The following is a 111,189-nucleotide window of genomic DNA, read 5'->3' as shown; positions in this document are numbered from 1 at the left end:
CCACCGGGACGCGCAGCTCGCGGGCGATGCCCGGCACCAGACCGGACAGCATGAACTCGGACGTTCCCTGCGCGAAGACGGCAAGGCCGAGGACGTGGACGAAGAGGGGCACGGAGTCGACTCCCGTGACGAGGCGGACAGCGGAGGAATCCGCGCGCCGGTCACCAGGAGGGCACTCCGCCCGTGAGGGGATGCCGGAAGGGGGCCGGACGCGCGGCGCGCGTATCCGGTCGCCGGGGAGGCCTGATCGGGCGGTCAGCCGGTCAGGCTGCCGCTCGGCACACGATCCGCCGCCGGGCGACCGGCGGCTCCGCTCTGTCCGACTCGGGGCTCGTCACCCCGCGCACGCTACGCCCACCGCGCCGCGCGGGCAACCGCGTTCGGGCGCACGGCCCCGGCCATCCCGCCGCGCCTCCGCCTGTCGGGGGCGCGGGCCACCGCCCCACGCGGCCGTCCCGACGGGCCCGGAGCCCCGGAGCGACGCAGCCCGGGACACCGGACGCGGGGTGCCGGGGCGTCAGGAGCCCGGCGTACAAGACCCCGCCGCAAGGGGGCGAGGGGCCAGGCGGTGGGCATACGGAACCGGGGCCGCCCGTCGCCGAGCGGCCCCGGTGCCTTCCCCCGCCGTCCTCGTCGGGCGGCGGGGGAGGGGACGTCACACGCCCGCGATGCTCTGGATCCAGGAGCGGTACGCGGTGACGTTGGTGTACGCGGTGGTGGTCTGGCGGTCGCTCGTGGAGGCGACGCCGACCTGGATGCCGTTCGCCATCATCGGCCCGCCGGAGTCGCCGCCGGCGGTGATGCCCGTCCCGCGGCGGGCGCAGATCGCGGAGCCGCCGTACGCGTCACGGCAGCCGCCGCTCACGACGACGTCGGCGACCTTCAGGTACTGCGACTGGCAGTTGGCCTCGGAGCCGCACTGGTACGTGGCGCCCCAGCCGTACACCTGCACGGTCTGGCCCACGGACACCGACCCGGGCTGGCCCAGGCGGGCGTACGTCGCCGACACCGAACGGTCCAGGCGGACCAGGGAGAGGTCGGACGAGGCGTGGTTGTAGGTGCCCGCGCCGTTGGCCACCGTTCCGCCGCTGCTCTGGTCGAGGCTGCCGATGCGGAAGGACAGGCCCCCGCCGCTCACACAGTGCTTGGCGGTCAGGATCCAGGTCGGGGCGATGATCGTGGCGGTGCAGGTCTGGCGGCCGTTGGAGAACAGCCGGGCCGCCCACGGGGCGTTGCTCGCGTAGCCGCCGCCGATGATGGGCTGGACGGAAGCCGTCCCGGGCGCGGCGTCGGCCGCGACCTGGGAGGTCGCGGGCGCCTGCGTCGTCGTCGGCGTCTGGGCCAGGGCCGTGGGGGCGAGCCCTAAGACGGCCATCGCGGTCGCGGCGAGTACGGGAAGCAGTCTGCCTCTTCGCACGGTGAGGTCTCCCTTGTGTGGGGGTGGATGCGTCCTTCATGAGGACTTCGCTGCATAGGTATGCAGCGGCGGACGCACGCGACGGCTGGGTAGGGATGTCGCGTGCATGCCATGTGCGGCTGGAGTGAATCTGGCAGACGGGGTGCGGCTCTCGCAAGAGGTCGGAAGGTGAGCGGACGCCCGGTCTCGCGGCGATGCGCGTAGATATGCGCTTTGCAGCATATGCAAGCAAAGGAAAGGTCTGGACCATTATGCCGTGAAAGCCCGCACCCGACCATGCCGGGAGCGCGCGGACCACACCCGCCGTCCCAACTCGCCCACCTGGCCTGTACGTCCACGGCCATGGACGAGGAGCAGCGTCGCGGGCTCGGCTCCGAGGAGCGCCGGCAGACCATCACGCTCGCCGCGAGCATCGCCGAGCTGACGGCGGTCAGGCACCTCGACCTGTACGGCTCGAACCTGGTCCGCCCTCACCGGCTTCACGGCCTCGATCCGCGCGTCCGGTGAGCGGACGCGATCCACGCGTGCAGTGTCTGCGACCGTGCGATCGACGATCCGGCCTCGCTGCGGCAGGTCCGGATCTCGCTGCGCGTGGCGACGGACGTGCCGCAGCTGCTCGTCGGCGCCTGCTCGGCCGGATGTGTCGCCGCACTGCCCGAGGGCGCGGAGCACCACATTCCCGTACCGCACCGGGGCGGCCCCGTGGACCAGCCCGAGCCGCTGCGCGGCTGAGCGGCACCCCGGATGAGTGCGCGTCAGCCGACCGGGTCGCCGGGCGCCACGCGGTGCGCCTCCAGCTCCGGCGCGGCGAGCAGTTCGGCGATGAGCGCCTCCGAACCGCCGACGTATGTGCTCACCAGGTCCACGTCGCCGCCGACGCACCAGGCGCGGTCGTCCGGCCACCACAGGTCGGGCAGTTCGGCGAACTCGTCCAGCTCCACCGGCGACACCGCGTCGTCCAGGGCCCCGGCGAGCAGCACCTCCTCGCGGCCCGGCGTCGGGAAGGCCGGCACCGAGTCGAAGTCCCACCGCCCGTACCCGCTCCACAGGCCGAACCAGCAGCGGTCGGGCGTCCCGGTGTGCCGGGCGAGCACCGGGATCAGCGCCCGCGCCACATCCGGCGGGGTCGGCCCCTCCGCCGGATGCTCGTCCCAGACGCCCGGCAGGCCGTACACGGCGGCGTTCTGGTAGAGGCGGTCCATCCCGACGAGCCGGTGCCAGTACGTGCCGGGCCCCACAGGCCGCCCGTACGCCGCGCCCACGGCCGCCCACCGCACGGGCCGCCCGTCGAGCGAGGCCGGATGCAGGATGCGGGCGTACGCGGGGAATCCGGCCGCCGACACCCCCGCCACCGTCCCGAACGCGCCCGCCCCCGGCCCGCCCTCGGCGAGCCACCGCGCGGGGTCGAGACCGCCGGTCAGCACGCGCAGGCGGCCGTACAGCCCGGGAGCGGGGTCGCGGTGCACCAGCGGGTAGTCGTCGTCCACCCGCCCAGTGTGCCCGGTCGGCGGGCGGCGGCCCGCGGCGGCCCCGGCACCGGCCCGCGCCACGGCATTCCGGCCGCGCCAGGGCAATCCGGCCGCACCATGGGACTCGGCCCACCCACCGGTCGCACCCACCGGGAACCGGTCGCCGGGTCAGAGCGGCAGGACGGGGCGGACGGAGAAATCCTCGTACAGGTCCTCGCCGTCCTCGCCGTACACGAACTCGGCCATGTGCGGGTTCCGGTTGGCGGTGGCGAGCGGCAGCCATCCCAGGAGCGCGCCGTAGCCGCCGCACACGGACTCGCCGCCGTCCCCGCCGAGCACCGCCGTCGGGTCGCTCGACAGCTCGGCCCGGTACGTGTCGTAGGCGATGCGCAGGCCGAGGGCGCTCGCCTCGTGCTGAGGGCCGTCAGCGGCGTCGTACGGCACCCGGTCCAGCGGGCAGTCGTCGCCCCACCGGAACAGGGTCCGCGCCCCGGCCCCGCAGGCGTGCTCCCACTCGTCGGGGCTGGGCATCCGCAGCCCGCGGGCGGCGAGGACGGCCGGCATGGCGGCGGGGACGTCGGTCAGGGGCTCGTCCTCGACCGCCATCAGCACGGCGTCCAGCCGCACGGTCCGGGGCGGGGAGAGCAGGCCGGCCAGGTGTGCGCGCAGATCGGGTTCGCAGGCGTAGCCCTCGGCGAGGCTGCCGGCGTAGTCGGCGGCCTGCCCGGGCGTCGGCTCCCAGCGGTCGGCGTCGAAGCCGAGCCGCACCGTGCCGCCGGGTATCAGGGCGAACTCCCGCCCGTCCTTGGTGATGCGCGCGCGGTGCAGTACGCCTCCGAGATGCTCGACGCGGTCCACGGAGGTCAGGGCGCCGCCCACCCGGTCCGCCGCCATCCGGGCGGCGCGGTGCGCGGTGGGCGTGTCGAAGGTGCGCCACTGGTCGAAGCTCAGGTCGATCGGGTTCACGCGCCGGAGTCTGGCACGCGGGTCCGACAACGCCGCGGCGCGGGCCAGGAACTCCGGGAGACGGCCGATCCGGCCCCGTTCGGCCGGGGCCCGTGCGCGCCGGGCCCTGCTGGGGGCGGCGGGTCCCGACTCGCCTCGCGCTCCACCGACCGACCGGTGCCGGCTCCGTGTCGTCCCCGGCTCCGCCGACCGTCGGCTCCGTGTCGTCCCCGGCTCCGCCGACCGGTGCCGGCCCCGGCGGCACCCCCGTGCCCGCCGGGTCCGGCACCGGAGTCCCGAGGGTCAGACCGAGCGGTGGTACGGGTCCGGCACGTGGACGTCGCCGCCCAGCTCGCGCGCCGCGTGCCGCGCCCAGGACGGGTTGCGCAGCAGCTCGCGGCCGAGCAGTACCGCGTCCGCCTCGCCGTTGGCGACGATCTTCTCCGCCTGTCCGGCCTCCGTGATCAGGCCCACCGCGGCGACGGGCAGCCCGGTCTCCGCCTTCACCCGCGCCGCGAACGGCACCTGATAGCCCGGAGCGACCGGGATGCGCACGCGCGGAGCGTTCCCGCCGGTCGACACGTCCAGCAGGTCCACGCCGTGCTCCTTCAGCAGCGCCGCGAACCGCACCGTGTCGTCGGCGGTCCAGCCGCCCTCCTCCAGCCAGTCGGTGGCCGAGATCCGGAAGAGCACCGGCAGCTCCGCGGGCCACACCTCCCGTACGGCGTCGACCACTTCGAGGGCGAAGCGCACGCGGTTGTCGAAGGAGCCGCCGTACTCGTCGGTGCGGCGGTTGCTGTGCGGGGAGAGGGACTCGCCGATCAGGTAGCCGTGCGCCCCGTGCACCTCGACCACCTCGAAGCCCGCCTCCAGGGCGCGTCGCGCCGCCGCGGCGAACTGCCCGACGACCTCGCGGATCTGCTCGCGGGTCAGCTCCCTCGGCACCGGGTGGCCCTCGTCGAAGGGCACCGCGCTCGGGCCGACCGGCTGCCAGCCGCGCTCGTCGGCGATCGGGGCGCCGCCCTTCCACGGCCGCTCGGTCGACCCCTTGCGCCCGGCGTGGGCGATCTGGATCCCGGGGACCGTGCCCTGGTCCTTGAGGAAGCGGGTGATCCGGCGCAGCGCCCGCGCCTGGGTGTCGTTCCACAGGCCCAGGTCGTACGGGCTGATCCGGCCCTCGGGGGAGACCGCCGTCGCCTCCAGCAGGATCAGTCCGGTGCCGCCGGTGGCGCGGGCCGCGTAGTGGGCGAAGTGCCAGTCGTTCGCCGCGCCCGTGTCCGGCCCGGACGCCTCGGCGCTGTACTGGCACATCGGCGCCATCCAGACCCGGTTCGGGACGGTCAGCGACCGCAGGGTGTACGGCTCGAACAGTGCGCTCACGGCGGACTCCATTCAGGGCGGGACCGTTGTAACGACTCGTACGATAGTCATCGTAGTACGCCACCTGTCAAACTACGAGGGTCTTCGTACAATGGAGCCACCCGACGACCCTGGAGCCTCCGTGACCCCCGAAGCCCGCGCGACCGCCCCGAGCAGCGCTCGCGAGCTCGCGCACCCCTCACGCGAAGAGATCCGCCTGGAAGGCGTGCTCCACGCGCTCTCCGACCCGATGCGGCTGCGCGTGGTCCGCGAGCTGGCCGCCGCCGGCGCGGAGGTCACCTGCTCGTACGTCGAGCTGCCCGTCACCAAGTCCACCAGCACCCACCACTTCCGCGTCCTGCGCGAGGCGGGCGTCATCCGCCAGACCTATCACGGCACGGCCAAGCTGAACGGCCTGCGCCGCGACGACCTCGACGCGCTCTTCCCCGGCCTCCTGGACAGCGTCCTCACCGCCGCGGAGCAGCAGTGCGCCCGGTACGCCGGGGACACCGACGGCTCCGCCACCGCCGCCTCATGACCGCGGAGGACCGCGGGCCCCGCACCGCGCCCGCCACGCCGGCCGTGGACGCCGGAGTCGGTGTCCCCGAGCCGCGCGAGGGCGAGGTCTGGACGGTCGGCGCGGTGATCCTCGACGGGCACGGGCGGGCCTTCGCCCAGCGGCGCGGTCCGGACCGGAGCCTGTTCCCCGACTGCTGGGACGTCGTCGGCGGGCATGTGGAGCCCGGCGAGTCCCTGTTGGAGGCCCTCGTCCGGGAGGTGGCCGAGGAGACCGGCTGGCGGGTGCGCCGCGTGCGGCGGCTGCTCGGCGTCAGCACCTGGACCGGCGACGACGGGGTGACGCGGCACGAGGCCGACTACCTGGTCGACGTCGACGGCGACCTGGCCGCCCCGGCCCTGGAGTGGTCCAAGCACAGCGCGTACGGCTGGTTCGGCCCCGACGACCTCCCGCGCCTCAAGGAGAACCGGCGGCCGGGCGAGTACCTGGTCCACGACCTCGTCGCCCGCGCGCTCGGACTCGCGCCGCCGGCCGCCTGACCGGCACGTCGGCCGGGCGCGGGCGTACCGCCTTGCGGGCACGCCCCGGCCCGGACCCGCCTCGGCTCACGGCCGGCTCAGCCGCGCCCCGCCGCGGGCAGGGACAGCGTGAACCGGGCGCCACCGCCCTCCGCCCCACCCGCGGTGAGCGTGCCGCCATGGCGTTCGGCCACGTCACGGGCGATGGCCAGCCCCAGCCCCGCGCCGCCGTCGTCGCGGCTGCGGGCGTCGTCCAGCCGTACGAACCGCTCGAAGATCCGCTCACGGTCCGCCTCCGAAACGCCCGCTCCGTCGTCGGACACCACCACCTCCACCCGGCCGGCGCCCCCGCGCACCGACGCGGTGACCGACGCGGCGGCGTGCCGCTGGGCGTTGTCGAGGAGGTTCGCGAGAACCCGGCGCAGCTGTCCGGGCGACCCCGTCACCTCCCAGCGCTCCCCGCGCACCTCCACGGCCACCGGCAGCCGGTCGCCGCGGCGCCCCGCCACCTCCTCCTGGAGCAGCTCCGCCATGTCCACCCGCCGCGTCCCCGGCCGCTCCCCGGCGTCCAGCCGCGCCAGCAGCAGCAGGTCCGCCGCGAGGTGCTGGAGCCGCTCCGTGTCCTTGACCGCGCCGTCCAGGTCCAGCAGCTCCGGATGGGCGGCGCCCACCTCCAGCTGCGTCCGCAACGACGCGATGGGGCTGCGCAGTTCGTGCGAGGCGTCCGCGACGAACCGGCGCTGGCGCTCCACCGACGCCTCCAGCGCGGCCAGCGTCTCGTTCGTCGTACGGGCCAGCCTCGCCACCTCGTCGCGCGAACCGGGCTCGGGCACCCGGTGCGACAGGTCCTCGGACGCGGTGATCGCGGCCATCTCCCGCCGGATCGCCTCCACGGGCCGCAGCGCCCGCCGCGTCACCAGCCAGGTCACCGCCCCGACCACGGCCAGCAGCACCGGCAGACCGGCGAGCATCGCGGCGCGCACGGTCCCGACCGCCTCCCGCTCCGTCGCCAGCGGCGCCCCCGCGAGCACCGTGTACGTGCGCTGCTCGCCGCCGGAGGTGACCCGCACCGCCGCGAACCGGTAGTCCGCCGTCCGCCCGTCGACGGTGGCGCTGCCGGACGTGAACCGCGCGGGGTCACCCGAGACCTCCCCGGGCGCCGGTGTGGCGTCGTCGTCCCCGTCCCGCTCCCCGTCGCCCTCGCCCTCGCTTTCGCCGGGGGAGGGGGCGGGCGTCGCCGGTACGGGCGCGAGCGTCCCGTCCGGCGTGCCGGAGACCGCCTCCAGCCCCTCGCTGACGGCGACCACCCTGCCGTCCTGGGCGACCACCCGCACCGGGCGTTCGTCGCCGTCGTCGGGCAGTTCCAGCCGGTCCAGCGGCCGGCCCAGGGCGATCCGGGAGGCGACCTCCCGGGCGGTGATCTCGGCCTGCAGACCCGCCTGGCCGATCAGGTTCGTCCGCAGCACGTGCAGCAGCACCGCGCCCGCCGCCACCAGCGCCACGGCCACGACGAGGGTCGCGCCCAGCGCGGTCCGCGCCCGCACCGACCTCACGGCGCCGCCACCAGCCGGTAACCGGCCCCGCGAGCCGTGCGGATGCGCTCCGCACCCAGCTTGCGGCGCAGCGCGGAGACGTACACCTCCACGATGTTCGGGTCGCCCTCATAGGCGAAGTCCCACACGTGCGCCATGATCTCCGCCTTGCCCACGACCTCGCCGGCCCGCAGCGCCAGCTGCTCCAGCACGGCGAACTCCTTCGCGGTGAGCGCCACTTCCTCCTCCCCGCGGAACACCCGCCGCGCGGCCGTGTCCACCCGCAGGTCACCGACCCGCACCTCGGGGGAGGCCGCGCCCCGGCCGCGCCGCCGCAGCAGCGCCTTGACCCGCGCGACGAGCACCACGTACGAGAACGGCTTGGTCAGGTAGTCGTCGGCGCCCGTGTCGAGCCCCTCCGCCTCGTCGTACTCGCCGTCCTTGGCGGTGAGCATCAGGATCGGCACGTCGTTCCCGGCGGCCCGCAGCGCCGCGCACACGCGGTAGCCGTTCATGCCGGGCAGCATGATGTCGAGCAGGACGAGGTCGTAAGGTTCCTCGGTGGCGCGGTGCAGTCCCTCCGCGCCGTCGTGGACCACGTCCACGGCGTAGCCCTCCGCCCTCAGCCCTCCGGCGAGGGACGCCGCCAGCCGCTTCTCGTCCTCCACGATCAACAACCTCATGCGCCCAGGGTGGCAGAACGAACCTGAAGAACCCTTCAGGTGGCTTCAGGCTCCCTTCAGCGTCCGGCGGCCATGGTGGTGGGCGTCAACGGGTGAACGGACACGGTGAACGGACGCACCGCTCACCGGGCCGGCACGGAGGAGGAACTCATGAAGCGCAAGCTCGTCATCGCCACGCTCACGGCGGCCGCACTGCTCGGCGGCGGCTCGTACGCCGCGGTGGCGGTGGCCGGCGAGGACGCGACGCCGTCCGCCCGTACCGTCGCCGACGTGGTCCGCGACGACCGCGACGACCGCGACGGCTCCGACGACGCGGACGACGTGCGGGACGCGCGCGCGGCGCGGGCGGCCTCCGTCACGGCGGCGGAGGCGATCGCCGCGGCGCTGAAGTCCACGCCGGGCGTCGTCGTCTCGGCGGACCTGGACGACGACGCCTCCCACTGGGACGTGGAGGTCGTGGGCAAGGACGACCGCACGCACGACCTGCGCGTCGACGCCGCCGCGGGAACCGTGACCGCCGGCGACACGAAGGACGACGCCGACGACGACGCGAAGGCCGGGGCCGCGGCCGACGACGCGTCAGCCGACGCCGCCGAGACGGACGACGCCAAGACGGACGACAGCGAGTCGGACGACGCGAAGACGGACGACAGCAAGTCGGACGACGCCAAGGCCGACGACGCCAAGTCGGACGACAGCGAGACGGACGACGGCGCCGACGGCTGACGTCCGCTCCCGCCCGCCCCGACGGGTCACGCGTCGCGTGACCGGGGGCGGGCATCGCGGCATCGCGGCCGACACCTTGCCGCGCCTATCGAAAAACGATAGGTTTCCATCGTTGCTCGATTGAAGGAGACGCGATGGGAAACCTGCCGGTGCTCGGGCTGCGGGCCGTGGTCGTGATGCTGCTCGCCGGGTCGGTGTTCGTGCAGGCGGTCATGGTGCCGCTGCTGGCCGCCGATCTCGACGACGTCGGCGGGGAGCTCGCGCATCTGCGCGTCCCGGTCCTCGTCATCCTGCTCCTGGGGATCGTGACGGCACAGGTCGTCCTGGTCTGCGTGTGGCGGCTGGTGACCATGGTGAAGCGCGGGACCGTGTTCTCCCACGCCGCCTTCCGGTACGTGCACATCGTCATCGGCGCCATGGTGGCCGCCGCCCTCCTGGTGTTCACGCTGGGGACCCTCCTGGCCCCGGGCGAGGCCGTCGCCCCCGGCGTGGTCCTGCTGCTGGGCGGGGTCGGCGTGGCGGTGCTCGGCGTGGCCCTCGTCGTGCTCGTCCTGCGGATGCTGCTCGCCCAGGCGGCGGGGATGCGGGCCGAGCTGGAGGAGGTCATCTGATGCCGATCGCCGTCGACATCGACGTCATGCTGGCCAAGCGGAAGATGTCCGTGGGCGAGCTCGCCGACCGCGTCGGGATCACCCCCGCCAACCTCGCCGTACTGAAGAACGGCCGCGCCAAGGCCGTCCGCTTCACGACGCTCGCCGCCCTCTGCGAGGTCCTGGAGTGCCAGCCGGGGGACCTCCTGCGCTGGGAGGCCGGCGACGCCGCCGAGGCGTGACCCGGCCATGAGCACGGCGCCGGCCGGCCCCCGCACGGGGACCGGCCGGCGCTGTCGCGCGGGTCGCGCCTACTGGCGCCACCAGGCGGCCGAGGCGTCCCGCAGGGTGTTGGTGCCGCAGTGCACCTCGCCCATGCCGAGGTGGTACGTCTCCCAGTCGTCGATGTACGAGACCTTCAGCCCGGCGCGGGTGTACGCGGCGGTGACGGCGGCGGTGAACACGTCCACGCCCCCGATGACCGGGCCCCACTGCTTCGGCGCCAGGTAGCGGTCGCGGCCCAGCAGTACGCCGTTCACGGCGCCCGGCACATACGCGCTGGTCATCACCGCGGCGCCCGGACGCACCGCCCGCTCGCCGTCACGCGCCAGCCGCTTCTGCTGGCCGTACTCGGTGACCGCGTCCGGCACGTCCCCGGCGCCCAGCCGCGTCAGCCGCGGCACCCGGTCCCCGCGCTCGCCCAGCTCGGTGCCCCGGGTGTACAGCGCCGGGACCCGGACCACCTCCGCGTCCGTCACGCCCGTCTCCCGCTTGAGCACCTCCAGGTTGGCCCGGATGCGCTGCGCGGCCAGCGCGTTGTCGGCCACCAGCCACTTCGACGCGAGCGCCTGGTCGATGGTCTCCCGCGGCGCGGGCGCGTCGCTGCTGCCCGGAACCGAGAACATCCGCGTCTTGCCGTGCCCGGCCCGCTGGGCGTCCCGCAGCAGCGCCAGCCCCGCCTCCGGGTCGGCGACCGCGATCCGCCAGCCACGCGCCGTACCGGGCGCCGGCAGGAACTGCACGAACTCGTCGACGTGCCCCACGTGCAGCCACGACGTGTCCAGCAGCAGCGGGTCCTGGAACCCCTGGGCCTGCAGGAGCGTGCGCATCGCGCGGGCGGGCTTGGAACCGGTGTCCTTCCGCTCGCCCATGATGATCCGCCCGGCGGGGTACGACCGCCCGGCGTGGCTGTACGGCGGGATGGTCTCCAGGTTGCCCATCGAGTTCAGCGTCCACTCCTCGGACTCGGCGACCCCCGAGACCTGGACGACGCCGATGCCCTTGCCGCGCAGCCGCTCGAACAGCTCGCGGCCCGACTCCCGGTCCGGCTGCGCCGACCGGAGCATCACCCGTATCACCTGGCGGCGGCCGTCCGGGCCGGTCATGCTCACATAGCCCGGCTCCACGAAGTCCTGCGCCCAGATGTCCCCGTACCGTTCGAACGTGAACAGCGGGTTCCCGATCCCGGCGGCCTTCGCCTCCGCCGCCAGCCCCCGCACGAACGCCTGCTGCCGACGGGCGTACGGGTCGCCGCCCGGCACCCTCGTGACCAGCATCTGCTGGGCGTTCTGCAGGTGGTGGTGCGTCAGGAGCGGAGCCACGCGCAGCGTCACGTCGTCCGACGTCGCCGTCCCGCCGGAGGCGACGGTGAGGCGCAGCACGGCGCGGCCGCCCCAGCGGGCCGGGTCCCGTACGACGTCGGTGGCCTCCACGCCGAACTCCACACCGGCCCGCAGCTCGGCCGCCGACAGGCGGGTGGTGCCCGTGACCCACACCCAGCCGGTGCCGCGCTTGACGAACACCCGTGTGTTCTTGGCGCCGGAGACCACCCGCAGCGTGCCGCTCGCCGACGCGGGCAGCCCCTTCATCGGCACGGAGCGCACGCGGGCCAGGTCGGCCGCGTCCGGTGTGCCGTTCACCCGCGTGTCGGAGGCGTCGTTGCAGGCGGCGAGCCGCGCGTCCGACAGCGGCCTGCCGCGCGGGTCGGCCGTCGGGCAGCGCTTGGTGTCGTCGTCGACGTTCGGCAGGAACACCGCGCCGCGCGCCGGCGTCCACGTGTCCTCCCCGGCCTCGTCCGTCGCCCCCGCGACGTCCACCCGCCCGTCCCGGTCCACGTCCGCCCGCAGATCGGCCCGCGGCGGCGCCGGGGCGGCGAGGGCGGGCGCGGCGGGCGCGATGATGGCCGCGATGACGGACAGGGCGAGTGTCGCGCGCCGTGTGTGGCTCGTCGTACGCACCGTGTGTCCCTTCTTCGGTTCGGTCTTTCCGAGCCGGTAGAGGGAATCCGGTGCGCGCGCGTTGCGCGGGCGGGCCGAAGATCCGCGATCTCAGAGGTTTCGGCCGGAACTCGCCGGGAGGGCACAGCGGTACGGCCCCGGGTCCGGCCGCGCCGGGGGAGTGCCCCGTGCGGCGGGGCGCGCCCTACGAGGGGTGGGGCAGTCGGTGCAGGCGCACCTCGGCGAGCCGCCCATCCGCGACCCGCGCCGTCATGCAGGTCCGGTGCGGCTGGCGGCGCCGGTCCGTCGGCGAACCGGGGTTCAGCAGCCGCAGCTCACCGGCCGAGGAGTCCCACGGGATGTGGCTGTGGCCGAAAACCAGCACGTCCACGTCGGGGAACCGCTCCGCGCAGCGCCGCTCCCGGCCCCGCGCCGGACCGGTCTCGTGCACCACCGCGAACCGCACCCCCTCCAGTTCCGCGTACGCCACCTCGGGCAGCCGGGCCCGCAGCTCGGGGCCGTCGTTGTTGCCGTACACCCCGACCAGCCGCCGCGCCCGCGCCTCCAGCAGGTCCAGCGTGGCCGTGTCCACCCAGTCGCCGGCGTGGACGACCACGTCCACCCGGGGCACCAGGTCGAGGACCTCCGGCGGCAGGGACTTGGCACGGGACGGCACATGCGTGTCGGACATCAGCAGCAGCTCCACCGGGCCGACGCTATCGCCCGCCAGGCCCCGGCGCCCGCACCGCACCCGCGCGCCCGCCGCGCCCCACCGCGCACCCGCACGGCGCGGGCGTCACCGCACCGCACTCCGCCGCGCCGGGAACGGACTCCCGCTCCCGTGTCCGCGCCCGCCCGGAGCCCCCGGGCGGTCGTGCCCGGACTGCCGGGCGGACGGGGCGCACGTACGCTGGAAGGCGAGACGCCCGACGCCGCCCCGCCGGGCTGCCGGGCCGCGGACGCGAGGCGGCCGACCGCCGCGCGCCGTACGGCAGAGCGGCAGGAACCGGTGAGACGATGACCAAGCTGACGATCATCAGCGGCGGCCTGCGCGAGCCCTCATCGACCCGTCTTCTCGCGAACCGCCTCGACGTGGCGGTCCGCGCGGAACTCGAGGCCCAGGGGCACGACGTCGAGTCGTCGTTCGTGGAACTGCGCCCGCTGGGCCGCGCGATCATGGACGCGATGCTGTCGGGGTTCCCCACCCCGCCGCTGGAGGAGGCCTTCCGGACGGTGGACCAGGCGGACGGCGTCATCGCGGTCACGCCGGCGTTCAACGCGTCCTTCAGCGGACTGTTCAAGTCCTTCTTCGACGTCCTGCCCGAGGGGACGCTGGCCGACATGCCGGTCATGATCGCCGCCACCGGCGGCACCGAGCGGCACTCGCTGGTGCTGGAGCACGCGATGCGGCCCATGTTCTCGTACCTGCACGCGATCGTCTCGCCCCGCGGGGTGTACGCCGCGACCGCCGACTTCGGCACCGACGAGGCGCAGGGGGGCGCGCTCCGGGAACGCGTCAGGACCGCCGCCGCCGACTACGCCCGGCTGGTCCAGGGTTGCGGCGCCCGCGCCCGGCGCCCCGCCGAGGAGGAGTTCACACCCATGGAGCAGCTCCTGCGCGGCTCGGCCTGAGCACGGCCCCGCCTGTGCGCAGCCCCCTCTGAACGCCCCACCTGAGCGCCGCGCGACGCCGGCGAGGAACCGCCCCGCACACCGCCCGTACGCCGGTGCGGGCCTCGATAGCGCCGGTGCCGGTCAGGCGCTCCTGCCCTCGGCGAGCCGGGCGTCGAGCCACTGCAGCACCTCGGGCGTGACGGGATCGGTGATGTCGGCGTAGCCCTCGTGCTTCTCCAGGTACTTCTTCACGTACGGGCACACCGGCACGATCCGCTTGCCGGAGGCCCGCACATCGTCCAGCGCGGCGTGGACCAGCCGCGCGGCCAGGCCACGTCCGCCGAAGGCGTCATCGATCTTGGTGTGGTAGAAGACGCGCCGGTCGTCCCGGTCGCGGTAGGCGGTGAGGCCCGCGGAGGTGTCGCCGACGTGGATCTCGTAGCGGTTCCGGTCCGGGACGTGCACCACGGTCGGGGTGTCCTCGGCCTGGGTGCCGGCGGGCTGCTCGGTCATCGCGGGGTCCTTCCCGTCGGAGGGTGTGGTGGTGCTCGCGGTGGCGGTGCGGCGGCAGGTTCTGCGGGGTCTGATGGCGGCATCGGGCGGGGCGGGTGCCGGTAGCCGGTCGCCGCCGAGCCCACGGCCGCCCCGAACCGGTCCGAGGCGTCCTCCCGGTCCCGGCGCGCCTCCGCGATGTGGTCGTGGATGCGGCGGATCAAGCTCCCCTTTATAGCAGCTGTCTCCCCTTCAAGCAGGTCAGAGGCGCTCCGCAGGCCCCGTCGCCGGCAGCCCGGCCGTGCAGCACCTCACCCCGCGTGCCGGCCCGTGCAGCACCTCACCCCGCGTACCGGGCCGTGCAGCACTCACCCCGCGTACCGGAGGGACGCCACCTCGCCGAAAGGTGCGAGCTCCGCTCAGGACCCGGGGTGGGCCACCGGCGGCGGCCCCACCCCGTGGACCCTGGCGGAACCGCGGCGCGACAGCAGGCGGTCACGGTAGATTTCGAGGTGATCGTCGCCGCGTACCGCGGGGACGGTCATGCGACTCCTCACCCTCCGCGCGGACGACTGAAGGACGACACGCATGACGTACGAGTGGCGCGGCCCTGTCCGGCCGTCCGGACGGCGGGCGGGATCGGGCGCCCTCGTCGCCATCAGCGACCTGCACATCCACTATCAGGAGAACCGGCGGATCGTGGAGGGCCTGCGCGCCGAGTCCGACGACGACTGGCTGCTCGTCGCCGGTGACGTCGGCGAGGTCGTGGACGACGTCGCCTGGGCGTTGGGACTGCTCGCCGAGCGGTTCGCGAAAGTCGTCTGGGCGCCCGGCAACCATGAACTGTGGACCCCGCGCCACGACCCCGTTCAGCTCCGGGGCGAACAGCGCTACCAGCACCTGGTGGACATCTGCCGGTCCCTGGGCGTCGTCACCCCGGAGGACCCGTATCCGGTGTGGGAGGGGGACGGCGGGCCCCTGGTGATCGCCCCGTTGTTCCTGTTGTACGACTACACCTTCCGGCCGCCGGGTGTGACCTCCAAGGAGGCCGCGCTCGAACGGGCCGAGGCGGCGGGCGTGGTGTGCACCGACGAGTTCCTGCTCCACCCCGACCCGTACGCCGGCCGCGAGGACTGGTGCCGGGCGCGCCTCGCGCTCACCGAGGAACGCCTGGCGGCGCTCCCGTCGGACGCCCGCACCGTGCTCGTCAACCACTTCCCGCTGGTGCGGGACCCCACCGAGGTGCTGTGGTGGCCGGAGTTCGCCCTGTGGTGCGGCACCGAGGCGACCGCCGACTGGCACCGCCGGTTCCGCGCCGCCGCCGTCGTCTACGGGCACCTCCACATACCGCGGACCATCCACAAGGACGGAGTGCCGTTCGAGGAGGTGTCGCTCGGCTACCCCCGCGAGTGGCGCCGCCGCACCACGCCGCCCGGCCGGCCGGTCCGCATCCAGCTCGCAGCCTCCGCGACCCCGACGGACGCCAGATGACCGAACGCCCGGCCGAGCCCCATGGCGGCGGGAGGGGCGATGCGGGCTTCCGTGCTCGCGCTGCGGGTCAGCGGTCCAGGCCGGTGGGTGTCCTGCGTGGCTTCAGGGGTACGGAGGGCAGCGTCGGCGCCGGCAGCCGGTCGCCGTCGTAGCCCACGACCGCGCCGAACCGGTCCGACGCGTTCTCCCAGTCCCGGCGCGCCTCGGCGATGTCGTCGTGGGTGCGGCCGATGAAGTTCCACCACATGACGATCTCCTCGCCGAACGGCGGGCCGCCCAGCAGGACGAGCCGTGCGGGGCCGGCCGCGTCGTTCTCGAGGGTCAGCGTCGTACGGCCCGGTGTCGCGTAGCCCAGCTCGGTCGGCCGCAGGGGCGTGCCGTCGACGTGGATGTCGCCCGCGTCGACCAGGACGCCGTGCTCGAAGCCGGGGTCCACGTCCAAGGTGACCGAGGCGCCCGGCGCCAGGGACAGTTCGGCGCCCAGCAGCGGAGTGAACGTCCGTACCGGCGAGGTGGCGCCCGCCAGCGAGCCGAGGAAGACCCGTGCCTCACCGCCGTCGAGCCGCACCGGCTCGGGAACATGGTGCTGGAAGTCGCGTGCCGCGCCCCGGTGCTCCTCGGGGAGTGCCACCCACAGCTGCACACCGTGCAGCAGCGACGTCCGGGGCGTGGAGACCTCCGAGTGGCAGATGCCGTGGCCGCCCGTCATCAGGTTCAGTTCACCCGGCCGCACGAAGGCGTGGCTGCCGAGGCTGTCGCGGTGCTCGATCTCGCCGCTGAACAGCCAGCTCACCGTCTGGAGGCCGGTGTGCGGGTGCGGGGCGACATCCATGCCGCCGGTCAGCGACACGTCGTCGGGGCCGTAGTGGTCGGCGAAGCACCACGCCCCGATGAGCGTCCGCGCCCGCTGGGGCAGCGTGCGTCGCACGGTCATCGCGCGCGGACCGCCGAGCGGCACGGCGCGCGCGGTCAGGACCTCGACGCCGGGCCGCGCCGGCTCGGCCGTCTCCGATCCGCAGGTCATCTCGGCGGGGCGTGTTTCCGTGTTGCTCACCGTGGGAGCCCTCTCTCGCCCGGGAAAGTCTCAATAGTAGTTCGACATTCAACATTTACATGATGATGATAGGCCCATCATGACCGTCCACGCGATCAAGGAGTACCAGTGACACAGGCGTCAGGGCCGGGTGCGGAGACCGGCAGGCGGGTCTTCCTCGACAAGCAGCACCCCGCCGCGTACCGCGCGCTGACCGCCACGGCCGAGGCGGTGCGGGCCGCCGCGGCGAGCGCGGGACTCGACCGGGTCCTGGTCGAGCTCATCAATGTCAGGGTGTCACAGCTCAACGCGTGCGCCTACTGCCTCAGTCTGCACACCCGTGCCGCCCTGCGCGCGGGCGAGACGACGCAGCGGCTGGGTGTGCTGGCGGCCTGGCGGGACACCGAACTGTTCACCGCCAGGGAGCGCGCCGCGCTCGCCCTGGCCGAGGCCACCACCCACCCGGCGGACGCGGCCGCGCAGAGCACCGCCTACGCCGAGGCGCGGGCCGTACTGACGGAGGACGAGATCTCCGCCGCGATCTGGGCGGCGATCACCATCAACGCCTTCAACCGCCTCTCCGTGATGAGCAAGCACCCCGTGCGACTCCCGGCGCCCGACACGGCGTGACCCCGCCCCGGCGCCATGACCCCTCCCCGCCCGGCGTGAACCCGGCGGCGGCGCCGTGACCCCGCCCCGGCCCCTCGGCCTCCGCGCGGGGCGTCCCCGGGGTGTGACCGCGGGCCCGCGGCCGCGACCCGCCCCCGGGTGTGGCGCGCACCCCCCCGGCGTCGACGTGCCGCGGCCACGGGGGCCTGCCAGGCTGGAGTGTGGTGCTGCCCGCGGGGCGGCCGGGCGGGTGGCCGGGGCCGCCATGACCTGCGTGGACGGGCGGGGAATCGGCGGGGGAGCCGTACCGTTGAGCCGGGTAGTTGAATGCTTAACTAAGAGGAAGTGGTCCACCATGCAGTTCGGCATCTTCACGGTCGGCGACGTGACGACCGACCCGACCAACGGGCGCACCCCCACCGAACACGAGCGGATCAAGGCCACGATCGCCATCGCCCGCAAGGCCGAGGAAGTGGGCCTCGACGTGTTCGCGACCGGTGAGCACCACAACCCGCCCTTCGTGCCGTCCTCGCCGACCACCCTCCTCGGATACCTCGCGGCCGTCACCGACCGCATCACCCTGTCGACCTCGACGACGCTGATCACCACCAACGACCCGGTGAAGATCGCCGAGGACTACGCGTACCTCCAGCACATCGCCGACGGCCGCGTCGACCTGATGATGGGGCGCGGCAACACCGGACCGGTCTACCCCTGGTTCGGCAAGGACATCCGCCAGGGCATCCCGCTGGCCGTCGAGAACTACGCGCTGCTGCACAAGCTGTGGCGGGAGGACGTGGTGGACTGGGAGGGCACCTTCCGCACACCGCTGCAGGGCTTCACCTCCACCCCGCGCCCGCTGGACGGCGTCCCGCCGTTCGTGTGGCACGGTTCGATCCGCTCGCCGGAGATCGCGGAGCAGGCCGCGTACTACGGCGACGGCTTCTTCCACAACAACATCTTCTGGCCCATGTCCCACACCCGGCAGATGGTCGCCCTCTACCGGAAGCGGTACGCCCACTACGGCCACGGCACCCCCGAGCAGGCCATCGTCGGTCTGGGCGGCCAGGTCTACATGCGCAAGAACTCCCAGGACGCCGTACGCGAGTTCCGCCCCTACTTCGACAACGCGCCCGTGTACGGCCACGGCCCGTCGCTGGAGGAGTTCACCGAGCAGACCCCGCTCACCGTCGGCTCCCCGCAGCAGGTCATCGAACGCACCCTGGGCTTCCGCGACGCGGTCGGCGACTACCAGCGCCAGCTGTTCCTGATGGACCACGCGGGACTGCCGCTGAAGACGGTCCTCGAACAGCTCGACATCCTCGGCGAGGAGGTCGTGCCGGTGCTGCGCAAGGAGTTCGCGAGCATGCGCCCGCCGGGCGTCCCGGAGAGCGCTCCGGTCCACCCGGCCGTCACCGCCGCCCGCGAGGCCGCCACCGGCAGCGCCCCGGAGGCCGAGCCCGCCGGCCGGGCCGGCTGAGCGACCGCAGCAGGCCCCGACACCCCACGCGGTCCCACCTGCGCGGGCAGTGCGGGGCCTGCCGACGCCTCGATGCGTCGGTTCGGCGGAGCCGGCCGGGCGTCGAACACCGTGCCCGCCGCGAGACCTCCGCCCGGCACCGGACGTGCGTCGACGGTCGGGCGCCCCGCGGCACGGTCCCGTGCCGGGCCGGCGGGTCCTCGGCCCGCACGGCGGGATCCTCCGCGCCGGCGGCCTGAACCGCCGGCGCGCGACCGGGGCCGGGGTCAGGCCGTCGCCGGGGTGTAGACGATGACCGTCTCCTCGCAGGGCCCGTCGGCGAACGTCTTCAGCGTCTCCAGCTCCACCTCGTCCACCGACAGCCCCCAGCGCAGCTTCGTCGCGATCCACTCGGACAGATAGCGGCAGTACTGGCCCTGCGCGGTCGGCAGCCAGTCCGCCGGATCCTGGTCGGCCTTGGCGCGGCGGGCGCGCGCGGTGACGGCGACCAGGGACGCCTCGGCGCCCTGGTCGTTCGCGTACGCCTCACGGCGCGCCGCGCTCCAGTTCCGGGCGCCGGAGTCCCACGCCTCGGCCGGCGGCACCAGGAAGTCGACCTCCAGGGCGGCGGCATCGCCGACCTTCTGCCCGTCGTAGTACGACACCCAAGCCCCGCCGCGGATCGCGCACCCGGCTCCGACGGCCGGCGCCTCGACGGCCTCGGCGAGGAGTACCTCGCCGCGCGTGTCGCAGCCGTCGTCGGGGTCCAGCCCCGCGTTCCAGTGCGGGAACGCGCCGGGGGTGTAGCCGTCGCGGACCTCGGCCTCCACGGTGAACTGCCCGAGCGCGTCGGGCAGCAGCACCACCTCCGACGCCCGCGCCGGCCCGGCCGCGGGGGAGAGGAGGGAAACGGCGATCAGAGCGAGCGCGGTCAGGCCGCGCGGAATCCAGGTGACCATGCGCCCTGCCTACGGCACGCCCCGCGCCGCCCCGCCGGAAACCGTCGCCGTGCCACCCGTACGCATGACCCGCGGGCCCGGCGAAACGTTCCGCGCCGGATGACGCCCCTCACCCACACCGGTGAGAGGGAACCGCGGCCCGTGTCAGCGCGGCCCCGCAGCCGGCCCGCCGCGCCCGCGCCGCGCGTACGCCCCGGGCGGCACCCCCACCGCGGCCGTGAAGTCCCGGCTCAGATGCGCCTGGTCGCTGTAGCCGAGCTCGGCCGCCAGCAGCGCCCAGTCAGGCGCCCGCCCGGCCGACTCGGCGCGCTCCAGAGCCTCGTGCACCCGGTAGCGCAGCACCACCCACTTCGGGCTCACCCCCACGTGCGCCGCGAACAGCCGCTGCAGCGACCGCGCCGACACCCCCTCCAGCTCGGCCAGTTGGGACACGCGCCGGATCGTGCGGTCGGTACGGACCCGCTCCACCAGCGCCATGGCCCGCGCCGCCCCCGGGGTGAGCCGCGGCGCGAGGCCCAGCAGGAACGCGTCCAGCGCGGCCACCGCGCCGTCGTCACCCGCCGCCAGGACCGCCTCCGCCAGGTCCGAGGCGCATCGCCGCGCCCGGCCCTCCTGCCCACCGGACCCGCTGCCGCCGCGCCCGGCGGTCCCGCCCACGGCGCCGAGCGCGGCGCGGGCGCGGCCCCCGGCGCCTCCCGCGCTCCTGGGCCCGCTCCCGCCGTACGCCGTCGCGGCCCCGCGTAGGGCCGCCCCGCCCGGGCCAGGGCCCAGGTCCGCGTACGCCTCCGCCAGCGGGACCCGCCGCCCCGTCCAGTACCCGGCCGGCCTGCCGGGCGCGAACGGCCGGAAGCCACCCGGCCGGAACTGCACGCCGCACACCCGGCCCCGGCCCTCCAGCTTCTGCGTGAACAGCTCCAGGCCCACCCCGGCCACCTCGCCCCACGCGGCCTCGTCGCCGTACCGCTGGAAGACCAGGTTCACCGACGGATGCGGCACCACATGCGTCGCGTACGGCTCGGCCAGGTCCCAGTCGATCAGCCAGTAGTGCTCCAGGAACGGCCGCAGCCCCTCCGCGGGCTCCCGCCTCCGGAACCGCACCCGCGCCAGCAGCTCACGGGCCTCGACGATCCCCCTCGTGTCCCGACGCGTCCCGGCCATGCGGCCGATGGTAAGGCGACGCGTCCCGTGTGAGGGGTGTCGCGTTTCTTCAAGATCCCCGCCAGTGCCCTTCGTTACGGTCGGGGCCATGACGAAACCACTCAGCGAACTGCTCCGCACGGCGGCCGAGCGGTCCCTGCCCGTCGTCCGCGCCATCCCGGACGAGGCCCTGTCCGCCCCCACGCCGTGCGGTGAGTACGACGTGCGCCGGCTGCTCGCGCACCTCCACCAGGTCGTGGTCAACTTCCAGTCACTGGCGGCGAAGCGGGACGTCGACTTCTCCGCCGAGGCCGAGGACGTGTGCCTGCGCCCCGGCTGGCGGGACGTCCTCACGGCCGAGACCGCCGCGCTGGTGGACGCGTGGGGCGCGCCCGGCGCGGAGGAGGGGACGACCGGAGCGATGGGCCTGCCCGCGGGCGTGGTCGGGCGGATGGTCCTCGGCGACCTGGTCATCCACGCCTGGGACCTCGCCCGCGCCACCGGCCAGGAGTACGCCCCCGACCCGGCCGTGGTCGACGATGTGCTGGAGGCGTTCCAGCAGCTCGCGCCGACCGGCCGGGCCATGGGCGCGTTCGGGCCGGAGCATCCGCTGCCCGACGCGGGCGCGGGGGCGTCCCCCTGGGAGCGGCTGCTCGCCCTGACCGGCCGCGACCCGGCCTGGACGCGCCCCGCGTGAGCCGGCTGCCGGGCCGCGCGGGCGGGACGGCCCTGGCCACCCGCCGCGTTGCCCGGCATCATGGCGGCATGGAGACACCGCACACCGACTGGATCACCGTCGCGGCGTACGAGAACCTGCCGGGCCGCCCCCACCCGATGGCGGCGACGCGCGCTTGACTGCGCGACCGCGGCATCGACTGGATGCCCTTCGCCCCGCACGAGATCACCGTGGGGCTGGCCTGCGGCATCGGCCCTGACGGGCACTGGCACGGCTGGTTCGACGTCCGTGTACACCCCGACGCGCTGCGCCGGCTCGGCCTCCACCCGGAGCAGCCGACCGCACGGGTCACCGGACCCTCGCCGCCCGGCTGGTGGCACGCCGCGGCGGAACGCGCGGCCCGCTGACCGTCCCCTCCCACCCGGTACGCGGACCGCTCCCGGGCCCTGACGGGACCGTCCCCGGGCCCTGCCCGCACCGCTCCCGGGCCCTGCCCGGACCGTCCCGGCCCCTGGCCGGACCTCCCCCCCCGCCGGCCGGCCGCCCCAGGAGCCCCTGAGGTGGTCGGTCCGGCCGCGCGGACCGGACCCCGTGCCGGGGGCTACGTCAGCGGCTTGTACATGTGGACGTCCTCCGCGCCGCCGGGTATCCCGAGCGTCCGTCCCGTCTCGACGTACCCGTGGCGCTGGTAGAACTCCGGGGCCTGGAAGGTGAACGACGACACGCACGCGCGGTCGCAGCCGCGCCGCCGCGCCTCCTCCTCGGCGGCCCGCAGCAGCCGGCTGCCCCAGCCGCCGTGCCGGCTGTCCTCGCGCACCCACAGCATGTCGATGCCGAGCAGGCCGCCCCAGGTCCAGGCGGTGAGCCCGCCGATCAGTTCCCCCGCCTCGTCCACGGCCTTGACCGACAGGCTCCCCTGGTCGGCGGCGGTGGTGCCGGTCGCCGGGAAGTTGACCGCGTCGAGTCCCTGCGACAGCCGCTCGGCGAGGTCGCGGTCCTGATGGCCGACGCTCAGCCCGGCCTCCGAATGATCATGAGTCATGCGCCAGAGCATGGCACGCGCCCGAGCCGGTGGCCACGGGGAATCCCAGCGGGGCGCGCCCGCACCCGGAGGCCCGCCCTGGCAGGCCCCCGTGCCCGCACACCCTCCCGCCCTCCCGTCCGCGCCCGCCCGGGTCCCGCGCCACGGGGCCGCGGCCGACCGGACCGGTTCGCCGCCGGATCAGGGCAGGGATCAGGCGGACTCCGCGTCCGTCAGCGCCGGGTGCCGCGGGCGTACCGGCTGGACGCTCTCCAGCGAGGTGCGGAAACCGCGCAGTCCCTCCAGCAGCGAGGCGCGCGCCGACGGCGGCATGGCGGCGATGGACGCCGTGAGGACCTCCTCGCGGCGGACCCGCAGATCCCCGAGGTACGCCTTGGCCGGATTCGTCAGCCGCAGCTCCAGCTCCCGGCGGCTGACCGAGCTGGGGAACCGCTCGACGAAGCCCAGCGCCTCCAGCCGGTCGCACAGGCGGCTCACCGACGAGGGCGCCGACCCGAGCAGTTCGCTGAGCGTGCGGAGATTGATCCCGTCCTCGCGCTCCAGCGCGTACAGCACCCTCAGCTGGGTCGCCGAGACGGGAGCCGGTGACACCATTTCCCGGCCGTGCTCCCAGAGGATCTCCAGCAGTTCGATGACCTCGCCCGCCGCCCGGGCGGCGGCCTCGCTGGACCCGTGCGCGGATGATGTGGGATTGGCGTCCATCAGTGCACTCCCGATCACACGTAGTCGGCTCACGGCGCCGGCCCCGCACCGCAATGCCCAGGAGGAAACGCACTGCGCGCGCGGCGCACCATCGACGACGGGGCGCTTGCCCGCGGAGCAACCTTATCTTTCCGCCATTTGCCCGCCCAAGGACACGGCCCCGCACCGGCGTGGAGGCGGCCCGCCGGGCCCGCGTCCGGCCCGCGCCCAGCCGCCCCCGACCCGTGCCCGGACCGCACGCTCCCTGCCGGGCCCGTGTCCGGCCCGCGCGGGCACGCGCCCCGGCAGTCCGCCCGCAGTCTCGGGAGTCATTTCGGGGGTTTGATCGTTTTCCGCGCGAGAGGCTGTCGTACGGCCGACCCGTCCGTTCCCAGCACGCATGGTGAACACGGTAGGCTGGCGACATTTGCCGCATGACAATGGTTCGCGGGGCCTTCCGCGTACCACGGCCAGCGCTCACGAGGATGGTCATGACTGACACGGTCGAGAATCCCCGCCCTGCGCGCCCGCGCAAGCGTCAGACGGGCGCGGTCGGCGAACAGGAGCTGCGCAAGCTGCTGGCCGGTCTGACGGCGGTACGGGACGGGGACTTCGGCACGCGCCTGCCCGAGGGCGCGGACGGCCTCCTCGGCGAGATCGCCACCGTCTTCAACGGCATGGTCGACCAGCTGTCCCTGTTCACCTCCGAGGTGACGCGCGTCGCCCGCGAGGTCGGCACGGAGGGAACGCTCGGCGGCCAGGCCGTCGTGCCCGGCGTCTCCGGCACCTGGGCCGACCTGACGGACTCCGTCAACGCCATGGCCGGCAACCTCACCACCCAGGTCCGCGACATCGCGCAGGTGGCGACGGCGGTCGCCAAGGGCGATCTGTCGCAGAAGATCGACGTGGACGCGCGGGGCGAGATCCTGGAGCTGAAGAACACCATCAACACGATGGTGGATCAGCTCTCGGCGTTCGCGGACGAGGTGACGCGCGTCGCCCGTGAGGTGGGTACGGAGGGTCGGCTGGGCGGTCAGGCGGACGTCAAGGGCGTCTCCGGCACCTGGCGCGACCTGACCGACTCGGTGAACTTCATGGCCGGCAACCTCACCGCGCAGGTGCGGTCCATCGCGCAGGTGGCGACGGCGGTCGCCAAGGGCGATCTGTCGCAGAAGATCGACGTGGACGCGCGGGGCGAGATCCTGGAGCTGAAGAACACCATCAACACGATGGTGGATCAGCTCTCGGCGTTCGCGGACGAGGTGACGCGCGTCGCCCGTGAGGTGGGTACGGAGGGCCGGCTCGGCGGTCAGGCCGACGTCAAGGGCGTCTCCGGCACGTGGAAGGACCTCACCGAGTCCGTCAACGTCATGGCGGACAACCTCACCGCCCAGGTGCGCTCCATCGCCGAGGTCACCACCGCCGTCGCGCGCGGTGACCTGTCGCAGAAGATCCGCGTGGACGCCCGCGGCGAGATCCTCGCCCTCAAGGAGACCATCAACACGATGGTCGACCAGCTCTCCGCCTTCGCCGACGAGGTGACCCGCGTCGCCCGCGAGGTCGGCACCGAGGGCAACCTCGGCGGCCAGGCGACCGTACGGGGCGTCTCCGGCACCTGGAAGGACCTCACGGACAACGTCAACGTGATGGCGTCCAACCTCACCGGGCAGGTGCGGTCCATCGCGCAGGTCGCGACCGCCGTCGCCAAGGGCGACCTCTCGCAGAAGATCACCGTCGAGGCCAAGGGCGAGGTCGCCGCGCTGGCCGGGGTCATCAACACGATGGTCGACACCCTCTCGGCGTTCGCCGACGAGGTGACCCGCGTCGCCCGCGAGGTGGGCACCGAGGGGATGCTCGGCGGCCAGGCCCGCGTGCCCAACGTCGCGGGCACCTGGAAGGACCTCACCGACAACGTCAACTCGATGGCGAACAACCTGACCGGCCAGGTCCGCAACATCGCCCTCGTCACCACCGCCGTCGCCAACGGCGACCTGTCGAAGAAGATCGACGTCGACGCGCGCGGCGAGATCCTCGAACTGAAGACGACCATCAACACGATGGTCGACCAGCTGTCCTCCTTCGCCGCCGAGGTCACCCGCGTCGCCCGCGAGGTCGGCAGCGAGGGCCGGCTCGGCGGCCAGGCCGAGGTGGAGGGCGTCTCCGGCACCTGGAAGCGCCTCACCGAGAACGTCAACGAGCTCGCCGGCAACCTCACCCGACAGGTCCGCGCCATCGCGGAAGTGGCCAGCGCCGTCGCCGAGGGCGACCTCACGCGCTCCATCACCGTCGAGGCGTCCGGCGAGGTCGCCCAGCTCAAGGACAACATCAACGCGATGGTGGGGTCCCTGCGCGAGACGACCCGCGCCAACGAGGAGCAGGACTGGCTCAAGACGAGCCTCGCCCACATCACCGGGCTGATGCAGGGCCACCGCGACCTGCCGACCGTGGCCGGCATGGTCATGCAGGAGCTCACCCCGCTCGTCTCCGCCCAGTACGGCGCCTTCTACCTGGCCGAGGAGACGGCGGACGGCACCGAGCTGCGGCTGGTCGGCTCGTACGGCCGCCCCGTCGGCGACAAGCTGCCCGACTGCTTCCGCCTGGGCGAGGCACTCGTCGGCCAGGCGGCGCTGAGCCGGCGCACCATCGCCGCCGACGGCGTGCCCGGCCAGTACATCAGCATCACCAGCGGCCTGGGCGAGATGACGCCCGGCAGCATCATCGTCCTGCCGATCATGGTGGAGGAGCAGGTGCTCGGCGTCATCGAGCTGGCCTCCTTCACCCCCTTCACCGGCGTCCAGCGGGACTTCCTCGAGCAGCTCATGGAGATGCTCGGCGTCAATGTGAACACCATCGTCGCCAACGCCCGCACCGACGAGCTGCTGGAGGAGTCCCAGCGGCTGACCGCCGAGCTCCAGGCGCGCTCCGAGGAGCTCCAGGTCCAGCAGGAGGAGCTCCAGCGGTCCAACGCCGAGCTGGAGGAGAAGGCGGCCCTGCTCGCCGACCGCAACCGCGACATCGAGCGCAAGAACCTGGAGATCGAGCAGGCCCGCCAGGAGCTGGAGGCGCGGGCCCAGCAGCTGTCCCTCGCGTCGAAGTACAAGTCGGAGTTCCTGGCCAACATGAGCCATGAGCTGCGCACCCCGCTCAACAGCCTGCTCATCCTCGCCCAGCTGCTCGCCCAGAACCCCACCCGCAACCTGACGCCCAAGCAGGTCGAGTACGCGGGCATCATCCACTCCGCGGGCTCCGACCTCCTCCAGCTGATCAACGACATCCTCGACCTGTCCAAGGTCGAGGCGGGCAAGATGGACATCAACCCCGAGCGGGTCCCGCTGCGCGGCCTCCTCGACTACGTCGAGGCCACCTTCCGGCCCATGACCACGCAGAAGGGCCTCGACTTCGCCATCACCACCGCGCCCGGTGTGCCCACCGACCTCCTCACCGACGACTCCCGGCTGCGCCAGGTCCTGCGCAACCTGCTGTCGAACGCGGTGAAGTTCACCGAGCACGGCCGCGTCGAGCTGCTCATCGAACCGGTCCCCGCGGGCGAGGTCCCCGCCACGGTCGCGCGGAACGACGGCCCCGTCGCCGCCTTCCGGGTGAAGGACACCGGCATCGGCATCGCGGAAGAGCAGCTGGAGAGCATCTTCGGCGCGTTCCAGCAGGCCGACGGCACCACGAGCCGCAAGTACGGCGGCACCGGCCTGGGCCTGTCCATCAGCCGGGAGATCGCCCACCTCCTCGGCGGCGCCATCACCGCGGAGAGCCTCCCCGGCCAGGGCAGCACCTTCACCCTGTACCTCCCGGTCGCCCGCACGGACTTCAGCGCCGAACCGGGCCACGCCCCGAAGGACGCCGCCGCCCTGGACAGCGAGCCCTCCGAGGAGCCCGCGGGCGGGACCCGGCGGGCGATCGCCGCCGCGCCGCGCCCCCGGCCCACACGCCGCCTGCTGGTGATAGAGGAGCGGCCGCGCGGCCTGCTGTCCCTCGTCGCCGAGAGCGCCGTCGCCGAGGTCGGCGGCGGGGACGGGCACCCCGGTGACGGGGTGGACCTGGAGGTCATCGCCGCCGTCGGCGCCCAGGAGGCCGCCGCCGCCCTCGCCACCGAGCCGTTCCACTGCGTCGTGCTGGAGCTCGACATGGCGGACGGCGAGGCCCTGCGGTTCCTCGACGCCATGGACGGCGACGCGGCGCTGCGCACCGTGCCCGTACTGGCCCACACCGGCCGCCGCCACGACAACGACCAGGAGCAGGCCCTGCGGCAGCGCGCCGCCCGGCGCCCGCTGGAGGTCCTGTCCAGCCTGGACGAGCTGCGCGAGCGCATCGCCCTGCACCTGTCCGCCGAGCAGCCCGGCAACGTGGTCGTGCCGCTCGTCCGCACGGAGGACGTGGCCGCCGCCGCCCAGGAGCCGCTCCACGAGGTGGACGACGCGCTGCGGGGCCGTACCGTCCTCGTCGTCGACGACGACGCCCGCAACCTCTACGCGCTCAGCGGCATCCTGGAGCTCCACGGGCTGCGCGTGCTGCACGCGGAGAACGGCCGCAAGAGCATCGAGACACTGCGCGAGCACCCCGAGATCGACCTCGTCCTGATGGACGTGATGATGCCGGAGATGGACGGGTACGCGGCGACGGCCGAGATCCGCCGCATGCCCGAGTACGCCGCACTGCCCGTCATCGCCGTCACCGCGAAGGCGATGCCCGGCGACCGGGAGAAGAGCATCATGTCCGGCGCCAGCGACTACGTCACCAAGCCGGTCGACGCGCACGACCTGATCGCCCGCGTCCGCCACTGGATGCGCGTACGGGCCACCGGGGCGGAGTCCGCGCGATGACCTCCCCCGATACCCGAAGCGGCGCCGAGCCCATGGGCACGCCCTACGCGCCGGACACGGCCGGCCCCGTGGCGGACCTCGCCACGGGCGGGGCCGCCGAACTGGCCGTCCCGTCCACCGCGGACCTCTCCCCGGCGGCCGGGAACGAGCGGAACGCCGTGGCCGGCCCGGCGGGCCAGGGCTCCGCCGCGGGCCGGACCGAACATGACTCCGCGGTGGGCCGGCTGGCCGCCACCGTGGACCGGCTGCGGGCCGAGGTCCGCGCCGCGCAGGCCGCCGCCGACGGCCGGGCGCTCATCGAACTCGCCAAGGGCGTGCTCATCGAACGCCTCCGCTGCGGACCGGCGCAGGCCGCTCGGCAGCTGTCCGAGCTGGCCGAGCAGGCAGGTGTGGCGCCGCTGGAACTGGCGGCGGACATCGTCAACCAGGCCGCCCGCGACCATGTCGCCGATGTCGTCGACGACTTCGTCCGCCGCACCGGCGGCAAGCCAGGCGACGACGACGGCGCCGTGTCCGTGGGTGTGCGGCTGCGCACCGCGGAGAGCGCCGCCCTCGCCGCGGGGGACACCCAGCGGGTGGTCGAGTCGCTGCTCGAACACGCCCTGGCGCCGCTCGGAGCGACCGGCGCCGCCGTGTGGACCGCCGGCGCCGACGGCTCCCTCACCCTCTCCGGCCACGCCGGGTTCAACGCCGAGGAGGCCGGCCGCTGGTGGTATGTGCCGCCGGGCGTGGCCACCGTCGCCCGGCGGGCCCTCGACGACCGCGAGACCGTACGGATCACCTCGCTCGCCGAGTCGGGCGTCCCCTCCATCGGCCGCGCCGACTTCCCCCACGGCGGCCGCGTCGCCATGCCCGCCGGCACGGGCGGCCGCGTCCACGGCGTGCTGGAGATCTGCTGGCCGTCCCCGCTGGGACCCCAGCCGCAGCCCGTCGTACGGCAGCTCGAGGCGCTCGCCGAACTGTGCGCGCACACCCTGGAGACCCTCCCGGCTCCCACCGCGCACCGGCCCGGCGTGTCACGGGAGTACGCCGACGTGTCCGAACTGGTGGACCTCGCCGACGGCCTGTACGACCCGGCGCTGGTCCTGACCCCGCACCTGGACGCGGAGGGGCGGCTCGCGGACTTCCGCATCCGCCACGTCAACCACCACTTCCAGGACCCCGCCGGCCGCCCGCGCTCCGCCGTCACCGGCGCGCTGCTGCTGGAGGCGTACCCGATGGCCGCCGGCGAGAGCGAACTCTTCGGCAAGATCGAGCGCGTCTACGCCACCGGTGAGCCCTTCCGCGCCCGCCGCACCACCCTGACGGCGCTGGTCGACCAGGTGCCGCTCGCCGTGTTCGCCGACATCAGCGTCAGCCGGCACGGCGCCGGGGTCCTCCTCATCTGGCGCATCGAGGACGAGGCGGCCCGTCTCGCCAGCCTCCTCCAGCACGCCCAGCGCCTGGGCCGCGTCGGCGGCTTCGAGGAGAACCTGACGACCGGTGAGATCACCTGGAACGGCCAGCTGTTCTCGCTCTACGGCCGCCCGCAGACCGAGGGCCCCGTGTCGCTGCAGGACCTCGCCTCGTACGCCCACCCGGACGACGGGGTCGCCATCGGCCGGTTCCTGCGCGGCGTGCTGCACCACGGCCGTTCCGACACGGTCGCGTTCCGGCTCAGCCGGCCCGACGGCGTGACCCGGCACATCCGGGTCATCGCGGAGCCCGTGCTCGACACCGACGGCCGCCTCGTCGCGGTGCGCGGCGCCTACCAGGACATCTCGTCGCAGCACTGGACCGAGGTGGCGCTCGCCGCGACCCGCGACCAGCTCGCCCAGACCGAGCAGGAGGCCGCCGAACGCAACCGGCTGGCCCTCCAGCTGCAGCACGCGATCATGCCGCCCACCCGGTCCCCGCTCAACGCGCCCGGCCTCGACGTCGCCGTCCGCTACCGGCCCGCCGAGTCCGAGTCGCTCGTCGGCGGCGACTGGTACGACACGGTCGTGCTGCCCTCCAAGCAGATCCTCCTGTGCGTCGGCGACGTCGCCGGTCACGGCATAGAGGCGGCCACGGGCATGGTGGTCCTCCGCAACGCCATGCGCGGCCTCGCCGTCACCGGCGCGGGGCCCGCCCAACTGCTGGCCTGGCTCAACATGGTGGCCCACCACCTCACCGAGCAGGTCACCGCCACCGCCGTGTGCGGGGTGTACGACCCGGTGACGCGCGTCCTGCGCTGGGCCAGGGCCGGTCACCTGCCGCCGGTGCTGGTGCGCGCGGAGGAGGCCGAGCCGCTTCCCATGCCGCAGGGCCTGCTCCTGGGCGCGCTCGCGGAGGCGGAGTACGAGGAGGCCGAGGTCACCCTGGAGCCGGGCGACTCGCTGCTGATGTACACCGACGGCCTGGTCGAGCGACGCGACACGGCCGTGCAGGACTCGCTCACCCAGCTCCTGACCACGGCACGCGGCCCGGCTCCGTCCCTCGGACACCGCCTGGACCGACTGCTCACGCACAGCCGGTCGGACACGGACGACGACACCTGCCTGATCGGCATCCACATCGAGTAGCAGCCGCGACGGGGCGGGCCCTGGACCCCCGGGCCCTGGTCCGCCCCGGACCGGTCCGCCCTGGACCGGTGCCCGAAGCCCACGCACCGCAACCACCCCGCGTCAGGGGAGGGGCCCGGCCAAACCGCTGGTGGCCGGCCCCCTCGGCGCGCGAGGATGCAGCCATGCGCGATGTCGCCACCGATCCCGAGCTCATGGACCTGGCCCGACGGTTCGTCGCGCCCGGCCGGCGGTACCTGAAGCTCGGTGGAAGCGCGCTACGGCTGAGCGGAGCCGAGCGTGAGCTGTTCGTCAGGGAGCTGGTCCAGGCCGCCGCGGAGATCACCCCCGCTGAGCTCGGCATCCTTCTCGAAGGCGGCTGGCGAGAGCGCAAGACCGCCTCCTGGCTGATCGCCGTAGCCCGCAGGACGGGGTTCCGCAGCCGTATCGGCGAACTGCTGCTGGCCAGTGACGGTCCGTACGGCGGGTCCTACTGCACCACTCTCGCCTCCTTCGGCACCGGCGAGGACGCCGACCTGATCTGCGCCTACCTCGACCGCTACCTGCCCCGACCCGACCTCGTCCACGACCGGACCTTCGCTCTCGGCACCCTCCTTCACCTGGACGCGGTCCTCGGGACCGAGCGGGCATCCCCCTACCTGGCCCCCGGCGGCCTGTGGCAGCGGTGGACCGACGCCAGGCCGGACACGGCCTGGGATCCGCACGAGTCCCGACAGATCGTGGACCAGGTCTGCTCCTTCGCCCACGAGTGCGCGGAGCTCTTCGCCAGGACGGCGACCACGGACTGAGGGCTGACCCGGCCGGAGGGCCGGCTCCGCCACGCCGGAGGATCAGCTCCCTGAGCCGGCCCCCCTGGTGGGGCAAGCGCCTGCATGGCCTGCCGCCATACGCCAGTCGCGTGCACCTGGAGCCCGCGGGGCCAGGGATGCCCGGCCTGCTCGAAACGGGGAGCGGGAGGTTACAAGATAAGTGGGCAAGTGCGGGACCACACCTGACACTTGTTGTCCGGCAACTGTTGTCATACGGCTAGAATCAGGCCGGCTCCCGCCCCGAGGGGAACGCTCTTTCCACCAGGAACGGGCCGGAAGCCGTACGAGCAGACGCACGAGAAGACGGATGACGTGGAAGAGATCGCTGCTTTGGAGCGGGCCTTGCGCCGCGCCGCGCCGCACACCCTGCCCGAGGTCGTGAGGACCGCCCTCACGGAGCGGTACGGCGCCCGCCACGTGAGGCTGCGCATGGTGGACTACGGCATGCGGTCCCTGCAGGACGTCGAAACCCCCGCATGGGTGAACGAGCCGGTACCCGTCCACGGCAGCCCGCAGGGGCGCGCCTTCGGCTCCCAGGAGCCGTACGTCCTCGGTGATTCCGACACCGGCCCCGTCGAGGTCCACCTCCCCGTCACCATCCGGGGCGACCGCCTGGGTGTGCTCTCCCTGGAACTGCCGCGCCATACCGACGTCCGGGCCGCCCTTCCCGCGCTGGAGCAGGTCTGCGACGCGCTGGGGCACGAGATCCTCGTCGCCGAACGCGACACCGACGTCTACGTCCTGGCGCGGCGGGCCACCCGGCTCACCCTCGCCGCCGAGATGCAGTGGCAGCTCCTGCCCGGCCGGTCCTGCACCCGACCCGAGTTCGCCCTCGGTGCCCAACTGGAGCCCGCCTACGCGGTCTTCGGCGACAGCTACGACTGGTCCGTGTCCTCCGAGCACCTGACCCTCACGGTGGCCAACGGCATGGGCGAGGGCATCGACGCCGCCCTGCTGACCAACCTCGCGGTGAACGCGCTGCGCAACGCCCGGCGTGCCGGTCTCGACCTCGCCGGCCAGGCCGCCCTGGCCGACCAGGCGGTCTACGCGCAGTACCGGGGCCGCGCGCATGTGTCGATGCTGCTGCTCCGATTCGACCTCGCCACCGGGGAGGTGGAGGCCGTGGACGCCGGCTCGCCCCGGATGTGGCGCCTGCGCGGCGGCACCGTGGCGGCCCATCCCTTCGACGCGCAGCTACCGCTCGGCATGTTCGAGGACACCGTCTACACCCCGGAGCACTTCACCGTGCTGCCCGGCGAGCGGCTGCTGTTCGCCAGCGACGGCGTGTACGACGCGGTGTCGCCCGGGGGCGAGCCGTACGGCGAACGGGCCCTGCCGCGCGCCCTCACCGCCACGCGGCTCCTGCCTCCGCCGCAGGTGCCCGGTGCCGTCCTGCGCGCGCTGTCGGAACATCACGGCAATCCCCCCTTGGACGACGACGCCCTCGTCGTGTGCCTCGACTGGTACGGACGGGAGCGGCCGGACGGCGCGGCTGCCTCGGGCTGACCCCTTCCACCCCTGTGAACACCGAGCGGGCGCGGGGGGTTTCACGCGGCCCGTCGATGCTTCTGGCCGGTGCCGGTGCCGGTGCCGGTGCCGGTGCCGGGGGAGGCGGGGGCGGACCTGGCGCCCCCGTGAATCAGGCGCAGATGACGCGGTCGGGCATGGCGCCGGCGGTCGGGCGTCCCGCCGCCGAGCCAGTCTTCGAAGCGGTCCATGCCGTACAGCAGCACTCCCATGAGGGGCAGCAGCAGGCAGGCGGTGATGATCACGGTTCGGCTCCCTCGTAGTGGAGGACCCGCTCCGGGTACCCCGAGCCCCGGACGGCACGCGCCCCGCGGCCCCGGCGGCGGTTCCCGCCCGCGACGCCCGCCCGTACAGCCGAAGCAGAGGCAGCCGGGCAACAGCCGCGCACAAGAAGGAGGCCCCGTCACCGGGACAGGTGAGTGACGGGGCCTGGAGCCCGGCGCCGGTCGGGGGGAAGCGGCGCCGGGCCCGGGTCACTCCCTGGTGCCCCCGATCCGCACCGGTATGCAGGCGGGTTCCAGGGATTCTCCGCGCGCTGCCGTCGCCCGGCGCGGGCCCCGCCGGGAGGAGCGGTGGACGGGGAGCCCCGGCGGGGTGCCGTCCACCGGGACGGGGCGCGTCGGAGCCGTACGGGATCAGGGCTGTGGCGTGCGGCCGTCGTAGCGGAGGAAACCGGGGCGGGCCAGCGCCAGGACGCTCACGGCCACCACGCAGGCGACGCCCCCGGCGACCACGGCGGTCGTCGGTGAGAACACGTCACCGACCGTACCGGCGAGGAAGTCGCCGGCCCGGGGACCGCCCGCGACCACGACGATGAAGACGCCCTGGAGACGGCCCCGCATCTCGTCGGGGACCGCGCTCTGCAGCACGGTCGAACGGAACACCATGGAGATGGTGTCCGCGCACCCCGCCACGGCGAGGAACAGCAGGCCCAGCCACAGGTCGCGGGTCAGGCCGAACACGGCCACCGCCGCGCCCCACGCGGCGACCGACAGGACGATGGCCAGGCCGTGGCGGTTGATCCGGCCGAGCCACCCGGAGAACACCCCGCCCAGCAGCGCGCCCACCGCGGGCGCGGCGACCAGCAGGCCGGTCGTCCGGGCGTCGCCCCCGTAACTGAGCACGGCCAGCGCGGGGAACAGCGCCCGCGGGTGGGCGAGGATCATCGCGCAGAAGTCCGTGTAGAACGTCATCCGCACGTTCGGACGCGTCGCCAGGAAGCGCAGCCCGTCGAGGACGGACGCCCGCTTCGCGTCGTCGGTCCGCAGCGGCGGCATCGCCGGCAGCCGCCACATCGCGTACAGGGCGGCGGTGAACGCGACGGCGTCGATCAGATACGCGGCCTCGTACCCCCACGCCCCGACGACGACCCCGCCCAGCATCGGACCCACCAGCGAGCCGGACGTCGTGGTGATCGACGACAGGGCGTTGGCCGCCGGGAGCTGCTCCTTCGGCAGCAGGCGCGGGATCATCGCCTGCCGGGCGGGGGAGTTGACCGCCCCGCACACGGCCTGCAGCGCCACCACCGCGTAGAGGAACCCCACATGGTGGAACCCGGCGAGGGTGCCCGCGGCCAGCACCACCGACAGCGCGGCCAGACCCACCGCGCTGACCAGCCCCAGGCGCCTGCGGTCGACCCGGTCCGCCACGGCGCCCCCGTACAGGCCGAACGTGACCAGCGGGACGAGGGAGAACAGGCCGACGAGGCCCACCGAGAAGGTGGACCGCGTCAGGTCGTACACATGCAGGGAGACCGCGAGGGTGGTCATGCCCTGGCCGGTCCAGGAGATGGTGTTGCCCACCCACAGGCGCCGGTAGTCCGGGCTGGTGCGCAGGGGCGTCAGATCGGCGAGCAGTCGCCGCCGGACGGGCGGCGGTTCCTCGGTGCCGTGCGTCGTACCGGTGTCGGAGGTCTTGCTCACCGGTGCGCCCGTCCGGCGCGGGCGGGTATGGCGTGGTGTCGTCGCATGGACCGCAGTATAGGAGCGAAGTAACCTGCGGTCCTTACGAGTTTGTGGCCGTCCCGATCCTGGGGGCGCCGGTGGCCGTCGCGGTTTTCGGGGATCCGGCGGCCGTCACGCCCCGGTGACCGGCCCGACGGCCTTGTCGGTGTGGGCGGCTCAGCGCCAGCCGAAGCGTCGGTCGACCACCGCGGCGAACTCCTCCAGCGTCAGCACCGCGTCCCCGTTCTGGTCGGCGCTGTCGAACAGCGCCGACGACGCGTCGGTGTCGCCCAGACCCCAGAACGGCAGATCGCCCGCCGCGGCCAGGGTCGGCCCCTTCGTCCGCAGGGCCGTGATCACCTCTTCGCGGGTCAGCGTCCCGTCGTTGTCGAGGTCCAGCGCCTCGAACAGCTTCCGGGCCTTGTCACTGGTCACGTCGTTCGTGTCCCCTTCGTCACCGGTCGGTCTGCCACGCTCGCGCGGGAAGACGCGTCCCGGCCCGTGCGGGTTGCCTCGCGCCGGCTGCCGGCCGCCCGGGCGCATCCGCCCGTACGATGGCGCGCGCGGGGCCGGCCGCCGGGTGCAGCGGGTGTCGCCACGAACAGAGGGAGGAGACGCTGTGCTGCATCTGCGGGTCATCGTGCCGGCCGACCGGACCGACGACATCGTACGGCTGGTGGAGGGCCGGGTCGGCTGCACGCACCTCGCGGTGCTGTCCGGCGCGGCCCGCGACCCCGCGGGTGACATCGTCATGTTCGACGCGGCCCGCGAGGCCGGCGACGAGGTGATCGCCGAGCTGCGGTCCATGGGCCTCGACGACGTCGGCGCGATCGGCGTGGAGAACGTCGACCTGACGCTGTCGAAGCGGGCCGAGGAGGCGGAGAAGGAGGCCCCCGGAGAGGCGGCCGACGCGGTGCTGTGGGAGCAGTTGTCCGACGCGACCCGCGAGGAGTCCACGCTCTCGGTCACGTACATCGCGTTCCTGGCACTCGCCACGATGATCGCCGCGTGCGGTGTGGTGCTGGACAACGCGATCCTCATCGTCGGGGCGATGGCGGTGGGTCCCGAGTTCGGGCCGCTCGCGGGGATCTGCACGGCACTCGTACGGCGTGCCCCGAGCCTGGCGTGGCGGTCCCTGGTGGCGCTGCTCGTCGGCTTCGCGGCCGCCATGGCGATCACGGTGGTCTTCAGTCTCTTCATGGACGCCGTGGGGCTGTTCTCCATGGACCGGCTGAACGGCGAGCGGCCGAACACGGGCTTCATCTACGCACCGGACTGGTTCTCGTTCGTCGTCGCGATCCTGGCGGGCGTCGCCGGGACGCTGTCGCTGACGTCCTCGAAGTCGGGCGCGCTCGTCGGCGTGGCGATCTCCGTGACGACCGTCCCCGCCGCGGCGAACGCGGCCGTCGCCCTCTCGTACGGGGCGTTCGGCCAGACACGCGGTTCGACGGAACAATTGCTGCTGAACCTGCTCGGCATCATCGTCGCCGGCACCCTGACCCTCCTGTTCCAGAAGGCCCTGTGGTCCAGGCGGCGGCGCCGGGAGGCACCGGAGCCGACCGGTCCGTGACCACCATCGCCGGGCGGTCGCGGCCTCGCGCCACGGCGGGCCCGGCCCCGGTGCCGAGGCTCCGCGGGGGACATGCGGCCGGGGAGGGTGTCGACGAGAGCCCCCGCGCGGTGCCGATATTCGCTGTGTGCCGCACCGGAAGCGATCTAGGGTGGCGCGGTGACGACTCAGATGATCATTCTCAACGGCGGCTCCAGCTCGGGGAAGTCCGGGATCGTGCGGTGTCTGCAGGAGGTGCTCCCGGAGCCGTGGCTGGCGTTCGGGTGCGACTCCTTCGTCGACGCCCTGCCCGCGAGGATGCGGGCCGCGGACGAGGGCATCGTCTTCGCCGCGGACGGCTCGGTGAGCGTCGGGACGGATTTCCGGGCGCTGGAGGCGGCCTGGACGGCCGGCATCGTCGCCATGGCCCGCGCGGGCGCCCGGATCGTCGTGGACGAGGTCTTCCTCGGCGGAGCGGCGTCCCAGGAGCGGTGGCAGCAGGCCCTCGGCGATCTGGACGTGCTGTGGGTGGGCGTCAGATGCGACAGCGATGTCGCCGCCGGCCGTGAGATCGCGCGAGGGGACCGCCCCCGGGGGATGGCCGCCTCGCAGGCGGAGGCGGTCCACCGGGGCGTGCACTACGACGTGGTGGTGGACACCACCCGCAGCGAGTCCCTGGCCTGCGCGCGGACCATCGCCGCGCACGTGCGGTGAACAGCCGTCCGCGGTAGCGCGGGGCCCGCGGCACAGCCGCGGAGCCCCGCGCTCCGCCGCGCGCCCGGAGTGGAAGGACGCGGCGGCGTGTCAGGCCGGGCCGGTGGACTCACCCGTCCGCCGCTGCCCGCGTGCGGACGTGAAAGCCCCCGGCCCGGTCACGGGCGTCCCGGTGACCGCCGCCGGCGGGCGGGACCGTCGCTCAGTGCCCCCGCTCGATCCACGCGTCGAGCTGCGGTGCCTCGGCGCCGATCGTGGTGCTCTCGCCGTGTCCCGTGCGGACGGTCGTCTCCGGCGGCAGGGCCAGCAGCCGGTCGCGGATCGAGTCGATGATCGTCGGGAAGTGCGAGAAGGACCGCCCGGTGGCGCCCGGCCCGCCGGCGAAGAGCGTGTCGCCGGTGAAGACGGTCCCCAGGTCGGGCGCGTACAGGCTGACCGCGCCCGGCGCGTGGCCGGGGGTGTGCAGGACCGTGAGGTCGGTGCCCGCCACGGTCACGGTCTGCCCGTCGACGAGCTCGCCGTCGGGCAGCCGGTCGGGATGGGTCAGCTTCCACAGCGGCAGGTCGCCTTGGTGGAGGAGCACCGGCGCGCCGGTCGCCTCGGCGAGCGCCGGCGCGGCGTTGACGTGGTCGTCATGGGCGTGGGTGCAGACGATGGCCCGCAGCGCGCGGCCGCCCAGGGCGGCCACGATGGCGTCGGCGTCGTGCGCGGCGTCGATGACGATCGCCTCGCTGTCGTCCCCGACGATCCACACGTTGTTGTCCACGTCCCAGGTGCCGCCGTCCAGCGAGAACGTGCCGGAGGTGACGAGGTGCTCCACGCGGGCGGTCATCACAGCACCACCACCGAACGCAGCACGTCGCCCTCGTGCATCCGGGCGAACGCCTTCTCGACGTCGTCCAGACCGATCGTCTCGGTGACGAACGCCCCGAGGTCGATGCGCCCCTGCTGGTGCAGGTCGATCAGCATCGGGAAGTCGCGGGACGGCAGGCAGTCGCCGTACCAGGACGACTTGAGCGCGCCACCGCGCCCGAACACGTCGAGCAGCGGAAGCTCCAGCTTCATCTCGGGTGTGGGCACGCCGACCAGGACGACCGTGCCGGCGAGGTCCCGGGCGTAGAACGCCTGCCGGTACGTCTCGGGGCGGCCGACCGCCTCGATGACGACATCGGCGCCGAACCCGCCGGTCAGTTCGCGGATCGCCTCGACCGGGTCGATGGTACGGCTGTTGACCGTGTGGGTGGCGCCCATCGAACGGGCCGTCTCCAGCTTCCGGTCGTCGATGTCGACGGCGATGATCCGGGCCGCTCCGGCGAGACGGGAGCCGACGACCGCCGCGTCGCCGACGCCCCCGCAGCCGATGACGGCGACCGTGTCGCCCCGGCCCACCTGGCCCGTGTTGATCGCCGCGCCGATGCCCGCCATCACACCGCAGCCGAGCAGCCCGGCGACGGCGGGAGCGACGGACGGGTCGACCTTGGTGCACTGGCCCGCGGCGACCAGCGTCTTCTCGGCGAACGCCCCGATGCCGAGCGCCGCCGACAGTGCGGTGCCGTCCTCCAGGGTCATCTTCTGCGTGGCGTTGTGGGTGTCGAAGCAGTACCAGGGCCTGCCGCGACGGCACGCCCGGCACTTTCCGCACACGGCCCGCCAGTTCAGGATCACGAAGTCGCCGGGGGCGACGTCGGTGACGTCCGGTCCGACGGACTCCACCACGCCCGCCGCCTCATGGCCGAGGAGGAAGGGGAAGTCGTCGTTGATGCCGCCCTGCTTGTAGTGGAGGTCGGTGTGGCAGACGCCGCACGCCTGCACCTTCACCACCGCCTCGCCGGGGCCGGGGTCCGGGATGATGATCGTTTCGACCCGTACGGGCTCGTTCCTACCCGGGGCCACAACCCCTCGGACCTGCTGTGCCATCGCGGCGCATCCCTTCCTCGGTATGGGTGTACGGCACCACTATCGCGGTCGGGGCGTGTGTGCGGCGACTTCTTCCGGAGGGGAGGGCCACCGGGCGTGCCGACAAGGGCGCGCGGCCGCTGCGCATGAGGGGGGTGCGACGCCGAGCGGTGGTGGCGGGACGGCGGGGCACGGGGCTTGCGCGGGGAGAAGACGACCGGGCCCGGTCAGCGGCACACTGACCGGGCCCGTCGTTCCAGCGCGGCACCTGCTCGACGCAGGCTCCCGTCAGGGGAGCGCCGGAAGGGTGGAGGTTCAGAGCGTCGACTTGAACAGCAGGCGGTTGGGGGTGCCGCTGATGTTGCCGCCGATGACGTTCGTGGTGCTGTTGCTGATCAGCCAGTTGTTGACGGTGGCGCTGGAGGCGTCGCCGTAGGCCGACTTGTAGAGGGCGGCCACACCGGAGACGTGCGGGGACGCCATGGAGGTGCCGCTCATCGCGGTGGAGCCGCCGCCGACACGGGCGGAGGTGATGCTGACACCCGGCGCGTACAGGTCGGTGCAGCTGCCGTAGTTGCTGAAGCCGGCCTTGCGGTCGGAGGAGTCCGACGCGGCGACCGTGATGGTGCCGGAGGCGCTGGCCGGGGACACGTTGCACGCGTCCTGGTTCTCGTTGCCCGCCGCGACGGCCAGGTGGACACCGGAGTTGGCGAGGGCGGTCGCGGCGTTGTTCAGGGCCGCGGAGTAGCCGCCGCCCAGCGACGCGTTGGCCACCGCCGGCTTCACGGCGTTCATCCGGACCCAGTCGAAGCCGGCGATGATGCCGGAGAACGAGCCGGAACCCTGGCAGTCGAGCACGCGGACACCGCGCAGCTGGACACCCTTGGCCACACCGTACGTGGCGCCGCCCACGGTACCGGCGACGTGCGTGCCGTGGCCGTTGCAGTCCTCGCCGTTGCCGCCGAACGCGTCGAACACGTTGCGGGCGCGGCCACCGAAGTCGGCGTGGCCCGTCGCGATGCCCGTGTCGATGATGTACGCGGTGACACCGGCGCCGTTGCGGTTGTACGTGTACGTGCCGTTGCGGCCGCTGCGCTGGTCGATGCGGTCCAGGCCCCAGGGGGCGTTGGTCTGCGTGGCCGAGGCGGTGACCTTCTGGTCCTCCTCGATGGACACGACGCGCGAGTCGCGCCGCAGCTCCTCGAGCTGGGCCGGCGTCAGGTCCGCGGCGAAGCCGTTGAGGACGTTGCGGTACAGGTGGCGGGTCTTGACCGACTCCGCCTTGGCGAGACCGGCGGCGTCGGCGCCCGCCTTGAGGGTCACGATGTAGCGGCCCTTGATCTCCTTCGCGGCGGGCGCGTCCGCGACCTTCAGCAGCGGGGCGGGCGCCGGCTCGGCGGGGGAGGCGGCGGAGGCCAGAGTGGGGGAGAAGGCCAGCGGGAGGGCGAGGGCGAGGGCACCGATGTGACTTCTGCGCATGGGTAAGCGAACACCTCATCGTGAGTCCGGCCGGGACAACTGAACCGGCCGGGTGTGGGGGGCGCGCCACCACGTCGTGCGGGCACCTGAGGTGACCGGGCGGCGGGGGATCGGTGGCGTGCGAGGGGTGGAACAGCGCGGTACGGCGACGGACGCCGTGACGGCTGTCGTGCGGTACGGCATCGGAACAGGCCGATGCGGGACCCGTCCGCGCCGGTCTCCCGTACGCACGGGCGGCCGGCGCGCGCCGGGCCGAGGACCGCGGGTCGGGGTCTCCGTCCGCCGGTCCGAGGCGATTTCTCGGCGCGGCGTTGAACATAGCGATGGACATGACGAGTTGACCACGGCCGAATCAGGCGTGACCGCCCGCGGACACGCGGGCGTCGAGGAGGTGTCCGACCATGGCCAAAAACCAGCCGGCCATCCTATGGTCCTGTTCATGTCATCCAAGATCCCCCGCCGGCCACCCGAGGGGTCACCCGGTGCACCGCCTGCCCCTGAGGCGGACCGGGGCGGGCCGGCCGACGCACAGGGCGGTGACCTGGCCGCCGGCCGGGCCGCCTACGAGGCGCTCGTCCACCGGATGGCCCGCCCCCCGGAGCCCGGCACGACCGGTGCGCGACCCACCGCGCCCGACGACACGGACACGCTGCCCGAGGACGTACGCCGCTGGCTCGCCGAGCGGCACCTGCTCGACGGGGAGCACCAGCAGGTGCGCTCACCCCAGCGCGCCCTGCACGAGCTGGTGGCCGAGCACCGCTCACGCATCGACCGGTACCGCGACGAGCTCCACCGCGGCCTGGAGGCGGTGGAAGACGTGCTGCGGCTGCTTCCGGGAATGGCGCCCACCCGGTGGGACACCGTCGAGGCGGAGTTCTTCGACGATCGGACCAGACTGCGCCGGCGGCTCGAAGACCTGGACGTGCTCTGCCGGCGGGAGCTGCTGTGCATGCGCACCAGCTTCCCCGGGAGGGAGGTGCTGGAAGCCGCCGTGGAGGCCGATGTGCGGCTGCTGGAACGCGGCGTCGACCTGCGGCTGCTGGTGGCCGCCCGCGCCCTGAGGCGCACCGGCGTGGCGCACTACCTCTCCGTGCTGATGGACCACGGCGTGCAGGTGAGGGTCGCCGCCACCGTCCCGCTCCACCTGAACGTCTTCGACCGGGCCGTCACCGTCATGGCCGTCGGAACGGTCGACGGACACGACGAGACCTCCGGTGACGTCATCCTGCACAGCACACGGCTCGCCGACTCCTTCGCCCGTGTCTTCGACCACCACTGGGCCACGGGCCACCCGGCCGCGTCCACGGTGCGCCGCCCCGGCACCGGCGACGCGCCCGAGGACTACTCGCCCAGGGAACGCGAAGTCCTCGCCCTGCTCGCCGCCGGCGCGAAGGACGAGGCGATCGCCCGCCGGCTGGGCTGCTCCGAACGCACCCTGCGCCGCCTGCTGACCGCGCTGGTGGCCAAACTGGGCGCCGACAGCCGGTTCGCGGCAGGTGTCCAGGCCGTCCGGCTCGGTCTCATCGACTGACGCCCCGGCACGGACTGACCCGTGGTCGCGTCGGGTTGCGGTGCCCGTCCAGGCTCCGCGCCCGCGCGGCGCCACGACGAGCCCGGGCACCAGGGGGCTGCCTTCCCTCCCGCGGCGCCGGACGTGAGGCTGCTTCAAGCCGTCTGAGATCAAGCGGTTTTCGCGGCCCCGGACGGGTTACGCGCAGTCCATGAGCGAAACGGACAAGAACCAGAGCAAGGGCACGACGACGGAAGCGGGCGGCTCGGCGAACGGGAAGGCTGGTTCCGCCGCCGGTACGGCCGCGAAGACGGCCGGTCGCGCGGCAGGTTCCGCCGCCGACCGGGCCAAGGAGACCGGGGAGAAGGCCGGGGGCACGGTCGGCGAGAAGGCCTCGGGCGCTCTGACCGCGTCCACCCAGGCGCTCACCTCGACGGTCAACGGCGTGTGGCGCAAGGCCGGGGTGCCGGCGCTGGGCCTGCTGAAGGCCAACCCGGTCACCGCCGGCGGTGTCGCCGCCGCGGCGGCCGTGGTGGTCGGCGCGTACGCCGGCGGACGCAGGTCCGTCCGCCGCACCTACGGCCCCGTCACACGGCTCACGGGCGGCCGCATCTGACCGACGGTCCGGCGGCCGGCGTCTGCGGTGGCGTGCCTGCGGCCCCGAGCCCCTTGCCGCCTCGCGTTCCCGATACCCACGCCGAGCGGCACGAAGCCGGTCCCGTCCCTGTACGGCACGGGGCCGGCTTCCGTGTGGCCTCTGGCCGCCGAGCCCCCGGCACATCCCGGCTCTGACCCACTGGGAGCGGAGTCACAGCACCGAGGAACCTGGCAGTCTCAGCCGAACCGATTCCTGCCTGGGATGCAGGGCTGGGAGCCGCGACCGGGCGGGCGTTCTGTTGCGCCGGTCGACTCGGGAGGAGCAGCCACAGACGTGCCGGGGCTCCGGCTGCTGGGGCTCACCGGAACGGGGCAATGCCGAGCCGGCGGGGCGGTCCTGTGGCGGCTCGTCCGAACGGGGGCGAGCGGGGGACGTGGCGCTGGCGTCGTGAGGGCCGCGGTGGGTGTGGTTGTCGGCTTGGTGGCGGTGCGGGCGGCGCGGTGCGGTGTGGGACGGCCGGGGTGGCCGGAGCGGGGGCGTGATGTCCTCCGGTGGGTGGTTTCAGGACGACGCCGCCGAGCGGTGGGCAGTTGCTCTCTGGTGATGAGCGTTTTCGCGGTGTAGCGTCTTCGACAGATGTCGTGGTTCGCAGTTCCTGCCCACGCTGAGGCGTGGGCTTCTTGCTGTGCAGTGCCTGAGAACCAGGGCGATCACCTCCGGGACCGCACGGTGCGGGCCCGATATCGACTGAGAGGCATGAGCATGGCCAGCGGAACCGTGAAGTGGTTCAACTCCGAAAAGGGCTTCGGCTTCATCGCGCAGGACGGCGGCGGTCCGGACGTCTTCGCGCACTACTCCAACATCAACGCCACGGGTTACCGCGAGCTCCAGGAGGGCCAGGCGGTGACCTTCGACATCACGCAGGGCCAGAAGGGCCCGCAGGCGGAGAACATCACCCCCGCCTGATCCGCCGGACAGGCGAACGCCAGGGCCCCCGGAGCACATGCTCCGGGGGCCCTGGCCCGTTCCCGGCACCATGCGGTGCCCCGGCCCGCCTTCGGCCCGACGTGGCCGGCGTCCCCGCACGCGGCCGGGACGGCGGCAGTCATGGGGTGCGGGGACCGGGGTATACGACCGTCTCCGGTAAGCGGAGCCCGCGGCCCCCGGATGCGGGGCCGCGCCGAAGACGAGGAGGCATCCCGCATGTCGCAGGTCGAGGAATCCGTCACGGTCGACGTCCCGGTGCGCACCGCGTACGACCAGTGGACCCAGTTCGAGACGTTCCCGCAGTTCATGGAGGGCGTGGAGCGGATCGAGCAGCGCACCGACACCCTCACCCACTGGACGACCAACGTGAACGGGGTACGCAGGTCGTTCGACGCGCGGATCACCGAGCAGCGCCCCGACGAGCGGGTGGCCTGGACGACCGTGGACGGCGAGGCCCGGCAGGCCGGTGTCGTCACCTTCCACCGCATCGACGACACGACGACCAAGGTCATGCTCCAGATGGACTTCGAGCCCGAGGGCGCCGCGGAGACCGTCGGCGACAAGCTGGGCTTCGTCAAGCGGCAGGTCCGCGGAGACCTGGAGCGGTTCAAGTCCTTCATCGAAAGCCGCGGCACCGAAACCGGCGCATGGCGCGGCGAGGTCGTCTGACCAGACCCCCCAGGTCCGCGGACCATCAGGCCCACCGGCCACCGAGCCCCGCCGTCCCGCCGCCCCCGGCCCGATCCTCGGGTACGGGGGCGCGGTCCTGTCCCCGCCGACCGGTCCGGCCGGCCGCGCGGTCAGGACCGGCCGCGGTTGCGCGGATGCTGCCGCGCCTGGCGTTCGTTGCCGAACTTGTACGCCCCCGTCCAACGGGCCATCACCAGCTGCGCGTCGCCGGCCTCCACCTCCGCGAGGAAGCGCGCGGCGCGCCCGCCCCGCAGCGCGGTCGCGGCACGCTGGTGATGAGCGATCAGGACCGTGCCGTCGGCACGCTGTATGGAGGAGAAACCCCCGGGTCGTGGCATGCGCCGGATGCTACGCACAGCGCCCGGCCCGGTCGTACCGCTTTTCCCGGACCGCGCCGGTCCCGCCTCGGGGACGACGCCGTCCCGCCTCCCGGACCACGCCGTCGGGCCTTCCCGGATCCCTGCCAGCCGGTCCCTGGCACGGAGGCGGGCGGGGACGTGAGAGCGCGGGACGCGGGGTACGCGCTCCGTATGGCACCGAAGCAGTACGCGGTAGCGGCCTCCGGGCAGTGGACCGAGGAAGAGGACGGGCTGCGGCGCAGGCTCCCCGCAGGTGAGGTACACGCCTGGGAGCGCGGCCGCAACGAAACCGTCTGCGGGCTCTCCCTCAGCCGCTCCCAGCTGACCCGCTTCCCCCATGTGACCTGGACGGACGCCCTTCCGGAGTCCGGTGGCGCCGCCGACCGCGTCCAGCGGCTGTGCCGCCGCTGCGCGTCGGCGGCCGGTCGCCGGGGCGGCGACGCGCGCCCCCGCTGGCAGCGCACCAACCCGCGCCCCTGAACCGTTCCCGTACACCGCCCCGAGCACCCCGCTCCTCGTGAAGGACGTCAGATGACCCCTGCCCCCGCCCTTGCGGACACCCCGCCCGACCCCGCAGCGCGCAAGCAGCGACTGAGACGGCGGCTCGAACGGCTGATCGGAATCGCCGCCACCGAAGGGAACGAGCTGGTGGCGCTGCGCAACGGCGACGAGATCTTCCCCGCCATGCTCGACGCGATCCGCTCCGCACGGCACACCATCGACATGATGACGTTCGTGTACTGGCGCGGGCAGATCGCACGGGACTTCGCCGCCGCGCTCGCCGACCGGGCCCGCGCCGGGGTGCGCGTACGGCTGCTGCTCGACGGATTCGGCGCCCGGCGCATAGAGACGGACCTCCTGGACGACATGGACGCCGCCGGTGTGGAGATCGCGTGGTTCCGCAAACCGGTGTGGCTGTCCCCGTTCAAGCAGAACCACCGCTGCCACCGCAAGGCGCTCGTCGTGGACGAGCACACGGCGTTCACCGGCGGCGTCGGCATCGCCGAGGAGTGGTGCGGCGACGCCAGGCACCCCGGCGAGTGGCGCGACACCCATGTGCGGCTGCGCGGACCGGCCGTGGACGGCGTCGCCGCCGCGTTCGCCCAGAACTGGGCCGAGTGCCACGACGAGCTGTACGACGAGTGCGACCGCTTCACCGAGCACACCCAGCACGGCACATCCGTCGTCCAGGTCGTCCGCGGCTCCGCGAGCATCGGCTGGCAGGACATGCAGACGCTCATCCGCGTCATGCTCACCTCGGCGGAGGAGCGCTTCCGCCTCGCCACCGCCTACTTCGCACCCGACCGGTACTTCATCCACCTGCTGTGCGCCACCGCGCGCCGGGGCGTACGGGTGGAGATCCTGCTGCCCGGTCCCTACACCGACCAGCGCGCGTCGCAGCTCGCCGGCCAGGCGCACTACCGCGAGCTGCTGGAGGCCGGGGTGGTCATCCGGCAGTACCAGCCCACGATGATGCACGCCAAGATCATCACGGTGGACGGGGTGGCCTCGCTGATCGGCTCCACCAACTTCAACCGCCGCTCCATGGACCACGACGAGGAGGTGATGCTCGCCGTGCTGGACGAGGAGTTCACCGCGACCCTCGACGCCCACTACGACGAGGACGTCGCCCGCAGCGCGGCCATCGACCCGTCCCGCTGGAAACGCCGCGCCGCCCACCAGCGGATACGGGAGGCGGCGGTCGCGCCGTTGCGGAGGTTCCTGTAGCGGCTCGGCGCCGGGGCCGCGTCCCGGGCTCGGCCATCGGGCTCTACGGCCGGGCACGGCCATCGGGCTCTACGGGCGGGCACGTCTCCGCGCACCGTCACCGGAAACGGCCGAGGAGCCCGTGCCCGCGCCGACCACGGGTCGGCGCGGGCACGGGCTCCTCGGCTCGCACAGGTTCGTCGGGGCCCGGCACAGGCTCTTCGGCGGCCCGGCAGGCTCCTTCGGTCAGCGCGTGGTCAGCATGCCCTCGCGCAGCCGCTTCAGCGTCCGCGAGAGCAGCCGCGACACATGCATCTGCGAGCAGCCCAGCTGCTCACCGATCTGCGCCTGCGTGAGCTCCTCCACGAACCGCAGGTGCAGGATGCGGCGGTCCCGCTCGTCCAGTTGGCTGATCAGGGGCGCCAGCGACTGGAAGTCCTCCACCAGCGCCATCGCCGGGTCCTCGGTGCCGATGAAGTCGGCCAGCGCGGTCTCGCCGCTCTCGTCGCCGCTGATGGCGGCGTCGAGGGACGACGAGTTGTAGCCGTTCGACGCGAGCCGGGCCTCGATGACCTCCTCCTCGGAGAGGTTCATCAGCTCCGACAGCTCCTTGACGGTCGGCGTCCGGCCGAGCCGGCTGCGCAGCTCCTCGGTCGCCCGCGCCAGCTCGACCCGCGCCTCCTGCAGACGCCGCGGCACATGCACGGCCCACGACGTGTCGCGGAAGAACCGCTTGATCTCGCCCACGATGTACGGGACGGCGAAGGTGGTGAACTCCACCTCCCGCGACAGCTCGAACCGGTCGATCGCCTTGATCAGGCCGATCATCCCCACCTGGACGATGTCGTCCATCTCGTCGCCGCGGCTGCGGAACCTGCCCGCCGCGTACCGGACGAGGGACATGTTCATCTCGATGAGCGTGTTGCGGGCGTACTGGTACTCGTGCGTGCCCTCCTCAAGCACGGCCAGCTGCTCCAGGAACAGCTTCGTCAGCGCCCGAGCGTCCTTCGGCGGGACGTTCCGGGGGTCCTCCACCTCCGGCAGCGTGGCGATACCGCTGTTGGCCCTCGTCCGCGTGTCGGTCGTCGCCACCGTCATCGTCCCTCCTCCATTCACGGAAATCTCGTCACGACCCGGGGGGTCGACAAAGCGCGCTTACCCCGGTGCCGCACCATCATGCCCACGGATTTCGCCCTGGGGGAAATTCGCCCGCGGAGGACCCCGCCAGGCCGTCCGATAGAGGGTGCCGGCAGCTGTGTACGGCCCGGGTGTCGGGCGCCGGGCGTGACCCGGCGCACGCGGTGCGCACGCCGTCTCTCCCACCGCCCGAGCCCGCCGTGCCTCCGCGCAACCCCCCGCCGGTCCGCCGGCACCTTGTGGCGTTCCGTGAGGCCCGGTCACGCTGAGCGCATGGCGTGGCTGGCATTCGGATATTTCGCCTCCTACATCCCGTACGTCATGCTCCTGAAGACCCTCGTCCACGGAATGACCCAGACGGCGGGCGGCCCGGTCGACGGCATGGTCGTCCTCCCGGCGGCGGCCCTCGGCCAGCTCGCCGTGATGCCCTTGTTCCTCCTGGCCAGCGGCTGGTGGCGGTACGCGCGCCCGGAGCCCGGGGCCGGCGGCGGCCCGCGGGGCGCCGTCTCGGCGTACCGGCGGGAGATCCTCGCCGGCGCCGCCGCCGCGGTCGTGATCGGCACGACCACCCTGGGTTTCACCTTCCCCGGGGCGTCGGTGCTGCTCGTGCTGCTGCTGATGCGCGGGGGAGTGCTGGTGATGTCCCCGCTCATGGACCTGGCGCGGGGCCGGCACGTTCCGCGCTCGGCCTGGGTCGCGCTGGGCTTCAGTCTGGCCGCCGTGCTCGTGGCCCTCGGCGGGGTGCGCGATCACCATCTGACGCTGCCCGCGGTGCTGTGCCTGTGCGGGTACCTGGCCGGCTACACCGCCCGCTTCGACCTGATGAGCCGTGTCGCCAAGGCGGGTGAGGTGGGCGTCGACCGCCGGTACTTCGCCGTCGAGCACGCCGTCGCCCCGCTGTGCCTGGTCCTGCTGCTCGGCGTCGGGGCCCTGGCCGGGCAGCCCGGGCTCCGCGCCGGGTTCACCGACTTCCTGGCGACGCCCACCGCCTGGGCGGCGGCCGGGGTCGGCGTGGCGTACGAGGTGCTGTTCGTCTTCGGGACGCTGATCTACCTCGACGCCCGCGCCTTCACCTGGTGCGTGCCCGCGAACCGGTGCGCGAGCCTCGTGTCGGGTCTGGTCGCCGCGTACGCCCTGCACCATCTGGCCGGCCTGCCCCTGCCGTCGGGTGCGGAGCTGCTGGCGCTGGTGATGGTCGTCGCGGCCGTGCTGGCGCTGTCCGCCCCGACCCTGTCACGCCGCCGCGCAGCCAAGGGCCGAGGGCGCCGGGTGGTGTTCGTGTGCGGCAACAACACGTCCCGGTCGCCGCTCGCGGAGTACATCGCCCGCCACGAGGCGGCGCGCGGGTCCGTCCGGGCGGCGCGCTTCACCAGTGCCGGGCTCACCGCGCCGACCACCGCGCGGCGGCACCGCGCCCGGATGTCGCCGCACGCGCGGGCGGCGCTCCGGGACCTGGGTGTGCGGCCCCTGTGGCCGAGCCCCCGCCGCCACCGGGCCCGTCCGCTCACCGTGCGCCTGTGCCGCGGCAGCGCGGCCGTGTACTGCATGACCGGCGCCCAGCGGGACGCCGTACTGGCGCTCGCCCCCGAGGCGACGGCGCGGATCCACTGCCTCGACCCGGGCGGCGACATCCCCGACCCGTCGGGGCAGCCCGCGAGCGCCCACCTGGAGTGCGCCCGCCGCATCCGGCAGGCCGTACGGACCCGGCTCGCACACCCTCCCGGCGACGGCGGCCCGCACTCCGACGGCGCCCGCGCCGCCTGACGGCCCCACGACCCCCACCCGGGCCACGGCCACCCGCCACGCCACGGCCTCACCGGCGCGGCGAACACCGCCACGGGGACCCCCACAGGGCCACCGGAAGCCCGAAGAAGCGAACCCTCCACCCGCAAAACCCGCGAAGCCCCCGGCAACACCCCGGCCGCGGCGGATCACCGCGCGACGGACGCCACGGTCGCCGGGTCCTCACCGGTCAGTTCCACGATCCGCTCCAGCGGCACACCGGCCGCGACCGCCTGGCTCAGCAGCGCGTCGCGGCCGTCCGCGCACTCCCGGTAGGCCAGCAGCCGCTCCTCCAGACGGGCCCGCGACTCCGGCGCGGCGTGGTGCCGCAGCCGGCTCAGCTCCTCCTCGCTCAGCGGGACCGGCAGCCGCTCCGCCTCCTCCGGAATGGCCGCCGTCTCCTCCGGCGGCACGAGGCGCAGCCGCGGGGACGTGGCCGTCACGCCGTACGCGTCGAGCCACGCCCGTACGGCAGGGGTCTCCAGGAAGGCGAGGTCGCCCAGGGAGGCCGGCGGCACCCCGAGCGGCGTCGCCGTGTCATCCGTCAGGAACAGATACGCGTCGTCGGTCACCTGCGACTCCTTCACGAAAAAAAGGGGGGACGGCGGTCGCCGGTCCGCATACCCCGGCCCGCCCGGTTCATCGCCGCGACCGGCCCGCGCGGCGCCGGGTTCGGCCCGCCCCGCCCCACCGGCTCCGAACCGCCGGCATCCGGTCAGTACGATGAGGGCAGCGTGGTCCGGCCGGGCCACCCTGTGGTTCGGGAGGCGACAGTCGTGACAGCGGACGCGACCTCCCGTTTCCCCCGCACGGCGGCGCGCCCCGCGCCCGGACACCACGCGAGCGTCGTCTACGCGGACGACGACGCCTGGGCCGGCCACCTCACGGCCTTCGTCCGCACCGGGCTCGCCGAGGGCGCCCGCGTCTGGTACTGCGCCGACACGACCGCGCCCGAGTACGTGCTGCGCACCCTCACCGACCGGGACGTCGACGCCGCGTCCGCCGTACGGCGCGGCCAGCTGACCGTGACGACCGCCGACGAGACGTACCTGACCTGCCGGTGCTTCGACCCCGACGCGGCGATCACCCTGTGGCACGACGCCGTCGAGGCGGCCCTCGCCGCCGGCTACCGGCGGCTGCACACGATGGGCGAGATGGCCTGGGCCGCACGCGCCACCGCCGGCGCGGACCGTCTTCTGGAGTACGAACTGCGCACCCACCACGAGGTGTTCGACCGGCTTCCGCTGACCACCTGGTGCCTCTACGACCGTCGGCTCATGCCCGCCGACGACATCGCCGTCCTGGCCGGAGCACACCCCACGCGGATAGGCGCGCCCCTCCCGGACGGCTCCTCGGCCGGCCTGCGCGCCGGGCCGCTGACCGACCGGCCCGGCTTCCGGCTGTCCGGATCGGCGGGGTACGAGAGCCGCCGCGTCACCGACTCCGTGGCCGCCGCGCTCGCCGCGTCCACCGCCGACCGGGTCACCCTCGACCTGGGCGACCTCAGGCACCTCGACATGAACACCCTGGTCGCGTTCGCCGGGGCGGCGGCGCGCCGCCCGTCCGACACGCCGCTGCGCGTGACCGGGGCCCCGCTGTCCGCCGAGCGGATCCTCGGACTCTTCCCGGAGCTCCGCACCTGTCTGGAGGTCGTCGGCCGATGACCGCACCGACACAGAACCGCCCCGAGCCCGCCCCCCGGGGCGCCTTCCACCACCCCGCGCTGTTCTACGGGACGGACGAGGAGTACCTCGCGGGCGTCGGCGGCTTCATCAGCGACGGCGCGGCCGACGGCGCCCCGCTGCTCGTCGCCGTGCCCGGCCCCCGCCTGGACCTGCTGCGCGACACCCACCGGACGGCGGAGGGGATCACCTGGGTCGACATGCGGGACGCGGGCCGCAACCCCGGCCGCATCCTGTCCATGCTCCAGGAGTTCGCCGACCGCGCCGGAGACCGCGCGCCGGCCATCGTGGGCGAGCCCATCTGGGTCGGCCGCACCCGGGAGGAGACCCGCGAGGCCACCCGCCACGAGGCGCTGATCAACCTGGCCTTCGCCCACCGGGACGCGACGATCCTCTGCCCGTACGACACGGCCCTCCCCGACGACGTCCTCACCCAGGCCCGCCGCACCCACCCCGTCGTGGGCGACCTGGGCGTGTACCGCCCCAGCCCCGACCACGCCGACCCGCACGAGGTGTCCCGCGACTGCGACACCCCCCTGCCGGAGCCGGGCGACCCGATCGTCGTGCCCTACGGGACCGAGGACCTGGCGCACGTGCGGGACACGACCGACCGGTGGGCCGAGGCGGCCGGCATGTCCCCGCAGCGCCGCACCGACCTGCTGCTCGCCGTCACCGAGGCCACCAGCAACTCCGTACGGCACGGCGGCGGGCACGGCACGCTGCGGCTGTGGCGCACCGGCGACGCGCTCATCGCCGAGACGCGCGACGCGGGCCGGTTCCCCGACCCGCTCATCGGCCGCAGGCGCCCCGACCCGTTCTCGCCCCACGGCGGCCGCGGCGTGTGGATGATGCACCAGCTGGCCGACCTGGTGGAGATCCGGGCCACCGCCGACGGCCTGGTCCTGCGCCTCCACATGGCGCTCTGACCCCGCTCCGCCGCCGAGCGGTCGGTATCCCGGTCCGCCGAGGCCGGACAGTCGGGTATCCCGGCTCCGCCGCGGCCGGGCGGGTCACGGAGACCGGTCCCGCCGCGGCCGGGCGGGTCACGGAGACCGGCTCCGCCGCGGCCGGGCGGTCACCGGGACCGCCCCCGCGGCCGGGCGGTCAGGATTCCCGCCAGGCCAGCTTCATGAGCAGCTGCTCGGCCCGCCGCGCCGTCTCCGCGTCGGCCACCACGTCGTAGCGGGCGGCCTCGATGCGGCTGAGCGACGTGAAGTCGCGCCGGCCGCCCGTGACGGCGTGGCTGCCGAAGCCGTACACGGCCCCGAACAGCGCGCCGAACAGCACCCCGCTCACGACGAGCACCGCCACATGGTGCGGCCCGCTGCTGAACAGCGACAGCAGCAGCCCCATGAGCAGGCCGAACCAGGCGCCCGCCGCCGCTCCCCCCAGGGCGGACCGCGTCGCGGTCATACGGCCCAGCACCCTCTCCACCATGCGCAGATCACAGCCGATGATCGCCGTGTGCTCCACGGGGAAGCCGTTGTCCGACAGGAAGTCCACCGCACGCTGCGCTTCCTCGTAGGTGGTGTACGAACCGATCACCGGGCGGTTGTCCGCCGCCGTCGACTGCTGGAGCATAGGGAAGGTCCTTCCGTGACGGGTCGTGCCGACCGTGGACGGACCGGCCGCGATCTGCGCGTCCCGGCCGCCCGGCACGACGGTTGCCGGCCTCCCGTGTTCCCGCCGCTCGTCCGGTGAAGCGTCCCGGCCACCGGCCCCCACCAGCCCTCGGCCGCCACGGCGTGCGCTCGCCATCCCGCGGGCGTAACGTCCCGGTATGGGCAGGGTGCGGACGGGTGCGGGCCCGTGGTGGCCGCCACCGGGCAAACCCGCCCCGACAAGCCGGGGAAACGGGCCGTGAGCGGCGTCGACGTGTCCCCGGGCGCCGGCGACCTCGACGCGGCGCTCGCCGAGACCATGCGCCGCACCGGCGCGGCCGTGGGCGCCTTCTACCTGCTGGTCCCCGAGCGGGACGTGCTCCAGATGGCGGTCGTCGGCGGTGTCCCCGGCGACATCGCCGCGCCCTGGGCGCGGATCGGCCTGGCCTCGCCCGCGCCCGTGGCGGACGCCGTGCGGGACCAGCGCATGGTGTGGGTCGGCGACCACACGGAGATGACCCGCCGCTACCCGCGCTCGGCGCTGGCCCTCCCGTACCCGCTGGCGCTCGCGGCCGTCCCGGTCGTCGGGGAACGCCTCTGGGGCGTCCTGCTGCTGATGTGGCCCGGCAGCCACCCGCCCCGCACGACCCGCCGCGAACGCTCCAACCTCACCTCCAGCGGACGCCGCCTCGCCCGGCTGCTCGACGAGGCCGCGGACGCGGGACGCCCCCTCGGAGCGCCGGACACCCCGCGCGTCCTCAGCGCGGCGGACCTCCGGCGCGCCGCCGACCCGCAGCCCTCCCTGGCCGCCGCCGACTACGCCGAGAGACTGCCCGAGGGCGGCTGCGCCCTCGACCTCCAGGGCCGCATCACCTACCTCACCAGCAAGGGCGCCGCGCTCCTCGGCAGCGACCCGCAGACGCTGCTCGGCACCTTCCCCTGGCAGTCCCTGCCGTGGCTCAGCGACCCCGTGTACGAGGACCGGTACCGCGCCGCCGTCATCAGCCGCCGCCCCGTCGCGTTCACCGCGTGCCGCCCGCCCGACCACTGGCTGGCGTTCCGGCTCTACCCGGACGCGAGCGGCGTCAGCGTCCGCATCACACCGGCACGAGCCCGGCGCCACGACACGTCCCAGGAGACCGAACGGCAGGGAGCCGCCGCGCCCGCCCGGGTGGGGCAGCTGTACCAGCTCCTGCACCTGGCCGCCGCCCTCACCGAGACCGTCGGGGTGCAGGACGTCGTCGACCTGGTCGCCGACCAGATCATGCCCGCGTTCGGCGCCCAGGGCCTCGTCCTGTCCACCGCCGAGTCCGGCCGGCTGCGGATCACCGGCTCGCGCGGCTACCCGCCGGACGTCATCGAACGCCTCGACGGCCTCCCGATCGACACCCGCTTCACCCCCGCCGGGCAGGCCCTGTCCACCGGCGTGCCGTCCTTCTTCAGCCACCCCGACGAGATGGCGCGGATCTACCCCGAGGCGCCGCGCGTCAGCGGCAAGCAGGCGTGGGCGTTCCTGCCGCTGATCGTCTCCGGCCGCCCGGTCGGCATCTGCGTCCTCACCTACGACCAGCCGCACGCCTTCCCGGCCGAGGAGCGGGCCGTCCTCGCCTCACTGGCCGGCCTCATCGGCCAGGCCCTCGACCGCGCCCGGCTGTACGACGCCAAGCACCAGCTGGCCCACGGCCTCCAGCAGGCCCTCCTGCCGCACCGCCTGCCGACCGCCTCCGGCCTGCGCGTCGCCGCCCGCTACCTCCCGGCCACCCGCGGCATGGACATCGGCGGAGACTTCTACGACATGGTGCGTATCGACGCCGCCAGGGTCGCCGCGGTCATCGGCGACGTCCAGGGCCACAACGTCGCCGCCGCCGCCCTCATGGGCCAGGTCCGCACCGCCGTCCACACCCACGCCACGGCCGGCGCGGCCCCCGGCGAGGTCCTCACCCGCACCAACCGGTTCCTGGTGGACCTCGACCCGGGCCTCTTCACCACCTGCCTGTACGCCGAGGTCGACCCGGAACGGGGCCGCGTACGGCTGGTCAGCGCCGGCCACCCACCGCCGCTGCTGCGCCACGCCGACGGCGGCGCCCAGCGCCTGGACGTGCCGCCGGGGCCCGTACTGGGCGTCGACCCCGGCTCCGCGTACCCGGTGACCGAGATCGACCTGCCCCCGGGAGCGGTGCTGATCCTCTACACGGACGGGCTGGTCGAGAAGGCCGGCACGGACATCGAGCACGCCATCGACCACCTGGCCGGACACCTCGCCACCTGGAGCGCCGACGACCCCGAACGGCTGCTGGAGCTGCTGCTGGACCACGCCGGGCCCGCGGAGCGGCGTACGGACGACATCGCCCTGCTGCTGGTGCAGCGGGACCCGGACACACCGCAGACCGCCCCCGCACCGCCGGGGAGGCCGGCCGGGGCGGGGGCGTAGGGCGTCGCGGGACGCCGGGGTCAGGCGGCGAGGGCCTGGCTCAGGGTGGGACGGCAGTCGATCACGGTGTCCAGGCCGACCAGCTGCAGGGTCCGCAGGACGTGCTCGGTGGGCGCCGCCAGCCGCAGCCAGCCGCCCGAGGCGGACAGCGTGTGGTGGGCGGCGATGAAGACGTTGATGCCGCTCGAGTCCATGAAGGTCACCCGGTCCAGGTCGACCACGGTCCGCACCGTCGTGGGCCCGCCCACCGCCAGCGCTTCCCGCAGCCGCTCACCGGTGTGGAAGTCGATCTCCCCCGCGACGGTCAGCACCCGGATGCCGTCCGTGACGGTCGACGTGATCGAGAGCCGTTCCGGCGGTTCGCCCTGCCCGGTGCCCGCCATTCTTCCTTCAGCCATGCAGGTGATGGTGGCACACTCATGCCCTCGACCGCGGCCCCCACCCCTCACCTTCCACGGTCCCGCGCGGTGTGACGCAGGCGACAGGCGTACGCGAGGAGTGAGCCGGGCGGCGGCGGGTAGACGCGGGCAGTTGACCAGGCAAGTGGAGGCGGACGGATGGAACCATCGCCCTTGGACGAGGACCACGCCGTGCCGAACGGGCGGCGCATCGACACGACGGTGGCGCTCGACGGGGACGGCGCGTGCATCGCGCGTGCCCGGGACGTGGCCGCCGAGTTCCTCACCCGCGTACAGGCGGAGGAGGGGCTGCCGGTGTCCGAGCGGGCCGTCCACATCACCCAGCTCGTCGTGAGCGAGCTGGTGACCAACGCCTGCAAGTACGCGCCCGGGCCCGTCCTGATGGACCTGCGCGTCACCGGCGACCTGGTCGAGGTGGCCGTGTGGGACTCCGACCCCGTCCTGCCGGTCGCCAAGGCCACCGACGCGGGCCGGGTCGGACAGCACGGACTGGAGATCGTGATGGCGCTCGTCCAGGGGTTCGAGGTGCAGCGCGAACCGGTCGGCAAGCGGGTCGTCGCCCGCGTCCCCCTCCTCGACGAGGGCCGCGCCGCGCCGCCGTCGGCCCTCTGAACCCGCCGCCGTCCCGCCTCGTACCGCGGCGGGGCCCGGCCGGGCGGGCACGGAGGACCCCCCCGCGGTTCCGCCGGCCCGCCGCCGTGTCAGGCGGCGGGGCGGGCGCCGGGGGTGTGGCCGAAGGTGCGGCGGAAGACGTCGATGAAGGTGCTGGCCGAGGACCAGCCGCAGCGGTGGGCGACCGCGGTGACGGGGACGCCGTCGGCCAGGAGGATCAGGGCGTGGTGGAGCCTGATCTGGGTGCGCCACCGCGGGAAGGTGAGTCCGAGGTCGGCGCGGAGGCGGCGGGACAGGGTGCGGGCGCTGGCGCCGATCCGGCGTCCCAGCTCGTCGAGGGAGTGGTCGCCGCCCGGGTCGGCGCGCAGGATGTCGTGCACCTCGCGGAGCAGCGGGTCGGTGGGCACCGGCAGGTGCAGGGGTTGCTCTGGGGCGAGGGCGAGCTGGTCGAGCAGCACGGCGCGCAGGCGGAGGCGGGCCGGACCGCCGTTCCCCGGGTCGCGGGTGTACGCGACGATGAGTTCGCGCAGGAGGGGGCTGACGGCGAGGACGGCCGGAGCGTCCAGCCCGAGGGGGTTGTCGGCGGTGGGCAGGCCGACGAGGTGGAGGTCGAGCTCGCCGTGCGCCTCATGCCGGTGAACGGTGCCGGCGGGGATCCAGAGCGCGCGGGTGGCGGGGGCGACCCAGGAACCGGCGTCGGTGGTCACCGCGATGGTGCCCCGGCCGGCGTACACGATCTGGTGATCGTCATGGCGGTGCGCGTCGATGACGCCGCCGGCCGCCAGACGCTGGGTCCGGGTCGGCGCGACGGATTCATGGCGGATTTCCTGCATCACCTGTCAATTTAACGAAAGCGCGACACCGACGGACGGCACCAGCATCAGAGGGATGCGAAAGAACACATCGATCTCCCTGCTGGCGGTGGGACACGCCTGCGTCGACATCTACCAGGGCGCCGTCGCGGCGCTGATCCCCTACTTCGTGGCCGAACGGGACTACACCTACGCGGTCGTCTCCGGCGTCGTGCTGGCCGCGACCTTACTGTCCTCGGTGGCCCAGCCGGTGTTCGGGGCGCTCACCGACCGGTGGGCGATGCCCTGGCTGCTGCCGGTCAGCACCCTGCTGGGCGGTGTGGGCATCGCGCTGAGCGGCCTGAGCGGCTCCTACGGGCTCACCCTGCTGTGCGTGGCCGTCTCCGGGATCGGGGTGGCCGCCTACCACCCGGAGTCGGCCCGCGTGGCCCGGCTGGCCGGCGGGGGCAGCCACAGCGCGATGGGCTGGTTCTCCCTGGGCGGCAACATCGGATTCGCGTCGGCCCCGCTCATGGTGTCGGCCGTCATCGGACACGGCTCGCTGCGCTGGACGCCCGTCCTGGTGCTGCCCGCGCTCGCCGGCGCCGCCCTGTGCGTGCCCGTGCTCCGGATGCTCGCCCGTCCCGAGCCTGGCACGCCCGCGGCCCGGGTGCCGAAGGGCGCCGACGACGTGGCCTCGTTCATAAGGCTGTCGCTGGCGGTCGTCTGCCGCTCCGTCGTCTTCACCGGCCTGAGCACCTTCATCGCCCTCCACGCCCAGCAGCGCCCGCACGGCAGCGCCACCGCGGGCACCGTCGCCCTGTTCCTGCTGTTCCTGGGCGGCGCCGTCGGCTCGGTGCTGGGCGGGGCCCTGGCCAACCGCTACGACCGCGTCCGTGTCTGCCGCTGGTCCTACCTGCTCTCCGTCGCCGCCGTCACCGGAGTGATCCACGCGCCCGGCCCGGCCATGTTCCTCTTCGTGATCCTCACCTCCGTCGGCCTGTACGTCCCCTTCTCCCTCCAGGTCACCCTGGGGCAGGACTATCTGCCGTCCCGCGTCGGCACCGCCAGCGGCGTCACCCTCGGCCTCACCGTCAGCGTCGGCGGCCTCGCCAGCCCGCTGCTGGGACACCTGGCCGACGCCACCTCCCTGAAGACGGCCCTCACCCCCCTGATCGCCATGCCCGCCCTGAGCTGGCTCCTCTTCCGCGCCCTGCCCGAACCCGCCGCCCCCCGGCCGCGAGCCGCCGTACCCGCGCCGGACGCCGCAGGGCCCGAGCCTGATGCCGCCGGGCCCAGATCCGCGCGGCGAGACGCGTAGAGCCGCCGTCCGGACATGGGAGGGGAAGGACGCCCGGGCCGGAGGCATGCGAAAGGCCCCGCCACCGTGTCAGGGAGGTGGCGGGGCCGGTCGGTGAGGGGGTCAGGCGGCGAGCTCGGCGGTGTCGGCCGTCAGCCCGGTGCGGGCCGCGGTGCGGTCCGCCGAGGCGAGCATCGTGTCGGCGGCCGCCAGGGCGTCCTCAATGCACGTGGTGCCGGTGGCGACGCACAGCGTGTACGTCACGTCCTCCAGAGGGCCGTCCAGCCCCTGCTCGCCCCGGGACTGGGCGATGCGCAGGTCGGCGTAGCGAGCGAGCAGGGAACGCAGGTAATGGGGGTCGGGAATCAGCACGGCGCAGCCCTTCGGTCGATCAGCCAGTGCCGCGCGCCTACCCAGCCGCCGATCACCCATACCTGTGACCTGGCTCGCACCGAGGGTCACGGGCCGGGCCGGGCGCCGACGGTATTCCTCCCGGTCACCGGCCCGGCCAGCACCCTGATCACCGCCTTGGACTGGGAGCTGCTGACGCCCGGTCAGCTCGTGCCGCGGGGGGCCCGGTCGGTGGCGACGCAGCCCTCGTCGAGCCGGACGGCCCTGCTGCCCTCGGGCGGTTCGAAGCCGGGCTCGCAGGTGAGATAGAGGAGTCCTGCCTCCAGCAGCCTCTTCTCGAACATCGCGTCGGTCTGGACGCCGAAGTTCCGGCCGATCATCATCGGTCGCTCTCCCTGGTCCTGCCTGTCCATGGAGGACCAGCTCTGCAGGAACTGCCGCATGTCGGAGGCGTGGAAGAAGTCGGTTCCGTACTCCCCTTCCTCCGTCTCGCACTCGCCGGCGCCGTCGACACCGGCCACCCTCTGCTGGAGGCGCGCCAGCTGCCTCGGGGTCCGGTAGCTCACCTCCGTACAGGGCAGGGCGCCGCGCAGCAGCTCGCCAACCGCTCCTTGGTCGGCGGCCTCCGGCAGCGTGTCCTCGCCCTCCTCGCCGCACGCCGTGAGCAGCGCGGACAGGGACAGGACGGCGGCGCAGACGGCGAGCGCACGCGAACGGGACCGGGGACGGGCACAACCGGCGGCGGACATGGGGCTCCTGGGCGTTCACGGGGACGGGACGCCGGAACGGTAGGAGCGCGCCCCGCCCGCGCGCCAGGACATTCGAAGATGCTCGAATCACCCGCCGGTCCGGCGGCGGTCACGCCGACAGCACGCCTGCGCGCGGATCCCCGCCGACCGCGCCGGGGGTGTCGGCGCCTTCGTCCAGCAGTACGGCGGCGCTGCCGGACCGCTCGTAGTACACGCGGTTGGCCTGCCGCGTCCTCGTGACGAGCCCCGCCCGGTGGAGGCGGGAGAGGTGGTACGACACGGTGGACGCCGACAGCTGGTGGCGCCGTGCCAGCTCGGTCGTCGTGCGCGGAAGCGCCAGGTCCGCCAGCAGCTGAAGCCGCGCCGGGCCCACGAGCGACCCCAGCGACCCGGCCGGGCCGTCGGTGGCCGGACACGCGGTGGCCGGACCGGCGGCAACCCGGCCGCCGGTGGCTCCGTCGCGGTCCCGCGCCGCCGGGCCCCGCACGGCCGCCAGGCTCCGGGCAGCCGCCGGGCCCGGCGCGCCCGCCGGGTAGATGAGGTAGGGGCCGCGTTCCCGCCAGGGGTCGACGCTCAGAAGCCAGCTGCGGGCGAGAGGCGAAGGGAACAGCAGCAGACCGCCGCCCGCCCGGACGTCCAGCCGCCGCTCCGCGCAGAGGCGCAGGCTTCCGGCCCGGTAGGCGACGGCGGGGTGCAGCGACGACAGGGCCTCCCCGAGCCCGGCGCCCGCCACGTGCCGTGCCCGCGCCTCCAGGTCGGCCTCGGCGCGGGCCCGGAGGGCGGGCCAGAGCGGGGCGAGGCACGACTCCCAGAAGACCTGCATCTCGCGGGCCATCCGCTCCGCGAAGTCCCGCTCGCCCCGTTCGAGGAACCGCCGCAGGACCCGCTCGGGCGGTGGCGTGCGCCCCGTGCGGCCGTCCGCCCCGTCGAGCATCCTGCCCAGTTGGCGGGCCACCACGTCGGCGGGTGTCGTGGCCACCCGGTGCAGCTCCGCGGTGAGGTCGGGGCGGGGGCCGGCTGCCGTGCCGGGCGTCATGAAGTCCGGTACGTACGCCCCGACGTGCGAGCGGACGGCCGCGATGAGGTGCAGCCGGCGGCCGGCGACCACCCGTCTGACGACGGCGCCGGACAGCCGGTGGCGGCCGTCGGCGACCGAGGCGTGCGGATGCAGCGCGGCACCCGCCTGCATCAGCGGCGACAGCGCGAAGCGGGTCGCCGCGAGCGCGTCGGCGTCCATCGCCAGCCGGATCATCGTGTGCCCCCCTGCACCGGTCGTCGAGTCCGCAGCGGGAACGATCGTGCCAGACCGGCCGGGGGAGGAGCGGCCGGGCCGTCCGTGCGCACGCCGTATGAGGGGGCGCGCGGCGGGTAGACGGGCGGCATGCCTGAGTCAGCCGAGAAAGCGGTCGCGGTGGTGGTCGAGGAAGCGATGAACGTACGTGAGGAGTGGGGGGATGCGGTGGCGGAGGCGGTCGGAGGGGCCCGCGGCGGCCTGTCGGCGGTAGCGGCGGGCGGCGCCTGCGGTCTGCTCGCGGCGCTGACGGCGCACACCGCGCTCCAGGAGCGCCTGGCCCGCGCGTGGACGCCGGAGGCCGCCGCGGCCGCGCTCGCCCTGACGTACGCCACGGGCGCCACGGCGCTCATCCGCTACGGAAAGGGCAGGCTGCGCCGGGCGCGTGCGGCGTCCCGCGAGGTGCTGGAGGTGTCCCGCGACGCGGTGGCGCGCACGGCGGACGAGCTCGCGCGAGGCTGAGCGGCGTCCGCGCCGCGTCTTTCGGGGAGATCCTCCGCCCCTCGCCGAGCGCGCCGTCGTCCGTCTCGGTCCGACACCGTCGCCTGCCGCACACCGATGCCGGTACGCGGCCCGGCGTGGGGGCCCGCCGGTACACGACGCACACGGACGCCTCCCCGGCCGAGCCGGTGGAGGCGTCCGTCGTGTGTGCGGTGCGCGGGGGCGTCAGCCGTGCCCGCGGTGCTGACGAAGGGTCAGACGGGCGTCACCGACGGGAGGCCGGCTGTGCGCCCGGCGCCGGCGGGTGGCCGTCCGTCCGGCGCGGTGCCGGCGGTGGGTCAGCGGACCCAGACGTCGATGACCGGGGAGACGGCCCGGCGGTGGCTGTCGACCATGCGCAGCTTGTTGTGGCCCTTCATGCCGAGCATGACGCGCATGTTGTACATGGAGCGGGAGTTGGTGTTCATCGAGGCGGGGAGGGTGCGCCAGCCGTGGCCGGACAGCTTCTGCTGGAGGGTGACGCGGCTGCCGGCGGGCACGCCCTTGGCGACGCCGCGGATGCGGAACTGCTGCCAGGCGCGCACGGTCTTCATGGACGCCGTGGCCGAGCCGGCGGCCGGGGCGGAAGCCGCCGGCTTGTGCCGGGCGGGGGACGGCGAGGCGACGGCGACCGCCGCGCCGACCGAGCCGGCGACCACGGCCGCGGCGGCGATACCGGCACCCCAAATACGTACGGACTGACGCATGCTGTGTCTCCCAGGTGAAGAAGAGGGGGGAACGCTTCACCGGAAACGTAAGCGCATCAGTCCATAACCGGATTATTCGACACGAGCAAATCGGGCGGTGTACCCCGTCCAGCCGTGCGGCCCGCTCCCGGGCGCCCGCCACCCCGGGAAGGTGGCGGGCGCTCTGCCGCCCCCGGCACGTGCCCCGGGTGAACGGCGCGAGGCGCGGTCCGCTGGGCGGCCGGGGGCGGGCGGTGTCAGGCGTGGGCGCGCAGGGCGGCGATCGTCCACTCCATGGCCGGGGCCTGCGGCGGCATGGGCGGACGGCCGTTGAGGACGCCCAGCAGCTGCCAGTACCGCTCGACCCGGCGGTCGGTGAACGTGTCCAGCGTGTCGGCCAGCCGCAGCCGCTCGGCCGACGGCATGTCCCGGTCGACGATGCGGTTCAGGATCTCCGCGCCCTCGGGGGACTCCGGGGACACGCCGTCCCGGACGGCCGGTGCGGCGTGCTCGGCGACCCGCTGCGGGTCGACCGCCGGCGGTTCGCCCGCCGACCGCGCGCCGGCCACCGCCATCTCGCGGGTCCGCCGGCGGAACTCCTCGTCACCGAGCAGTTCGACCAGCCCCACCCATGCCTCCTCCTGTTCCGGCGTGGGGTCGTCCGGCAGGTGCGCCGGCAACGTCCGCATGGCCTGGGCGATATGGGCCCCGGGCCCGTCCGTGCCGGTGCCCTCGAAGGTCTCCCGTACGTACTCGTCCAGGATGCGCTGCCGCTCCTCGGCGGTCATCCGGGCCAGCTCGTGCATCAGTCTCATCTCCTTGGTCGTGCTTCCCTGACGAGCGACGCGCCGCAGCACCGCGCGCCGCACCTGCAGCGTGCGGATCTCCGCCTCCACGGCACGCAGATGCGTCGTCGCCACGTCACGCACGGTGGTCTGGCCGCGCAGCACCCGGCGTACGGCGTCCAGGTCCAGGCCCAGCTCGCGCAGGGTCCGCACCAGGTCGAGGCGGGCGGCCGCCGCCTCGTCGTACAGCCGGTATCCGCCCGCCGACCGCCCGGCCGGCGCGAGGACGCCGGAGTCGGACCAGAAGCGGATCGTGCGCACCGGCAGGCCGGTGCGGCGGGCGAGCTCACCGATGGTGAACAGCTCCGTTTCGTCGCTCACGGGGACAACCCTCAACCCTCCAGTCGGTGGAGACTCAAGCCCATTCTCGAACGCCTTCGCCGGGACGGCCGGCAGGGGCGGCGCAGAGGCCGGGGGACAGGGGGCGAACGATCAGTCTGACGTTCCATCAGCCGCGGGGCCTTGACCTCAAGTCCGGTTGAGGGGGCACTGTCGAGCCATGACGACACACGACGTTGACGACCCGGTCCTGCTGTTCCGCAACACCATGCGGATCAACGACGGGCAACTGGAGGAATTCCGCGCCGCCATCGACCGGGCCGTGGAGTTCGCGCGGCGGCACGGCCCGCAGACGATGGTGCAGACGTTCGTGGACGAGGAGCGGATGCTCGCCCACAGCTTCCAGCTGTACCGGGACTCCGACGCCGTCCGCGCGCACTGGAAGCTCGCCGACCCCTACATCCAGGACGTCATGGCGCACTGCCGCGTCGAGCGCTTCGAGGTCTTCGGCCGGCCCGACGCCGACGTGGTCGCGGGGCTGCGCGAGGCGCTCGGCGAACAGTGCCCGCTCACGTTCCCCGAGCGCGTCGCCGGCTTCACCCGCCTCCCGGCGGCGCACCCACGCTCGTGAGCGCCCCGCCGGTGAGTGGCGTGCGCCGGCCCGCCGACCGCGCGCCGCGCCCGGCCGGTGAGCCCCGCGCGCCGCGCCCGGCCGGTGAGCCCGGCACACCGCGCCCCGCCGCGTACGAGCCGCCGCTACCGCGGCAGTTCGACCGCGATGTGCCCGGACAGGGCGCGCAGGAAGTCGGGCGCGTCGAACGCCCGGCCCGCGGAGGCCACGCCGACCGCCCGGGTCCGCCCCGTCAGGACGCGCTCGACGGCCTCCACCGCGAGCGGCGCGCTCACGGCGTAGATGTCCCGCCCGCGCGCCACCGCGCGCCGCTCGACGCCCCCGGACCGTACGACGACGTCCACCACGAACGTCTGCGCCGACCGCCCGTGCTCGTCGACCGCGGCCGGAGCCGGAGTGTCGGGGGAGGCGAGCTCCCCCGCCGCCTCCCGCGTCATGTACGTACGCACCTCCGGGACGGGCAGGTGGCTCGGCACCGTCACCACGTCGGCCATCGTGAACCCCCCGATGACCGCACGGGTGCCCATCGGCTCGGGGAACGGCCACTCCAGGACCGGCAGCGCGTCGTCGTGGTACTCCAGCCGCCCGTTGGTGTAGCGGACGCGGCGACCGCCCCGCCGCCGCTGCGAGACACCGCCCGCCGCGCGCGTCCCGGCGGTCGGGTGCCAGCCGCTCAGCCCGTACGCGATGTGCGCCTCGTCGGCCTCCGCCCAGTCGTCGCCCATCGCCGCCGTGACCAGCAGGTCGCCGAGGCCCCCGTAGAACGCCATCGCGGGGACGACCAGCGTGTCCGCGGCGCGGGCGCGGTCGGCGAAGTGCGTGAACGTGTCGACGTTCGCCTCGATCTCGGCGGCCACGTCCACATACGGGACACCGGCCCGCAGCGCGGCCTCGATCACGGGGGCCGCGGTCGTCGCGAAGGGCCCGGCACAGTTGATCACGGCGGCCGTGCCCGCCAGCGCCCGGTCGAGCGACACCGCGTCGTCCACCGACGCCGGCCGCACCCCGAGCCCGCCCGCGGAATCCGCCAGCTCCTTCAGACGTCCGGCGTCCCGCCCGGACAGCACCGGCACGAAGCCGCGCTCCCGCAGCGCCGCCACCACGAACCGGCCCGTGTGCCCGTACGCCCCGTACACCACGACCCTCTGCCCCGACTCCATGACCTCTCCCTGCTCCTGACCGGCTACGAGGAACATCCTGTCGACGGCCCGCCCCCGCCACGAGTGTCCGGAACGACATGCCCCGTACAATTACGGACATGGGATCAGTCGCGCTGGCCGTCACCGACGGGATGCTGCACTTCGAACTCTCCATCGCCTACGAGGTGTTCGCCTCCGCCCCGGCGGGCGTCCCGGTCGCCTGGTACGACCTCGCGGTGTGCGCGCCGCACGCCGTACGGGCCGGCATGTTCCTCCTGGAGCCCGACGCCGGGCTCGACCGGCTGGCCCGCGCCGACACGGTGATCGTCCCCGGCTGGGCGGACATCGACGCGGACCCGCCCGCCGAACTGGTCGACGCGGTACGGGCGGCGTACGACGCGGGCGCCCGCGTGGCGTCCCTCTGCACGGGAGCGTTCGTCCTCGCGGCCGCGGGCCTCCTGGACGGCGCCCGCGCCACCACCCACTGGGCGCACACCGGGGCCCTCGCCGCCCGCCACCCGCGGGTGGAGGTCGACCCGGACGTGTTGTACGTGGACAACGGCAGGGTGCTCACCTCCGCGGGCAAGGCCGCCGCACTCGACCTGTGCCTGCACCTGGTGCGCCTCGACTACGGCTCGTCGGTCGCCAACGCCGTCGCCCGCCGCCTGGTCGTACCGCCGCACCGCTCGGGCGGGCAGGCCCAGTTCGTGTCCGCTCCGGTGCCGGACAGGTCCGACCATCCGCTCGCCGCGCTCCTCCCGTGGGCGCTGGAGCGCCTCGACCAGCCGCTCACCGTCGAGGACCTGGCGCGTCAGGCGCGGATGAGCTCGCGCCACCTGGGCCGCCACTTCCGCGCGGCGACGGGCACGACCCCGCTGCAATGGCTGCTGACCCAGCGCATCCGCCGCGCCCAGGAGCTGCTGGAGACCACCGACGGCAGCGTCGACGCCATCGCGGAGGCCACCGGCATGGGCACCGCCGCGACCCTGCGCCGCCACTTCAACCGCACCGTGGGCGTGCCACCGGACACCTACCGCCGCACCTTCCGCTCCCGCCCGCACCCCGGCACCTGAACCGCCCCGGCCCGCACCGCCCGTGCGGCCGGCAGTGGCTCCCCGCGCGGGCGCGGCTCTGGGATCATGCGGCATGCGCGCAGACGACTGGCACCTCACCGGCGACCTCGACGACTTCCTCACCCGGGCGGGGGACTTCCTGCGCTCCCGCCCCGCCCTGCACAACACGGCGCTCACGGACCTCGAGAAGCTGCGCGCGGGCCTGACGCCCGCGCAGGGCGGCACCGACGCGACCCTCTTCGGCCTGCTGGAGACGGAAGGCGGGCCGCGCGCCGCGTGCTACCGCACTCCGCGCGGCCGCCTGGGCCTCACGCCGCTCTCCGGCGAGCAGGCCGCCGCCCTCGCCGCCCGTCTGGCCGGGCTCGGCCACCTGCCCGCACAGGTCATCGCGGACCACGAGACCGCGACCGCCTTCGCGGAAGCCTGGCGGCGGCGCACCGGCGCGGCACCGGTGCCGTTCTGGCGGACGCACCTCTACCGCCTGGGCACGCTCACCCCGCCGCGGCCCGCCCCGGAGGGCCGCGGCCGGGTCGCGGGGGAGGGGGACCGCGGGCATGTCGTGCGCTGGTGCCGCGAGTTCTGCGTCGACGTCAGGGAGCAGGCCTCCATCGACGCCATCGACGCCGGCTCCTTCGCGGGCACGCGCTTCGGGGACAAGCACTTCACGTACTGGGAGAGCACGGACGGCCTGCCCGTCTCCATGGCGGGCTCGACGACGATGGTCGGCGGCATGGTCCGGGTGGACCCCGTCTACACCCCGGCCGCCCTCAGGGGCCGAGGCTACGCGGGCGCCGTGACAGCCGAGGTGAGTAGCGCCGCGCTCGCGGCGGGCGCCACGGACGTCGTGCTCTACGCGGACCCCGCCAACCCCACCAGCAACGCCCTCTACCAGCGCCTCGGGTACGTCCGCATCGCCGACTTCACGGGTTACGCGTTCTCGTACGACGCGCCGATGGGACTGTAGGCCTCACCACGGCTACGGGCCGTACCGCCGGGCGCCCCGCTCCCGTACGGGAAAACCACGGGCGCGCGGCGGCGGGCGCGGGAGACCATGAGGACCATGCGCTCCACCGGCTGGCATGTCACCGAAGACGTCGAAGAATTCCTCGCCCGGGCGGGGGACTTCCTGCGCGCGCGTCCCGCTCCGCACACCGTCGCGCTCACGGTCAGCGAGGCGCTGCGGACGAGCGGTCCGCGCGCGTACGGCCCGCAAGCCCCCGTCTTCGGCTGGCTGGAGCGCGCCGGGGAGGTCCACGGGGCCTTCTTCCGCACCCCGCCCCGCCGTGTCAACATCACCCCCCTCACCCCCGAGGACGCCGACGCGCTGGCCGCGGACCTGGCGGGCGCCGGCCATCCGCTGCCCGGCGTCATCGCCCCCCACGACACCGCCACCGCCTTCGCGGAAGGCTGGCGGCGCCACACCGGGGCCACGCCGAGGCTCCACGAGCGGGAGCGCCTGTACCGCCTCGGCACCCTCACCCCACCCGACCCGCTCCCCGAGGGCCGCAGCCGCGTCGCGGACGAACAGGACCGCGAGCGACTCATGCGGTGGCACACCGAGTTCGCGGCGGCCATCGGTTCGTCCACCCCCGCAGACCCCGGCGCGTGGGCCGACACGCGCATCGCCGAAGGGCGCGTCACCCTCTGGGAGACCCCGGACGGCACCCCCGTCTCCATGGCGGGCAGGACCCCGCTGGTCGCGGGCCAGATCAGGGTGGCCCCCGTCTACACGCCCGCCCACCTGCGCGGCCGGGGCTACGCGGGGGCGGCGACGGCCGAGGCGAGCCGCGCCGCCCTGGCGGCGGGCGCGGCGCAGGTCCTGCTCTTCACGAACCTGGCCAACCCCACGAGCAACGCCCTCTACCAGCGCATCGGCTACCGCCCGGTCATGGACTTCGCGGTGTACGACTTCTAGCCCCTCGTGAGCGTGGCCGGGACGGGGTCATGCCGCGTCGGCCTCGTCGTCCGGGCGGGGGACGGGGCGGGCACCGCAGGTGCTCGGTGGTGCCGTGGGCGTCGGGGGCTTGTGGGTGGCGGGCGCCGGACGGCTCAGCGCCCGTGAGACACGGAGCAGTTCGGCGATCTCGCTGTCCAGGTCCGCGCCCGGCGGGCCCGCCGGTGCCGGCAGGGCGGGCTTCTGCCGGGGCGGGAGGCCGGCGCGTCGGCGGTCCACGGCCGTCCTGATCGCCGTGGCCGCGGCGATGGCCCTCACCCCCGCCGCGTCCAGACCCGCCCTCCCGGCCGCTTCCGCTTCCGCCGCCACGGCGGCCTCGTCGGCGTAGGGGAGGAGGGCGAGCTGACCGTCCCTGATCTCGATGACGCGGCGGTAGAGACGGAACTCCAGTTCGCCCAGTTTCAGCACGTCGTGGATTCTGCGGCGCGGCGGGAAGAGCGCGATCTCCGGCACGGCGCGGTGCATGGTCGCCCACAGCCGGTACAGGCGGTGGTAGCGCAGCAGGTTCGCCCGCCAGCGGTTCGCGAGGGACAGCCGCGGGCCCCAGCCGGGGAAGGTGAAGCCGAGCATGGTGAGCAGGGAGCCGGTGTTCCCGAACACCCAGGAGATCTCGTCCCGGTGCGAGAAGTCGAAACCGAGGCGCGGCCCGCAGAGATTCACGATCCTGATCGCGCTGTAGCCCAGCGTGAGCCACGCGCCCACGGCGAGGAAACGCAGACCGCGCCGGAGGTAGACGTTCTCCGTCGCCCTCGCGTGCCGCCACGCCGTGCGGGCGATGATGACCTCACCGGTCGTGTAGACGGAGATGTAGAGCACCAGATAGGCGAAATAGTACGGGGAATGCCCGTAGTAGACGCTGAAGTCCCTCGGCCGCTGGACCGACGGGTCGAGGCAGGTGAACAGGACCGCCATCGCGGTCAGCACCAGACCGCACACGGCCATCCGGCGGCGGGCCCTCCGCCGGGCCTCGGCGGGCGGGTGCGTCCAGTACTGGAGGGCGATCTGCTGGCCGAAGACCAGGCACGTCACACTGCTCATGGCGAGCAGCGCGGAGATGTTGGGAACCCCGAACAGGCCGTCCACGCGCACCCATACGGCGGGCACCAGCAGGGTGAAGGACGTCGCCGAGAGACCGAAGCAGGCGCACAGGTACCGCAGCGCCGGGTCGTCCCTGTCGCGCCACAGCGCGTGCAGCATGTAGCAGAAGCTGACACCGGCGGCCACGGCGCAGAACGCGTGCAGGGTCTGTATCACGACGCAGTCCGTCGGCTCCGCAGGAGCGTCCTCTCGACCCGTCTGATCACATCCAGAACGGGGCCGTCGGAATGCGCGGGCGCTTTCCCGCGCCGCTTCGACCGGTACATCAGGAGGGACGCGATGGTTTCCGCCTCCTGCTCCTCCACCGCGTCATAGCGCGTGCGGTGCAGCAGCCGGGTGACCATCTCCGGAGCCAGATTGGGCATCAACAGGGCAGTGATGTCGGCGAATTCGTCGGAGCAGCGGTGATCGCACAGAATGTGTCCCAGTTCGTGCGCGATCACATGCTCCTTGTGTAACCGGGTGGCCCGGCTGTCGTGGAATATGTAATCGACCCGCCCCGTCGATATCCACACCCCGCTGGGCGACCCCGCCGGGAAGGTGATCTCCTCCAGCACGATGGGGCGCCCGGTGTGCGCGCTGACTCTCCGGCACAGTTCGTCGATGGGGAGCTGCTCGGACACGCCGATTCGGCGGACCACCTCTTCGCACCGCAGACGCAGGTTCATTCCAGATCTTCCTCGGGGGGTGTGCGCGAGTCCTCCGAAGCACCGCCCGCCCGCCCGGCCAGACCTTCCAGATCCCTGATCCGCTCGATGATGTCGCTGATCGACTGGAGGCTCTCGGACGACAGTCCGGCCGCCCGCAGCGCGATCCGCTGCACGTTCGCGTCGCGGAGGGACACCAGCAGTTCGAGCTCGGCGTCGACCGCCCGGGTCACCTGGTCGTCGAAGAAGTAGGCGGGCGGTACACCGAAGAACTTCGCGAGGGCGCTGATGTGACGCAGCGTCGGGTTGTTCCGCTGCCCGTTGCGGAGCAACCAGATGTAACTGCTGGAGATCGAGACCCCGCCGGCCGTGATCGCCCGGGCCACCTCGTCCGTGCTGTAGGGGCCACGCCCTGCCGGGACCACGGTCCGGAAGAGGTGGTTCAGCCGGTCGGCGAAGGTGGGGGCGGCCTCGGCTGCTGGATCGGTCATGGTTCCCACTCTCTCGCCTCGATCCTTCCGGCGGTCAGCATAGCTCTCCACCAGTGTGGAGATGATCATGGTCTGGCTCTTACCTCAGTTGACACCACAACTCGGCCCGACCTAGCGTGTGATCACAGGTGGTCACGTGCCCGACGGGACGTGAGGCCACCGCGGAGACGAGAAGGGGGAATCGTCGTTGAGCCGTCGCCACCCGAAACCCGCACGCCGCAGAGGCTGTCCGTCCACACGGGTGTGACCGACCCGGCGGACTCCTCCCACGCCACCCGTACCGGGGTTTCCGACCCCCCGGTACGTCCTCTCCACCACCGCCGAACGGGCCCCGACCCGGCCGCCTGACCAGCGGCACGCCCGTATCGGCACCTCACCCGCCCCACCCCTCCCACCTCCCTGCGCACCGGCGCCGTCCCGCCCTCCTGACCCGTACCCCGGAGCCAGGTGCCGGGACCACCGTCCGGGACCCCCCGACCGCCGTGAGGAACGCCATGCCCGGAATACCGCGGATCGACCCCTACCCCCTGCCGGCCCCCGGAGAGCTGCCCGCCAACACCGTCGCCTGGACGGCCGAACCCGACAGGGCCGTACTCCTCGTCCACGACATGCAGCGCTACTTCCTCGCCCCGTTACCCACCGGCCTGCGACAGGCCCTCGTGACCCAGGCCGCGGAACTGCGCGAGCGCTGCGCCGCCCTCGGCGTCCCCGTCGCCTACACCGCCCAGCCCGGCGGCATGACCGAGCAGCAGCGCGGCCTCCTCAAGGACTTCTGGGGCCCCGGAATGCGCCCCGCGCCCGCCGACCGCCTCATCGTCGACGAACTCGCCCCCGCCGAAGGCGACTGGCAGCTCACCAAATGGCGCTACAGCGCCTTCTTCAACTCCCCTCTGCTCCAACTGCTCCGCGACAGCGGACGCGACCAGCTGATCCTGTGCGGCGTCTACGCCCACGTGGGCGTCCTGATGACCGCCGTCGAGGCGTTCACCCACGACATCCAGCCCTTCCTGGTCGCCGACGCCGTCGCGGACTTCTCCCGGCACCACCACGATCTGGCGCTCACCTACACCGCCGAGCGCTGCGGCAAGGTCGTCACGGCGAAGGAGCTCTTCGCCTGACGCCCGCGCGCGGCCGCACCGGGCCGGGGCGGCGCCCCCACCGCGTACGCCCTCCGGGCACCCCCGCGCCCGAGGCGTGACGCTCCCGCCGGCGGGAGACCCCGGCGAGCCCGGCACGCCTCGGCACGCGAGCCCACCCGCACGCGGCCCCCGCACCACCCTCCCCGCACGCGGCTCCCGCAAGCCGCGGGCCCTGAGCACCCGCAAGCCGTCCCCGAAACACCCGCACGAAGTCGCCGTCAGAACCACCAGCCCACGGCCTCCGCGAGAAGTCCGGCGGCAGGCACGACCGAGGAAGAGGACGCCCCGTGAAAGTCGACGACATCCACCTCGCCGGCATCGGCACGTACGTGCCGTCTCCCACGCCCGTCGAAGAGGCCGTGCGCCAGGGCTGGTTCGAGGCCGGCGCCGCGGAGGACTCCGGCCTCGTCTCCGTCGCCGTCGAAGCCGCCCTGCCCGCCCGCATGGCCGTCGAGGCCGCGCGCCAGGCCGTCGACCAGGCCGGGCACCGCCCCGGCGACTACGCCGCCCTCCTGCACAGCGGCGTCTTCTACCAGGGGCCCGAGAGCTGGTCCGCACCCCACTACGTGCTCCACCGGACGCTGAACCAGCCCGTCACCGCGTTCGCCGTCGGCCACGGATGCCTCTCCGTGCTCACCTCACTGCACCTGGCCGCCAACCTGCTGCGTGCCGGTTCCGACGGCGAGGCGGTCCTGATCACCGCGGCGGACAACTTCTCCACACCGCTGGTCGACCGCTGGCACGACTCCGAGCACGCCGTCTACGCGGACAGCGGCGCCGCCCTCGTGGTGTCCGCCCGCGGCGGCTTCGCCCGGCTGAAGGCCGTCGGTTCGCGGTCCGTTCCCGAACTGGAGGGCGTCCACCGCGGCGACGAACCCCTCTTCCCGCCCGCCCGCCACGCCGACCGCCCCCTCCACGTCGGCCCCCGGCTGCGCGCGTGGGGCGAACGGCCGGGCGCCGGCGCGCAGGACATGATCGACGCGGTCAACCGGTACGGCGAGCTCGTCGCCGAAGTCGCCGAGCGGACGATCGCCGAGGCCGGCGTCACCCGGGACGACATCACCCGCGTCGCCCACACCGGGTTCAACGAGGACCCCCTGCACGCGCTGCTGCTCGACCCGCTCGGCGTCTCCGCCAAGGCCGGCACCTGGGACTACCTCAGGACCATCGGCCACGCCAGCGTCGGCGACCACGTCCTGGGCCTCGCCCACCTGTGGCGCACCGGCCAGGTCGGCCCCGGGGACCACGTCCTGCTCGTGGGCGCCACCGAGGGCATGGAAGCGGGCTGCGCCGTCGTCCAGATCACCGAACCCTGCCCGCCCGGCCAGGCGGCCCTGTACGAGTGACCCGGTGGCGGGAGCGGTCGGGCCGGCGGTGAGCGGTACACCGCCGGACCGTCCCGCCCTGCGGTGACGGCACGGCGCGGGGCTGCGTGGGGCGGCGTGGCGCGGCGTGGCGCGGCGCGGCGCGGGGCGGCGTGGTGCGGGGCTGCGTGGTGCGGTGGGGCGCGCTGTGGTGCGTCCACCGGGCGTCGCCCCGCCCACCTCGCGCCCCGTCCGCCCGTCCGCCCCGCGCCACCGCCGGGCACCCCAGCGCACCGCGTCATCCGGCCCCGTTCCCATCCGCCACCGCACCGCCCGGCCCCGCGCTCGGGGCTCTGCCGATCGCGGGGCATCGCGCCGCGCGACCACCACCGCCCCCCGCCCCGGACCGACCCGACCCACGCCGAACCGCGGTACGTCGCCGTACCGCCCGACCCCGCAGAGGACCTGATCCGTGATGCCCGGACAGCCGGGAGACACCACCGCCCCCTGGCCCCTGGTGGACCGGGACGCGGCCCTGACGCGCGTCGGGACGCTCGTCGCGCACGGCCGGGGGGTCCTGGTCACCGGACCGCCGGGCACCGGCAGGACCCGCCTGCTGCGCGAGGCTCTCGCCCGGCTGCGGCCCGCCGACACGGTGACCGGCCACCGTGAACTTTCCGCGCTGCTGGGGCAGTACGGCGTCAGCCCCCGCCTCCTCGCCATCGACGACGTGCACGCCTTGGACGGCGCGTCCGCCGGGCGGCTGGCCGCCCTGGTTTGCCGGGGCCGCGTCCAGCTGCTTGCCACCGCGCCGTCCGGCACGCCGCTGCCCGAGCCTTTGGCCGCCCTGTGCGGCGAGGGCACGGTCCGCACGGTGGAGACCGCCCCGTTCGACCTGGGCGGCACCGCCCGCGCGATGCGGGCCCGGCTGGGCAGCCAGGTCGCCACCGACACGGCCGCCCGCCTGTACGAACTCACCGGCGGCAACCCGCTGCTGCTCACCGAACTGGTCGAGGCGTCCGCCCTCGACGGCACCCTCCGCCCCGCGCGGGGCCTGTGGCAGTGGCGGGGCCCCGCCGAGCGCCCCGCCGCCCGGGTCGCCGAAGCCGTACGGAGGCTGCTGGGGCCGCTGGACGACGAGGAGCGGGAGCTGACCGCCCTCCTCGCGCTGGGCGGGCCACTGCCCGACGACCTGCCCCCGCTCGCCCGGCTCGCGGACGCCGCCGCACGGCTGCACCGCCGCCGCGTCGTGGTCGCCGAACCCGTCGGCCACGGCACCCGGCTGCGCCTCCGACAGCCGCTGTGCGGGCAGTTCGTACTCGCCGAGCTGGCCCCGCGGACGGCCCACGCCCTGCGCCTGCGCCTCGCCGACGCGCTGGAGGCGTCCTGCGGGCCCCACCCGGCCGGCGCCACCGGGCTCCTCACCACCGCCCTGCGCGTCGACGCGGGCCGGACCCCGCACCCCGACCGCCTGCGCACGGCGGCCGAAGCCGCCCTCACCCGCTACGACTTCGCCACCGCCGAACGGTACGCCCGCCTCGCCATCGGCGACCCGCCCAGACCGCAGAAGGCCCGCACGGCGGCGAGAACCCCCCGGCCCGTGCGCACCGCGCAGGACCGGACCGGCCGGAAGCCGGACGCCGCGTCCGCCGTGCTGCTCGGCCGCGCCCTGTCGGGGCAGGCACGCGGCGCGGACGCCGAGGCGGTGTTCGCCGCCCTGGACGTCCACTGCCCCGACGTACTCGCCGCGCGCGTACGCAACCTGGCGTGGGGCCTGCGCCGCGCCGACGCCGCGGCCGCCCTCGCGGAGCGGTTGCCCGGCGGCCCCGGCCACGCCCTGCGCGCCGCCGTCGCCCTGCTGCGGGACCGGCTCGCGGAGGCCGCCGACACCGGTGAGGCCGCCCTGCGCGAGCCGTCCGCCGCCTCGGCCGCCCTGTCCTGCGTGCCCGTCGCGGCGTTCGCGCGCGCCGAGACGGACGGCAGCACCGCCGCGCTCGCCCTGCTGCGGCGCTGCGGCCGGCTGGAGGGCCGGCGCGAGGACGACCGGCACACCCACCTGGCGGTCGGCGCGCACATCGCCGTAGACGCCGGAGATGACCACGGCGCCCGCCTCCACCTGGACCGGATGCGCCGCACCGACGCGCCCGACGACACCTGCCGCAGGCTCCGCGCCGACGTCACCGAGGCCCGCCTCCACCGGGCCCGTGGCCGCATGCCCGAGGCGGTCGCCCTGCTGCGGCGCGCGGCGGCGGTCCGGGACGGCCAGGACTGGTTCACCACCCGGCCCTGGACACTCGCCCAGCTCGCCGGGGCCCTCGCCGAAGGCGGCGACACCACCGAGGCGGTACGCACCCTCATCGAGGTCCGCCTCGCCGCACGCCACGCGCCGCGCTACCCGCTCGCGGACGACGCCGTCGCCCTGGAGGAGGCCCTGGTCCTCGGCAGGGCCGGCGACGTGCCGGGGGCCTTGCGCCGCGCCGACGAGGTGGCCCGGCGCGCCGCCGCAGCCGGGCGGAACGCCACGGCCCTGTCCGCGCTGCACCTGACGGCGCGGCTCGGCCGGCCCGCCGCCGCGGCCGAACGCCTCGCCCGCCTCGCGCCCGTCGCATGCCCGCTGGGCGAGCTGCGGGCCGAGCACATCCGCGCCCTCGCCGGCGGGGACGCCGCGCGCCTCGACCACCTCGCGGACCGGTTCGCCGCGCACGGGCGGTTCCCGCTCGCCGCGGAGGCCGCGAGCCAGGCGCACCGGCTGTGGCGGGACGCGGGACGGCACCGGCCCGCCCGGTCCTCCCTCGCCGCGTGCCGCGACCACCTCGCCCTGACGCGCGGGGCCGCACTGCCCGGATGGGCCGCCCTCCCCGGCCCGGCAGCACCCGAGGACCGCCCCGGACTGACGCCGCGCGAACACGAGGTGGCGGTCCTGGCCGCGTCGGGCCTGAAGAACACCGAGATCGCGCGGCGCCTGACGGTCTCCGTCCGCACCGTGGAGAACCATCTGCACCGGGTGTACGGCAAACTCGGCGTCACCTCCCGGTCGGGCCTGAACGCGCACGTCGAGACCGGGGCGCGGGACGCTCAGCTGGTGGGGGAGTAGAGCGCGGCGAGCCCGGCCACGGCACGGGCGACCGCCTCGACGGCCTCGGGCGGTTCCAGCACCTCCACGTCCGTGCCGAACTGGAGCAGCTGGCAGGCGGCGGCGGGCACCGGATAGTCCAGCTCGACCACCAGCCACGCGTCCTCGTCCCCGCCCGCCGACCGCACGTCCTCGTCCTCCGGCCGCACGGCTCCGTCCCCGTCCCCCTCCCCGGTCCCGTCCCCCGGCCGCACGTCCTTGTCCGCCGACCGCACGCTCCCGTCCCCGGCCGCCGCGCCCGCCGGGTCGTCGCCTTCCTCGGGTTCCGGTACGACCGCCGAGCGCCGCTCCTCCCCGTGCACCCTCAGGAGGTGGGCGCGGGCGATCCGCCGCAGCATGTCCAGGCGGTGCCGCCGCACCCGGGCCCGCACGACGATCCCGGGCCCGGGCGCCTCCACCCGCCGCCGCAGCTCCTGCCACACCTCGGCCAGCTCCACCCCGTCGCGGCGCCGCACCGGTTCGGGGGTGACGGCGACGCCGCTCAGCCGGTCGGCCCGGAACAGCCGGGGCCGCCCCGCCCGGTCGGCGACCAGGTACCAGACCCCGGCCTTGGAGACGAGCCCGTACGGATCGACGGTGTACGTGTTCACCGCGGACCGGCCGCTGTGCCGGTAGGCGATGCGCAGCCGGCGGTCGGCGAGGACCGCCTCGTGCAGCGCGTCCAGGCACGTCTCCTCCCGCTGCCCGCCGTGCCAGCCCTCCGGGTCGATCAGCAGGCGCCGGCTCGTCAGCTCGGCGGCGGGCCGGTGCGGCGCCGGAAGCGCGGCCATCATCTTCCGCAGCGCCGAGCCCAGCGCCCGGTCCAGCCCGAGCGCGGAGTGCGCGCTCTGCCCGACGAGGACGAACAGCGCCCGCGCCTCGTCGCGGGTCAGCCCCGTCATGTCCGTACGGAACCCCGGAAGGAGCCGCACCCCGCCGTACCGGCCGCGCTCCGCGTACACGGGGACCCCCGCGGCCGACAGCGCCTCCACGTCGCGGTAGACGGTGCGCACCGACACCTCCAGCCGCTCCGCCAGCTCCGTCGCGGGGACGCGGTCGCGCTGCTGGAGCAGCAGCAGGATCGAGAGCAGCCGGTCGAACTTCACCCCCCGAGTCTTTCCCATACCTGACGGCGGGTGTCAGGTTTCGGCCGCAGGATGACGGGCGCACCGTCCGAACGACCAACGGAGAAATCTGTGAAGCACGCCGACATCCAGCCGCTCGCCTCCCTCGTCGAGGGGCCGGTCCTCCTGCCCGGCGACGACGGGTACGACGACGAGCGTTCCGGAGCCAACCTCGCCGTGCGGCACGAGCCCGACCTCATCGTCGGGGCGGCGCGCGCGGAGGACGTCCAGGCGGCCGTCCGCTTCGCCGCGGAGCGCGGCCTGCCCGTCGCGGTCCAGGGCACCGGGCACGGTTTCGCCGCCGCCGCGCGGGGCGGGCTGCTCGTCACCACCCGCCGCATGACCGGCGTCGAGGTGGACCCGGAAAGGCGCACGGTGACGGTCGGGGCGGGCGTCCGCTTCGAGCAGGTGATCCCCGCCGCGGCGGCGCACGGGCTGGCGCCGCTCAACGGCTCGGCGCCCCACGTCGGCGTCGTCTCCTACGTCCTCGGCGGCGGCGTGGGCCTGCTCGTACGCACCCACGGGTACGCCGCGGACCGGGTGCGGAGCCTGGACCTGGTCACCGCGGACGGGGAGCTGCGCACGGTCACCCCGGCCGGTGACCCCGACCTGTACTGGGCCGTCGTCGGCGGCCGGGACAACTTCGGCATCGTGACCCGGCTGGAAATGGACCTCGTCGAGGTGGCCCGCGTGTACGGCGGCGGCTTCTTCTACGACGCCGAGGCGGCCCCCGGCCTGCTGGGCGCGTACGTGCGGTGGGCCGACTCCACGCCCCGCGAGATGAACTCCTCCGTCGCGCTGATCCCCATGCCCGACGACCCCGAGGTGCCCGAGCCGATGCGCGGCCGCCACGTCTACCACGTGCGGATCGCCTACACCGGCGACCCGGAGGAGGGCGCCCGGCTGGTCGCGCCGCTCCGGGAGGCCGGGCCCGTCCTGATGGAGATGCTGCGGGACATGCCGTACACGGAGAGCGGCTCCATCCACGACGAGCCGCCCGTCCCCGTCCCGTTCCAGCGGGAGACGGCCCTGCTGCGCGAGGTCGGCGACGACGTGGTGAGCACCCTTCTGGAGCACGCGGGCCCGCAGGCTCCCGTGCCGTGCGTCATCGAGCTGCGGCACCTCGGCGGCGCGCTGGCCGAGGCGCCCCGCCACCCCAACTCGGTGGTCCACACGGACGCCCCGTACCTGCTGTCCGTGGTCACGCTGCTGTTCGGGATCTCCGCGGACGACACGCGCCCGGTGTACGACAAGCTCTTCGAGGCGCTGGCGCCCGTCACGACCGGCGCGAGCCTCAACTTCCTCGGGCACGGCGCGAACGCCGGCGCCGAGCGGGTGCGCGCCGCCTACGACCCGGCCGACCTGCGGCGGCTCTCCGAGCTGAAGGCCGTCCACGACCCCCGGAACCTCTTCCGCCACAACTACAACATCGTCCCGGCCGACGGCGGCCCGGCCGCCGCGAAGTGACGGGGAGCCGGACATGACCCGTCCTCCCGCCTCCTCCGCGACACCCCGTGCCGCCGGGCACCCTGGCGGGGGCGGTGCGGCGAGCGCGATGCGCCGCGTCCTCGCCCTGGACGCGGTCGGCATGGCCGTCGTCGGCGTCGCCTACCTCGCCGCCGCGGCGCCGCTGGGCCGGTTGCTGGGGCCCGGTACGTTCACGGTGGCGGCCGTGGGCGCGGCGATGCTGGTCCTGGGAGCCGGCACCGCCGTGGTGGCACGGCTCGACCCGCCGCCCGCGGCGGCCGTGCGCGGCGTCATCGCCTGCGGGGCCCTGTGGATCGCGCTGAGCCTCGCGGCGCTGGCCTTCGGCTGGCTGGACCTCACCACGGCCGGTGTGGTGTGGACCTGGCTGCAGATCGCCCCGGTCGCGGTGTTCGCGTCCTGGCAGACGCTCACCCTGCGGAAGTACCGCCCCACCGGCACCGCGGAGTAGCCGGGCTCCAGGGAGAGTCGGCCGGTACCGCGAGCGAACCCACTCCTGAGAGCCGGCCGGCCGCGAGCGAAGCCACTCGGCGAAGCCGGCCGGCTCCCGCGAGCGAACCGACTCGCGGGAGCCGGCCGGTACCGGCGGACCGGGCCGGGAGCTGCGAGTCGGCAGCCGGGGTCCCGAAGGCCGGGGGCGCGGACCGCTCGGGCCCGCGCCCATCCCGGAGCGGTGACGCCACGCGGCACGGTCGTACCGCTCCCGAGGAGCCGGGTCCCTGGGACCCGGCTCCTCCCACGCGACCGCGAGGCCCGGACGTCCGGCTCCGGGGAGGCCGCCGCGCGACCGCGCTCCTGCGCACACCGCCATGACCAGGAGAACCGACGCTCAGCGGATTCCGGGCGGCGTCACGAGACGTGGTGGTATCGACCGGGCCGCGAGCAGTCGGCCCCGCTGCGGTACCGGCGGGCGGGCCCGCCCCGCGGCCACGCGCGCCCCGCGGCGCGGTCCGGCACGCGGCGGCCCCGCCGCTCAGCCGGACTGCGCGGCCGGCATCGACGCCGCGAGGTCCACGAACGCCTGTCCGGCCGGGCTCATCGCCCGCTCCGCCGACCAGGCCAGCGCGATCCGCGCCCTGAGCGGAGGATCGACGATCTCCACGCCCCGCGTCCGGCCCCCGTGCCCCCGCGCGAACGGCGCCGGTAGCACCGCCGCCCCCAGCCCCCGCTCCGCCAGCTGCACGAGCCGGTGCGGGTCCGCCGCCTCCATCGCGACGCGCAGCCCGATGCCCTCCCGCTCGCACGCCTCCTCCAGCGTGGCCCGCAGCCCGGTGCCGCGCGGCAGGCAGATCAGCGGCCGCTCGCACAGCTCCGCCAGCGTCACCGAATCCCCGGCGGCCAGCGGGTCCTCCGGCGGCACCGCGGCCACCACCGGCTCGTCCACCACCACCCGGTGGTGCAGCCCCTGCGGCGCCTGCGAGCCCATGCCGATCAGCGCGACATCCAGCTCACCGGCCCGCAACCCCGCCGCGAGCCGGTCCGAGGACGTCTCCGACAGCTGTATCTCCACCTCCGGGTAGTGGAGGTGGAAGTCCGCCAGCAGATCGGCCACCGGCACCGACGAACACGAGGTGACGATCCCCGCCGACAGCCGGCCGCGCACCAGGCCGGCCAGCTCGTCCAACGCCACCCTGCCCCCCGACACCGCCGCCAGCGCCGACCGGACGTACGGCAGGAACACCGCGCCCGCCTGCGTCGGCCGCACACCGGGACCCGACCGGTCCAGCAGCCGCTGCCCCAACTCCTGCTCCAGGCGGCGGATGTGGGCGCTCACCCCCGGCTGGGCCACATGCAGCCGCGCGGCCGCCCTGGTGAAACTCCGCTCCTCGACCACCGCGAGGAAGTACTCCAGCTGGCGCAGCTCCATAACCATGCATTCTAGGCGCCAACCGATCACCGTATTGGACCGGCCGGACCCCCCGCGACCAGGATGGCCAAGCCCGACCAGCAGGCGACACACCGTCAGATCGACTGTTCCTGGGGGAAATTGATGGACGCACCGAAGCGCCAGGCCCGTGGCCCGGCGGACGCCGCCGGCCTGGAGCGCCTCGTCTCCGAGCTGTGGTGCGAGGCGCTCGGACTGCCCGAGGTCAACCCGTCGGACAACTTCTTCGACCTGGGCGGACACTCCCTGCTGGCCCACTCCGTACGCGACGCCCTGCACACCCGCCTCGGCCGGGACGTCCCCCTGATCGACCTGTTCCAGCACCCCACGGTCCGCGACCTCGCCGCCCACCTCGCCGCCACGGCCGAGGGCGGCGGCTCCCGGCCCGGCCCGGCGGCGGGACGCCGGGCCGGGACCGGCACCGGGCACGGACGGCGCACGGCCGCGCCGTTCCCCGGCGGGCCCCGAGGCGGCGAGGAGGACGAGGAATGGTGACGTACGAGGACGACGCCACCGCCCGCGAGGCGGTCGCCGTCATCGGCATGGCCTGCCGCTTCCCCGGCGCGCCCGACCCGGAGACGTTCTGGCGGAACCTGGCCGCCGGCGTCGAGTCCCTCACCCGCCGCGACCCCGAGCCCGTCCCCGGCAGCCGCGCGGACGGCACCACCGAGTGGTACACGCCCGCACGGGGCCTGCTCGACGACCCCGAGTGGTTCGACGCCCGCCACTTCGGCTACGCGCCCCGCGAAGCGCGCCTCATCAGCCCGCAGCACCGCCTCTTCCTCGAATGCGCGGCCGACGCGCTGGAGAGCGCGGGCCAGGACCCGTCCCGCAGCCCGCTCGTCTTCGGAGTCTTCGGCGGCGGCACCGACATCGGCTACGCGCAGACCCTGCGGGAGCACCGCGCCGAACTGCCGTCGGTCACCGACTGGGAGATCCTCCTCGGCTCCGCGCCCGACTACCTCGTCTCCCGTGTCGCGTACAAGCTCGGCCTGACCGGCCCGGCCGTCACCGTGCAGACCGCCTGCTCGACCGCCCTGGTCGCGGTGCACACGGCCGTACGCTCCCTGCTGGCGGGGGAGTGCGACGTCGCGCTCGCCGGCGCGGCGGCCGTGCACGTGCCGGCGAAGGAGAGCCAGTACACACCCGGCGGGATCATCTCCGCCCGCGGCGAGTGCCGCGCGTTCGACGCCTCGGCCGACGGGACCGTCGGCGGCGACGGGGTCGGCGTGGTCGTGCTCAAGCGGCTCGCGGACGCGCACGCCGACGGAGACCACGTCCTCGCCGTGGTCCGCGGCACCGCCGTCAACAACGACGGCGCCCACCGCGTCGGCTACACCGCCCCGAGCGTGGCCGGGCAGGCGGCGGTCATCCGCGCGGCCCAGCTCGCCGCCGGCGTCGACGCGGGGACCATCGGCTACGTCGAGGCCCACGGCACGGCGACCCCGGTCGGCGACCCCATCGAACTCACCGCCCTCACCGAGGCGTTCCGCCAGGACACCGACCGCACCGGCTACTGCTGGATCGGCTCGGTGAAGACCAACATCGGCCACACCGACGCCGCGGCCGGAGCGGCGGGCCTCATCAAGACCGTCCTCGCGCTCCAGCACGGCCACATCCCGCCGAGCCTCCACTTCGACACCCCGAACCCGCAGTTCGACTTCGACGCGAGCCCCTTCCGCGTCGCCGCGCGGCCCACCCCGTGGCCGGCCGACGGCGGGCCGCGCCGGGCGGGAGTCAGCGCCTTCGGCATCGGCGGCACCAACGCCCACGTCGTCCTGGAGGAGGCACCCCCGCCGCCGCCCTCCGCACCCGCCGACGACCGCCCGGCGCACCTCCTGGTGCTCTCCGCCGACACCCCGACCGCGCTGGACGCGACGGCGCGGCGGCTCGCCGGCCGGATACGCGCCGACCGCCCGGACGGCGCCGGACTCGCCGACATCGCCTGGACGCTGCAGACCGGCCGCCGCGAACGCGCCCGCCGCGCCTACGCCGTGGTGCGCGACGCGGACGACGCCGTCGCGGTCCTGGAGGGCCGCGACGCCGCACGGCTGGTCACCACCGAGGGCCGGCCCGGCCCCCGCGCGACCGCGTTCCTGTTCTCCGGCGGAGCGGGCCTCGCCCCGAACCCGGAGCGCTACCGCGCCGAACCCGCGTACCGCGAGGCCGTGGACGCCTGCCGCGCCGCCGCCGGACTCACCGGCGACGCCCGCGACGACCTCCTCGGCGCCGGGCCCGGCACCGCCCCGGAGAGGGCCCGCCTGGCCGCCTTCACCCACGAGTACGCCCGCGCCATGACCTGGATACGCTGCGGCGTCCGCCCGGACACCGTGCTCGGCGCGGGCACCGGCGCGCTGATCGCCGCCGCCGTCGCCAAGGTCCTGACCGTCGAGGACGCCGTACGCCTCCTGCTCGACCATGCCCACGTCCTGCCCGGCACCCCGCCCGCCACGCCCGGCCGGACGGCGTCCGAACAGGACGCCGACGGCGCGGCGGACACCGACGAGGCCGTCACCGCGCTCGCCGCCGCCCTGGCCGGCGTACCGCTCGGAACGCCGCGCGTGCCCGTGCTCTCCGCCGCGCACGGCCGGCCCCTCACCGACGAGGAGGCGGCCGACCCCGCCCAGTGGGCGCGCGCCGCCCTGGCGCGACGCGCGGACGAGGCCCTGTCCGCCCTGCTCGGCGGAGCGACGCGGACCCTGCTGGACGCCTCCGCCGACGGGCGGCTGCTCGCCGCGGCCCGCACCCGCCCCGAACACACCGACGAGCACCTGTTGCTCCCGGCGCCCGCACCGGCGGCCGGCGGCGACCCCGACGGGCCGGCCGCCGCCCTCGACACCCTCGGGCGGCTCTGGCTCGGCGGCGCCTCCGTGCGCTGGCGCCGCGTCCACGGCGGAACCCGCAGGACCGTACCGCTGCCCACCTACCCCTACGAGCGGGAACGCCACCTGGTCGGGCCCTCCGAGCGCCCCGCCGCCCCGCCCACCGGACGGGAACAGCACGCGCACGGCGAACGCGCCGGGACCGCACCGCGCCCCGAGGACACCGCCCGCGGCCACGAGAGCCCCGCCCCACCCCAGGCCCCCGACGAGGGCACGCCCGAGGTGCTGCCCACCCTCATGGGCCTCTACGCCGAGATCCTCGGCCTGCCCGAGGTGACCGCCACCGACAACTTCTTCGACCTCGGAGGCGACTCCCTCGTCGCGGCCCGCCTCACCGAACGCATCCGCGAGGTGTTCCCCGTCGACGTCGACGTCCTGAGCGTCTTCGAGGCACCCGAACCCGCCGAACTCGCCGCCACCGTCGAAGAACTGCTGGCCTCATGACCCGCCCGGAACCACCCGCCCCGACCCCGAGGTCCCCCATGCCCCGCAGCACCACCGCGCCCCGCTGGCTGGTCCGCCGCCGCGAACGCCCCGAGACCGAGGCGAACCTGTACGTCTTCGCCCACGCGGGCGGATCGGCCGGCGAGTACCTGCGGATGTGGGCCGACGACCTGCCCGGCCTGACCGTGTGGGGAGTGCAGCTCCCCGGCCGGTCGGCCCGGCTCGCCGAACCCGCCTACCGAGACCTGCGCGCCCTGGTCGACGACCTCGTGGAGCAGGCCCCCTTCACCGGCCCCTGCGCCTTCTTCGGCCACAGCTTCGGCGCCCTCCTCGCCTACGAGACCGCCCGCGCCCTGCACCGCGCGGGCCGCGCCCCCGGCCGGCTCGTCCTGTCGTCCTGCCCGCCCCCGCACGTCATCGGCACCGGGCGACGGGACGCCCCCATGGCGGAGCTGCCCGACGACGAGCTGATCGCCGCGGTCGAGGAGCGCTGGGGACCGCTGTCGGACCAGGTCCACGACGACCCCCGGCTGCGCCGTCTCGTGCTCGGCCCCCTCCGCGCCGACATCGGCGTCCTGGAGAGCTACACGCCCACACCCGGCCCGCCCCTCCCGGTCCCCACCACCCTCGTCTGCGGCACCGACGAGGAAGGCCTCGGCCTGGACGGCTGGAGCCGGCACCTGGACCGCGTCACCGACCGGATCGCCCTGCCCGGCGGCCACTTCCACTTCCGCGCGGACCCGGCGCCCCTCCTGGACGTCGTCCGGGACGCCACCGGGTCCCTCACCCCCACCGAGCAGACGGGAGCCCCCGCCCGATGGACCACCTGACCTTCGGCCGGCGCTGCGGGCTGAGAGTCTCCGCCTGCGCGCTCGGCACCGTCAACTTCGGCACCGCCTGGGGAGGCGGCACCGACCGGGCCGGGGCGCTCGCCCTCCTCGACCGGTTCGCCGAGGCCGGCGGCACCCTCCTCGACACGGCCGACTGCTACCAGGACGGCCAGGCCGAGAGCTACCTGGGCGAGTTCCTGCACGGCCGGCGCGACCACTTCACCCTCGCCACCAAGTTCTCGTACGGGCTGAGCGCGGACGACCGGACCGTCCTGACCACCGGCAACTCCCGCAGCGCCATGATCCGCTCCCTGGAGGGCAGCCTCCGCAGACTGCGCACCGACCACATCGACCTGTACTGGGTCCACTTCCCCGACACCCTCACCCCCGTCGACGAGACCGTCGCCGCGCTCGACGACCTCGTACGCGCCGGCAAGATCCGCTACGCGGGCCTGTCCAACTTCCCCGCCTGGCGGGTCGCCCGCGCCGTCACCCTCGGGGAGCTGTCCGGCCGGTCACCCGTCGTCGCCATCCAGACCGAGTACAGCCTCGTCGAGCGGACCGCCGACCGCGAACTGCTGCCGATGGCCGAGGCGCTGGGGCTCGGCGCCGCCCTGTGGGGGCCGCTCGGCGGAGGGCTGCTGACGGGGAAGTACCGGCACAGCGCCGAAGGGCGCCTCACGGACTGGCACGGCCGCGTCATCCGCACCGAGTCCGACGGCCACCGCACCGCCGTCCTCGACGAACTGCTCGCCGTCGCCGAGGAGGCCGGTGCCCCGCCCGCCCGCGTCGCGGTCGCCTGGCTCACCACCCGCGCCCGCCGCGTCGGCGCCGCCCACGTCCCCGTCATCGGCCCGCGCACCACCGCCCAGCTGGACGACTACCTCGCGGCGCTCCGCCTGGAACTGGACGACACCCACATCCAGCGCCTGGACGCCGTCAGCGCCGTACCGCTCGGCTCGCCCCACGAGATCGCGCGCAGCGCCCGCGACGCGGTGCTGGGCGGCGACGCCGGCCGTGTCCGCCCACCCGTCCTCCCCGTCCCGTGACCGGCGCACCGAACCCGGCGCCGCCGCACGAGGGACGCCCGCGCCCCCGCGGCGAGGCGGAACTCGTCGGGGTGTGGCGGCTGGTCTCGTTCCACACGCTCGCCGCGGACGGCACGGTCACTCCGGGGCCGCTCGGCGAGAACCCGGCCGGCCTGCTCTTCTACAGCGCCACCGGCCACGTGGCCGTCCACATGATGCCCGCCGAAGGCCCCCCGGAGTACCTGAGCTACGCCGGGACCTGGCGCCGCGACGGCGACAGCGTCGTGCACACCCTCACGGTCGCCGGACACCGGGAATGGCTGGGCGGCGACCAGGTCCGGCAGCTGGAGCTCGACGGGGACCGGCTCACCCTCACCGGCACCGCCCTGTCCACCGCGGACAGGCGGGTCCTCGTGTGGGAGCGGACCGGCGCCCTCGCCCCCTGACACCCGCACCACCCCTTTCCCCGACCGCACGCCCCTTTCCGCACACCCACGGAGGCACGAGCATGGAACGACGTCCCGACCAGACGCCCGCGGAGACCGCGGACCACACCCCGAGCATCGCCGGCATGTACGACGTCTACGCGGGCGGCGGGCACGGCCACGACCCGGACCGGGAAGCCGCCGACGCCGCCCTGCGGGCCCTGCCCGGCCTGGACATCGCCGTCCGCGCCAACCGCGCGTTCCTGCGGCGCGCCGTACGCCACACCGCGCGGCTCGGCATCGGCCAGTTCCTCGACATCGGCTCCGGCTACCTCGCCGAAGGCCCCGGCAACATCCACGACGTGGCCCGCGACATCGTGCCCGACGCGCGCGTGGCCTACGTCGAACTCGACGCGGGGGCCGTGGACCACAACCGCGCCCTCCTCGACGGCGACCCCCACGCGGTCGCCGTGCAGGGCGACTTCCTCAAGACCGGCGACATCCTCACCGACCCGCGGATACGCGCCCTGATCGACCTGGACGAACCCGTCGCGGTGTCCCTCGCGGCGATCCTGCACTTCATCGAGGACAAGGACGACCCGTGGGGGAAGGTCGCCGAACTGCGCGACGCCCTCGCCCCCGGCAGCGCCCTGATCCTCTCCCACGCCTACGTCACACCCGAGCGCACCGGCACCGGCCCGGACGCCATCAAGGACGTCTACCGCGCCTTCGGCAGCCAGCTGCAGAACCGCGGCCCCGACGAGACCGGCCGCTTCTTCGACGGCTTCACCCTCGTCGAGCCCGGCCTGACCAACATGGCCGACTGGCGGCCCGACCCGGACACCGAGACCGGCCACCCCATGAGCCACAGCGGCGTCGTCGGCGTCGGCATCAAGGACTGAGCCCGCCCCCGCCCTCCCGGCGCCGCCCGCACCGCCCCACGCACGTACCCCGTCAGGAGCCTTCCTCCATGCCCCACACCCCCACACCGGAACGGAAAGCCGGCTACGACGTCATCGTCGTCGGCAACGGCGCCCTCGGCACGTCCACCGCCGTCGAACTGGCCCGCCGCGGCGCCGCGGTCGCCCTCGTCGGCCGCGCCGACCGCCCCTACGCCGCCTCCTCGGCGGCCGGGGCGATGCTCGGCTGCTTCGGCGAAGTCACCACCGCCCTGCTGGAGAACCCCTACGGCCGGGTCAAGTTCGACCTCGACCTCAAAGCCAAGGACGTCTGGCCGCAGTGGCTGGAGGGCATCTCCGGCGGCCTGTCCGACGGCCGCGACATCCTCACCGCGACCGGCACCACCGTCCTGCTCAACAGCGTCGGCACCGCCGGCATCGACACCGCCAACTTCCAGGCGATCCGCACGATGCTGGAGAAGCACGACGAGCCGTACGAGACGGTCGACCCCGCCGACGTCGCCTGGCTCGACCCCGACCCCAACTCCCGCCCCCTGCAGGCCCTCCACATCCCCGGCGAGCACGCCGTCGACTCCGGCAGGCTGCTGCTGCGGCTGGAGCGCACCGCGCGGGACCTCGGCGTCACCGTCGTGGACGGCCACGCCGCCCGCGTCATCAGCGACGGCGACCGCGCGGGCGGCGTCGTCCTCGCCGACGGCGAACGGCTCACGGCCGGGCAGGTCCTCCTCGCCGGCGGCGTCGGCACCCAGGACCTGGTCGACTCCGTGCCCGGCCTCGGCGACTGCATCCCCCGGCTCGTCGCCGGCTACGGCGTCTCCGCGGTCGTCACCACCCAGGACGGCACCCGCCCCGACTCCGTCATCAGAACGCCCAACCGGGCCTTCGCCTGCGGCCTGCACATCGTGCCCCGCGGCGCCGGACGCGTCTACGTCGGCGCCACCAACATCATCAGCCCCCGCCCGCTGGCCGACCCGATCATGCGGGACGTGCTGTTCCTGCTGGAGTGCTCGCACCGGCAGACCCGCCGCAACCTGTGGACCAGCACCGTCGAACGGATCCACGTGGGCAACCGGCCCGTGTCACTCGACGGGTTCCCGCTGCTCGGCGAGACCCCGCTGAGCGGCCTGTGGATGATGACCGGCACCTACCGGGACGGACTGTTCCTCTCGCCGGTCCTCGCCGCCGAGTTCGCCCGGCGCATGACCGGCGAGGCCCCCGAGCTCGACCTGGAGCCCTTCACCCCCGAACGGGCGCCCCTCCAGGGCGTCTCCCGCGACGCCGTCGTCGACACCACCGTCGAGCACACCCTGGCCACCGGCTACGAGCAGGACTGGCACGTCCCCACCGACTGGCAGGAGTTCTTCGACGTCGGCCTGCGCCCCATCCACGCCCAGTGGGCCGACGACCTCGACCCGGACTTCACCCCGCAGCCCGACCTGCTCGCCGCCTCCCGCACGGAGCCGCTGCTGGCGAAGTGGCTGCGCGCCTACTACGACAACTGCCGCGCCAAGTTCGGCACGCACGGCGAGGCACGCCCGGCCACGCTCGGCGACCACATCGACCGCGCCACCGCACTCCTCGGCCGCGTCCGCGTCCCCGCGCCGCGCGCCGACGCGACGGCCCTCGCCGCCCACGTCCTGCCCGGCATCGAGGACGCCGACGCCCCGGTGTCCGAGCAGGACGCCGAGCGCCTGTGGTCCCTGGTCGGCCGGCGCGCCGAACGCGAGCCGCTGGAGTACCTCACCGGCCGCACCGCCTTCCTCGGCCTCGACCTGGAGGTCGGCGAGGGCGTCTACATCCCGCGGCCGCGCACGGAGGACCTCCTCACCGAGGCCCTCGCCCACTGCGCGGAGGAACGCCCCCTCGCCGTCGACCTGTGCACCGGCGCCGGGGCGCTCGCCCTCGCCGTCGCGTCGCTGCGTCCCGGCGCGAGCGTCACCGGTGTCGACAACTCCGCGGCCGCCCTGCGGTTCGCCGAGCGCAACCGGGACGCCCTGGCCGACCGCCTCGACGCCGAGGTCCGGTTCACCGACGGCGATGTGACCGACCCGGCGCTCCTCGCCGACCTCGACGGCCGCGTCGACCTGGTGACGGCGGTACCGCCCGGCGTCCCCGACCGCGTCCAGCTGCCCCCGGAGGCGGCCTGGCAGCCGAGGACCGCCGTCCACTCCGGCTGGGACGGGCTGGACGCCGTACGGGCGGTGGCGGCGACCGCGTCCCGCCTGCTCAAGGAGGGCGGCGTCCTGGCCGTCGAGCACCACGACGCCCTGGCCGACGCCGTCGTGCGGATCGTGTCCGACGCCGGGTTCACCGCGGTCACCGGCCACGTCGACCGCGACGGACACCCGCGGTTCCTCATCGCCCGCCGCGCGGCGCGCTGATTCCGGCGGCCCTGCCCGGGCACAGTGGTTCCGGCACGGCCGGACCGTGCCGCCCGGGCAGGGCACCGGGCACCGGACACCACCACCGAGAGGAAGAGTCCGCTCATGCACGACACCTCGTTACGCGCCACCAAACGGGAGTGGACCGGCCTGGCCGTACTGACTCTTCCGTCCATGCTCGTCACGATGGACCTCACGCTGCTGCACCTCGCCGTGCCGCAGATCAGCGCCGACCTGAAGCCGAGCAGCTCCCAACTGCTGTGGATCACGGACATCTACGGGTTCGTCATCGCGGGCTTCCTGATCACCATGGGCAATCTGGGCGACCGCGTGGGACGGCGCCGGCTGCTCATGTTCGGAGCCGCCGCGTTCGGCGTGGCGTCGGTCCTCACCGCGTACGCCGGGACTCCCGAGACGCTGATCGTGACCCGGGCCGTGCTCGGCGTCGCAGGAGCGTGTCTGGCGCCCTCCACGCTGTCCCTGGTGCGCGGCATGTTCCGCGTACCGGCCCAGCGGACGACCGCCGTCACCATCTGGTCGAGCGGTTTCATGCTCGGCGGCGCCCTGGGCCCCGTGGTCGGCGGCGCGCTGCTGGAGTACTTCTGGTGGGGGTCGGTCTTCCTGCTGGCCGTGCCGGTGATGGCGCTGCTCCTGGCGGTCGGGCCGTTCCTGCTGCCCGAGTACCGCTCCCCGGACGGCGGGCGCGTCGACCTGACCAGCTCCGCCCTGTCGATGGTCGCCGTGCTGTCGGTGATCTACGGCTTCAAGGAGGTGGCGCGGCACGGCCCCGGGCTCGTCTCCGCGGCGGCGATCGTGGGCGGCGCGGCCGTCGGCTACCTCCTCGTACGGCGCCAGCGCACCCTGCCGACACCCCTGTTCAACGTGCGCCTCTTCGCCGACCGGGCGTTCAGCGCCGCCCTGTCGGTGCTGCTGGTGACCGTCCTGTTCCTGATGGGGCTGCAATTCGTCATCGCCCAGTACCTCCAGGGCGTGCTGGGCCTCTCGCCGCTGCGGACCGGGCTGTGGATCCTGCCCGCCGTGCTCGCCGGCCTGGTCGCCGCGCTGGCCGCCTCCACCCTGGCGGGCCGGGTGCCTCCGGCGTACGTGTTCGGCGCGGGCATGGTCCTGGCGGCCGTCGGCTTCGCCGTCCTGTGGGGGGTCTCCGCCGACTCGGGGCCCGGCCCCGTGGTGACCGCGTCGGTCCTGATGTTCGCCGGACTCGCCCCCATCTCGGCGCTCGGCACCGACATGGTCGTGGGCGCGGCACCCCCCGAGGAGGCCGGACCCGCGGCGGGCCTCTCCGAGACCTGCATCGAGTTCGGCGGCGCCCTGGGCATCGCCGTCGTCGGCAGCATCGCGGCCGCCGCCTACCGGGACAGCATGGCCGACCGCTACCCCGCCGGGGCGCCGGCCGGCGCCGAGGACACGCTCGGCGCGGCACTGGAGACCGCTTCGCGCCTGCCCGGCGAGGCGGGCCAGGCCCTCGCCGAGGCCGCCCGCGAGGCGTTCACCCGGGGCCTGCAGGTCAACTCCTACGTGGCGGCCCCGCTGATGCTCCTCGCGGCGGCGGGTACGGCGTTCCTCCTGCGCAAGGTGAAGCCGGCCGCCCACGACGACGAGCCCGAGCCGGTGCCCGGCACCGAGCGGCTGGACAGCCGCCCCGGCACCGCCCCGTGACCGCCCGGGAGCACGGCGCGTCCGGCGGTCCCTGACGCCGGAGCACTCGCCGCGCCCCCGGGCGGGAAGGCTCCCCGGTACGACGGGAACCGGACCGGCCGGCCCGGCGTTGCCCTGAGTGGGGGGTTGCCATGTCCCGTAGACACCGCGTGCGTTCCCTGGCGCTGACCGTGCCGCTCGCCGTTCTCACGCTCGTACTCCTGGCGAAGACGATGGGGTATCCGGCGTTCGGCATGTCCGTCGTGCTGGTCATGGCGCTGCTGTTCCTCGCCCACGCCATCCGCGACCAGTTCAGGGAGGAACCGCCCGAGCGCCCCGCGCCCCTGGGCCCACGCGACAGGACGTTCCTGGCCCTCGTCTGCCTCGTGACCGCCCTGGCGGTGGTGCTTCCCCTGGACCGCCCGTGGAACGCCCCGTGGTGGCCCGGCCGCCACGAGAGCCTTTCCCTGCCCGACCCCTGTGAGGCCGGCGTCACCGCCGCCGCGACCCTGGTGCCCGCCGGCGCGGTCACCGCCGAAGAGGACGACGACGGCCCGTACGGCCCCACGGCGCAGTGCGCCTGGCGCGACCCGGAGGGGCCGCAGCTGCGGCTGGAGTACCAACTCGTCGACTGGGAGGGCTCATTCGGCGGCACGGCGACGGACACGGCACGCGAGGTCTTCGCGGACGGCCTGACGATCGGCACCCGCTCACCCCTGCCCGGCATCGGCGACGAGGCGTGGCGCGTCGAGTCCTCCGCACTCCACACCGTGCGGGCCCGCAAGGCCAACGTGATCGTGGAGGCGACACTCATCAGGGCCCACGACGACCCACCCGGCCGAGCCGCCATGGAAACCCTCCTGCGCACGGCCGTGGCCCGCATACGCACCGGCTGAAACCCCGCACTCCCGCGCGTGGACGGCCGGCACGCCCCGGCGGCACGGGCTCAGGCCCGGCGGGGCTCAGGCGGGCAGCCCCGCCCGCCACTTGCGCCGCCGCAGGACGTAGTCGCTGAAGAGGTGCCGGCTCCGGTCGAGCAGGGCGCCGACCTCCGGATCGCCCAGGGGCTCACCGGGCGCCGGGTACCAGCCCTGCACGTACTGCCCCGCCCACGTACGGAGCTTCACGTCCGGGTCGTCCAGGGCCGCCACCGCCGCGCGCAGGCCCACCACTCCGCGACGACGCGTGAGGAGCCTGAAGGCGGCGACCCGCGTGTGCCGCGGCCACTTCGGCCCGGTGCGGCGCATCAGGTGACCGGCGGGCAGCGCGGTCGCGTACGGCAGCAGGGCGAGCGCCGTCTCCCGTACGACACGGGGGAAGGGATCGTCGAGCAGCGCCGTCAGCAGGTGCGGGTCGGTGGCGTCCAGTGCCCGCAGCCCCGCGACCGCGTGGGCCCGCACCCGGCCCGAGGGGTGGCCGAGCAGGCTCCGCAGCAGCGCCGCGTCGCCGCGGTCCCCGCACTCGGCCAGGCCGATGACCGCGCCGGGCGCCGCGGCGGGCCCGCCGGGCATCCGGCAGCGCTCGCGGTACCAGGCGGCCGGGTCACCCCCGTGCTGCCGCAGCACGTACCGGGCGCAGGCCCGCACCAGCCCGGACCGGTCGGTCAGAAACGCCTCGGCGTGCCCGGGCCGCCCGGCCCGCCGCAGCGCGGTGACGCCGGCCGACCGCGCCAGCGGCCCGCGCGCGGCCAGCAGCGGGCCGATCACCTCGTCGAACGGCCCCGCCTCCGGCAGCGCGGCGAGCGCGGCGGTGGAGCACACCTCCTGGACCACGGTGTCCGGGTCGCGTCCCGCCGCGCGGGCGAGCTCCCCGGCACCGAGCCGCCCGTGCTCGACGGCCAGCCGGTACGCGAAGCGCCGTACGGCCCGGTCGGGGTCGGCGAACAGGGCGTCGAGCCGTTCCCGGCGGGCGGAGCCGACGACCTCCGCGAGCAACTCGACCCCGTACGCGCCTCTGTGGCGCCGTCCCAGACGCAGGATGAGCGCCGCGAGGGCGGGTGCCGTCTCCGCGTCGAGGGTCCGGCGCAGCAGGTGGCGGGCGCGCACGCGGACCGGTTCGGCCCAGTCGGCGCAGCGGATGACGACCAGCGGCAGCAGACCCGCGTGGCGCGCGGCGAACGTGAGGGCGGCCTCGCGCACCCGCCCGTCGCGATGGCACAGGGCGAGCGCGAGCCGCGGCTCGTCGGCCTGCGCGAGGTCGGCGGGCGGCGGGGCGACGCGGCGCCGCCGCGGAACGTACGCCGACGGGCGCCAGGGCGTCCGGCGGACCTGGGCGTCCAGGGCGGTCCAGGCGCCGGGATCCGCCACGTCCACCACCTCGGACAGAGGCGTCCCCTTCGACAGCAGCACCACCGTGTCCACCCGTTCCCCGCCGCCCTCACCCATCGCCACTCCCGTGCGCCCGTCCCCGTACGCGGTGATCGTACGGACGGGGCCGGCCCGCGTCGCCCCGATTAACGCCGCACGGCCGGGTCCATGACTCACGGCTGGTCGGGGTGTGCCCCTCCGGACCGCCGGAGGATCCCGCGGGCCGCGCGGATCAGGGCGGCGTTGTCCGGGGCGGGGCTGCCGTCGGGGAGGTGGAGCACGTCCTCCAGGCCGATCCGGGTGTCCAGGCCGCGGGACGCCGCGAGACGGAGGACGGGCCAGGCAGCGGCGTCCTCGCCGTGCAGCAGGACCGGAGCGGCGGCCGACCCGAGGTCGCCCAGCAGACCGGCGGCGGCGCGGAGGGCGTCCCGCGGCGTGGTCTCGGTGATCTCCGCCAGGACGCGCAGGACCCGGTGCGACCCGGGCCATTCCAGGAACCGCCGTGCCGCGGGGGTGCCGGAGTAGACGCCGGCTTCGATACCGACCCCCAGGTCCAGCAGGGCAGAGGCCACCTCGGCGGCACCGTCCTCGTGCCAGTTCACGGAGGCGTGGTCCGGGAGCACGGTCCACGCCCGGACCTGCGCGGCGCGCGCCAGGGGGTCCGCCGTCGCCCACGCACCGGTGGTGACGCCGACGGGAACGCCCGGGACCGCCGCCCGTACCGCGCTGACGGCGGCGGCGACGGCGGCGGCTTCCAGCGTGTCCCGGCCGTCACCGTCCTTGGGATGCAGATGGACGTCCTCGGCACCGGCGGCGACAGCCGCGCGGGCCGCCACCGCCAGCTCGCCGGGGGTCACGGGCAGGGACGGGCACTCGTCGCGGCTCCGGGCGCCGTTGAGACAGACCTGCAGCATGACGACATCGTCGCAGCCGCGGCCGGGACGCCTCACGGCGGGGACCGGCCGGGACCTGCCACCGGGCGGCGCGGGCGCGCTCCACGGCGTCCCCGCCGGCCGCCCCCACCATCCCGCCGCCCCGGCCCCCTCACCGCGAGGCCGGCGGCGTCACCTCCCCGCGCCCATCAGCATCCCCGGCTCGACGTGCGTGATGGTCCCGTCCGGCGCGAAGTACACCCGCACCTCGTACAGGCCCGTCACGCCGCTGAGGAAGTCCGGCTGCCCGTAGTGCCACACCTGCAGCCCGAGCCGCTCGAAGTACGACCGGGCCAGCGTCCGCATCGTGTCGTCGCGGGTCTCCTGCTCCACCAGGCCGTGCAGCCAGCTCGCACCGCCCCGCAGATCCGTCACGGCCCCGTCCAGGTCGACCGGCCCGGTGTCGGAGAGACGCTCGTCGGTGACGGCGAAGAAGTCGTTGCCCAGCGAGGTGAAGGTGTGCCCGGCGACGTTCGCCGCGGTACGGGCCAGGGCGACCGCGACCGCCTCGCGCGGCCCGTACACGGTCAGATCGAGCCGCTCACCGGACAGCTCGGGCAGCCCCTCGGCGTCCGCCGGACCGAGACCGGCCGCTTCCCGGAACCGGTCGCGGACGTCCTCCGTGCCCGGGGCCCACAGGAACCAGCCCGCCTCCGCGTCGTACGAGCCCAGCCGCCGCCCCTTCAGGCCCCCGCCGGGGAACCGCAGCTCGCCGGCCTCCTCGTCCCACACCGGCGGGCGACCGTCGAAGTCGAGGTGCTCGCCCGCGTACCGCACCATCGCCCGCGTCCGCAGGACCGACAACGCGATCTCCCGCGCGGCGACGCCCAGCAGCGGCCGCGGAAACACCCGGTGCGGCGCGCCGGGGGAGAGCCGCGCCCCCTCCAGCCGCTGCTCAGGGCCCGCACCGCAGCGCGGCGCGCCCCCGTCGGCCCCGGTGACCTCCACACCGGTGACCTCCTCGCCCTCCAGCCTCACCACGACACGGTCGCCCCCGTCGAGTGCGCCCTCCACCCGGCCGGGCCCGTACTCCGGCTCGACGCCGTGCCGGGCGAACCAGCCCTTCACCGGCTTCAGCGCGGGCCCGGAAAGCATCGCCGCCCCGTTGCGCAGCGCCGTGGCGAGCCGGGCCGCGCGCGGCTCGGCCCGCGGCACGGCGGGGTCGTCGACGACCATGAACAGCCGGCCTCGCTCGTTCACCGCGCAGATCACCGCGCCCCGCGCGTCGAGCAGGCCCACGCACATCAGCAGCAGATGGTCGGCGGCGAGCCGCGGGTCGGGGAAGTGGTTCAGATCCGGCATGGGCTCGGTCAGCTCCGGGACGCCCGCGCGTTCGCCCAGCTCCCGCAGTTCGAGCGAGCGGGCCGCGATGGCGCTGTCCCGGTACGACTCGTTGGCCCACGCCCACATCCACGTGCCGTCCAGGGCGTAGGTGCCGACGACGTGGGCGCGCAGCGTGATGCCGGAGCGGGTGACGGACGGCTCGTCCCGGTCGAAGGACACCACCCCGGCGGGCACCAGGGAGTCGAAGAGGTCGAGCTGCTCGCACACCCAGGCGAGGTTCGGCCGGGCGAGGGCGAGGAGCTGGTCACTGAAGGAGACGGTCATGACGCTTTCCGGTCGTCGGGGAGGGCGGGGGCGATGCGGCCGGTGCTCGTACGACCGCATCGCACACGCCCTGAGGACTCCGGTACGGCACCGATCGGTTCCAGCCCCCGGCCCCCGCACGCGCGAAGACCGCCGACGGGGCGGTGGCGCACACCGCCCGTCGGCCGGGAGCCTCAGCCGATGATGGCGACGGGGGCGTCCCAGGCGTTGCGGTCGACGTTGATGGTGTGACCGCGGCGGGTCTCCTTGCTGTTGGCCTTGTACTGGTGGCCGCGGCTGTGCGGGGTGTACAGCTTCGGGTCCCAGGGCCAGTCCTTGGTGGTGGTCTCCTGGCCGTTCCACTGGGCGTACCAGAGGTTGCCCGGCAGGTCCGTGCGGTCCTTCGCGGTGGCGATCGCCTTGGCGCTGGAGGTGCTGAAGCCGTACAGGCCGGCGCGGTAGGTCTTGGCGCGCAGCGTCCTGGTGAAGGACCGCACGTAGGTGAGGGTCGCGTCGTTGCACGCCTTGTCGGCGATGTCGTACGACTCCATGTTGAGGTAGATGGGGCTGCCCGGCTCCATGCCGAGCGCCGCGGCCTTGGCGACCGCGTCGTTGGCGTTGCTCACGCCGACCGAGGCCGCGTTGGCGGCGGTGAACCTCTCCTTGTTGCCGCTCTTCTGGCACGGCGGCTGGGCGCCGACGTACAGCGGGATGATCCGCCAGCCGAGCGTGTCGACCGACTTCACCCAGGACTTCGTCAGGTTGGGCTGGGCGCAGCCGCGGTTCTTGCCGCCGACGTACACGGCGACGCCGCCGTAGTACGCGTCCTGCTTCCAGGCCTTCATCGCGGCCAGCGAGGGCGCCGTGCAGGCGTCGAACGCGCGGCCCGTGTACGTCTTCTGCGCCGGCCACGCGGGCGCGGCCATCGACGTCTGCGCCGCGATCCCGGCACCGGCGACCACGACGACGCCCGTGGCCGCGAAGGCGATGTATCGGTTCTTCCTGGACAACCGGTGCTTCGGCATTCCCCACCCCATACGACAGACCAGCTCGGGCCCCGGCCACCCGGAGCGCGCCCACCCTACCGAGGGGCGGCGGAACCGCCGTCGCCGGGCGCGCGTCCGCAGGCCCACCACCGGAGCCCGGAGGCCCCAGCCCCGGACACACGATGCCCGGCTCAAGGGGAGAAGGGGTGAGCCGATCACCTACGCGGCTCGGGCCCCGACACGGGGGACCAGGCGCGCGTCTGATCAGGAGAGCGCCGTCTCACCGCGGCGCGGTCGCGGCGGCCACGAACACCGGCAGCGCCAGGAAGAGCCGGTCGGTCCCGGCCCGCGCACGCTGCTCGGCGATCCAGCCGTCCGCCTGCTCCCGTGTGACGGCCCCGGCGGAACAGGCCCTCTCGGCCAGTCCGGTGAGCAACGGCAGGATGACCGGCCCGGTGAACACGCTGGTGCGCACTTCGACCGTCACATCGCCGAAGCGGGCGTCCAGGAGCAGGTTGCGGTATCGGCGGGCAGCGCGCGGTCCGGCGGTCAGGTCCGCGCGGGCGTGCACGATGGTGCGGGTGAGGTCCGGATCGCCGGAGTCGACGACGATGGTGTCCCAGTCCTGGCCGACCAGCGTGATCCGCCCTCCGGGCGCGAGCACCCTGCGGGCCTCCGCCAGCGCCCGGTCCGGGTCGGCCAGTTCATGGAACACCTTGTCGGCCCGGTAGCCGTCCACGGAGGCGTCCGTCAGCGGCAGTTCGTACGCCCCCGCGATCCGGAAGTCCGCCTCCGGCCACCGCCCGCGGGCGACGGTGATCATCGATGCGCTCGGGTCCACGCCGATGGCCCTCACCCCCCGCCCGGCCAGCTCCGCCACGGCCCGTCCCGCGCCGCAGCCCACGTCCACGACGGACGTCCCGGCGGTGGCGCCGAGCAAGTCGTAGGAGAGCTCGCGCAGTTCCTCGGCTCCCGGCAGTCTGTCGGCGGCGTCGAGACGCGCGATGAGGTCGCCCGTCGACCGGCTGGTCTGTTCCGTTTCCTTGGTCATGAGGGCCAGGCTGCGACTTAATGTCGGCATGAAGTCAAGCGCGCACCGAGCGCCCGTCGGCGGCCGGTCCGAGTCGACGGGCATCGGCGCCCTCGCCGGACGCTTCGGCCTGGCCACGCACGTCCTGCGTCACTGGGAGGCGATGGGACTGCTTACGCCCGCCCGCGACGCCGCCGGCCGCCGCCGGTATGGGACCGCCGACGTCACGCGCGTCGCCGTCATCCTGCGCGCCAAGGAGGCGGGGCTCTCCCTCGACGCCATCCGCTCGCTGACCGCTGCCGGCGATCCGGCGAAGCGGCAGGACATCCTGCGTGCGGAGGCCGAGGCGCTCCGCTCCCGCATCGCCGCCGCGCAGGCGTCCCTCGAACTCGTCGAATGCGCGCTTCGCTGCGCCCACGAGGACGTCACCCAGTGCGCCCATTTCCAGCAGGTGGTCGCAGACCGCACCGGCCCGCACGGCGCCGCCCCCGCCTGAACCCATGTCGCGCGCGTGGGTGCAGGACCGTGCCGGCCGTGGAGGGTGAGGTGGCCGGTGAAGGTGCGGGTGCCAGCGGGACGGGCACGCGGGTGCCCCCGCCCCGCCGCCCCGGCCCTCCAGGTCCTGCCCGGCCGATCTCGGACTGTGGGAGGAAGCCGTTCATGATGCGCATCCGAAGGGGCCGTGCCGCGTAGAACACCGGCTTCACTTCGACTGCGGCACCGCGGCTGGGGGAGACCCTGGGTGCGGTATCGCGATGTCCCGGGTCTGTCGGGAGCGGCGAATGCCGCCGTCCGGGTGCTCGAACGGGAGCGATGGTCCCCGGGCATCGTGGCGGTGGCGTTGAGCGTGTGGTCCGTGCGTGTCCACGGCACCAGACGCCGGTGGAGGCAATGGGAGGCCGAGTTCACCTGCCCGTGCTGCGGCGAGGGGTGGGCCCGGGACACGTTGCAAGAGGCTCTGTCCAGGCTTCCGCCAAGGGCCGCCGGTGAACTCCGGGCGCAGGTGGAGCGCCTGGACGCGGTGCTCCTCGGGCGTACGCATCACGATCCCATGGCGGACCCGGAGTTGGCGTGGTGGCATCGAAGGTGCTGACCGCGGCCATGCCGCCACTGATGCGTCGGCTCTCGCACGACTGGCCGGGGAGACGGGCACATTCACCGTCGCGGCAACCACCACCCGGGCTCGGACATGACCGGCCGGACCGACCCTGGTGCCGGATCAGGCGAGGCCCCCGTTGGCATCCGTACCCGGACCACGGTGGAGCCCTTCGTGATACGTTCCAGCCGCCGTGCACAGCCGCGAACCGAGGAGGTGAGACCGATCAACGCTTGGACAGGTCGGGCCTCCCTCCTCTGCATGGCCTGGGGAGTGCCCGCAGAGGCATCCCGAAAGGCTTGAAACGCTATGCGCTTCATCTCCGAAACGTCGTCCGACGGCGTTCGCGAACAGCTCTTCACCCTCGGTGAGATTCCCGGCGTGCTGTGGACGCCGGAAGGCGCCGTCGGTGCTCGTCCGCTCGTCTTGATGGGACACGGCGGCGGTCAGCACAAGAAGGCCCCCGGCATCCTGTGGCGTGCGCACCGCTTCGTGAGCGAGCTCGGTTACGCGGTCGTGGCGGTCGACGTACCCGCCCACGGGGACCGGCCGAGAGTCGAGGAATACGACCGGATCGCGACCGAGAACCAGGCTCGTCTGGAAGCCGGTGAAGAGCTGGCTCCGCTGATCGCCGGGTTCCAGGCGCTGGTGGCCCGCCAGACGGTGCCGGAGTGGCGGGCGGTCCTGGACGCGGTCCAGGAGATCGAGCACGTCGGCGCCGGACCGGTGGGCTACTGGGGGGTCTCCCTCGGGTGCGGCCTGGGCGTTCCGTTCGTCGCCGCCGAACCCCGGGTCCGCGCGGCGGTACTGGGCCTGGGCGGGGCGCCGGCCTCGGCCGGGGCTGCCGCGGCCATCACGGTCCCCGTGGAGTTCTTGGTGCAGTGGGACGACGAGCGGGTGCCGCGAGCGCGGAGCCTGGCACTGTTCGACGCTTTGGGCTCGGCTGAGAAGTCGCTGCATGCCAACCCCGGCAAGCACGGGGAGATCCCCGCGTTCGAGCTGGACAGCACGGTGAGATTCTTCTCCCGGCACCTGGGCTGAACCTCCGCCGCCCGTGGCCCGTGGCGCGCCGATCGGTCCCGCTCCCTCGGCGCGCTCACGGAGGGACCCTCGGCTCTGGCAGATGCGAGCTGTGCGCGTGGAGGACCTGGGCGGCTCGTGCGTCTCCATGTTCCTTCCCTTGAGTCTTGAAGAGGGCTGGATCGACGAGCAGCGGAAGCTGCTCGGGCAGGTGGTGCGGGAATGGCCGAGCGAAGTGCTGGAGTCCTCACCGGGCGCCTATGAGTGGCGGCGCTGAACTGCGGCCAGGCGCCGTCGGCAGATGAGTGCACGCCTTCGAGGGTGGACCTTCGCGGCCTGTGGCGTCGAGGCGAGTTGAGAGGCGGGTGTGGGAGTGACCGAGGGACGAGGAGGAGCGATGCGGTGTGCGCACTGCCGGCGTGCGGTCGTGTGTCGGCAGCCGGCGTTCGGCGGCCCAGCCTGCCTGGGGCAGATCCACGTGCACAGCAACGAGGAGGCATGCTTCCCCGAGCAGGGGGCGGCGAGTCCACGCGCCCGGCCGCCCGGCGGGTGCGGCTGCAAGGGCCCGGACCTGAGGGCATTCACGACCGACGCGCCTCCTCCGCCCCCGCCACCGAGGACCGTCACGGATTAACTGGCCGAGGCCGGCACCCCGGCGGCGCACGCACCCCCACGAGAGGGCCCGAAGGCAGGCCCTGGGCGACCATATCCGGGGCATTGCCCTGCAAGGGTGTGGGCGTGTGCGGCGGCCGGAGCCCCCGCGCGACGGGTCGGGCGGCGGGCTGCCGACGGCTGTCAAGGCGGCGGCGGTCAGGCGTCGGGGTCGACTTCGGGGTGGGTGAACCGCACGGGCTTGCCCAGCGACCGGGCGTAGGCGATCTCGGCCCGAGTGCTGTCTCCGATGTAGTCCCCGACCACGAGCACTTCGTCAACGAGCCGGATCTTCGCCCGGTGCAGTTCGTCGAGTCGGACCTTCAGCGCCCTCGCCTCGGCAGGATCGGCCCAGAGCTCGTGCGGCGACTTCAGGTCACACCCCGGCTTGACGACGATCCTTCCGGCCTGGGTCTCCCGCACCTCGGCCTCGGCCATCTCGGTCATGAACCGGGTGGAGCCGCAGATCACGACGATCCGCGGGAGGCTCAGCAGCTTCTTCGCCTCGGCCAGCGTCTCCTCGGGGGTGAGCGGCTGCGGATGCGACACGGGTTCCTCCTGGTGGTGGGGTCCGAGGAGCGGAGACGAGAACGAGGGTGTCCGAGAACGCCTTGCGGCGGACGACGTGGACACCCTCGCCACGCACCCTATGCGACGACCGGCGACATCCTGAAGGGCGTCCCGGCCTGGCACCGTGGCACCCGCCGGTCGGGCATGACACCGCGCCCCGAGCGATGGACCCCGGCAGGTCAACGAGGCGTGCGAGGTGCAACCTGACCTCGAACGGCCCCGAGGGCGCGACCCCAGAGGGGCGGGGCCGTAGCCAGTCACGTCACGCGCCCCCGCGCACCGACCGCCGCCATCCGGCACAACCGACCCGACCGGGCAAACCGATCCACGGTCACCACCCCTCGCAAAAGACCACCTAGCGGAAGGCGTCCGCGTGCTCCTCCGCCCACGAGCGGAAGGTACGCGCCGGGGCCCCGGTGAGCTCCTCCACCGTGGAGGTGATCAGGTTCGACGCGGGCCGCGCTTCCGCGCTGGCCAGCAGGGCTTCGACGAGAGCGGGCGGCCGTCCGTCGGCGAGCATCTGCCGCCGAGCCACCTCCAGGGGGACCTTCTCGAAGCGCGTCGGATGCCCGATCACTTCCCCGATCGTCTGGACCTGCTCCGCTCTGCTCAGTACCTGCGGACCCGTCAGGACGTACCGCGCACCCCCGTGCCCGCCTTCGGTCAGCGCGCGGGCCGCCACGGCGGCGACATCGCGCTCGTGGACGACGGCCGTTGCGGCGATGCCGGGCCCGCGAACGACGCGCGTGGCGCGGATCTGCTCCGCCCACCCGCGCGCGTTGGAGGCGATGGTGTCCGACCGCAGGACGGTCCACTCCAGGCCCGACTTCTCGATCAGGCGCTCCATGTCGGCGTGGAGCTGGTTGATCGGGTCGGTCTGCCGTTCGGCGTCCTCGTCCACGCCGGACGAGGAGACGTAGACGACACGGGGAGCCCGCCGCGCCATCGTCTCCAGTACGGCCGGGGCGTGCTCGGTCGTGAGGAACGGCCAGATCAGAAACACCGCGTCGATCCCGGCCAGCGCTTCTTCCAGGGTGTCCGGCCGGGACAGGTCCCCGCCCACGACTCCGACTCCGTCCGGCAGCGCGGCCGACCGGGGGTCACGCGCCAGCGCACGTACAGCGGCGCCGGCCTCCCGCAGCTCGTCCACAACTCGCCGTCCGACATTGCCGGTTGCGCCCGTCACAAGAATCTCACTCATGATCGAACCAGCCATCGAAGGCGGTGCCCGTATTCCCGCCTGGCGGCCGAGGTGCCGCGAAGACGCGGACGCGGTGTGGGCACCGCGGCCCGAGACGGCCCCGAACTACTCTGCCCCGGCCTCGAAGTCCTCCACGAAGTAACTGTCATGCCGGACGCGGAACTGCTTGAGCTCCTCCCCACCGCGCCGCGACATCTCCGCGACCCGCTCGAAGTACTCCTCGCGTGGAGCCCCCGGGGAGAAGAGCATCAGCATGGACATGGGCTCGTCCGTCACGTTCTTGAAAGCGTGCAGACCGCCGGGCGGTACGTACAGGAAGTCGCCCGCGCGGCCCGTCACCCAGCTCTCGCCGTTGTAGAGCTCCAGCTCGCCGGAGAGGATGTAGAAGGACTCCGACATCGCCTTGTGGAAGTGGGTCTTCGCCCCGGCGGACCGGGGCCCCAGATCCACCTTGTACAGGCCGAACTCGCCGCCGGTCGCCAGGTAGTGGGTGGTGGCGCCGGGCGAGGAGATGTCCGGCGGGGTGTCGGCCGGGCGGAAGACGGCGTTCACCACCCCTGTCGCGCCGTGGTAGCGGGCTGCCGGGTACGCGAGGTGTTCCGGGTACGACATGGTGCGCTCCTTGGTCGGGTCGTCCACGGGCATGGTGGCCCCGGCGCCTGGCGGGCGGCATCGGGCTTGCGGTCGATCTCGGACCGCGCCGGGCCGAGGACCGGGGACCTACGGCTCGTTCCGCACCCGTGACGTCACCCGGGAGGACGTACGCGGGCGGTCCAACTCCCCGCCGGTCCTCCCGCCGCAGCGGAGGGAGGCGACGACACGGGCCGGGCAGTACGCGGCGGCGCGCCACACGTCCGCCACCCGCCTCCCGAGGCCGACGAGCCACGGCCTCGGCGAGCACTTGGCGGCCGCCGCCCCCGCAGGGACTCCCCGGAGCCACGCCCCGACCGCGCTCGCCGTACTGGACAAGCCGAAGGCTCCCTGATGTCCTTCCTGGCATGACGCGACCCTTACGACTGCGACCGGGACTGGCCGCGTTGACCGCATCGGCGCTGCTGTGCGGCCTCGCCTACGCGGCGGGCGCCGTCGGCGAGGCGGGCGCCGCCCGTGAGAGGAGCGCCCGCGCACCCGTCACCGCCCCGGCTCGGGACGACCCGTCCGCCGGCCCCGGCCTGCACCGGGCGCTGGCGGCACTGGAGAGGTCCTACGACGGGCGGATCGGCGCGGTCGGCATCGACCTGGCGAACGGGCGGACGGTCGGGTACCGGGCCGGTGAACGCTTCCCGTTCAACTCCTCGTTCAAGGTGTTCGCCTGCGCGGCGGTGCTGCACCAGGCGCGCACCCGCGACCCGGGGCTCATGGACCGGGTGGTGCGCTGGAAGGCCGCCGACATGACCGGCTTGACGGGCAACTCGCCGGAGACCACCGAGTACACCGACACCGGCATGACACCAGCGCAGTTGTGCCGCGCCGGGATCACCAAGTCCGACGGGTTCGCGGGCAACCTGCTCCTGAAGCGGATCGGCGGCCCGCGTGGCCTGACGGCGTTCTTCCGCGCGACCGGTGACCGGACGAGCCGCCTGGACCGGCCCGAACCCTGGCTGACCGAGTGGGAACCGGGCGAGAGGCGGGACACCACCACTCCCTCGGCGGCCGCCCGGACCTTCGCCGCGCTCACCACGGGAGACGCCCTCCACGCCGGCGACCGGGCGCGCCTGGTGGGCTGGCTCAAGGCGAGCCTCACCGGCGCCAACCGGATCAGGGCGGGCCTCCCCAAAGACTGGACGGTCGGGGACAAGACCGGTACCGGCGGCGCGGGCAACCACGGAACCGCCAACGACCTCGCGGTCGTATGGCCTCCCGGCTCCGAGGCGCCGCTCGTCCTGGCCGTCTTCACCCGCCGCAACCACGACGACACCCCGCACGACGACAAGGTCATCGCGGCCGCCGCGACCGAACTCGCCTCGGCCCTGGGCCGGCTCTGACCGCCCCCGTCCGGGGGCCGCCGCACCAGCAGGTCAAGGACGGGCGCGCCGGCGGCGGAGCAGGGCTGCGCCCGGCACCGCCAGCACCGTTCCGCAGGCCAGCCAGAAGACGAGCTTCCCGGCCGGCCCGTTGACCGTCCGCAGCTCCCCGTCGTCGTGTCGGCAGAAACTGTCGGGAGGGAAGTACTGCGACACCGGGACACCGGCTCCGTGGCAGGGCGACGTGTCCGGAAAGAGGACGGGCTGGGCGCGCTGCGAGAGGACCCCGCCGAGGATCACCACCACCCACCCGGCCGCCACCCACACGGCGAGCATCCCGCCCGGGATGCCCAGCCGCCGCCCCAGCAGCCACGCCAGGGCGGACGGGACCGCGAAGACGACGAGTACGAGGGTCAGTAAGAGCAGGCCGGTCATGACCGTGATCCTCGCAGAACCACGGCCTGGGGTACGCAGCGGGAACCTCCCGGCCGCCCAGCGGGCGCCGCGCCCGGCGGGGGAGTGGGCAGGGTGGCGGTGGCCTGGCCGTAAGCGCGTCCACCGCCACGTCGCGTACGGCCCCGTCTGGGAACACGCCGGCGACGAGGCGCCCCTCCGCCAGCTGATCACGGTGTGGGACGTGCGCAGGCAGCGACGCCCACGCCGCCTTCGACGCCGGGCCGCCTCCTCGGGGCGCGGGACCTCGCCCTGCGACGCCCGGAAGACCCTCTCGTCGTCCTTCGGCAGGCCGCCTATTCGACCAGCCGGCCGCGAGAAAGGTTGCCGTCACGACCGCCGCACTCCGCACCACCGGGCCGCGGCCGCCGGCCCGTCCGCATCGTCACGCACGGAACACCGCTGCGACGACTGGCAGCACGAGGGCCCGGTGAACCGGAAGGTGGGACGCCGCAGGGTGTTCCGGGGGCCGGTCATGTGGTCAGACGCCACAGGGACGTGGTCTCGGCGCGTCGTGCCGCGTGGAGCGGGTCGGAGGTGTCGTGGGCGCGGGGGTGCCGGGGCCTGGCGTCGATCCGGTCCACCACGCGGAGGTTCGCTGCCCGGATGGCGTCGAGGAGGTACTGACGTGTCCGCAGGCCGAGGTGTTCCGCCAGGTCGGACAGGATGAGCCAGCCCTCGCCACCCGGCCGGAGGCGAGCGGGGAGCCCGGTGAGGAAAGCGCGGAGCATGGCGCTGTCAGGGTCGTAGACGCCTCGCTCGAAGAGGCTGGTGGGACGCGCGGGGAGCCAGGGCGGGTTGCACACGACCAAGTCGGCGCGGCCTTCGGGGAAGAGCCCGGGACCGGACACCTCGATACGGTCGCCCAGCGCGAGCCGCTGCGCGTTGTCCCTGGCGCAGGCCAGGGCGCGGGGGCTGATGTCGGTGGCGACGACGCGGTGGACGCCGCGGCGGGCCAGGACCGCGGCGAGGACACCGGTGCCCGTACCGAGATCGAACGCCGTACTGGTGCCGGGGCCGCGTAGGACCGCCGGAGGCAGAGGCGTGTGGGCGACCAGGTCGACGTACTCGCCCCGGACGGGGGCGAACACGCCGTAGTGGGGGTGGATGCGGGCGCCGAGCGCCGGTACGTCGACCCCGTGCAGGCGCCACTGGTGAGCGCCGATCACTCCCAGCAGCTCCCTCAGCGAGACCACCGTGGGCCCTTGCGGAGGGCCGTAGGCTTCCAGACACGCCTGGCGGACGTCGGGAGCGCGACGTACGGCCAGGTGGTAGTCGTCGTCCAGCAGTACCAGGAGTCTTCCGAGCACGCGGGCGCGGTGACCGCTGCTGCGCCGGTGCAGGTGGAAGGACTCGCTCGGGGTGGTGCTGGAAGGGGGTGTACGGCGGTCGAGGCGGCGGCCCATGGCCCGCAGCAGTTGCCGGGCGTTGTGGAAGTCGCCTTGCCAGAGCAGGGCCGTTCCCTCACACGCCTGGCGGTAGGCGTGGTCGGCCTTCGTCCGGTCGTCGGCGAGGACGGTCCGCCGCGGAAGCGGGGCCCCGTTCTCGGAATGCCAGCGGGCGGACCGGTGGGTGTTGCCTGTGGGCCAGTGGATGGTGGACACCACGTACTCCTCGTGTCGAAAGTGCGGGAACGCGAGAAGCACTTCGACGGGGAGCAGGCTGAAGCCGCGCCGGCCCCATGGGGCGGGCGCGCGGGTGAGTCAGGTGGCCGTTACCGCTCTCGCCGCGAAGTGCGGGAGCGGACGTCGTAGACAACCATGCCGAGCATCGAGGTCAGCCCTTTCGCCGAGTGGCAGCAGACTCGCACACGTGCCGCCCGGAGTGCCAACCGGCGGGAAACGGCCTACGAGCAGTGCGCATCGGCGGCCGGTCAGTCGGCGCGCAGGCGCGCGGCCTGCTCGGTGCCGACATCGGTGGTGCGCCGCAAGTACCGCTCGATCACGGCGAGTTCGTCGTCGGTGAAGTCCTCCAGCGCCTGCGCGAAGGCCCGGCCGGGAGCGCCCCAGGCGGCTTCGACCTCGGGGGTGCGGCCGCGGGTGAGGCTGACGAGCGTCTTGCGCCGATCGTGCGGGTCGGGGTGGCGTTCGGCGAGGCCGGCCTCCTGGAGGCGGTCGACCAGGCGGGTGGCTGATCCGGAGGTCAGCCCCGTCAGCTGCGCGATCTCACCCGTGGTGCAGGGCCCCGGCTCCAGGGCGAGCAGGCTGACGCACTGCAGGTCGGTGGGGTGCAGGCCGAGGTGTTCGGCCATGGCCTGGTTGAACAGGGTGTACGCGGCGTGGTGGCGCCGGGCCGTCACGGTGACCGCCTCGACCAGCTCCTCGCGGGTTCGTTCTGCCATGGGGTCGTCTAACCTCCTCGCCATACCTGCGCCACGCAGATAATGTGTGATGCAGATTCTACCTATCGACACCCGGGAGAGCCCATGACCGTCCACACGCCCGAGCAACTCCGCGCCCTCTACGGCCGCTGGAGCGAGGTCTGGCGCGGCGACTTCAGCCACGCGGAGGAGATCCTCGACCCCGGCTTCGTCGTCCACCAGGCCCGCCCGGACGGCAGCGACTCGGAGGCCACCACCGGCCCCGAGCGCCTGATACCGGAAATCGAGCAGACCATGGCCGCCTTCGGCGACATCGCCATCACGGTGGACCTCGGCCCGATCGTCGACGGCGACCTGGTGGCCGCGCGCTGGACCATGCGCGCCACCTACACCGGTGGCATCCCCCAGGCCACGGCTCCCATCGGCACGAAGATCTCCTTCAGCGGCAACGACATCCTGCGCGCCCGCGACGGCCGGTTCGTCGAGTACTGGACCTGCACCGACATCCTCGACGGCCTGTCCCAACTCGGCGCCATCTCAGGCCCGAACGGCCCCGCACCCCACTGACGGGCACAGCAGGCGCGTGTGCCGGCCCCTCACCCCGGCCCCTCAACTCCACGTCGCCGACATCAGCGTTTCAGGCCGGCCGGCGCCGACTCGCCTCGACGCTGAGGCGCCCCAGGAAGCCGCGCTGCGTCCGAACCAGCGCCATGGACCATGGAGTACGGGACTCGAAGCCGCCCGAGGGCTGGGCGCCCTACCGCGCCCAGCCCGCCGTGGTCGTATTCCACTGCCACTGTTGTGAAACCTTCCGCGAGGCTTGAGCGAGCTGGGGGCCGAAGTGGGGCGGCTCGGGCTTTGAGCTGCCTAGAAGCGAGGCAGTTGCGGCAGTTGGTGCGGCAACAGGCCGTCACCAGGAGCGCCCGGTCCTCCAACGGCAGCCTCCACGGCCGGCCTCTCCGGACCGCGTCAGCTCTTTCGTGCGCCGTAGCCGTCAGCCGAGGTATCGCTGCGGGTCCGCAGCCCTGAGCAGGCACGCGCGGTCGTCTGCGCTGATGAATCCGTCCGGAGAAGACTCGTCCTCCAGCAACGTGTGCAGGGCGGAAGCGTGTGCGGCGAAGGCGGCCCTGCACCACTCGCGTTCCGGGTGATCGCAGTCTTAGGTACGAGCAGCCAAGCGGAAGGGTACGCGGGCCCAGTGACATCGGCTGGCGCACGCCGGGCGGTTCGTCGATCGTCAGGGTCGTCGCGCCACCCGCAGCCGCGGGTCGATGCCCAGGCCCCGTGGTCGGTACGCGTCGGACAGCCGCGGCGACCGGCGGTGAGTTTGTCCTCCATCAGCCAGCAGGGGGTGGTGCCGTAGTCATGGCGGCAACGAGCGAGTGGGCCAGGGCGCGAAGGTAGCTCTCCACCGTCCTGGTGTCGGGGACCGGTGCTTTCGCCGTGCCGCGACGTGACAGGGGTCTGGGGTTATGGCGGTGAGGTTCTCAGGGAAACATGACGGGGCCTGTCAGGTATGACGGGCAGGCTCCTGCCGTCCAGCGCCATGGACAGAACCGAAGGAGCCCTCATGGCAGTCCCGAACATGGTGATCGTCTACGTGTCCGACGCACCGGCGTCAGCCCGTTTCTATGCGGAACTGTTCGACATCAAACCGAGCTTCGAAACGCCCACCTTCATCTCGTTGCCCCTCACCGGCGGTTTCGAGCTGGCTCTGTGGAGCGGGGTATCGGACGACCTGTCGGTGCCGCGTACCAGTGAGCTGTGCGTGACCGTGGACGGCGATGCCGAACAGATCGACCGGCAGTTCCAGGAGTGGACCGCGAAGGGCGTCACGACAGTGAAGGAGCCGCACGACACGGTGTTCGGCCGCACCTTCGTCGTCGCCGACCCCGACGGCAACTTGATCCGGGTGGCACCCGTCGACTGACGTACCGCCTCCATCGACACACGAGGCGCTGCGGCGGCGAGGTTGGCCCGACGCCCGGTCAGACGCCGACCAGGTAGTTGCCTGCCTGGTAACCCACGTGTGGGTCTTCAGCTGAAACCGTCGTCTGAGAGGTGGGGGCCCCGCGCCGCGGCGGGGCCTTCCCTGCGCAGGCAGGCGACAGCGGGGAGAAGGTAACGTCAGCCTGGCCCCGGTCGACCTGGTCTGGGCGCGGCTGGACTGTCCGGCTGCCCGTGGCCTGATGGAGGCCGTCGACCGCCGCGAACTGCCCCGTGTGGTCCGGTTCGCTGGTCGTACCGACTGGCCCCGGGTCCTCGCCGACCGGCTCGCCCGCCCGTGTGGCTGACCAGATGCGGTCGGATGGGCGGACCAAGGATCCGGTGGGCTGGCTGATCGGCCGAGGGTCTCCGGCAGCGCCGACTGTGCGCGGAACCGCGGTGCCACGAGGGCAATGTTGCATCGTCGAGCGGGTATCGCATGCCGCGCGGGCAGAGCGCCGTGCAGACGTCGACCGGCGACTGCACGAGCGGGTGACCGCCAGGCATGGGCCCGCGAGCTGGAGGGGGAGCAGGTCTGTGCGGGGAGGCGCTACGGCGAGACAGCAGCTCGGCGTCTGTTCACCAGCAAGTTCGTGGACAAGGTGCAGCGCCTCGCGGACTTCGGCCACCTCGAACTCGGCTACACCCCATGTGGGCAGCCACGAACAGTGTCGACCGACCCGAGTCGCGCTGCGGCGAGCAGGGTGCACCTCGTGCGGGTGCGGGGGCGAAGCTCTGGACGGCTCGCTGGAGCGACTGGTCCGGCGACGGTCGATGAAGGCGCGATGGGCTTCGATAGTTTCAGCCGGTAGATCGCTCATGGTGGAGCCGGGTATGGGAACTGCCTGACTGCCCCAGTTGAAGCGCTGGTGGCGCTGACCGTGGCGGCGTCAGTCGTCGGCTGCGACGAGGAGAGTCAGTGTTGCTGCCGGGCGGTCGATGAGGACGAGTTCGTGGTAGTCAATGTGGATCGGGCCGTAGTCGTGGAAGGCATTTTCGGGAAGCTGTCCCAGCAGGTATCTGCTGGTTGCCGTACGGCATGGGGTGTAGATCTCCTGGCGCAGGCGGCTTTCGAGTGGCCCAGGGATGTCTCCATGCTGGGTGGCCCAGGAGTGGACGACACCGAACGCCACCTCGGCATCGACGGCCTGGTAGGTGCCAGGGGTGATGTGGTCGAGCCTCCACTGGCCGTGCCGTGGCCAGTCTTGCACGCCGGCTCCGTCGTAGGTGTCACGAAACTGAGGATGCGCAATCAGGGCGGTCAGCAGGTCTCGGTCGTCCAGTGCCCTGGACGATAGCTGGAAGCGCTTGGTGTTAATCCAGCGGAAGCCATGGGAGCCCCCGCCAAAGTCGAAGTCTCGGAAGTTGATGAAAGGGCTGTCCAGGTGGACGAGGGCGGGCACGGGTTCCACGGTGGTCATCATAGACTTTGACGCCCCGCGGGGATCTGCGGCCTGGCCAGTGACTGTTCCTCGCGACGCCCTGGTCCGGGACCGGCACCTCCGCTCGGATGCACGGGTGAGTCGTGCGTCGGCTGACGTCGGTGCGTACGCGGCCTCAATCTCCGGCGGTGGCTCGCTGCCAGTTGATGGCGACGTGATCTCGGCCGTGGGACTACCCCCGCAGGAGTGGGGCGATCGGCCGTTAGCGCTCCGGGCGCTGGTCCGGATCGGGCTACCCATCTGTACTTCACGCTCACGGGTGAGTGGCGTTATATGACTCGTCAATGGACCTCCGGACTGGATGGGGTAGTGGGGTCAGAGTTGGACTGTTTGACGTTCGCCCGGCAGGCGGCGGGGCCCCAGTAGCGTCAGTGCACTCATGGCGAGAGCAAGGCGAGCAATGGGCGATGCGGGCTCCAGGTGAAGACACGTAGCAAGAGCCGCGGCAACCCTCAGCCGCGAAAGCCCTGGAACGAGATCGTGCCGGGACTGTGGATGGGGGGCACCGCTGGGTGCTCGGCCCCGGTGAAAGCCAGGAGCCATCGTGGGCAGCGACTTCGGCTGATGATCAGCCAGTTCACTTCGATCAACCCCTGACTGCCGCAGAGCTCGGCATCGTGCAACAGCTCGCCCGACATGCGGCACAAGCCGTTGGCGACGGACAGCGCACCTCCGGATCGTCCCCTCCTTGGCCATGAGCACGGCCGTCCCCCGCCACGACCGCTTGTCGCCGCCCGGTGTCCCGCCCGATACGGGAATGGTCCGCACCGTCCGCCCGTCTTTGACCAGCGACAGCCGCTTCGCGTCCAGGTCGACCCTCACCACCTGCGACGCGCCGACCGTGAACCCGGTCCGGTAGTCGCGGACGAACCAGCCGTCACCCGAGTCCGTCCCGTTCAGGTCCGCCTCCAGCGTGACCTTCGTCCCCGGCTTCCAGTACGCGCGGGGCCGCCAGTCGGCCCGGTCGCGCCCGGAGTGGTCGGTGACCCAGCCCCACGACCCCTCGGTGCCGTTGGACGTCGTCACCTTCAACTGCCGCTCCACGTCCGCCTTCCGCTTCACCGGCCGGTCGAAGACGATCGACAGCGGCTGCCCGATGCCGACGGTCGCGTTCTTCCCGGGCGCCAGCGTCAGCCTGTTCACCCGGTCGGCCTTCTCCGTCGTGAAGGCGGACCGCGTCGTCGCCTCCTTCCCGTCCGTGCCCCGCGAGACGACCTTCACGGTGTACGCGGCGCCCGGCACCGCCTTGC

107 protein-coding genes (2 of these 107 running past the window's edge) are annotated in these 111,189 nt (G+C 74.1%); 56 read left to right on the top strand and 51 right to left on the bottom strand.

The window, feature by feature from the left end:
* Together ACSUPT_RS00800 and ACSUPT_RS00795 are read right to left on the bottom strand one after the other, a co-directional pair.
* Window positions 1-112: the start of a Cmx/CmrA family chloramphenicol efflux MFS transporter gene (locus tag ACSUPT_RS00800; protein ID WP_403501420.1), read on the bottom strand. It extends 1,040 nt beyond the left edge of the window; the window shows 112 of its 1,152 coding nt (coding positions 1-112); its start codon is at window positions 110-112; the stop codon falls past the left edge of the window.
* Between the two features lie 543 nt (window positions 113-655).
* Window positions 656-1,417 carry a S1 family peptidase gene (locus tag ACSUPT_RS00795; protein ID WP_436943183.1) on the bottom strand — a complete coding sequence of 254 codons (762 nt, stop codon included), beginning with the start codon at window positions 1,415-1,417 and terminating at the stop codon, window positions 656-658.
* A gap of 342 nt (window positions 1,418-1,759) precedes the next feature.
* Here ACSUPT_RS00795 and ACSUPT_RS00790 point away from each other — a divergent pair, with 342 nt between their 5' ends.
* The gene (locus tag ACSUPT_RS00790) at window positions 1,760-1,924 is read left to right on the top strand and encodes a hypothetical protein (protein WP_351965219.1); all 165 of its coding nucleotides are present in this window, start codon (window positions 1,760-1,762) and stop codon (window positions 1,922-1,924) included.
* A gap of 84 nt (window positions 1,925-2,008) precedes the next feature.
* Complete coding sequence (locus ACSUPT_RS00785; RefSeq protein ID WP_436943182.1) at window positions 2,009-2,149, top strand: hypothetical protein; 141 nt, start codon at window positions 2,009-2,011, stop codon at window positions 2,147-2,149.
* Window positions 2,150-2,172: 23 nt separating this feature from the next.
* On the opposite strand, the gene ACSUPT_RS00780 is transcribed toward ACSUPT_RS00785, so the two are convergent.
* The 3 genes from ACSUPT_RS00780 to ACSUPT_RS00770 all read right to left on the bottom strand — a co-directional run bounded on the left by ACSUPT_RS00780 (window position 2,173) and on the right by ACSUPT_RS00770 (window position 5,211).
* On the bottom strand, window positions 2,173-2,904 hold the full coding sequence (locus tag ACSUPT_RS00780) for a hypothetical protein (protein WP_436943181.1): 732 nt from the start codon (window positions 2,902-2,904) through the stop codon (window positions 2,173-2,175).
* Between the two features lie 150 nt (window positions 2,905-3,054).
* Window positions 3,055-3,852 (bottom strand): hypothetical protein, encoded by a 798-nt coding sequence (locus tag ACSUPT_RS00775; protein WP_365727887.1) that lies wholly within the window; start codon window positions 3,850-3,852, stop codon window positions 3,055-3,057.
* Between the two features lie 282 nt (window positions 3,853-4,134).
* Window positions 4,135-5,211: an NADH:flavin oxidoreductase/NADH oxidase gene (locus ACSUPT_RS00770; RefSeq protein ID WP_436943180.1), complete on the bottom strand. Its 1,077-nt coding sequence runs from the start codon at window positions 5,209-5,211 to the stop codon at window positions 4,135-4,137.
* A gap of 91 nt (window positions 5,212-5,302) precedes the next feature.
* Between ACSUPT_RS00770 and ACSUPT_RS00765 the strand changes: the two genes are divergently transcribed.
* Together ACSUPT_RS00765 and ACSUPT_RS00760 are read left to right on the top strand one after the other, a co-directional pair.
* Window positions 5,303-5,728 carry an ArsR/SmtB family transcription factor gene (locus ACSUPT_RS00765; RefSeq protein WP_399218156.1) on the top strand — a complete coding sequence of 142 codons (426 nt, stop codon included), beginning with the start codon at window positions 5,303-5,305 and terminating at the stop codon, window positions 5,726-5,728.
* Complete coding sequence (locus ACSUPT_RS00760; RefSeq protein ID WP_365727886.1) at window positions 5,725-6,246, top strand: NUDIX domain-containing protein; 522 nt, start codon at window positions 5,725-5,727, stop codon at window positions 6,244-6,246. Before ACSUPT_RS00765 ends, ACSUPT_RS00760 begins: the two co-directional genes overlap by 4 nt.
* A gap of 77 nt (window positions 6,247-6,323) precedes the next feature.
* On the opposite strand, the gene ACSUPT_RS00755 is transcribed toward ACSUPT_RS00760, so the two are convergent.
* Entirely contained in the window at window positions 6,324-7,778 is a 1,455-nt protein-coding gene (locus ACSUPT_RS00755; protein WP_351965213.1) for a sensor histidine kinase, read from the bottom strand.
* Window positions 7,775-8,440, bottom strand: a complete 666-nt coding sequence (locus ACSUPT_RS00750) for a response regulator transcription factor (protein ID WP_436943178.1) — start codon at window positions 8,438-8,440, stop codon at window positions 7,775-7,777. The genes ACSUPT_RS00755 and ACSUPT_RS00750 overlap by 4 nt, the downstream gene beginning before the upstream one ends.
* 150 nt (window positions 8,441-8,590) lie before the next feature.
* Between ACSUPT_RS00750 and ACSUPT_RS00745 the strand changes: the two genes are divergently transcribed.
* From ACSUPT_RS00745 to ACSUPT_RS00735, 3 genes are all read left to right on the top strand, one after another.
* On the top strand, window positions 8,591-9,166 hold the full coding sequence (locus tag ACSUPT_RS00745) for a PepSY domain-containing protein (RefSeq protein ID WP_404143986.1): 576 nt from the start codon (window positions 8,591-8,593) through the stop codon (window positions 9,164-9,166).
* A gap of 134 nt (window positions 9,167-9,300) precedes the next feature.
* A complete protein-coding gene (locus ACSUPT_RS00740) occupies window positions 9,301-9,777 on the top strand; it encodes a DUF2975 domain-containing protein (RefSeq protein WP_361656899.1) in 477 nt (158 codons plus the stop codon).
* A complete protein-coding gene (locus ACSUPT_RS00735; RefSeq protein WP_351965209.1) occupies window positions 9,777-9,998 on the top strand; it encodes a helix-turn-helix domain-containing protein in 222 nt (73 codons plus the stop codon). The genes ACSUPT_RS00740 and ACSUPT_RS00735 overlap by 1 nt, the downstream gene beginning before the upstream one ends.
* 69 nt (window positions 9,999-10,067) lie before the next feature.
* Here ACSUPT_RS00735 and ACSUPT_RS00730 read toward each other — a convergent pair whose 3' ends face one another.
* Window positions 10,068-11,993 (bottom strand): protein-arginine deiminase domain-containing protein, encoded by a 1,926-nt coding sequence (locus tag ACSUPT_RS00730; protein WP_436943177.1) that lies wholly within the window; start codon window positions 11,991-11,993, stop codon window positions 10,068-10,070.
* A 184-nt stretch (window positions 11,994-12,177) separates the two neighbouring features.
* The gene (locus ACSUPT_RS00725) at window positions 12,178-12,678 is read right to left on the bottom strand and encodes a metallophosphoesterase family protein (RefSeq protein ID WP_351965207.1); all 501 of its coding nucleotides are present in this window, start codon (window positions 12,676-12,678) and stop codon (window positions 12,178-12,180) included.
* A gap of 311 nt (window positions 12,679-12,989) precedes the next feature.
* On the opposite strand from ACSUPT_RS00725, the gene ACSUPT_RS00720 reads away from it, so the two are divergent.
* Window positions 12,990-13,604 (top strand): FMN reductase, encoded by a 615-nt coding sequence (locus tag ACSUPT_RS00720; RefSeq protein ID WP_365729218.1) that lies wholly within the window; start codon window positions 12,990-12,992, stop codon window positions 13,602-13,604.
* Between the two features lie 123 nt (window positions 13,605-13,727).
* Here ACSUPT_RS00720 and ACSUPT_RS00715 read toward each other — a convergent pair whose 3' ends face one another.
* A complete protein-coding gene (locus ACSUPT_RS00715; RefSeq protein WP_361656889.1) occupies window positions 13,728-14,099 on the bottom strand; it encodes a GNAT family N-acetyltransferase in 372 nt (123 codons plus the stop codon).
* 567 nt (window positions 14,100-14,666) lie between these two features.
* Between ACSUPT_RS00715 and ACSUPT_RS00710 the strand changes: the two genes are divergently transcribed.
* Complete coding sequence (locus tag ACSUPT_RS00710) at window positions 14,667-15,569, top strand: metallophosphoesterase family protein (protein WP_436943175.1); 903 nt, start codon at window positions 14,667-14,669, stop codon at window positions 15,567-15,569.
* Between the two features lie 67 nt (window positions 15,570-15,636).
* Here ACSUPT_RS00710 and ACSUPT_RS00705 read toward each other — a convergent pair whose 3' ends face one another.
* Entirely contained in the window at window positions 15,637-16,623 is a 987-nt protein-coding gene (locus ACSUPT_RS00705; RefSeq protein ID WP_351965203.1) for a pirin family protein, read from the bottom strand.
* A 108-nt stretch (window positions 16,624-16,731) separates the two neighbouring features.
* Here ACSUPT_RS00705 and ACSUPT_RS00700 point away from each other — a divergent pair, with 108 nt between their 5' ends.
* A complete protein-coding gene (locus tag ACSUPT_RS00700) occupies window positions 16,732-17,232 on the top strand; it encodes a carboxymuconolactone decarboxylase family protein (protein WP_436943173.1) in 501 nt (166 codons plus the stop codon).
* Window positions 17,233-17,566: 334 nt separating this feature from the next.
* Window positions 17,567-18,691 (top strand): LLM class flavin-dependent oxidoreductase, encoded by a 1,125-nt coding sequence (locus ACSUPT_RS00695; protein ID WP_436943172.1) that lies wholly within the window; start codon window positions 17,567-17,569, stop codon window positions 18,689-18,691.
* 266 nt (window positions 18,692-18,957) lie between these two features.
* Here the strand turns inward: ACSUPT_RS00695 and ACSUPT_RS00690 are convergent, their stop codons facing one another.
* Window positions 18,958-19,629: an HNH endonuclease gene (locus tag ACSUPT_RS00690; RefSeq protein WP_351965200.1), complete on the bottom strand. Its 672-nt coding sequence runs from the start codon at window positions 19,627-19,629 to the stop codon at window positions 18,958-18,960.
* 144 nt (window positions 19,630-19,773) lie between these two features.
* On the bottom strand, window positions 19,774-20,787 hold the full coding sequence (locus ACSUPT_RS00685; RefSeq protein ID WP_436943171.1) for a DUF6597 domain-containing transcriptional factor: 1,014 nt from the start codon (window positions 20,785-20,787) through the stop codon (window positions 19,774-19,776).
* Window positions 20,788-20,875: 88 nt separating this feature from the next.
* On the opposite strand from ACSUPT_RS00685, the gene ACSUPT_RS00680 reads away from it, so the two are divergent.
* Together ACSUPT_RS00680 and ACSUPT_RS00675 are read left to right on the top strand one after the other, a co-directional pair.
* A complete protein-coding gene (locus ACSUPT_RS00680; protein WP_351965198.1) occupies window positions 20,876-21,463 on the top strand; it encodes a TIGR03086 family metal-binding protein in 588 nt (195 codons plus the stop codon).
* Window positions 21,464-21,645: 182 nt separating this feature from the next.
* On the top strand, window positions 21,646-21,849 hold the full coding sequence (locus ACSUPT_RS00675; RefSeq protein WP_351965197.1) for a hypothetical protein: 204 nt from the start codon (window positions 21,646-21,648) through the stop codon (window positions 21,847-21,849).
* A 194-nt stretch (window positions 21,850-22,043) separates the two neighbouring features.
* On the opposite strand, the gene ACSUPT_RS00670 is transcribed toward ACSUPT_RS00675, so the two are convergent.
* Together ACSUPT_RS00670 and ACSUPT_RS00665 are read right to left on the bottom strand one after the other, a co-directional pair.
* Window positions 22,044-22,484, bottom strand: a complete 441-nt coding sequence (locus tag ACSUPT_RS00670; RefSeq protein WP_351965196.1) for a GNAT family N-acetyltransferase — start codon at window positions 22,482-22,484, stop codon at window positions 22,044-22,046.
* A gap of 192 nt (window positions 22,485-22,676) precedes the next feature.
* Window positions 22,677-23,186 carry a MarR family winged helix-turn-helix transcriptional regulator gene (locus ACSUPT_RS00665; RefSeq protein ID WP_351965195.1) on the bottom strand — a complete coding sequence of 170 codons (510 nt, stop codon included), beginning with the start codon at window positions 23,184-23,186 and terminating at the stop codon, window positions 22,677-22,679.
* 470 nt (window positions 23,187-23,656) lie between these two features.
* Here ACSUPT_RS00665 and ACSUPT_RS00660 point away from each other — a divergent pair, with 470 nt between their 5' ends.
* From ACSUPT_RS00660 to ACSUPT_RS00645, 4 genes are all read left to right on the top strand, one after another.
* Window positions 23,657-28,000: a HAMP domain-containing protein gene (locus tag ACSUPT_RS00660; RefSeq protein ID WP_436943170.1), complete on the top strand. Its 4,344-nt coding sequence runs from the start codon at window positions 23,657-23,659 to the stop codon at window positions 27,998-28,000.
* Entirely contained in the window at window positions 27,997-30,543 is a 2,547-nt protein-coding gene (locus tag ACSUPT_RS00655) for a SpoIIE family protein phosphatase (protein ID WP_436943168.1), read from the top strand. The genes ACSUPT_RS00660 and ACSUPT_RS00655 overlap by 4 nt, the downstream gene beginning before the upstream one ends.
* A gap of 164 nt (window positions 30,544-30,707) precedes the next feature.
* The gene (locus ACSUPT_RS00650; protein ID WP_436943167.1) at window positions 30,708-31,331 is read left to right on the top strand and encodes a DUF6000 family protein; all 624 of its coding nucleotides are present in this window, start codon (window positions 30,708-30,710) and stop codon (window positions 31,329-31,331) included.
* A 333-nt stretch (window positions 31,332-31,664) separates the two neighbouring features.
* Window positions 31,665-32,858 carry a PP2C family protein-serine/threonine phosphatase gene (locus ACSUPT_RS00645; RefSeq protein ID WP_436943166.1) on the top strand — a complete coding sequence of 398 codons (1,194 nt, stop codon included), beginning with the start codon at window positions 31,665-31,667 and terminating at the stop codon, window positions 32,856-32,858.
* A gap of 41 nt (window positions 32,859-32,899) precedes the next feature.
* Here ACSUPT_RS00645 and ACSUPT_RS00640 read toward each other — a convergent pair whose 3' ends face one another.
* The 3 genes from ACSUPT_RS00640 to ACSUPT_RS00630 form a co-directional block, all read right to left on the bottom strand.
* On the bottom strand, window positions 32,900-33,124 hold the full coding sequence (locus ACSUPT_RS00640) for a hypothetical protein (RefSeq protein ID WP_365726590.1): 225 nt from the start codon (window positions 33,122-33,124) through the stop codon (window positions 32,900-32,902).
* Window positions 33,125-33,514: 390 nt separating this feature from the next.
* The gene (locus tag ACSUPT_RS00635) at window positions 33,515-34,735 is read right to left on the bottom strand and encodes an MFS transporter (protein WP_436946153.1); all 1,221 of its coding nucleotides are present in this window, start codon (window positions 34,733-34,735) and stop codon (window positions 33,515-33,517) included.
* Window positions 34,736-34,999: 264 nt separating this feature from the next.
* The gene (locus tag ACSUPT_RS00630; protein ID WP_351965188.1) at window positions 35,000-35,257 is read right to left on the bottom strand and encodes an EF-hand domain-containing protein; all 258 of its coding nucleotides are present in this window, start codon (window positions 35,255-35,257) and stop codon (window positions 35,000-35,002) included.
* Between the two features lie 184 nt (window positions 35,258-35,441).
* On the opposite strand from ACSUPT_RS00630, the gene ACSUPT_RS00625 reads away from it, so the two are divergent.
* Entirely contained in the window at window positions 35,442-36,392 is a 951-nt protein-coding gene (locus ACSUPT_RS00625; protein ID WP_436943164.1) for a DUF389 domain-containing protein, read from the top strand.
* Window positions 36,393-36,563: 171 nt separating this feature from the next.
* A complete protein-coding gene (cpt, locus tag ACSUPT_RS00620) occupies window positions 36,564-37,085 on the top strand; it encodes a chloramphenicol phosphotransferase CPT (RefSeq protein WP_399218200.1) in 522 nt (173 codons plus the stop codon).
* Between the two features lie 202 nt (window positions 37,086-37,287).
* Here cpt and ACSUPT_RS00615 read toward each other — a convergent pair whose 3' ends face one another.
* From ACSUPT_RS00615 to ACSUPT_RS00605, 3 genes are all read right to left on the bottom strand, one after another.
* Window positions 37,288-37,917: an MBL fold metallo-hydrolase gene (locus tag ACSUPT_RS00615; protein ID WP_351965186.1), complete on the bottom strand. Its 630-nt coding sequence runs from the start codon at window positions 37,915-37,917 to the stop codon at window positions 37,288-37,290.
* Window positions 37,917-39,002, bottom strand: a complete 1,086-nt coding sequence (locus ACSUPT_RS00610) for an S-(hydroxymethyl)mycothiol dehydrogenase (protein ID WP_436943163.1) — start codon at window positions 39,000-39,002, stop codon at window positions 37,917-37,919. The genes ACSUPT_RS00615 and ACSUPT_RS00610 overlap by 1 nt, the downstream gene beginning before the upstream one ends.
* A gap of 294 nt (window positions 39,003-39,296) precedes the next feature.
* A complete protein-coding gene (locus ACSUPT_RS00605) occupies window positions 39,297-40,460 on the bottom strand; it encodes a S8 family peptidase (protein WP_351965184.1) in 1,164 nt (387 codons plus the stop codon).
* 439 nt (window positions 40,461-40,899) lie between these two features.
* Between ACSUPT_RS00605 and ACSUPT_RS00600 the strand changes: the two genes are divergently transcribed.
* The 4 genes from ACSUPT_RS00600 to ACSUPT_RS00585 all read left to right on the top strand — a co-directional run bounded on the left by ACSUPT_RS00600 (window position 40,900) and on the right by ACSUPT_RS00585 (window position 44,224).
* Window positions 40,900-41,991 carry a LuxR C-terminal-related transcriptional regulator gene (locus ACSUPT_RS00600; RefSeq protein WP_436943161.1) on the top strand — a complete coding sequence of 364 codons (1,092 nt, stop codon included), beginning with the start codon at window positions 40,900-40,902 and terminating at the stop codon, window positions 41,989-41,991.
* A 190-nt stretch (window positions 41,992-42,181) separates the two neighbouring features.
* A complete protein-coding gene (locus ACSUPT_RS00595) occupies window positions 42,182-42,586 on the top strand; it encodes a hypothetical protein (protein ID WP_361661710.1) in 405 nt (134 codons plus the stop codon).
* A 744-nt stretch (window positions 42,587-43,330) separates the two neighbouring features.
* Window positions 43,331-43,534, top strand: a complete 204-nt coding sequence (locus ACSUPT_RS00590; protein WP_019330262.1) for a cold-shock protein — start codon at window positions 43,331-43,333, stop codon at window positions 43,532-43,534.
* A 237-nt stretch (window positions 43,535-43,771) separates the two neighbouring features.
* Entirely contained in the window at window positions 43,772-44,224 is a 453-nt protein-coding gene (locus ACSUPT_RS00585) for an SRPBCC family protein (RefSeq protein WP_351965181.1), read from the top strand.
* A 131-nt stretch (window positions 44,225-44,355) separates the two neighbouring features.
* Here ACSUPT_RS00585 and ACSUPT_RS00580 read toward each other — a convergent pair whose 3' ends face one another.
* Window positions 44,356-44,583: a hypothetical protein gene (locus tag ACSUPT_RS00580; protein ID WP_361661707.1), complete on the bottom strand. Its 228-nt coding sequence runs from the start codon at window positions 44,581-44,583 to the stop codon at window positions 44,356-44,358.
* 192 nt (window positions 44,584-44,775) lie between these two features.
* On the opposite strand from ACSUPT_RS00580, the gene ACSUPT_RS00575 reads away from it, so the two are divergent.
* On the top strand, window positions 44,776-45,084 hold the full coding sequence (locus ACSUPT_RS00575; RefSeq protein WP_436943160.1) for a hypothetical protein: 309 nt from the start codon (window positions 44,776-44,778) through the stop codon (window positions 45,082-45,084).
* Window positions 45,085-45,135: 51 nt separating this feature from the next.
* Complete coding sequence (locus ACSUPT_RS00570) at window positions 45,136-46,332, top strand: phospholipase D-like domain-containing protein (RefSeq protein ID WP_436943158.1); 1,197 nt, start codon at window positions 45,136-45,138, stop codon at window positions 46,330-46,332.
* Window positions 46,333-46,557: 225 nt separating this feature from the next.
* Here ACSUPT_RS00570 and ACSUPT_RS00565 read toward each other — a convergent pair whose 3' ends face one another.
* Window positions 46,558-47,409, bottom strand: a complete 852-nt coding sequence (locus ACSUPT_RS00565; RefSeq protein ID WP_351965178.1) for an RNA polymerase sigma factor SigF — start codon at window positions 47,407-47,409, stop codon at window positions 46,558-46,560.
* A 312-nt stretch (window positions 47,410-47,721) separates the two neighbouring features.
* Here ACSUPT_RS00565 and ACSUPT_RS00560 point away from each other — a divergent pair, with 312 nt between their 5' ends.
* A complete protein-coding gene (locus ACSUPT_RS00560; RefSeq protein WP_436943156.1) occupies window positions 47,722-49,212 on the top strand; it encodes a hypothetical protein in 1,491 nt (496 codons plus the stop codon).
* A 167-nt stretch (window positions 49,213-49,379) separates the two neighbouring features.
* On the opposite strand, the gene ACSUPT_RS00555 is transcribed toward ACSUPT_RS00560, so the two are convergent.
* Entirely contained in the window at window positions 49,380-49,802 is a 423-nt protein-coding gene (locus tag ACSUPT_RS00555) for a DUF6003 family protein (protein WP_361661700.1), read from the bottom strand.
* A gap of 204 nt (window positions 49,803-50,006) precedes the next feature.
* On the opposite strand from ACSUPT_RS00555, the gene ACSUPT_RS00550 reads away from it, so the two are divergent.
* Together ACSUPT_RS00550 and ACSUPT_RS00545 are read left to right on the top strand one after the other, a co-directional pair.
* Complete coding sequence (locus tag ACSUPT_RS00550) at window positions 50,007-50,894, top strand: MEDS domain-containing protein (protein WP_361661697.1); 888 nt, start codon at window positions 50,007-50,009, stop codon at window positions 50,892-50,894.
* Window positions 50,891-51,838 (top strand): sensor histidine kinase, encoded by a 948-nt coding sequence (locus ACSUPT_RS00545; protein WP_365727512.1) that lies wholly within the window; start codon window positions 50,891-50,893, stop codon window positions 51,836-51,838. The genes ACSUPT_RS00550 and ACSUPT_RS00545 overlap by 4 nt, the downstream gene beginning before the upstream one ends.
* A gap of 178 nt (window positions 51,839-52,016) precedes the next feature.
* Here ACSUPT_RS00545 and ACSUPT_RS00540 read toward each other — a convergent pair whose 3' ends face one another.
* Window positions 52,017-52,493 carry a general stress protein gene (locus tag ACSUPT_RS00540; protein ID WP_351965173.1) on the bottom strand — a complete coding sequence of 159 codons (477 nt, stop codon included), beginning with the start codon at window positions 52,491-52,493 and terminating at the stop codon, window positions 52,017-52,019.
* Window positions 52,494-52,772: 279 nt separating this feature from the next.
* Between ACSUPT_RS00540 and ACSUPT_RS00535 the strand changes: the two genes are divergently transcribed.
* Entirely contained in the window at window positions 52,773-54,944 is a 2,172-nt protein-coding gene (locus ACSUPT_RS00535) for a SpoIIE family protein phosphatase (protein WP_436943154.1), read from the top strand.
* A 20-nt stretch (window positions 54,945-54,964) separates the two neighbouring features.
* On the opposite strand, the gene ACSUPT_RS00530 is transcribed toward ACSUPT_RS00535, so the two are convergent.
* On the bottom strand, window positions 54,965-55,342 hold the full coding sequence (locus ACSUPT_RS00530; RefSeq protein WP_351965171.1) for an STAS domain-containing protein: 378 nt from the start codon (window positions 55,340-55,342) through the stop codon (window positions 54,965-54,967).
* Between the two features lie 159 nt (window positions 55,343-55,501).
* On the opposite strand from ACSUPT_RS00530, the gene ACSUPT_RS00525 reads away from it, so the two are divergent.
* On the top strand, window positions 55,502-55,975 hold the full coding sequence (locus tag ACSUPT_RS00525; protein WP_351965170.1) for an ATP-binding protein: 474 nt from the start codon (window positions 55,502-55,504) through the stop codon (window positions 55,973-55,975).
* Between the two features lie 89 nt (window positions 55,976-56,064).
* Here ACSUPT_RS00525 and ACSUPT_RS00520 read toward each other — a convergent pair whose 3' ends face one another.
* Entirely contained in the window at window positions 56,065-56,808 is a 744-nt protein-coding gene (locus ACSUPT_RS00520) for an AraC family transcriptional regulator (protein ID WP_436943152.1), read from the bottom strand.
* 55 nt (window positions 56,809-56,863) lie between these two features.
* On the opposite strand from ACSUPT_RS00520, the gene ACSUPT_RS00515 reads away from it, so the two are divergent.
* Window positions 56,864-58,087 (top strand): MFS transporter, encoded by a 1,224-nt coding sequence (locus ACSUPT_RS00515; protein ID WP_436943150.1) that lies wholly within the window; start codon window positions 56,864-56,866, stop codon window positions 58,085-58,087.
* Between the two features lie 102 nt (window positions 58,088-58,189).
* Here ACSUPT_RS00515 and ACSUPT_RS00510 read toward each other — a convergent pair whose 3' ends face one another.
* The 3 genes from ACSUPT_RS00510 to ACSUPT_RS00500 all read right to left on the bottom strand — a co-directional run bounded on the left by ACSUPT_RS00510 (window position 58,190) and on the right by ACSUPT_RS00500 (window position 60,418).
* Window positions 58,190-58,438, bottom strand: coding sequence for a DUF5133 domain-containing protein (locus tag ACSUPT_RS00510; protein WP_351965167.1), 249 nt, complete (start codon window positions 58,436-58,438; stop codon window positions 58,190-58,192).
* Between the two features lie 182 nt (window positions 58,439-58,620).
* A complete protein-coding gene (locus ACSUPT_RS00505) occupies window positions 58,621-59,166 on the bottom strand; it encodes a hypothetical protein (protein ID WP_361661684.1) in 546 nt (181 codons plus the stop codon).
* 109 nt (window positions 59,167-59,275) lie between these two features.
* Window positions 59,276-60,418, bottom strand: a complete 1,143-nt coding sequence (locus ACSUPT_RS00500) for an ArsR family transcriptional regulator (protein WP_436943147.1) — start codon at window positions 60,416-60,418, stop codon at window positions 59,276-59,278.
* Between the two features lie 129 nt (window positions 60,419-60,547).
* On the opposite strand from ACSUPT_RS00500, the gene ACSUPT_RS00495 reads away from it, so the two are divergent.
* Window positions 60,548-60,919: a hypothetical protein gene (locus tag ACSUPT_RS00495; RefSeq protein WP_351965164.1), complete on the top strand. Its 372-nt coding sequence runs from the start codon at window positions 60,548-60,550 to the stop codon at window positions 60,917-60,919.
* 317 nt (window positions 60,920-61,236) lie between these two features.
* Here ACSUPT_RS00495 and ACSUPT_RS00490 read toward each other — a convergent pair whose 3' ends face one another.
* Window positions 61,237-61,644, bottom strand: a complete 408-nt coding sequence (locus ACSUPT_RS00490) for a hypothetical protein (RefSeq protein ID WP_361661679.1) — start codon at window positions 61,642-61,644, stop codon at window positions 61,237-61,239.
* Between the two features lie 236 nt (window positions 61,645-61,880).
* Window positions 61,881-62,789 (bottom strand): MerR family transcriptional regulator, encoded by a 909-nt coding sequence (locus tag ACSUPT_RS00485; protein ID WP_351965162.1) that lies wholly within the window; start codon window positions 62,787-62,789, stop codon window positions 61,881-61,883.
* A gap of 178 nt (window positions 62,790-62,967) precedes the next feature.
* Here ACSUPT_RS00485 and ACSUPT_RS00480 point away from each other — a divergent pair, with 178 nt between their 5' ends.
* Window positions 62,968-63,378 (top strand): hypothetical protein, encoded by a 411-nt coding sequence (locus ACSUPT_RS00480; RefSeq protein ID WP_436943145.1) that lies wholly within the window; start codon window positions 62,968-62,970, stop codon window positions 63,376-63,378.
* Window positions 63,379-63,503: 125 nt separating this feature from the next.
* Here ACSUPT_RS00480 and ACSUPT_RS00475 read toward each other — a convergent pair whose 3' ends face one another.
* Window positions 63,504-64,538 (bottom strand): saccharopine dehydrogenase family protein, encoded by a 1,035-nt coding sequence (locus ACSUPT_RS00475; protein WP_436943144.1) that lies wholly within the window; start codon window positions 64,536-64,538, stop codon window positions 63,504-63,506.
* Window positions 64,539-64,636: 98 nt separating this feature from the next.
* Between ACSUPT_RS00475 and ACSUPT_RS00470 the strand changes: the two genes are divergently transcribed.
* From ACSUPT_RS00470 to ACSUPT_RS00460, 3 genes are all read left to right on the top strand, one after another.
* Window positions 64,637-65,590, top strand: coding sequence for a helix-turn-helix domain-containing protein (locus ACSUPT_RS00470; protein ID WP_436943142.1), 954 nt, complete (start codon window positions 64,637-64,639; stop codon window positions 65,588-65,590).
* 73 nt (window positions 65,591-65,663) lie between these two features.
* Window positions 65,664-66,554, top strand: a complete 891-nt coding sequence (locus ACSUPT_RS00465) for a GNAT family N-acetyltransferase (RefSeq protein WP_436943141.1) — start codon at window positions 65,664-65,666, stop codon at window positions 66,552-66,554.
* Window positions 66,555-66,650: 96 nt separating this feature from the next.
* On the top strand, window positions 66,651-67,505 hold the full coding sequence (locus ACSUPT_RS00460) for a GNAT family N-acetyltransferase (RefSeq protein WP_436943140.1): 855 nt from the start codon (window positions 66,651-66,653) through the stop codon (window positions 67,503-67,505).
* 27 nt (window positions 67,506-67,532) lie between these two features.
* Here the strand turns inward: ACSUPT_RS00460 and ACSUPT_RS00455 are convergent, their stop codons facing one another.
* Genes ACSUPT_RS00455 through ACSUPT_RS00445 form a run of 3 tightly spaced genes read right to left on the bottom strand, consistent with a single transcriptional unit; the run spans window position 67,533 to window position 69,780 of the window.
* Window positions 67,533-68,798 carry an MAB_1171c family putative transporter gene (locus ACSUPT_RS00455; protein ID WP_436943139.1) on the bottom strand — a complete coding sequence of 422 codons (1,266 nt, stop codon included), beginning with the start codon at window positions 68,796-68,798 and terminating at the stop codon, window positions 67,533-67,535.
* On the bottom strand, window positions 68,795-69,310 hold the full coding sequence (locus tag ACSUPT_RS00450; RefSeq protein ID WP_351965156.1) for an ImmA/IrrE family metallo-endopeptidase: 516 nt from the start codon (window positions 69,308-69,310) through the stop codon (window positions 68,795-68,797). The genes ACSUPT_RS00455 and ACSUPT_RS00450 overlap by 4 nt, the downstream gene beginning before the upstream one ends.
* Window positions 69,307-69,780: a helix-turn-helix domain-containing protein gene (locus ACSUPT_RS00445; RefSeq protein ID WP_351965155.1), complete on the bottom strand. Its 474-nt coding sequence runs from the start codon at window positions 69,778-69,780 to the stop codon at window positions 69,307-69,309. The genes ACSUPT_RS00450 and ACSUPT_RS00445 overlap by 4 nt, the downstream gene beginning before the upstream one ends.
* A 494-nt stretch (window positions 69,781-70,274) precedes the next feature.
* On the opposite strand from ACSUPT_RS00445, the gene ACSUPT_RS00440 reads away from it, so the two are divergent.
* The 3 genes from ACSUPT_RS00440 to ACSUPT_RS00430 all read left to right on the top strand — a co-directional run bounded on the left by ACSUPT_RS00440 (window position 70,275) and on the right by ACSUPT_RS00430 (window position 75,317).
* Window positions 70,275-70,898 (top strand): isochorismatase family protein, encoded by a 624-nt coding sequence (locus ACSUPT_RS00440; protein WP_399219989.1) that lies wholly within the window; start codon window positions 70,275-70,277, stop codon window positions 70,896-70,898.
* Window positions 70,899-71,206: 308 nt separating this feature from the next.
* Window positions 71,207-72,265: a ketoacyl-ACP synthase III family protein gene (locus ACSUPT_RS00435; RefSeq protein WP_436943136.1), complete on the top strand. Its 1,059-nt coding sequence runs from the start codon at window positions 71,207-71,209 to the stop codon at window positions 72,263-72,265.
* 433 nt (window positions 72,266-72,698) lie between these two features.
* The gene (locus ACSUPT_RS00430) at window positions 72,699-75,317 is read left to right on the top strand and encodes a LuxR C-terminal-related transcriptional regulator (RefSeq protein WP_436943134.1); all 2,619 of its coding nucleotides are present in this window, start codon (window positions 72,699-72,701) and stop codon (window positions 75,315-75,317) included.
* Here ACSUPT_RS00430 and ACSUPT_RS00425 read toward each other — a convergent pair.
* Window positions 75,299-76,441, bottom strand: a complete 1,143-nt coding sequence (locus ACSUPT_RS00425) for a helix-turn-helix transcriptional regulator (protein ID WP_436943133.1) — start codon at window positions 76,439-76,441, stop codon at window positions 75,299-75,301. The genes ACSUPT_RS00430 and ACSUPT_RS00425 overlap by 19 nt on opposite strands.
* 90 nt (window positions 76,442-76,531) lie before the next feature.
* On the opposite strand from ACSUPT_RS00425, the gene ACSUPT_RS00420 reads away from it, so the two are divergent.
* Window positions 76,532-77,926, top strand: coding sequence for an FAD-binding oxidoreductase (locus ACSUPT_RS00420; protein WP_436943131.1), 1,395 nt, complete (start codon window positions 76,532-76,534; stop codon window positions 77,924-77,926).
* 13 nt (window positions 77,927-77,939) lie between these two features.
* On the top strand, window positions 77,940-78,395 hold the full coding sequence (locus ACSUPT_RS00415; protein ID WP_361661642.1) for a hypothetical protein: 456 nt from the start codon (window positions 77,940-77,942) through the stop codon (window positions 78,393-78,395).
* Between the two features lie 522 nt (window positions 78,396-78,917).
* Here the strand turns inward: ACSUPT_RS00415 and ACSUPT_RS00410 are convergent.
* Window positions 78,918-79,811: a LysR substrate-binding domain-containing protein gene (locus ACSUPT_RS00410; RefSeq protein WP_365727267.1), complete on the bottom strand. Its 894-nt coding sequence runs from the start codon at window positions 79,809-79,811 to the stop codon at window positions 78,918-78,920.
* A 123-nt stretch (window positions 79,812-79,934) separates the two neighbouring features.
* On the opposite strand from ACSUPT_RS00410, the gene ACSUPT_RS00405 reads away from it, so the two are divergent.
* The 9 genes from ACSUPT_RS00405 (at window position 79,935) to ACSUPT_RS00365 (ending at window position 91,291) form a co-directional block, all read left to right on the top strand.
* Window positions 79,935-80,324, top strand: coding sequence for an acyl carrier protein (locus ACSUPT_RS00405; protein WP_351965143.1), 390 nt, complete (start codon window positions 79,935-79,937; stop codon window positions 80,322-80,324).
* Window positions 80,318-83,155: a type I polyketide synthase gene (locus ACSUPT_RS00400; RefSeq protein WP_436943129.1), complete on the top strand. Its 2,838-nt coding sequence runs from the start codon at window positions 80,318-80,320 to the stop codon at window positions 83,153-83,155. Before ACSUPT_RS00405 ends, ACSUPT_RS00400 begins: the two co-directional genes overlap by 7 nt.
* 38 nt (window positions 83,156-83,193) lie before the next feature.
* Complete coding sequence (locus ACSUPT_RS00395) at window positions 83,194-83,985, top strand: thioesterase II family protein (RefSeq protein WP_403502484.1); 792 nt, start codon at window positions 83,194-83,196, stop codon at window positions 83,983-83,985.
* Window positions 83,973-85,034: an aldo/keto reductase gene (locus tag ACSUPT_RS00390; RefSeq protein WP_436943128.1), complete on the top strand. Its 1,062-nt coding sequence runs from the start codon at window positions 83,973-83,975 to the stop codon at window positions 85,032-85,034. The genes ACSUPT_RS00395 and ACSUPT_RS00390 overlap by 13 nt, the downstream gene beginning before the upstream one ends.
* Complete coding sequence (locus tag ACSUPT_RS00385) at window positions 85,031-85,459, top strand: lipocalin-like domain-containing protein (protein WP_436943127.1); 429 nt, start codon at window positions 85,031-85,033, stop codon at window positions 85,457-85,459. The genes ACSUPT_RS00390 and ACSUPT_RS00385 overlap by 4 nt, the downstream gene beginning before the upstream one ends.
* Before the next feature lie 62 nt (window positions 85,460-85,521).
* Entirely contained in the window at window positions 85,522-86,340 is an 819-nt protein-coding gene (locus ACSUPT_RS00380) for an SAM-dependent methyltransferase (protein ID WP_351965138.1), read from the top strand.
* Window positions 86,341-86,408: 68 nt separating this feature from the next.
* Window positions 86,409-88,739 (top strand): FAD-dependent oxidoreductase, encoded by a 2,331-nt coding sequence (locus tag ACSUPT_RS00375; protein ID WP_436943125.1) that lies wholly within the window; start codon window positions 86,409-86,411, stop codon window positions 88,737-88,739.
* A 105-nt stretch (window positions 88,740-88,844) separates the two neighbouring features.
* Window positions 88,845-90,416, top strand: a complete 1,572-nt coding sequence (locus tag ACSUPT_RS00370) for an MFS transporter (protein WP_361662769.1) — start codon at window positions 88,845-88,847, stop codon at window positions 90,414-90,416.
* Window positions 90,417-90,547: 131 nt separating this feature from the next.
* Window positions 90,548-91,291 carry a hypothetical protein gene (locus ACSUPT_RS00365; protein ID WP_436943124.1) on the top strand — a complete coding sequence of 248 codons (744 nt, stop codon included), beginning with the start codon at window positions 90,548-90,550 and terminating at the stop codon, window positions 91,289-91,291.
* A 66-nt stretch (window positions 91,292-91,357) separates the two neighbouring features.
* On the opposite strand, the gene ACSUPT_RS00360 is transcribed toward ACSUPT_RS00365, so the two are convergent.
* The 5 genes from ACSUPT_RS00360 to ACSUPT_RS00340 form a co-directional block, all read right to left on the bottom strand.
* Entirely contained in the window at window positions 91,358-92,779 is a 1,422-nt protein-coding gene (locus ACSUPT_RS00360) for a hypothetical protein (RefSeq protein WP_436943123.1), read from the bottom strand.
* 95 nt (window positions 92,780-92,874) lie between these two features.
* Window positions 92,875-93,615, bottom strand: coding sequence for a 3-keto-5-aminohexanoate cleavage protein (locus tag ACSUPT_RS00355; protein WP_365725391.1), 741 nt, complete (start codon window positions 93,613-93,615; stop codon window positions 92,875-92,877).
* Between the two features lie 150 nt (window positions 93,616-93,765).
* A complete protein-coding gene (locus ACSUPT_RS00350; protein ID WP_436943122.1) occupies window positions 93,766-95,241 on the bottom strand; it encodes a DUF6882 domain-containing protein in 1,476 nt (491 codons plus the stop codon).
* 173 nt (window positions 95,242-95,414) lie between these two features.
* Window positions 95,415-96,245 carry a glycoside hydrolase domain-containing protein gene (locus tag ACSUPT_RS00345; RefSeq protein ID WP_436943121.1) on the bottom strand — a complete coding sequence of 277 codons (831 nt, stop codon included), beginning with the start codon at window positions 96,243-96,245 and terminating at the stop codon, window positions 95,415-95,417.
* Between the two features lie 241 nt (window positions 96,246-96,486).
* A complete protein-coding gene (locus tag ACSUPT_RS00340) occupies window positions 96,487-97,257 on the bottom strand; it encodes a methyltransferase domain-containing protein (RefSeq protein WP_436943119.1) in 771 nt (256 codons plus the stop codon).
* A gap of 28 nt (window positions 97,258-97,285) precedes the next feature.
* On the opposite strand from ACSUPT_RS00340, the gene ACSUPT_RS00335 reads away from it, so the two are divergent.
* From ACSUPT_RS00335 to ACSUPT_RS00325, 3 genes are all read left to right on the top strand, one after another.
* On the top strand, window positions 97,286-97,732 hold the full coding sequence (locus ACSUPT_RS00335; RefSeq protein WP_436943117.1) for a MerR family transcriptional regulator: 447 nt from the start codon (window positions 97,286-97,288) through the stop codon (window positions 97,730-97,732).
* 909 nt (window positions 97,733-98,641) lie between these two features.
* Complete coding sequence (locus ACSUPT_RS00330; RefSeq protein ID WP_436943116.1) at window positions 98,642-99,373, top strand: dienelactone hydrolase family protein; 732 nt, start codon at window positions 98,642-98,644, stop codon at window positions 99,371-99,373.
* Between the two features lie 82 nt (window positions 99,374-99,455).
* Complete coding sequence (locus ACSUPT_RS00325) at window positions 99,456-99,629, top strand: DUF5959 family protein (protein ID WP_436943115.1); 174 nt, start codon at window positions 99,456-99,458, stop codon at window positions 99,627-99,629.
* Window positions 99,630-100,162: 533 nt separating this feature from the next.
* Here the strand turns inward: ACSUPT_RS00325 and ACSUPT_RS00320 are convergent.
* From ACSUPT_RS00320 to ACSUPT_RS00310, 3 genes are all read right to left on the bottom strand, one after another.
* Window positions 100,163-100,552: a hypothetical protein gene (locus tag ACSUPT_RS00320; protein WP_436943114.1), complete on the bottom strand. Its 390-nt coding sequence runs from the start codon at window positions 100,550-100,552 to the stop codon at window positions 100,163-100,165.
* A 376-nt stretch (window positions 100,553-100,928) separates the two neighbouring features.
* Window positions 100,929-101,774 carry an NAD(P)H-binding protein gene (locus tag ACSUPT_RS00315; RefSeq protein ID WP_436943112.1) on the bottom strand — a complete coding sequence of 282 codons (846 nt, stop codon included), beginning with the start codon at window positions 101,772-101,774 and terminating at the stop codon, window positions 100,929-100,931.
* A gap of 105 nt (window positions 101,775-101,879) precedes the next feature.
* The gene (locus ACSUPT_RS00310; RefSeq protein WP_436943111.1) at window positions 101,880-102,386 is read right to left on the bottom strand and encodes a cupin domain-containing protein; all 507 of its coding nucleotides are present in this window, start codon (window positions 102,384-102,386) and stop codon (window positions 101,880-101,882) included.
* 386 nt (window positions 102,387-102,772) lie between these two features.
* On the opposite strand from ACSUPT_RS00310, the gene bla reads away from it, so the two are divergent.
* Window positions 102,773-103,759 (top strand): class A beta-lactamase, encoded by a 987-nt coding sequence (gene bla, locus ACSUPT_RS00305; RefSeq protein WP_436943109.1) that lies wholly within the window; start codon window positions 102,773-102,775, stop codon window positions 103,757-103,759.
* A 33-nt stretch (window positions 103,760-103,792) separates the two neighbouring features.
* Here bla and ACSUPT_RS00300 read toward each other — a convergent pair whose 3' ends face one another.
* The 3 genes from ACSUPT_RS00300 to ACSUPT_RS00290 form a co-directional block, all read right to left on the bottom strand.
* Window positions 103,793-104,173, bottom strand: coding sequence for a hypothetical protein (locus ACSUPT_RS00300; protein WP_399219970.1), 381 nt, complete (start codon window positions 104,171-104,173; stop codon window positions 103,793-103,795).
* A 491-nt stretch (window positions 104,174-104,664) separates the two neighbouring features.
* A complete protein-coding gene (locus ACSUPT_RS00295; protein ID WP_436943108.1) occupies window positions 104,665-105,795 on the bottom strand; it encodes a methyltransferase in 1,131 nt (376 codons plus the stop codon).
* A gap of 269 nt (window positions 105,796-106,064) precedes the next feature.
* On the bottom strand, window positions 106,065-106,532 hold the full coding sequence (locus tag ACSUPT_RS00290; protein ID WP_436943107.1) for a MarR family winged helix-turn-helix transcriptional regulator: 468 nt from the start codon (window positions 106,530-106,532) through the stop codon (window positions 106,065-106,067).
* An 84-nt stretch (window positions 106,533-106,616) separates the two neighbouring features.
* Between ACSUPT_RS00290 and ACSUPT_RS00285 the strand changes: the two genes are divergently transcribed.
* Both ACSUPT_RS00285 and ACSUPT_RS00280 read left to right on the top strand, forming a co-directional pair.
* On the top strand, window positions 106,617-107,078 hold the full coding sequence (locus ACSUPT_RS00285) for an ester cyclase (RefSeq protein WP_436943106.1): 462 nt from the start codon (window positions 106,617-106,619) through the stop codon (window positions 107,076-107,078).
* Between the two features lie 1,003 nt (window positions 107,079-108,081).
* Entirely contained in the window at window positions 108,082-108,441 is a 360-nt protein-coding gene (locus tag ACSUPT_RS00280; RefSeq protein WP_351965118.1) for a VOC family protein, read from the top strand.
* 946 nt (window positions 108,442-109,387) lie between these two features.
* Here the strand turns inward: ACSUPT_RS00280 and ACSUPT_RS00275 are convergent.
* The gene (locus ACSUPT_RS00275; protein WP_436943105.1) at window positions 109,388-109,909 is read right to left on the bottom strand and encodes a hypothetical protein; all 522 of its coding nucleotides are present in this window, start codon (window positions 109,907-109,909) and stop codon (window positions 109,388-109,390) included.
* Window positions 109,910-110,254: 345 nt separating this feature from the next.
* A protein-coding gene (locus ACSUPT_RS00270) for an Ig-like domain-containing protein (RefSeq protein WP_436946152.1) crosses the window boundary here: on the bottom strand, window positions 110,255-111,189 show its 3' portion. It continues 76 nt past the right edge of the window; only the last 935 of its 1,011 coding nucleotides appear in the window; the start codon falls outside the window, past its right edge; it ends in the stop codon at window positions 110,255-110,257.

This window comes from Streptomyces sp. SudanB25_2051, assembly GCF_964272635.1.
GTDB lineage: Bacteria > Actinomycetota > Actinomycetes > Streptomycetales > Streptomycetaceae > Streptomyces.
This window is presented reverse-complemented; position numbering and strand designations above follow the sequence as displayed.

What these genes read in the sequence shown, in the direction of transcription:
- ACSUPT_RS00790 (WP_351965219.1), top strand. Translation starts at nt 1,760, where the DNA reads ATGGACGAGGAGCAGCGTCGCGGGCTCGGCTCCGAGGAGCGCCGGCAG.
- ACSUPT_RS00765 (WP_399218156.1), top strand. Translation starts at nt 5,303, where the DNA reads ATGGAGCCACCCGACGACCCTGGAGCCTCCGTGACCCCCGAAGCCCGC.
- ACSUPT_RS00760 (WP_365727886.1), top strand. Translation starts at nt 5,725, where the DNA reads ATGACCGCGGAGGACCGCGGGCCCCGCACCGCGCCCGCCACGCCGGCC.
- ACSUPT_RS00750 (WP_436943178.1), bottom strand. Translation starts at nt 8,440, where the DNA reads ATGAGGTTGTTGATCGTGGAGGACGAGAAGCGGCTGGCGGCGTCCCTC.
- ACSUPT_RS00745 (WP_404143986.1), top strand. Translation starts at nt 8,591, where the DNA reads ATGAAGCGCAAGCTCGTCATCGCCACGCTCACGGCGGCCGCACTGCTC.
- ACSUPT_RS00740 (WP_361656899.1), top strand. Translation starts at nt 9,301, where the DNA reads ATGGGAAACCTGCCGGTGCTCGGGCTGCGGGCCGTGGTCGTGATGCTG.
- ACSUPT_RS00735 (WP_351965209.1), top strand. Translation starts at nt 9,777, where the DNA reads ATGCCGATCGCCGTCGACATCGACGTCATGCTGGCCAAGCGGAAGATG.
- ACSUPT_RS00720 (WP_365729218.1), top strand. Translation starts at nt 12,990, where the DNA reads ATGACCAAGCTGACGATCATCAGCGGCGGCCTGCGCGAGCCCTCATCG.
- ACSUPT_RS00715 (WP_361656889.1), bottom strand. Translation starts at nt 14,099, where the DNA reads ATGACCGAGCAGCCCGCCGGCACCCAGGCCGAGGACACCCCGACCGTG.
- ACSUPT_RS00710 (WP_436943175.1), top strand. Translation starts at nt 14,667, where the DNA reads ATGACGTACGAGTGGCGCGGCCCTGTCCGGCCGTCCGGACGGCGGGCG.
- ACSUPT_RS00695 (WP_436943172.1), top strand. Translation starts at nt 17,567, where the DNA reads ATGCAGTTCGGCATCTTCACGGTCGGCGACGTGACGACCGACCCGACC.
- ACSUPT_RS00690 (WP_351965200.1), bottom strand. Translation starts at nt 19,629, where the DNA reads ATGGTCACCTGGATTCCGCGCGGCCTGACCGCGCTCGCTCTGATCGCC.
- ACSUPT_RS00685 (WP_436943171.1), bottom strand. Translation starts at nt 20,787, where the DNA reads ATGGCCGGGACGCGTCGGGACACGAGGGGGATCGTCGAGGCCCGTGAG.
- ACSUPT_RS00680 (WP_351965198.1), top strand. Translation starts at nt 20,876, where the DNA reads ATGACGAAACCACTCAGCGAACTGCTCCGCACGGCGGCCGAGCGGTCC.
- ACSUPT_RS00675 (WP_351965197.1), top strand. Translation starts at nt 21,646, where the DNA reads ATGCCCTTCGCCCCGCACGAGATCACCGTGGGGCTGGCCTGCGGCATC.
- ACSUPT_RS00670 (WP_351965196.1), bottom strand. Translation starts at nt 22,484, where the DNA reads ATGACTCATGATCATTCGGAGGCCGGGCTGAGCGTCGGCCATCAGGAC.
- ACSUPT_RS00665 (WP_351965195.1), bottom strand. Translation starts at nt 23,186, where the DNA reads ATGGACGCCAATCCCACATCATCCGCGCACGGGTCCAGCGAGGCCGCC.
- ACSUPT_RS00660 (WP_436943170.1), top strand. Translation starts at nt 23,657, where the DNA reads ATGACTGACACGGTCGAGAATCCCCGCCCTGCGCGCCCGCGCAAGCGT.
- ACSUPT_RS00655 (WP_436943168.1), top strand. Translation starts at nt 27,997, where the DNA reads ATGACCTCCCCCGATACCCGAAGCGGCGCCGAGCCCATGGGCACGCCC.
- ACSUPT_RS00650 (WP_436943167.1), top strand. Translation starts at nt 30,708, where the DNA reads ATGCGCGATGTCGCCACCGATCCCGAGCTCATGGACCTGGCCCGACGG.
- cpt (WP_399218200.1), top strand. Translation starts at nt 36,564, where the DNA reads ATGATCATTCTCAACGGCGGCTCCAGCTCGGGGAAGTCCGGGATCGTG.
- ACSUPT_RS00615 (WP_351965186.1), bottom strand. Translation starts at nt 37,917, where the DNA reads ATGACCGCCCGCGTGGAGCACCTCGTCACCTCCGGCACGTTCTCGCTG.
- ACSUPT_RS00610 (WP_436943163.1), bottom strand. Translation starts at nt 39,002, where the DNA reads ATGGCACAGCAGGTCCGAGGGGTTGTGGCCCCGGGTAGGAACGAGCCC.
- ACSUPT_RS00605 (WP_351965184.1), bottom strand. Translation starts at nt 40,460, where the DNA reads ATGCGCAGAAGTCACATCGGTGCCCTCGCCCTCGCCCTCCCGCTGGCC.
- ACSUPT_RS00600 (WP_436943161.1), top strand. Translation starts at nt 40,900, where the DNA reads ATGTCATCCAAGATCCCCCGCCGGCCACCCGAGGGGTCACCCGGTGCA.
- ACSUPT_RS00595 (WP_361661710.1), top strand. Translation starts at nt 42,182, where the DNA reads ATGAGCGAAACGGACAAGAACCAGAGCAAGGGCACGACGACGGAAGCG.
- ACSUPT_RS00590 (WP_019330262.1), top strand. Translation starts at nt 43,331, where the DNA reads ATGGCCAGCGGAACCGTGAAGTGGTTCAACTCCGAAAAGGGCTTCGGC.
- ACSUPT_RS00585 (WP_351965181.1), top strand. Translation starts at nt 43,772, where the DNA reads ATGTCGCAGGTCGAGGAATCCGTCACGGTCGACGTCCCGGTGCGCACC.
- ACSUPT_RS00580 (WP_361661707.1), bottom strand. Translation starts at nt 44,583, where the DNA reads ATGCCACGACCCGGGGGTTTCTCCTCCATACAGCGTGCCGACGGCACG.
- ACSUPT_RS00575 (WP_436943160.1), top strand. Translation starts at nt 44,776, where the DNA reads ATGGCACCGAAGCAGTACGCGGTAGCGGCCTCCGGGCAGTGGACCGAG.
- ACSUPT_RS00570 (WP_436943158.1), top strand. Translation starts at nt 45,136, where the DNA reads ATGACCCCTGCCCCCGCCCTTGCGGACACCCCGCCCGACCCCGCAGCG.
- ACSUPT_RS00565 (WP_351965178.1), bottom strand. Translation starts at nt 47,409, where the DNA reads ATGACGGTGGCGACGACCGACACGCGGACGAGGGCCAACAGCGGTATC.
- ACSUPT_RS00560 (WP_436943156.1), top strand. Translation starts at nt 47,722, where the DNA reads ATGGCGTGGCTGGCATTCGGATATTTCGCCTCCTACATCCCGTACGTC.
- ACSUPT_RS00545 (WP_365727512.1), top strand. Translation starts at nt 50,891, where the DNA reads ATGACCGCACCGACACAGAACCGCCCCGAGCCCGCCCCCCGGGGCGCC.
- ACSUPT_RS00540 (WP_351965173.1), bottom strand. Translation starts at nt 52,493, where the DNA reads ATGCTCCAGCAGTCGACGGCGGCGGACAACCGCCCGGTGATCGGTTCG.
- ACSUPT_RS00530 (WP_351965171.1), bottom strand. Translation starts at nt 55,342, where the DNA reads ATGGCTGAAGGAAGAATGGCGGGCACCGGGCAGGGCGAACCGCCGGAA.
- ACSUPT_RS00525 (WP_351965170.1), top strand. Translation starts at nt 55,502, where the DNA reads ATGGAACCATCGCCCTTGGACGAGGACCACGCCGTGCCGAACGGGCGG.
- ACSUPT_RS00520 (WP_436943152.1), bottom strand. Translation starts at nt 56,808, where the DNA reads ATGCAGGAAATCCGCCATGAATCCGTCGCGCCGACCCGGACCCAGCGT.
- ACSUPT_RS00515 (WP_436943150.1), top strand. Translation starts at nt 56,864, where the DNA reads ATGCGAAAGAACACATCGATCTCCCTGCTGGCGGTGGGACACGCCTGC.
- ACSUPT_RS00505 (WP_361661684.1), bottom strand. Translation starts at nt 59,166, where the DNA reads ATGTCCGCCGCCGGTTGTGCCCGTCCCCGGTCCCGTTCGCGTGCGCTC.
- ACSUPT_RS00500 (WP_436943147.1), bottom strand. Translation starts at nt 60,418, where the DNA reads ATGATCCGGCTGGCGATGGACGCCGACGCGCTCGCGGCGACCCGCTTC.
- ACSUPT_RS00495 (WP_351965164.1), top strand. Translation starts at nt 60,548, where the DNA reads ATGCCTGAGTCAGCCGAGAAAGCGGTCGCGGTGGTGGTCGAGGAAGCG.
- ACSUPT_RS00490 (WP_361661679.1), bottom strand. Translation starts at nt 61,644, where the DNA reads ATGCGTCAGTCCGTACGTATTTGGGGTGCCGGTATCGCCGCCGCGGCC.
- ACSUPT_RS00480 (WP_436943145.1), top strand. Translation starts at nt 62,968, where the DNA reads ATGACGACACACGACGTTGACGACCCGGTCCTGCTGTTCCGCAACACC.
- ACSUPT_RS00475 (WP_436943144.1), bottom strand. Translation starts at nt 64,538, where the DNA reads ATGGAGTCGGGGCAGAGGGTCGTGGTGTACGGGGCGTACGGGCACACG.
- ACSUPT_RS00470 (WP_436943142.1), top strand. Translation starts at nt 64,637, where the DNA reads ATGGGATCAGTCGCGCTGGCCGTCACCGACGGGATGCTGCACTTCGAA.
- ACSUPT_RS00465 (WP_436943141.1), top strand. Translation starts at nt 65,664, where the DNA reads ATGCGCGCAGACGACTGGCACCTCACCGGCGACCTCGACGACTTCCTC.
- ACSUPT_RS00460 (WP_436943140.1), top strand. Translation starts at nt 66,651, where the DNA reads ATGCGCTCCACCGGCTGGCATGTCACCGAAGACGTCGAAGAATTCCTC.
- ACSUPT_RS00450 (WP_351965156.1), bottom strand. Translation starts at nt 69,310, where the DNA reads ATGAACCTGCGTCTGCGGTGCGAAGAGGTGGTCCGCCGAATCGGCGTG.
- ACSUPT_RS00445 (WP_351965155.1), bottom strand. Translation starts at nt 69,780, where the DNA reads ATGACCGATCCAGCAGCCGAGGCCGCCCCCACCTTCGCCGACCGGCTG.
- ACSUPT_RS00440 (WP_399219989.1), top strand. Translation starts at nt 70,275, where the DNA reads ATGCCCGGAATACCGCGGATCGACCCCTACCCCCTGCCGGCCCCCGGA.
- ACSUPT_RS00430 (WP_436943134.1), top strand. Translation starts at nt 72,699, where the DNA reads ATGCCCGGACAGCCGGGAGACACCACCGCCCCCTGGCCCCTGGTGGAC.
- ACSUPT_RS00415 (WP_361661642.1), top strand. Translation starts at nt 77,940, where the DNA reads ATGACCCGTCCTCCCGCCTCCTCCGCGACACCCCGTGCCGCCGGGCAC.
- ACSUPT_RS00410 (WP_365727267.1), bottom strand. Translation starts at nt 79,811, where the DNA reads ATGGAGCTGCGCCAGCTGGAGTACTTCCTCGCGGTGGTCGAGGAGCGG.
- ACSUPT_RS00405 (WP_351965143.1), top strand. Translation starts at nt 79,935, where the DNA reads ATGGACGCACCGAAGCGCCAGGCCCGTGGCCCGGCGGACGCCGCCGGC.
- ACSUPT_RS00400 (WP_436943129.1), top strand. Translation starts at nt 80,318, where the DNA reads ATGGTGACGTACGAGGACGACGCCACCGCCCGCGAGGCGGTCGCCGTC.
- ACSUPT_RS00395 (WP_403502484.1), top strand. Translation starts at nt 83,194, where the DNA reads ATGCCCCGCAGCACCACCGCGCCCCGCTGGCTGGTCCGCCGCCGCGAA.
- ACSUPT_RS00390 (WP_436943128.1), top strand. Translation starts at nt 83,973, where the DNA reads ATGGACCACCTGACCTTCGGCCGGCGCTGCGGGCTGAGAGTCTCCGCC.
- ACSUPT_RS00380 (WP_351965138.1), top strand. Translation starts at nt 85,522, where the DNA reads ATGGAACGACGTCCCGACCAGACGCCCGCGGAGACCGCGGACCACACC.
- ACSUPT_RS00375 (WP_436943125.1), top strand. Translation starts at nt 86,409, where the DNA reads ATGCCCCACACCCCCACACCGGAACGGAAAGCCGGCTACGACGTCATC.
- ACSUPT_RS00370 (WP_361662769.1), top strand. Translation starts at nt 88,845, where the DNA reads ATGCACGACACCTCGTTACGCGCCACCAAACGGGAGTGGACCGGCCTG.
- ACSUPT_RS00365 (WP_436943124.1), top strand. Translation starts at nt 90,548, where the DNA reads ATGTCCCGTAGACACCGCGTGCGTTCCCTGGCGCTGACCGTGCCGCTC.
- ACSUPT_RS00360 (WP_436943123.1), bottom strand. Translation starts at nt 92,779, where the DNA reads ATGGGTGAGGGCGGCGGGGAACGGGTGGACACGGTGGTGCTGCTGTCG.
- ACSUPT_RS00355 (WP_365725391.1), bottom strand. Translation starts at nt 93,615, where the DNA reads ATGCTGCAGGTCTGTCTCAACGGCGCCCGGAGCCGCGACGAGTGCCCG.
- ACSUPT_RS00350 (WP_436943122.1), bottom strand. Translation starts at nt 95,241, where the DNA reads ATGACCGTCTCCTTCAGTGACCAGCTCCTCGCCCTCGCCCGGCCGAAC.
- ACSUPT_RS00345 (WP_436943121.1), bottom strand. Translation starts at nt 96,245, where the DNA reads ATGCCGAAGCACCGGTTGTCCAGGAAGAACCGATACATCGCCTTCGCG.
- ACSUPT_RS00340 (WP_436943119.1), bottom strand. Translation starts at nt 97,257, where the DNA reads ATGACCAAGGAAACGGAACAGACCAGCCGGTCGACGGGCGACCTCATC.
- ACSUPT_RS00335 (WP_436943117.1), top strand. Translation starts at nt 97,286, where the DNA reads ATGAAGTCAAGCGCGCACCGAGCGCCCGTCGGCGGCCGGTCCGAGTCG.
- ACSUPT_RS00330 (WP_436943116.1), top strand. Translation starts at nt 98,642, where the DNA reads ATGCGCTTCATCTCCGAAACGTCGTCCGACGGCGTTCGCGAACAGCTC.
- ACSUPT_RS00325 (WP_436943115.1), top strand. Translation starts at nt 99,456, where the DNA reads ATGCGAGCTGTGCGCGTGGAGGACCTGGGCGGCTCGTGCGTCTCCATG.
- ACSUPT_RS00315 (WP_436943112.1), bottom strand. Translation starts at nt 101,774, where the DNA reads ATGAGTGAGATTCTTGTGACGGGCGCAACCGGCAATGTCGGACGGCGA.
- ACSUPT_RS00310 (WP_436943111.1), bottom strand. Translation starts at nt 102,386, where the DNA reads ATGTCGTACCCGGAACACCTCGCGTACCCGGCAGCCCGCTACCACGGC.
- bla (WP_436943109.1), top strand. Translation starts at nt 102,773, where the DNA reads ATGACGCGACCCTTACGACTGCGACCGGGACTGGCCGCGTTGACCGCA.
- ACSUPT_RS00300 (WP_399219970.1), bottom strand. Translation starts at nt 104,173, where the DNA reads ATGACCGGCCTGCTCTTACTGACCCTCGTACTCGTCGTCTTCGCGGTC.
- ACSUPT_RS00290 (WP_436943107.1), bottom strand. Translation starts at nt 106,532, where the DNA reads ATGGCAGAACGAACCCGCGAGGAGCTGGTCGAGGCGGTCACCGTGACG.
- ACSUPT_RS00285 (WP_436943106.1), top strand. Translation starts at nt 106,617, where the DNA reads ATGACCGTCCACACGCCCGAGCAACTCCGCGCCCTCTACGGCCGCTGG.
- ACSUPT_RS00280 (WP_351965118.1), top strand. Translation starts at nt 108,082, where the DNA reads ATGGCAGTCCCGAACATGGTGATCGTCTACGTGTCCGACGCACCGGCG.